This is a genomic window from Nocardioides halotolerans DSM 19273 (assembly GCF_000422805.1).
Taxonomy (GTDB): domain Bacteria; phylum Actinomycetota; class Actinomycetes; order Propionibacteriales; family Nocardioidaceae; genus Nocardioides; species Nocardioides halotolerans.
The window spans coordinates 68,508-183,850 of the sequence record NZ_KE383926.1; the positions used below are offsets into that span (position 1 = coordinate 68,508).

Consider the following 115,343-nt stretch of genomic DNA (forward strand, 5'->3'; position numbering starts at 1 on the left):
TGTGGTCCTTCGGATCGATGACGCCGCTGCTGCAGCGAGCGCCGGCCGAGGACTCCGACCGGCAGCACGACGTTCGGGTGCTCTGGAGCATCCCCTGGCCCGCGACCGGGGGCATGGAGTTCCAGGAGCGCTTCGGGGTGCAGATCCTGTCCGGTTACGGATCGACCGAGCAGGGGCTCACCATCGTGCAGCCGCTAGCGGGAGCGCGACCCGGCACGTTGGGGCTTCCGACCCCGCACTACGAACTGCGGCTCGTGGGCGAGGGGGACGAGGAGGTGCCCGAAGGCGAGGCCGGCGAGATCGTGGTCCGGCCCCGGGATCCCTTCTCGATGATGCAGGGCTATCTCGGACGGGAGGAGGCGACGCTCTCGGCCTGGCGCAACCTCTGGTACCACACGGGGGACCTCGCGCGACGGCGCCCGGACGGGTTCCTCGAGTTCGTCGAGCGGAGCAACGACGCCATCCGCCGTCGCGGCGAGAACATCTCCGCCTTCGAGATCGAGTCCACCCTCGCCGTGGTCGAGGGCATCGACGAGGTCGCGGCCATCGGCGTGCCGTCCGAGCTCGGCGACCAGGACGTGATGCTCGTGCTCACCGAGCGGGGTGAGGGGCTGGACCCGCGCACCCTCTTCGAGCGGTGCCGTGAATTGCTGCCCTACTACATGGTGCCCCGCTACATCCGCGTCGTCGCCGAGCTCCCGAAGACGCCGAGCCTGCGCGTGCAGAAGTTCCTGCTGCGCGCCGAGGGCGTCACCGCCGACACGTGGGACGCAGAGGCGGCCGGACTGCGCGTCCGCCGCCCTGCAGAGGCTTGACACTCCTGTGATCCGCTCGTAACCTCAGAATCGAGCGCTCGCTCCACCCGACGGCCTGGTGGTCTCGGTGGGGAGCCGGCTGGGAGGGGAGTGCGCATGACAGGCCCGGACGTCCTCGACGACGTCGAGGTGCAGCCGTGGGACCAGGTCGTCGAGAGCCAGTTCCGGCGGGCGACCGGGACCATCCAGGACCTGCGCAAGCGATCGGAGCTCTATGCCGACACGCTCGACCAGGCTGGCATCGGCCCGGACTTCGAGGTGCGGGACTGGTCCGACCTGACCGCGATCCCCCTCACCGACAAGAACGCGATCCGGGCGAGCCTCGCCGCTCACCCGCCCCTCGGCAGGCACCTGGCGGTGGACCCGAGCGACGTCACGCAGATCCAGGCGACCAGCGGCACCACCGGCTCGCCGTCGTACTTCGGGTTGACGCCGAACGACGTGCAGACCTGGGCCCGCCTCGGGGCGCGCGGCTTCTACGCCGCGGGCTTCCGGCCCGGTGACGTGGTGCTGCACGCGTGGTCGTTGAGCAAGGGCTTCACCGGTGGGGTGCCCGTCGTCCGGATGCTGCAGCAGCTCGGCGCTGTCGTCGTCCCCATCGGCGCCGAGGGTGGCATGGAGCGGATCCTGACCGTGGCGAAGGACCAGGCCGCGGTGGGTCTGTGCACCGCGCCCAACTACGCGCTCTACCTGGCCGACATGGCCGAGCGCACCGTCGGCGTCCCGGCCACCGAGCTGGCCGTCCGAAGCCTCGTCGTCGGAGGCGAGCCTGGCGGCGGCATCCCCTCGATCCGGTCTCGGATCGAGGCCGGGTGGAACGCCACCTGCTGCGAGGTGCTCGGCAACTCCGACATCGCCACCATCGTGTGGGCCGAGTGTCCAGATCGCTCCGGCATGCACTTCATCGGCCAGGACATCGTGCTGGCAGAGCTCGTCGACCCGGAGAAGGGGACGCCGGTCGAGCCGGCCGCGGGCGCGGTGGGCGAGCTGATCTACACAGCCCTCGAACGTGAGGCCTCGCCGCTGCTGCGGTTCAAGAGTGGCGACCTGGTGGAGGTGCTCGGCACCGAGTGCAGCTGTGGTCGTACGAGCTACAAGCTTCGCTGCTTCGGGCGCACGGACGACATGCTCCTGGTGCGCGGGATCAATGTCTGGCCCACCGCCGTGCAGGAGATCGTGGCCGGCTACGCCCCGCGCACCACGGGAGCGATGAGGATCGTGCTCGACTTCGAGGGGTACACGACCAACGACCACCTGCGGATCGAGGTGGAGCGCGGCACCGAGGCGACCACCGACGACGACGCGACGCTCGCCCGCGACATCACGTCGGCGATCCGCAGCAAGCTGGTCTTCCAGGCGGACGTGCACGTGGTCGGCCCTGGCGAGATCGAGCCGCCCGGTGCCGGCAAGGTCAAGCTGGTCGAGCGTCGGCTCCCGGGCGGCGGCGCCTGATGGAGTTCGCACTCGACACCGAGCAGGCGGCACTCGAGCGGTCGGCCCGTGAGTTCCTGGCCAAGGAGTGCCCGCTCGAGTTCGCCAGGGAGCACGACGAGCGAGCCGAGTTCCCCGTCGATCTCTACCGCAGAGCCGCTGGGCTCGGCTGGATGGGGCTCCCGTTCACCGAGGAGTACGGCGGCACGGAGGGCGACGAGGTCGACGAGGCACTGGTCGTGGAGCAGCTCGGCTACGCGATGATGCCCCTGGCCGCCTGCTTCCTGGTCACCGTCCTCACCTGCGGCAAGACGATCCGCGACGTCGGCACAGCCGAGCAGAAGTCGACGTGGCTCACCCGCATCGCGAGCGGCGACGCGTTCGTGTCGTACTCGCTCACCGAGCCCGCCTCGGGATCGGACGCCGGCAGCGTACGGACACGCGCGCAGCGCACGACGGGTGGCTGGGTCGTCAACGGCCAGAAGATGTTCACGACCGGCGCCGACATGGCCTCGGTCATCCTGCTCATCGCCCGCACCGGTGAGTCGGACTCCGGCAGCGCCGGACTGAGCATGTTCCTCGTCGACCCGGCCACGCCCGGCATCAAGGTGGAGACCCTGCCGAAGCTGGGGCTGCGCCCCTACCACACCTGCATCGTCACCTTCGAGGACGTCGAGCTGCCCGAGTCCGCGCTGTTGGGCGGGGAGAACGACGCCTGGCGATACACGGTCTCCAGCCTCAACCGCGAGCGGATCGCCTGCGCCGCGATGTGCGTCGGCACCGCCCAGGCGGCGCTCGACTTCGCCCTCCGCTACGCCAAGGAGCGCGAACAGTTCGGCGTCCCGATCGGGTCGTTCCAGGCGATCCGGCACAAGCTGGCGGACGCCCACGTGCGGCTCTCGCAGGCTCGTCTGCTCACCCGCCGTGCGGCGTGGCTGGAGGCCAACGGCCAGTCGTCGACCCGGGCCGCGTCGATGGCGAAGGTGTGGGCTACCGAGGCCTGCGTGGACATCGCCGGCGACGGCATGCGCATCCTCGGTGGCTACTCCTACATGCTCGAGTACCCCATGCAGCGCTATCTCCGCGACGCACTCATCCACCCCATCGGCGCCGGCACCAATGAGATCCAGCGCAACATCATCGCCAAGGAGCTGCAGCTGTGAGCACCGTGACCTCGTCCGACCGTACCGTCGTGGTGACCGACGAACCGTCGGCCCTTGCCGGGCTCCAGGACGGGATGACCGTCGCCATCGGAGGCTTCGCCAACTCCGGCCACCCGATGAGCCTCGTGCGCGAGGTCATCCGGCGCCGGCCGAAGGACCTCACCATCGTGGGCGCGGCAACCTCCGGCCTCGAGGTCGACATGCTCATCGCCGCCGGGTGCGTCAAGAAGGTCATCAGCCCCTACGTCGGTGGCGAGACCATCGTCGGGATCGGGCCGGCCTTCCGGCGCTGTGTCGAGAACGGCGAGATCGACGTCTGGGAGATCGACGAGGCCATGTACTACTGCGCGCTCAACGCAGCGGCGCAACGGCTGCCGTTCCTCCCCTGGCGCGCACTGGTCGGCACCTCCTTCCCGGAGGTGAACCCGGACCTCGTCCTCTTCGACGACCCGGTTGCGGGTGAGCCCCTGCTCGCGGTGCCGGCGGTCTCTCCTGACATCGCACTCCTCCACGCCGGCGCGGCCGACCCCTACGGCAACATCCAGCACGTCGGCAGCGGGTTCGGAGACCGGGCCATCGCTCGCGCGTCGGACCACGTGATCGTCTCGGTCGAGAAGGTCATCTCCAACGAAGAGCTTCGCCGCGCCCCCGAGAAGACCTCGATCCCGCTCGTCGATGCGGTCGTGCGGGCGCCGTTCGGTGCTCACCCGTTCTCCAGCGTCGGCTGGTACCTCGAGGACGTCCCGCTGCTCAAGGAGTACGTCGCGGCGGCCGAGGTGTGGCGCGCGCACGACGACCGCTCGGCGGTCGATGCCTTCCTGGACACCTACATCCACCAACCAGAGGACCATATGGACTACCTCCAGCGCATCGGGGCTCGCCGCATCTTCGGGCTGAACGAGTTCTGATGGCCGACTTCACGACCAAGGAGCTGATGGCCTGCATCATGGGCCGCGACCTCGAGGACGGCCTCGGCGTGCCGGTGGGGGCCAATCTGCCGGTACCGCGGGCGGCGGTGCTCATGTCCCACCTCATGCGCGGCCCGAACCAGTTGGTGCTGCTCTCGTGGACCCGGGCGAACCTGGTGGACGTGCCAGAGCTGCGGCCGTTCGAGTTCATCACCGACTGGCGCGCCGCACAGTGGGGCGAGTCCTACTGGGCCCACGACGACGGCTTCCTCAACATGAAGGCTCGCGCGAACTGGATCTTCTTCGTGGGTGGGATCCAGATCGACCAGTACGGCAACTCGAACCTGCTGGGCATCGGCGAGGACTACAAGCGCCTGAAGTTTCGAGGCCCGGGAGGCGTGGGCACGGGCAACATGGCGGCGTTCACCAACCGCTACTACCTCTACAGCCAGACGCACACGCCGCGGATCTTCGTGCCCAAGGTCGACTACGTGACCGCCCTGGGCTGGGGCGAGGGGCCCGGCACCCGGGAGCGGTGGAAGATCCCCGGCGGCGGCCCGCGCTACTGCTACACCCCCTTGTGCGTCATGGACTTCGAGCCCGAGACGAAGCGGATGCGGCTGAAGTCGACGAACCCCGGCGTGTCCGTGGACGAGGTCGTGGCCGCCACCGGTTTCGAGCTGGTGGTGCCCGACGACGTTCCCGAGACGCCCGCCCCGAGCGACGAGGAGCTCGAGGTGCTGAGGACGCGCGTCGACCCGACGGGGGTCCTCAGGTCATGACGCGATCGGGGCCGCTCAGCGGGGTGCGGGTGCTGGACCTGTCGAGGCTGCTGCCCGGCGGTGCCTGCACGCTCGTCCTCGCCGACCTCGGCGCCGACGTGGTCAAGGTCGAGGAGCCCGGACATGGCGACTACATGCGCTGGATCCCGCCGTACTCCGACGAGTTCGGGGCGATGTTCTCCGGCTCCAACCGCAACAAGAGGTCGGTCACGCTCGACCTCAAGCACCCCGACGGGCCCGACGTGCTCCGACGACTGGCCGCCGGCGTCGACGTGGTGGTCGAGAGCTTCCGTCCCGGGGTGGCCGACCGGATCGGCGCCGGCTACGACGAGCTCAGCCGGGACAACCCGAAGCTCGTCTACTGCTCGGTGTCCGGCTACGGCCAGACCGGCCCCTACGTGCGACGCCCCGGTCATGACCTCAACTACCTGGCAGCGTCCGGGCTGCTCTCCATGACCGCTCCGGGAGGCGCACCTGCGGCGCTGGGTCCCCAGGTGGCGGACGTGTGGGGAGGCGGTGTGACGGCCGCGGTCGCCGTGCTGGCGGCACTGGTCGGCCGGGTCGGCACCGGGTGTGGCCGCTACCTCGACGTCTCGATGCTCGACGGCAGCACCTTCGGCCTGGCCAACCACGCCCCCGAGTGGCTGGTCGGCAGGACGGCGTTCGAGCCGGGCCGACAGCTGCTCAGCGGAGGAGTCGGCTCGTACGGCGTGTACGCCGCACGGGACGGGCACGTCACCGTCGGCGACTACGAGGAGAAGTTCTGGGCCCGGACCTGTGAGCTGCTCGGCCGGCCCGACCTGGTCGAGCACCACGTCGACCGTGACGAGGGGGCCGACTGGCTGCGGGAGCAGCTGGCCGGTGAGTTCGCGAAGCGCACCCGCGCGGAGTGGGAAGAGCTGTTCGCCGGCGAGGACACCTGCTTCATGCCGGTGCTCACCGTCGAGGAGGCACTCGACTCCGAGCACTTCGCGGAGCGTGAGCTCGTGGTGGAGGTGCCAATGGACGGTGACCGGACCGAGCGCCAGCTGTCGACTCCGTGGACCCACCTCGGCGCCGGCGACCATCGACGCGCTCCCCGTATCGGCGAGCACACCACGGAGGTGCTGGCCGAGATCGGCCTGTCCCCCGACGAGGTGTCCGAGCTCGTCGACCGGAAGGTGGTCTGAGTGGACGCCCGCGAACCGCTCGTCGGGGCCGAGCGCACGATTCCCGGGTTCCTGGAGCGGCAGGCCAGGCGCAACGGCGACCGTCCGGCGGTGGTGTTCCACGACGAGCAGGTCGGCCACGCGCAGCTGTTCGAGGAGGCCGCCGCGCTCGCTGCCGGGCTCGCGGCGCTCGGTGTCCGCAAGGGTGACCACGTCGCGGTTCTCATGGAGAACTCCGTGGACTTCCTACGGACCTGGTTCGGGATCAACCTGGCCGGCGCGGTCGAGGTGCCGGTCAACACCGAGTACCGCCGCGACGGGCTGGCCTATATCGTCGGCCACTCCGAGGCCAGGGTCGTGGTGGTGGACTCGACGCTTCTACCGCTGCTGGCCGAGGTGCGCGACCAGCTCTCGCTCGTGGAGACCCTGGTCGTGCGCCAGCCCGACGGCACGCTCGATGCGGACCAGGTCGACTTCTCCGCGGTAGCCGCGACGCCGGTCGACCTCGCGTCGCTGCCCGCCGTGACGCCCGGCGACCTCGCTGCCGTCATGTACACCTCAGGCACCACCGGGCCACCCAAGGGCGTGATGCTTCCCCACGGCTGCCCCATCGCCTGGGCAGAGGACACCACGCGCTACCTCGCGTTCCGGCCGGGCGAGACCCACTACTGCTGCTACCCGCTGTTCCACACCCTGGCCCAGTACTTCGCCACCATGCCGGCCTTGCTGAACGACGGCACTCTGGCGCTGGCGGAGCGGTTCAGCGTCTCGCGGTTCTGGGACGACGTGCGGCGGGTGGGGGCCACGACCTCCAACATGATGGGCTCGACGATCAGCCTGCTCCACGCCGCGGCGGCGAAGCCGGACGACCTCGACAACCCCCTGCGTCGCGCCTTCGGGGCGCCGGCACCGCCATCGATCCTTCCCGACTTCGAGCGCCGGTTCGGCCTGCAGTTCGTCGAGATCTACGGATCCAGCGAGGCGAACGTCGTGCTGTGGAACCCGCTCGACGACGTGCGTGTGGGCACGTGCGGAACCCTCGGCGACCAGTTCGACGTGCTGCTGGTCGACCAGGACGACATCGAGGTCGAGGTCGGCGAGGTCGGCGAGATCGCGACCCGCCCGCACCGGCCGTTCTCCATGCTCGCCGGCTACTACAAGATGCCGGAGGCCACGACGTCCGCCTTCCGCAACCTGTGGTTCCACACCGGCGACCTCGGACGACGCGACGAGGACGGCTACCACACCTTCGTCGACCGCAAGAAGGACGCGATCCGGCGGCGGGGAGAGAACATCTCCTCCTGGGAGATCGAGACGGTGGTGGTCCGACACCCGTCGGTGGCGGAGTGCGCGGCCTTCGGTGTGCCGTCGGCCCTGTCCGAGGAGGACGTCATGGTGGTGGTCACCCCGGTGGAGGGGACGTTGCTCGACCTGGAGGAGCTCGCCGGCTTTTGTGCCGAGCAGATGCCGCGCTACATGGTGCCGCGCTACTGGAACCTGGCCGACACGCTGCCCCGCACCCAGACGGGCAAGATCGAGAAGTTCCGGCTCCGCGCGAGGGGTGTCGAACCCGGCACGTGGGACCGCGAGGCCGGCGCGGTCCGATCGGCTCCCGCGCATCCCGAGCCGACCGCACGCGCGGCCGGAGAACAGGACGGGGCCCTCCGATGAGGTTCGTCGCCGACGAGCGCGAGACGGCGCTCCGGGAGGAGTTCCGTGCCTTCTTCGCCGCGCACTGCACGGAGGACTACGTCGCGGCCTGCGACGAGGGCGAGCGGTTTCCCGCCGAGCTGTACCGGGCGGCGGGGGAGCACGGGGTGCTGGCCACCTTCGTCCCGCGTGAGTACGGCGGCCGGGGCGAGGACGCCGTCGGCCTGGCGATCCTCTTCCAGGAGGCAGGGCGGGCGTTCCCCGACTTCGCCAACCTCGTGGTGCGCGAGTCGCTCTGCGTGACCGCCCTGGTCAAGTACGCCTCTGAGGAGCAGAAGCAGCGTTGGCTGCCGAGGTTCGCGAGCGGTGCGCTGCACATGGCGTTCGGCGCCTCGGAGCCCGGCGCGGGGAGCGACGTCGGATCCCTTGCCACGGTCGCCACCCCAGACGGCGACGACTTCCGCGTGACCGGCGAGAAGCTCTACGCCACAGGGGCGGACGTCGCGGACGCCGTGCTGGTCTTCGCCCGGCTCCCTGGCACTCGCAAACGTGACGGGGTCACCGCCCTCGTCGTGCCCACCGACGCCCCAGGCCTGACCGTGGACCGCCTGTCCACGCTCGGGGTGCGCGCGACCGGCACCGCGGCCGTCCACCTCGACGGCGTCCGGGTGCCGGCCGCGGACGTGGTCGGCGGCGCCGGTGACGGGTGGAAGGTGCTGCTGGCAGGGCTCGATCTCGAACGGATGGCCACCGCCGCCATCGGCACCGGCGCCTCGCGCCTCCTCCTCGAGCGAACCGTGGAGTTCCTCAAGGGACGCGAGCAGTTCGGCCAGCCGCTCGGGCGGTTCCAAGCGGTGCGCCACAGGGTGGCCGACCTCGCCATGTCGATCGACGCTGCCGAGCTGTCCACCATGCTGGTGGCGCGCGGCATGGTCGAGGGTGTCTCTGTCCAGGTCGACGCGTCGATCGCGAAGCTCACCGGCACCGAGACCTACATGACGGTCGCCCACCAGGCCGTGCAGCTGCAGGGCGGGCGGGGCTACACCCTCGACAAGGTCGTCCAGCGGCACTTCCGCGACGCCAAGATGTACGAGATCGGCGGCGGGGCCAGCGACATCCAGCGGGACATCATCGCGAAGGGGCTCGGCCTGTGACCGCACGTCGTTCGGTGCTCGCCTCGGTCTCCGAGGCCGTCGACAGGATCGACTCGGGCATGGCGCTCGGCATCGGTGGGCTCGGCACGTCGAGCCACCCGATGTCGCTCATCCGGGAGATCGTCCGTCGCGGTCTCCGCGACCTCGACGTTGTCGCCGGTCCGATGGCCGCGCTCGACGTCGACCTGCTGATCGCTGCCGGCTGCGTCCGCTCGGTCACGAGCAGCTACGTGGGGGGCGAGCGAGTCGCGCCGATCGGTCCGGCGTACCGCCGGGCGGTGCAGGCCGGGTACATCGAGGTGCGAGAGGTCGACGAGGGCATCTTCTGCCAGGGGCTGCGCGCCGCCGCCCAGCTTCTTCCCTACGCCACGTGGCGTGGCGGAGTGGGCACGGCGCTCGTCGACCTGAACCCCGGCCTGACCGTGGTCGACGACCCCTACGGCGGGCCCCCGGTGCTGGCGGTCCGCGCGACGCCGCTCGACGTCACGATCCTCCACGCCGCCTACGCCGACCCGTACGGCAACATCCAGCACGTCGGCACCGGCTTCGACGACCGTCTGCTGGCGGCAGCGGCCGACGTCACCGTGGTCTCGGTCGAGCAGGTGATCAGCAACGAGGCGGTGCGCCGCGCGCCGTGGTTCACGACCCTGCCGGACGCGGACGTCGTGGTGCGCAGCCCTGGCGGAGCACACCCCTACGCCAGTCCGGGCTTCTACGTGGAGGACGTCCCGGCGATCCAGGACTACGCCGCCGCGGCGAGGGCCGGTGGCGAAGAGCTGGAGGGGTGGCTCCGGGAGAACGTGCACGAGTGCGGCGACGAGCTCGACTACCTCGACCGCCTGGGGCTCCGCCGCTTCTTCGACCTCCAGGAGAGTCCGCTGTGACGATCACGACTGACGACTCACGCCGAGTCGGCCAGGACGAGTGCAGCTACGACGAGTTCCTCGCCTGCCTGGTCTCCCGGGAGATCGAGGACGGCGGTGCGGCGTTCGTGGGCGCCGCACTGCCCGCGATCCGCGCCGGGACGCTGCTCGGCCACCTGCTGCACGGTCCGAACACCCGCATGCTGATCTCGATGACGACCACCAACCTCCACCACATCCCGGTGATCGACCGATTCTCCTTCGTCACCGACTGGCGTGGGTCGCGATGGGCAGAGCACTACCGGATCGTCGAGGACATCTTCGGGAACATGCGCAAGATCGCAGGCTGGCGCGGGTTCTTCGTGGGCGCGCTCCAGGTCGACCCGTACGGCAACAGCAACCTGCTGGGTCGCAGGGACGAGGACGGCGGGTTCGCCTTCCGGGGGGCGGGCTCGGTGGGCACCCCGTCGGTGACCGCCGTCGCAGCGTCGTTCAACATCCTGGTGAACCGCCACGACCCGTCGGTGTTCGTCGAGGAGTGCGACTTCGTCAGTGCGCCCGGCTGGATCGACGGGACGCCGGGCGCGCGCGACCGCCTGGGGCTGCGCGGTGGGCCGGCCAGCTGCCTCAGCCCTCTCGGCGTGTTCGACTTCGAGCCGGAGACCCGGAGGATGCGAGGCAAGACCCTGCACCCCGGTGTCACTCCGGACCACGTCCGCGCGGCGACGGGATTCGACATCGACGTCCCGGCCGACACCCCGACGACGCTGCTCCCGTCCGAGCTCGAGCTCGAGACGCTTCGGACCAGGATCGACCGACTCGGTGAGCTCAGGAAGGAAGGTGCGTCGTGGCCGACCTCGACGTGAACGTCAAGCCACTCCCCACGCCGTCGAAGGACTCGGCGCCGTACTGGGAGGGCCTGCAGGAGCACAGGCTCCTCATGCAGCGCTGCTCCAGCTGCCACGAGCTGCAGTTCTATCCGCGCAGCGGTTGCCGGAGCTGCGGGAGCACCGAGCTCGCGTGGGAGGAGATGGCCGGCACGGGCCACGTGTACACCTACACCGTGATCCACCGAGCGCCGTTCGCTGCCTTCGCCAACGACGTGCCGTACGTCTACGCCGTGGTCGAGCTCGACGAGGGCCCGCGCCTGGTGTCGACGGTGGAGACCGACGAGCTCGACTCCGTCGACGTCGACATGCCGGTCCGCGCGGTGTACGACGACGTGAACGACGACGTGACCCTGCTCCGCTTCGAGCCGGCCTGACGAGGAAGTGGACAGTGACTGAGCCATACGCCCCATCACCAGAGCTGGAGGACTTCCGGCGGCTCGCTCGTGACTTCACCGAGCGTCGGGTCCGGCCCCTGGTGGATGAGGCGGAGCGCTCCCAGGACTTTCCCCGCGAGCTGTTCAAGGAGTGGGGGAGCCAGGACATGCTCGGCTTCTCGACTCCGGTCGACCTCGGCGGATCGGAGGGCGGCCTCTCGGCGGCCGCGGTCCTGGTCGAGGAGACGGCGCGCGTCTGCTCGGGCTTCGCGACCTCGCTCATCGTCCAGCTCACCGTCGTCCCGACCGTCCTCCGGTTGTTCGGTACCGACATGCAGCGCTCGGAACTGCTGCCCGCGCTCGCTCGTGGTGACCTCGTCGGCTCGCTCGCGGTGACCGAGCCGGAGGCCGGGTCCGATGTCCGGGCGCTGCGTGCCCGGGCGCGCAGGGTCGAGGACGGCTTCGCCATCAGCGGCAGCAAGCTCTACATCACCAACGGCACCCTGGCCGACTTCTACGTCGTCGCCGCCGTGGTCGACGCTGACCTGGGCCATCGCGGCATCGGCCTCTTCATCGTCGAGAGGTCCAACCCCGGCCTGGTCGACGTCACCAAGATGGACAAGACGTCGGTCCGGTCCTCGGACACCGCCGAGCTGACCTTCCGCGACGCCGTCGTGCCCGCGGAGGCCCTGGTGGGCGGGGACCTCAACGGGTTCGTCAAGCTGATGTCGACCTTCGACGGGGAGCGGGTCATCCACGCCTCGCGGGCGTTGGGGCTCTCGCGGGCCTGCTTCGAGGCGGCGAACCGTTACGCCGGCGAACGACGCCAGTTCGGCAAGCCGATCCGGGAGTTCCAGGCCGTCGCCTTCAAGCTCGCCGACATGGCAGTCGCCATCGACGTCTCGCAGCTGCTCGTCTACCGAGCGGCGGCCCGCGCCGACGCTGCCCTGCCGTTCAGCCGCGAGGCCTCCGTCGCCAAGCTCGTCGCCACCGAGAACGCGCGCAACATCGCCACGGAGACCATGCAGGTCCACGGCAGCTACGGGCTCACCGCCGATTTCCCCATCGGCCGATACGTCGCCGACGCCCACCTGGAGACCATCGGGACCGGGACGTCGGAGATCCAGCGAATGATCATCGCCCGCACCCTGGAGGCCCCGTGAGCAGCATCATCCTCAACTCGATCATCAGCGGTGCGCTCTACACGATCACCGCACTCGGGCTGGTGGCGGTCTACAAGACCACCCGTGTCTTCAACTTCGCCCATGGGCTCATCTCCGGCTTCTGCGGCTACTTCGCCTACCAGGTGATCGTGCGATGGGAGCAGTCCTTCGTCATCGGCGTGATCGCCGCCGTCCTCATCGGTGCCGCGATCGGGTGGTCGATGGAGCGCCTCCTGCTTTCGAGGATGTACCAACGGTCTGCGCTCGAGCTGGTGATCGCGACATTCGGCGTCTCGCTGGTCCTGCAGTTCGCGATCGTCAAGATCTGGGGCACCGAGGAGCGCACCATCCCACCGCCGTTCGAGGGCGACACCGTGAGCATCCTCGGCGGTACGGTCCCGACGTACGGCGTTGCCGTGGTTGTCGTGAGCGCCGCGGTGGTCGCCGCGCTGTCCCTGGTGCTGCTCCGGACCAAGCTCGGTCTCCAGGCGCGAGTCACCTTCGAGGATCCCGTCGCCGCGCGGCTCGTCGGGGTCAACGTCGTGGCCGTGCGGTCGCTGTCCTGGGCCTTGGGTGGTGCCCTGGCTGGACTGGCCGGCTCGCTCCTGGCCCCATTGATCTTCCTGAGTCCCACGAGCATGAACATCATCCTGATCACGGCGTTCGCCGCAGCGGTGATCGGTGGCTTCAGCTCGTTCTCCGGTGCGGCGGTCGGCGGTCTCATCGTTGCAAGCACGCTCAACTTCGGCGCGAGCTACGTCTCGCTGCAGTTTCGGAACCTGATCCTGTACGCCGTCATACTCGGCTTCCTGTGGCTGCGCCCGTACGGCCTCCTCGGCGAGGAAGAGGACCACGAGGTCGGATCCGGTGAGGGCGAACGCCAAGGCCGGCTGGCGGCGGCCTGGGCGGCTCTGCAGCGTCGGGGCGGCCGCGGCGTCGACCTCGTTCGCGCCCGGGCGCTGCGCGGACACGCGCCGCAGTGGGTGCTCATCGCGGCAGGCTTCGTCGTGGTCCTCCTGGCACCGCAGCTGGCAGGAGTCGCCTGGCAGCTGTCGCTGACGCAGTGGATGGTCACCTTCGTTGCGGTCGCCGGCCTCTCCCTGATCATGTGCTACGCACACCAGTTCTCCTTGGCGCAGAACGCCTTCATGGGCTTCGGCGCCTACCTGACGGCGTGGGTCGTCGCCGACGACCCCGGACGGTGGCCGCTTGCGCTGGTCGTGGTCCTGCTCGGCTCCGCCGCGCTCGCATTCGTCATGGCGATCCCGAGTGCGCGGCTGCGCGGCGCCTACTTCGCCGCCATGACTCTCGCGCTCGGGCTCGCGCTGCCCGAGGCGGCGTACAACTGGACGAGCCTGACCGAGGGCGCGAACGGCAAGCTGGTCAGCACGCCGACGTGGGGCGAGGAGTTCCTGACCTTCGACCAGATGTACTACATGTGCGCGGTCGTCGCGCTCATCGTCCTCGTCGCCTTGGTGCTCTTCCGAAACTCCCGGTGGGGCCGGCGCATGGTGCTGGTGAGCGACGCCCCACGGGCGGCGGCTACCGTCGGACTGTCGCCCTACTGGTGGCAGGTCGGAATCATCACCGCTGGATGCGCCCTCGGTGGACTGGCCGGTTCACTGAGCGCGCTGCAGGCAGGTATCGCCACGCCGACCTCGTTCACGCTCGAGCTCGCCCTGCTCCTGTTCGTCGGCACGGTGGTGAGCGGGTCGACGATCGGCTCGCTGTGGGGGTCTGCGCTGATCGTGCTCGTCCCTGTGTTCTTCAAGACCCAAGCCGAGCTCTCGACCGCACTGTTCGGGGTGGCGATGATCGCTGCGCTCTTCCTCTTGCCCAAGGACATGTCGACCTTGGACGTGTTGCGGCGACGGCGCACACCGCCGTCAATGCGAACGGCCGAGCCTCCGCGCTCGGAGGTGCCAGCCCCGGCCTGACTCCACGACCCGCCTTCTCGACGACCGTTGCGTCGTCGGCCACGGGTGCCGGAAAGCCCACAGTTGAGCGGGATCCGGCACCCCGGGAGTCTGCGTGCCTGCGCGCGCCCGGCGGTCTGAGAGGTCACCAAAAGCAAACGCTTGCAACTTCTTCTCATTGGAGCGAGCGTTCGATACAGTCTCGGAAATCCCGTCAAGGAGGGTCTGAAATGGAACGGTTGAAGCGGTCTCGGTTGAGGGCTGTAGCCGTCGTTGCGCTTGCTGCGATCGGCCTGGTCGCCTGCGGCGACGATGGTGGCGGCGGAGGCGGCTCGGCCGGGGGAAGCGCCGCTCCTGGCGTCGACACCAAGAGCAAGACGGTCACGGTCGGCGCATGGCGACTGGCCTCGGGACCGTTCGCCTCCCAGAACCAGACGTCGCAGGCGGTCGAGGCCTGCCTGAAGGCGTCCAACGACGCCGGTGGCGTCAACGGCTGGAAGTTCGAGTTCAAGGCGAACGACACCGCGGGCGACCCGACGCGCGCCCTGCAGGAGACGCGCTCGCTGGTCGAGGGCAAGTCGGTGTTCGCGCTGCTCTGGGGACCCGGCTCGCCGTCCAACCAGGCGGTCCTGCCCTACGTAGAGAAGAGCGGGACGCCGTACCACCCCGGGATGTCGGGCGATCCGTTCGTCGGGCACTTCTACGACAACATCTACCCGACCATCCCGCCGTACAGCTACCAGGCCATGTTCCTCGCGAAGTACGCCGTGGAGACGCTCGGTGCAGAGCGGATCGGGCTCCTCTACCAGAACGACGACGTCGGCCAGTCCAGCCACGATGCGATGAAGGACTACGTCGAGAGCCTCGGGGCCGAGCTGGTCGCGGACGTGCCGCAGACGGGCACCGACACCGACTACACGCCGATGGGCAACAAGCTGGCCGAGGCGAACCCCGACGCCGTCATCGCCTGGGGCTACCCGACCGCGCTGGTGAAGGGGAAGGCTGCCACCATGGCGGCAGGCGTCGACGTCCCGTGGTTGGGTGCGTACTTCAACGCCTCTGACGACGTCATGAAGCTCGACCCTGCGACCCTCGACGGGACGTACTTCAACTACTACCTGGAGCCGTTCTTCGCCGACACCCCGGAGATCAAGGCCTACCAGGATGCGCTGAAGAAGTACTTCCCGGACGTGGCCCCGAGCGGTCTCCCGCTGAACGGCTACGCCGCCTGCCAGGTGTTCCTCGCCGGCTTCGAGAAGATGACGGAGGACGGCGACGCACCGACGCAGGACGCCTACATGAAGGCGCTCGACAGCCTTGGCTCCACCCAGGTCGGCGTGATCCCCCAGCTGGAGTACACCGACAAGGCCCACAACGGTCCGACCCAGTCGTACGTGATCCAGTGGAAGGACGGCGCTTGGAGCGTCGTCCAGGACGCGGCCGACATGCCGACCGGCGCCAGCTGACACGCACCGGAAACCGACCAATGACCGCCAAGACGGCCGAGGACCAGGACAAGGCAGCAGTGATGACGCAGGAAGATGGTGTCGTGCAGCCCTCCAGGACCTCGGCCGTCGAGGCGCTCAGCGTCTCGGTCCAGTTCGGGGGCGTGCGCGCGCTCGACGACGTGAGCCTCCGCGTCGCCGAGGGCGAGATCCACGGGCTGATCGGGCCCAACGGCGCGGGCAAGTCGACCTTGGTCAACGTGGTGGCCGGGGAGCAGCGACCCACCTCCGGGCGGGTTCTGCTGGCTGGCGAGGACGTGACCGGGTCGCGGCCACAGCACATTGCGCGACGTGGACTGGCGCGGACCTTCCAGCACCCCCAACTGGCCGGTCGGCTGACCGTGGGCGAGAACCTCGACATGTCACGGCGGTTCGCTCGCTCGCGGGCCAGCACCGGAGCCACGCCCCACGAGCAGTGGGCTGCGGGGGTGCTGGCCGAGATGGAGCTGGAGACCTGGCTGGACGTGCTCTGCAGCCAAGCGCCTTACCCCGTGCTCAAGGTGGCCGACACCGTCCGTGCCCTGCTCACCCGTCCGAAGGTCCTGCTCTCAGATGAGCCGGCAGCAGGCCTGCCGGCCGACGACCGGGCGAAGCTGGTCGACGTGCTCCGTTCGGCACAGTCCGAGCTGGACACGACCATCGTGCTCATCGAGCACGACGTGCCGCTGGTCTTCAGCGTCTGCAGCAGGATCACCGTCCTCGACTCCGGCAAAGTGGTCACGAGCGGGGCGTCCGGCGAGGTGCAGAAGCATCCTGAGGTCATCAAGGCCTACCTGGGGGTGGAGACGTGACCGCTGCTCTGGAGATCGACGACCTGGTCGCCGGCTATGTCGTCGAGCCCGTTCTGGCCGGGGTGAGCTTCGAGGTGCAGCCGGCCGAGGTCGTCTGCGTGCTCGGGCCGAACGGCGCCGGCAAGACCACACTCTTCAAGTCCATCTGTGGCCTTCTCGAGACCCGCAGCGGGGCGGTGCGCCTCGCCGGCGACGACGTGACCAGGCTCCGCACCGAGCGGCGGGCGCGCCGCGGGCTCGTTCTGGCGCCAGAGGGTCGCCGGCTCTTCCCCGGACTGACAGTGGAGGAGAACCTCACCGCTGGTGGGTTCACCGGGCGTGACAGTCACAGCGTCGAGGCCGTGCTCACTCTCTTCCCTCGGCTCGCCGAGCGGCTGAGCTCCGCGGCCGGGAAGCTCTCCGGCGGCGAGCAGCAGATGCTGGCCGTGGGTCGCGCACTGCGCAGCGGGCCGCGCGTACTGCTGATCGACGAGCCATCCCTCGGCCTCGCGCCGATGATGGTAAGGGCGGTCTTCGACGTCTTCCGTGACCTCGCCGCCGAGGGTCAGGCGATCGTCGTGGCCGAGCAGAACGTGGCTGAGGCGACCCGGGTCGCGGATCGGTGCCTCGTGCTGTCGGAGGGCCGGATCGCCTTCTCGGCACCCACCCGGACGCCGGAAGAGCGAGCCCACGTCCAAGCGGCCTACGCCGAGCTGCTCGCCATCGGGGACGTCGAGAGGGCCGGATGACGTTCGCGCTCGGTCTTGCCCTTCCCCTGACGTCCGGGGCCCCTACCGTGTCGGCACTGCTCGAGGAGCTGGTAGAGGAGGTGGAGGCCGCCGAGGCCGCCGGCTTCGACCTCGCCTTCGTCCCTGAGCACCACCAAGGTCCCCGCGTCGGCTACTGCGCACCGCTGGTGGTCGCGGCCCATCTACTGGCCCGCACCTCGCGGATCCGGGTGGCCACCGGCGTGCTGGTGCTGCCTGCGCATCATCCGCTGCACGTCGCCGAGACCGCGACGATGCTCGACCACCTCTCGGATGGTCGTTTCGTGCTTGGGGTCGGAGCCGGCTATCAGCCTGCCGACCTCGCGCCGTTCGGCGTCGATCTCGCAGAGCGTGGCCCGGTGATGGAGGAGTGGCTCGAAGTCCTCCGCCAGCTCTTCAACGAGCCTGACGTCAACCACCACGGCGGGCGTCTCGATCTCGACGGGGTACGCCTGCGGCCGCCACCCCGGACGCCCGGCGGACCTCCGGTCTGGCTGGGCAGCTGGTCCGGGGCCGGTGTGCGACGCGCGGCCCGCTGGGCCGGCGGCTGGGTCGCCGATCCCATCCGGACGGTGACCGAGGTAGCAGGCATGGCGGATGCGTACCGCGCGGCGGTTGAGGAGCTCGGCACGACGGCCGGCCCTGTGGTGGTGATGCGCGAGGCCTGGGTCGACAACGACGACGACCGTGCCCACGGCGCGTTCGCGGACCTCGTGACCCCGGTCTTCGGCTACTACCGCAAGCGGGGTGCGTTCACCGAGGACGTCGACAGCTACGAGGAGCTCGCGGCTGACCGCTTCGTCGTAGGCTCACCAGAGACGGTCGCGGACACGGTCGTCGACGTCGCCGCGCGGACCGGCGGAGATGCGGTCGTCCTCCACCTGCGGCACCCGGGCGGGCCGACCCACGAGGTCGCGCTAGAGCGGATCGCCGCGGTCGGCAAGGCGGTGGCCGCGCGGCGGGCGAACGCACGACAGGCGGGCGCGTCGTGACCGCCGTCCTTCTCGGAGGTTGCCGTACGCCGATCGGCCGCCGCGACGGCGTCCTGGCCGCGCACCACCCGGCCGATCTCTTGGGCGCGGTCCTCGTGGAGGCTGTGGCGCGAGCCGGCGTCGACCCGGCTGAGCTCGACCAGGTGCTGGCCGGATGCGTGACGCAGGCGGGCGAGCAGGGCTACAACATCGCGCGGACCGCGAGCCTCGCCGCGGGGCTCCCGGCCGAGCTGCCGGGGAGCACGATCGACGCCCAGTGCGGATCCAGCCAGCAGGCTCTCAACCTCGCGGCCGCGCTCGTCGAAGCCGGCGCCGCCCGCGCCGTCCTGGTGGGTGGTGTGGAGTCCATGAGTCGCGTGCCGCTGGGCAGCGCTTCGAAGCAGGGTCCGGGCGACCCGCTCAGCGAGAGCTACCGCGAGCGCTGGGAGGTGGTCCACCAGGGAGAGTCCGCCGAGCGGATCGCCGACCAGTGGTCGATCACGCGCGAGGAGTGCGACGGCTTCGCGCTGCTTTCGCAGCAGCGTGCTGCCCGCGCGCGGGACGAGGGACGGTTCGACCGCGAGCTGATGGTGCTGCCCGGAGTCGACGGGAGCGCCGTCACCGCCGACGAAGGCATCCGCGCGTCGACGGCCGAGGGCCTTGCCGGTCTGCGCGCGGCCTTCCGCGAGGGCGGTCGTCTGACGGCAGGCAGCTCCTCCCAGATCTCCGACGGCGCGGCCGCGGTGGTCGTGGCTGACGAGGAGTGGGCTCGCGCGCGGGGGTTGCTGCCCCGGGCCCGGGTAGCCGCCCAGGCGCTGGTCGCCGTCGACCCGGTCATCAAGCTCACCGGCCCCATCCCGGCCACTCAGAGGATCCTTGAGCGCAGCGGCCGTGCCAGGTCCGACCTCGACCTCGTCGAGGTCAACGAGGCGTTCGCGAGCGTCGTCCTGGCGTGGTCGCGCGAGTTCCCGGGCATGGAGGACCGGCTCAACGTGAACGGCGGCGCCATCGCGCTGGGGCACCCGGTCGGCGCCACAGGGGTGCGGCTGGCCGTCACCGTGCTCTCCGAGCTGGAGCGCACGGACCGGACCACTGGGCTGGTCACGATGTGCTGCGGCGGCGGGCTCGGCACCGCGACGCTGCTCGAGCGCTGCTGACGCAGGCTCAGCCGCTCGCGTCGGCGGTGTCGCCGGTGACCGCCTCGGCTCGCAGGCGGTACTTCTCGACCTTCTGCGTCGGCGTCTTGGGCAGCGCGTCCACGAACCGGACGTAGCGCGGCACCGCGAACGATGGGAGGACCGCGCGGCAGTGGGTCCACAGCCCCGCGGCGGTCAGGCCTGGACGGGAGACCACGGCGACCATCACGTCGTCCTCGCCCAGCTCGCTCGGGACCGGGTACGCAGCGACCTCGAGGATGTCGTCGTGCTGCAGCAGGGCCGCCTCGACCTCGAGGGAGCTGATGTTCTCGCCGCGGCGCCGGATCGCATCCTTGTTGCGGTCGACGAAGTAGAGGTAGCCGTCCTGGTCCAGCCGGCCGAGGTCTCCGGTGTGCAGCCAGAGGTTGCGCCAGCTGGACAGCGTCTGCTCCGGCATGTCGTGGTAGCCGGACATGGTGACGGAGGGCGCCGTGGGCCGGACAACGATCTCCCCCACCTCACCGGGCGGCAGGGGATGGTCGGCCGGATCATGGATCTCGAGCTGGTAGAGGTCGACCGGCTTGCCGCAGGTCCCGGGTCGCGGTGCGTCGTACGGCATGTAGGTCATCTGCCCCGCTTCGGTCATCCCGAACCCGTTGATCAGCCGCACGCCGAAGCGGCGCTCGAAGGCGGCTTCGATCGAGGCGGGGACGGCCACGGCGAACGCGAAACGTACCCGGTGGTCTCGGTCCCGGGCGTCGGGCGCCTGCTTGAACAGCATGCTCGTCATGGCTGCGATGGCTCCGAAGCCAGTGACGGCGTGGTCGCGGCAGTCGGTCCAGAAGCGCGACACCGAGAACCGCGGCACCACGACGACCTGGCCGCCCGCCAGCAGGGGCCCCATCGTCCCGGAGAGCTGCGCCATCCCGTGGAAAAGCGGTAGGCACGTGTAGTAGACGTCGTCGCGCGTCAGTCGCATCGCGCGACCGTTCGTCCGCGCCATCTGCAGGTAGTAACGGTGCGGGATCACCACGCCCTTGGATCGGCCGGTGGTGCCGGACGTGTAGACGATCGCCGCGGGATCGCCGCCTGCTCCGTGGCGAGCAGTGGGTTCTCCGGCAAGCTCGGTGAGCATCGGGTGACCAGGTGCATCGGCCGGCCCACCGCGCACGACGACGGTCCGCAGGTCGGGCAGCTCGGCACGAACCGCATCCACGCGATCGAGGTACTGGTGCTCGGTCACGACGGTCGTGGCGCCCGATTGTCCGAGGACGTAGGACAGTGACGCTCCGTGGAAGGCGGTGTTGACGGGGACCATCACGGCGCCGAGGTGCACGGTGCCGAACCACGTGGCTACGAAGTCCGCGTGGTTGTCGAGCAGCAGCGCGACGCGGTCGCCCGGGGCGACGCCAAGGCTCTCCAGGCCGCCAGCGATCCGGCGGCACTCCGCCCACAGCTCCTCGTAGCTCCACGTCCGCTCCGGAGTCCGCAGGAAGGTGCGGGCAGGGTCTTCCTCGAGCCAGTGGAGGAGCGGGTCGACCAGTCGTGTTCCCAGTTCGTCGACTGCCATGAACTGATTGTAGCGAGCGCTCTATCCGTGGGCTAGGATGCGGATCGAGCGAGAGCGGACGCGGTGTCCGCATACGGAATCGGGCGCTGGGAGCGCTCGATCAGGGGAGGTGGCCGTGCTGGACGACCTGGAGTCAGGGGACGGCACGGCGATCGATCCGCGACTCGCAGCAGCGGTTGAGCGTGCCAACCTACCGAGCCTGCTCCTGGTGATGTTCCAGCTCAGCGGTGACCACCGCTGGCTGGAGGACCCCTACCGCCCCACCCGCACGCGCGGGCTCGGTGACCACGACAGCGGGGGGTTCTCCGCCGAGGTGCAGGCCGAGATCCACGCCGCGGCGGTCAAGATCATCGGTGCCTACCGAGCCGGCCGTCCGGCCGCGGTCCCGGCCCCTCGCGGCGACCTGCTCGTCGAGATGATGAGCGTATGCATGGGCGAGCCGGTGACCGCTGAGTTCGAGCCCATGATGGCCCAGGAGCTCGGCTTCGCGCCGCGACCTGACCACCCGGCCGACGATTGGGCACGCGAGGCGCGGTCGAGGTTCCACGTGCTGGTCGTCGGGGCCGGTGTGTCCGGTCTCCTCCTGGCCCGCGAGCTGAACCATGACGGCTACTCCGTCCAGGTGATCGAGCAGCGTGACCACATCGGAGGCACGTGGCTCGACAATCGCTATCCCGGCGCCGGCGTGGACACGCCGAGCTACCTCTACTCCTACACGCTCTTCGACCGGTCGTGGAGCAGCTACTTCGCCAGGCGCGACGAGGTGCTCGGCTACCTCGAGGACGCCGCGAGGGAGTTCGGGGTCGAGGGCGCGATCGAGCTCGGCGTACGAGCGACCAGCGCGGTCTGGGATGCCGACGCCCGGCAGTGGACCGTGCACGCGTCCGCGGCCAACGGCGAGCGGACGTACGCCGCGGACGCCGTCGTGACCGCGGTCGGGCAGCTCAACGTCCCCCAGGTGCCCGACATCCCGGGACTCGACCGCTTCCACGGCGAGGTGTTCCACTCTGCCCGCTGGCCGGAGGGGTACGACGTGGCCGGGCAGGACGTGGCGGTGGTGGGCTCCGGGGCGAGCGCCATGCAGATCGTGCCGGCAGTCGCCCCGCACGCGCGACGCCTCACGGTCTTCCAGCGCTCTCCCCAGTGGGTCGCCCCGAGCGACAACTACTTCGAGCCCATCGACGAGCGGGTGCACTGGTTGATGGAGAACGTCCCCTACTACCGCAGGTGGTACCGCTTCCGCCTCGCGTGGACGTTCAACGACAAGACTCATCCGGCACTGCAGGTCGACCCCGACTGGCCTCACCTCGACCGGTCCATCAACGCCATCAACGACGGTCACCGCAAGTTCTTCACCAAGTACCTGCGGACCAAGCTGGGCGATCGGGAGGACCTGGTGGCCAAGGCGCTGCCGACGTACCCGCCCTTCGGCAAGCGGATGCTCCTCGACAACGGCTGGTTCGACGCGCTCCGCCGCGACAACGTCGAGCTGGTGACCGATCCCATCACCGAGGTCACGGAGCGCGGCGTGGTGGCCGGCGGCGACGAGTACCCCGCCGACACCATCGCGCTGGCCACCGGTTTCGAGGCGCGCCGGATGCTGCACGACCTCGAGGTCACCGGCCGGGACGGCCTGGACATCCGCAAGGTGTGGGGCGAGGAGGACGCTCACGCCTACCTCGGCATCTCGACGCCCGGGTTCCCGAACCTCTTCTTCACCTACGGCCCCAACACGAACCTCGGCCACGGCGGCAGCTACATCATGATCCTGGAGTGCCAGGTCACCTACCTGCGTGACCTGCTGGCCCAGATGGTCGACCGCGGGATCGCGACCGTCGAGTGCCGTGAGGACGTCAACGACGCCTACAACGAGCGTGTCGACGCGGCCCACCGCCGGATGATCTGGAGCCACCAGGGAATGGACACGTGGTATCGCAACAGCCGCGGTCGCGTGGTGACGAACTCTCCCTGGCGCCTCGTCGACTACTGGCACATGACCAACCACGCAGACCTCGACGACTTCGTCTGCGAGCCGGCGTCCGACGAAGGCTAGGCGTGCGTGCCGTAGTGGCTCGGGAACCCGGGCCGGCCGAGAACCTCGAACTCGCGGAGCTACCCGATCCGGAACCGGGATCGGGCGAGGTGCGGGTGGCCGTGGAGGCGTGCGGCGTCTGCTTCCACGACGTGCTCAACCGTCGTGGGGCCTTCCCCCGCACGCGGTTCCCCGCGGTGCTGGGCCACGAGGTCGCCGGTGTCGTGGATGCCGTCGGCGCCGGTGTCGACGACGGCCTCGTCGGCCGTCGGGTGGCGCTGCTGCAGAACCAGCCCTGCGGCGCGTGCGAGGTGTGCCGACGCGGGGACGAGGTGCTGTGTCGCGCCGGTGGAGGGTACGTCGGCGAGGAGTCGCCGGGCGGCTACGCGTCCGCGGTCATCGTCAGGGCGACGGCTCTCGTGCCGGTGCCGGAGGGTGTCGAGCCTACCGCGGCCGCGATCACGGCGTGCGCCCTCGGCACCTCCTGGCAGGCGCTGTCCCAGGTGGCGAGGGTCCGGCCCGGCGAGCACGCGCTGGTCACCGGAGCGGGTGGTGGCGTCGGCCTGCACGCGGTGCGCCTCGCCGCGCACCTGGGTGCCGAGGTGGTGGCGGTGACGACGTCGTCCCAGAAGGCCGACGCGATCCGGGCCAACGGTGCCAGCCACGTGGTGGTCGCGTCCGACGGTCGGTTCGCCGCAGCGGTCAAGGAGCTGACGGGAGGTGGGGCCGACGTGGTCCTCGACCCGGTCGGTGAGGTCGTCCTCGTGGAGGCGCTGCATGCACTGCGACCCGGTGGGCGTCACGTGCTGCTCGGCAACGTCACGGGCGACATGCTGAAGATCCCGGCGGGGCTGGTCATGCTCAAGGGACTCGCACTGCTCTCGTCGGTCGGTGTCACCGCAGCAGGTCTCGCCGAGCTGCTCGGCCTGGTCGCCGACAGGATCATCACCCCCACCGTCGCGGAGGTCGTGCCGCTCGCAGAGGCGGAACGCTGTCATCGCCTGCTCGAGCAGCGTCGCGTGACCGGTCGGCTCGTCCTCGCGCCGGAGCGTGCCTCGTGACCCGACCGGTCGCCGGGCTCAGGGTCGGGGTCGTGGGGCTGGGTGCCATGGGTCGTGGCATCGCCCGGCTCTTCGCGACGGCCGGCGCCGCCGTGACCGTGCTCGACGTCGACCCCGGGGTCACGCGGTCCGGACGCGACACCCTGGTCGAGGAGGCCGCCGCGGCCGGGGCACCGTGCGCAGTCGCGATCGCGGCGGACCTCGCCGACCTCGTGCCGCGGGTGGACCTGTTGTGCGAGGTCGTGCTCGAGGACCTTGCCGTGAAGGCGGCCCTGCTCGAGGACGTGCGCCGGCTGGCCGGGCCTGACCTCGTCGTTGCGACGAACACGTCATCGCTCAGCGTCGACGTACTCGGCCAGGCGTACGCTCACCCGGAGCGTCTGGTGGGACTGCACTTCTTCAACCCGCCGACCCGGATGCGGCTCGTCGAGGTGGTCGCGGGCACCAGGACCGACGACCACGTCGTGGACGAGGCCGTCGCGTGGGTCGAGGAGCTCGGGCAGGTGCCGGTCCGGTGCGTGGACTCGCCCAACTTCATCGTCAACCGGATCTGCCGGCCGATCTACCACGAGGCCGCGCTGCTCGTCGCGCTCGGAGTCGCGCCGGAGTCAGTGGACGCCGTCGTGCGCGCGGTGCACGGGCATCGGATGGGTCCGCTGGAGCTGCTCGACCGGATCGGGCTGCACACCCATCTCGCCTCCTCGACCTCGGCGTACGCCGAGCTCGGTGACAGCCGCTACGGACCGGTGCCGTACGTCCGGCGGCTGGTCCGGGCCGGGGCACTGGGTGTGCGCAGCGGACGCGGGTTCTACCGCTACGACGACGACACATCTCCTCGCGAGCGGCAGGCGGCTGCCGTCGTCCCGCCCGGGCCCGGTGCGGGCCGCGGCGTCGACGTCGTCGGGGCGAGCGCGTCCCGATTGGCCTCGATCGCTCGGGCGGGCTCTGACCCTGTGGCGGTGGTGGCCGCCGACGTCGCCGACGACGGTTCGGTCCGGGTCGCGCACGAGCTCGCCGCGACGGGCCGTGACGTCGTCGTCGACAGCTCGGACGCGGTATGGCTGGCCCACCTGCCGCCGGGCGCCGGCATGGTCCATCTCCACCATGCCGGGCCGGGCTGGTTCGCCGAACGGGTCGTCGACGACGTTGCCCGGCTGGGCGGTGAGGCGGCCGTGACCGCGGTGTTGTCCGCGACGGCCGCCCCGTCGGTCGCTGTACCGGCGCTCCCGGGCCTCGTCGCGGACCGGCTCAGCGACTGCTTGGTCAACGAGGCGACCGTCGTGGTGCAGGAGGGGATCGCAACGGTGGAGGACGTGAACACCGCCCTGCGGTACGGCATGAACCATCCGCACGGGCCCTTCGAGCTGCTCGACAGCAGTGGTCCCGCCACGGTGGTCGCGCGTCTCCGTGCGATGCAGGCGGCGTCGGGGGACGACCGGTATCGCCCGAGCTCCTACTTGCAGCGGCGGTCCCGCGCCTAGGTGCTCGATCACCCCGAGCTGAACCAGGCCCGTCGCGCCTTCGTGCTTCGACCGGTTCGCCGACTAGGACATCGAGAGCAGGTCGCCTCAGGCGATCGGCAGCACGGCTGGCGATCCACGTCGGGGTGTCGGTAGGACGCAGGCCGCTGCCGTGGCCAGGACCATGCTGACGCCGAGCATCGCGAAGCCTGCGGTGAAGCCGCCGGACGTCGGATGCCCTGCCACTCCCGAGGAGTCGACGATCGCCGCCATCGCCGCGGCACCCGCCGAGCCGCCGAGCGTCCTGGCGTTGGCGTTGAGGCCGCCCGCGGCGCCACTCTGCCCGCTGGGGACCGAGGAGATCACGACCGTGGCCATGCACGCGATCACCACGCCCGAGCCGGCCCCGAACATCGCGCTCGCCGTGTGGATCTGCCACGGCTGGGTGTGTCGAGCCGTCAGCCAGAAGAGGGACGTCGCGATGACTGCGCACCCGCCGACGATCACGGGGCGGGCCCCGAGGCTGCGCTCGAGCCGGGGCGCGGCCATGCCGAAGATGAAGCTCGTGATCGCCGCCGGGACCAGGAACGCGCACGACTGGGTGATGCTCGCGCCGAACCCGAAGCCGTCTGCCGGGCCTCCTTGGACGAACTGCGGCAGGAACCCGTAGAGAGCGAAGGTGCTGAAACCGACCAGCCCGGCGATCGCGCTCGTCGACCAGACCCCGCGACGACCCATCAGTCGCAGGTCGACCAACGGCGTTGACGCGCTGCGCTCCGAGCGCACCCACAGGACACCGGCCACGACGCTGAGCGCGCCCGCGGTCAGGGTGCGGGGAGCGTCCCAGCCCCAGTCGACCCCCTTGCTCAGGGCCAGCAGGAGGCTGATCAGCGACGCGGTCAGCAGGACCGTGGACCTTGCCGACGGCAGCCGGCCACCGGCGGGCGTCGGGCGCGGCAGTCGGAGGTAGGCCGCGATCCCCGCGGCCGTGGTCATGGCCATCGGGACCAGGAACAGGCCACGGAAGCCGACGAGCTCGACGATCGGCCCGGCCAGGATGATGCCGATCCCGAAGGAGCCCGCGGCGACCGACGCGAGAGTGGCGAGCGCCCCGCTGTAGCGGAGGTGGAACATGTCACGCGCGATGCCGTAGGTCAGGGGGAGGACGCCACCGCCCAGCCCCTGGAGCACCCTCGCGGCGATGAGCCAGTGGATGGATGGCGCCACACTCGCGATGAGCGAGCCCCCGGAGAGGATGGCAAGGGTGATGATGAGCATCTGGGTCTTGCCGACGATGTCCCCGAGCCGCCCGACGATCGGCGTGGTCACCGATGCGCTCAGCAGGTAGCCGGTGAGCACCCACGCGACGGTGCCAGGGCTGGCGTCGTAGGCGTCCTGGAACGTGCCCAGGACGGGAACGATGAGGGACTGGAGCAAGGAGAAGGACGCTACCGAGACGAGGAGTGCCGCCATCGCGAGCGTGTGGGGCGGCTCCTGCTCCGGCCGCTCGTCGGCAGTTCGTGGTGGCGGCATCTGGAGGGCGGGGACCGGTCGCGGACGCGGTTCAGCGGATCGCGATCGCGTTGGCCGGGCTGCCGGCCCCTCCGCGAAGTCCCATCGGCGCGGACACCAACAAGCAGTCCCACGTGCCGGAGACCCGGCAGTCGGCCACGAGCTCGTCGAGGTCCCACAGCTCGCCGATGGGGATGCCGAGCAGGTTGAGGAGATGGTGGTGGAGGAACTGCCCTTCGTGGCGGGGGTAGGCCTCGAGGGCGGGGTTGTCGGCGGCCACGGCGCTGACGTGCAGGTCCCAGAGCAGCCGCGCCATCGACTCGTCGGCGGACAGACCGGAGGTGACGAAGCTGCTCGCCGGGGGGAACGCGGCCCGGCGCTCCGCGGACAGGGTCTGGTACCACCTCAGCCATCCGGTCGAGATCAGCAGGATGTCTCCGGGGCGTACCTCCACACCCTGGGCCGCGAGGCAGTCGGCGAGCGCGGGTGGTCGCGGCCGAGGTCGCGGAGCGCGGCGGCTCGATCGCCACCATCGACTCCGGCTGGATGCGCGCGGAGATCGACGAGTCCGCCTGGGAGAGGAGCCTCTTGGAGGCCCGGAGCCCGCGGGTGGGCGATCCGGTCGACGGCGCGGAGGCGGCCGACATCCCGAGCCTCGGACAGATCGGCTTCCCGATCGACCCGGAGTTCGAGGCCCGTCGCAGTGAGCAGATCGCCGGCTGGCGGGCGCAGCGTGACCAGTCGGCCGTCGCTTCCGCCCGGCGCTCGCTCGTCCGGGCGGTCGATGCTGGGGGGAACCTGATGCCGGCGATCATCGACGCGTTCCGGGCGGACCTGACCATCGGGGAAGTCACCCAAGTGCTGCTCGCCCGCTTCGGATCGTTCCATCCGAGGATGCGTGCCCCCGAGGCGGTGGAGTCGTGAGCGGCCGGGTCCGAGTGCTGGCGACGAAGCTCGGTCTCGACGGGCACGACCGAGGGCTGAGGCTGATCGCCCACGAGCTCCGCGACAGTGGGGTCGAGGTGATCTTCCTCGGGGTGGCGACCAGGCCCGAGGAGGCCGCCAGGGCGGCCGTCGACGAGGACGTGGACGCGATCGCGGTGAGCCTGCTCTCGGGGTCCCACCTCGCGCACGTCGGCAAGCTCCTGGCCACCCTCAAGACCTTCGATGCAGACATCCCCGTGGTCTGCGGGGGGCTGATCCCCGAGCGTGACGTCCAGGCACTCCTGGACCTCGGCGTCCACTCGGTGTGTCCCGTGGGTGTGCCGGTCCGGCGCGCCGGCGCGATGATCCTGGAGGCGGTCGATCCCGCTGTCAGCCGTTCATGAACGGCACCCAGGCCAGGCGGTGAGGAGCCGTGGTCGGGACGGTCGGTCTTCGCTCGCCGTGCGGTCGCCGTGAGCCGCGGCTCGCGCGCGTGGAGTCAGCGCTCGGCGCGGACCAGCACCTTCGGCCCGAGCCGGTGCGCGAGCTCCAGGGCCAGGGCGAGGGCGAGCCGGCGTTCGCCGACGTCGCGGCCCAGCAGCTCGGCGGCCCGGGCGACCCGCTGGAGCACGGTGTTGCGGTGGGTGTGCAGCCGCGCGGCGGCGCGGGGTGCGTTGTCGGCGACGTCGAGGTAGACGCGCAGCGTCTCGCGCAGCCGCGCCGCGTTGGGCTCGTCGGCCGCGAGCGGGCCGAGGGTGGCCGCCACGAACTCCGCGGCCCGCTGCTCGTCGCCCGCGGTGAGGGCGATGACCTCCAGCTCGGCGTACGTCGCCACCTGCTCGCTCGTCTGCTGACCCGTCACGAGGCGCTGGACGACGAGCGCGGCCTCGTGGCTGCGGCGGAAGCCGCGCACGCCGGCCTCGGTAGGGCCGACGGCGACCCTGATCTCGGGGGCAGCGTCGGCGAGCGCCTCGCGCAGCTCGGTGCGTGACGGCTCGTGCTCGCCGGCGATCCACGCCCACAGCGTCGAGCTGCCGGCGGCCATGATGAACGGGCGCCGCGCGCCCACGCTCCTCGACAGGAGCAGGGCGGCCGACTCCAGAGCGCCCTGCGGCACGCCGGGCGGCTCGGCCCAGAGCACGAGGGCGGTGTGGGGGCGCGAGAGGTCGTAGCCCAGCCGCTTGCCCGCGGTCTCGGTGTCGATCGGGGCGTCCTCGAGGAGGAGGCGGGCGGTGACCGCCCGCTGCGCGTGCGCCCCGCCGAGGATCTCCTCGCGCTCGTGCTGGGCCTCGGCGACGACCCGGCTCAGCACGTCGTCGACGTACCGGAACAGCAGCTCCGACGACTCCTCGATCGCCGCGGCGAACATCGGACCGGGTTCGATCACCTCGGCGGCCGCCTCGAGCCAGCGCTGCCAGGCGACCTGCTGGCCGGCCCGGTAGGCCTGGAAGATCGCACCGAGCTCGATGCCGCGGCGCGCGAGGGTGCGCGCGATGTCGAGCGCCTCGGGAGGTACGTCGGGAGGCGGCTCCTCGGCGCGGCTGGCCACGACCATGAAGCGCATGAGGTTGGCGCGGTTGCTGGCGTCGACCTCGGCGGCGATCGCCGCGTCCGCACCGAACGCGGGCACGAGCTCGACGACGGCCCGGTCCATCTCGGCGACGACGTCGTCCAGGCGCGTCGCGAGGCGGTCGGCGATCGCGCCGATCAGCTCGGCCATGGCTGGATTGTGCGAGCGCGGGGCCACTCGACCAGTGTGCCAGCGCACACAGATCCACTGCCACTGCGGACCGCTGCACGTACATGAGGAGTCGTCGGCGGCGTAACGTCAACGTTGCCTGGCAGCGGTCTCGGTGCCCCCCACGGGGCCGCGCAGCCGGGCGAGGGCGTGTTCGCGCGCCACTCATGAGAGGCGCTGGGTCCCCACGACCCGGTGCCGGTCGCCGGTCCGCGCCTCCCCCGACGCGGGCCGGCGGCCGCCCCCGAGCGGCCCGCGGGCACAGCGGCGGCCCCGGGTGACCTACGGTCGTGGGGTGCGACGAGCGACGGCCCTGGCGGTGCTCACGCTCGTGCTGACCGCAGCGGGGTGCGGCGGCGGCGACGCGCAGCCGGTGCCGGAGCCCGCGTCGAGCGCTGCTTCGCCGAGCCCGAGCGGCGACGCCACGGCCCTGTTCGAGGCCGCGGTCGAGCCGCTGCTCGACCACCAGGTCATCGACTTCACCTACGACGTCTACTCCGGCGACGCGCTCGCGATCGAGACCCGCGGCCGGGCGTACCGGCAGGCCGGCTGGAAGGCGAGGACGACGTCACCGAAGGAGCTCGGCAGCTCCGAGGCGCCGACCGGCGACCAGATCAAGGGGTCGATGCAGGTCCGCGCGGTCGGCGACGACCTCTACATGCAGCTGTCCACGTGGGAACCACCGCTTGCGGGATGCTGGTTGCGGACCGGGGGCGGGCAGGTGCCGGGCGGGCAGCTCGCGATGACTCCGGGGGCGCCCGGCTACGTGACGCTCCTCGGCGCCCTGCAGCCCGCCGCGGTGGTGGCGCAGGACGGCGACCGGCTCGTCATCGGCGCCGACGTGCCGTTGCGGGTCGGCCTCCAGCTCACGACCACCGGCGTGCTCGGCCTGCTCCAGCTCGGCGCCGACCAGCTCGACGGCACGACGGTGCCTGTCGGGGTGGAGGTCACGGCGGGAGTGGTCACCGGCGTCGAGCTCCTGGGCAGCGACCTGGTCGACGCGGTGCACAGCGCGGGCGGCGACCTCACCGCAGACGCCGAGGCCACCGTCGGTCAGCTGCGCATCGCGGTCGCCTACGACGCCGGACCGGACGACGCTCCGCGCGTCGAGGCGCCGTCCGACGACGAGGTGATGACGAACGACGACGTCAGGACAGGGCGGGGCTGCTGACCGATTCTGGCGCAACTCTCGGACGAGAGTGCTTCTCGTAGAGGCGGTGGCAGGGCAAGGTATCCCCCGTGAACCTCACTCGACGCCCACGGGCGCACGCGACGGCGCTCGCGATCATCCTTTTCATGCTCGGTGGCCTCCTCGCTTCCGTAGCCCCCTCGGCGTCGGCGCACACCGACACCAAGGCGATCAGCCTCACCAACGCCACCACCCAGTCGGGCCGGGTCTTCCGCGACGCCGTCCCGAGCGCGTGCGGCACTCCCAAGGCCTACCCCGGAGGGACCAACGGCGGCACGACCTACAACTACAGCACCTCGACGTACGTCGCCGTGGCCACCGGCTGCCTGACCGTCACCCGGGTGTCCGCGGACTGCGGCGATGCCACGACCGACTCGGCGAACGCCCACGTCGTGCTCTACGGCGGCGCCTACAACCCGGCCGACCAGGGCGCCAACTTCGTCGGTGACCAGGGGAGCAGCAACAACGCGAGCTCGTTCGGTGTCGACGTGACGGCGGGCCAGACCTACACGGTCGTCGTCTCCAACACGTCCGCGCAGGCCAACTGCTCGGTCCAGGTCAAGCTCGAGCAGGACCCGGACACCAAGATCGCGCCCCTCACCGGAACCCACGACACCCCGACGCTGACCCTCTCCGGCTCCGACGCCAACACCTATCAGTGCAGCGTCGACAGCGGCGCCTTCGCCCCGTGCACCTCGCCGGCGAAGATGTCGGGTCTCTCGGTCGGGCAGCACTCGCTGGCCGTGAAGGCGGTGGACGCGGACGGCAAGGTGGACGCGACGCCCGCGACGACGACGTTCGACCGCTGCGACCGGGCGAAGCCCACGGCCGACGTGGCCGCCGCCACCAAGGCCCTGAAGAAGGCCAAGAAGCAGCTGAAGGCCGCCAAGAAGTCGCACCAGGCCCAGAAGATCAAGAAGGCCAAGAAGAAGGTGAAGGCCGCCAAGAAGAAGCTCAAGGCGGCGAAGGCCTCCTTGGCTGCGTGCCCTGCCTGACCTGATCACGAACGACGACGGCCCCGGGCGCAAGCCCGGGGCCGTCGCCGTGCTCGGCTCGGTCAGGGGGTCATGTCGTAGGTGACCCAGGGTTGCACCTCGGCGAGCCGGTCGTAGAGGCGGCGCGCGACCGCGTTGTCGGCTCCGGTGATCCAGGTGACCACCCCCCAGCCGCGCTCCCGCGCGAGGGCGCGCAGGTGCTCGAGCAGCGCCTCGCCGGCACCGCTTCCGCGCCGGGCCGGGTCCACGAACAGGTCGTCGAGGAACCCGCCCCAGTCGCCCTCGAGCGGCCGGGCGAACTCGCGCACGTGCGCGATGCCGACCACCTCGCCGTCCTGCTCGGCCACGAAGCACTCGAGGTCGCCGAGCTCGGTGATCCGGTGCCAGAGCTGGTCGAGGTCCGGGGGAGGCACCTCGTAGAACGCGGCGTAGCCGCGGTAGAGCTCAACCCAGCGCTCGCGGTCGCGCGCCGCCGCCGGGCGTACGACGACCGCCACCGTCAGAGCACCTGCGTCCCGTACATCTCGCCGAGCGGGTCCGCGATCAGCTCGATCCGGGCGCCGTCGGGGTCGCGGAAGTAGACCGAGACCCCGCTGTGCACCTCGTGCTCGACGCCGGCCTCGGTGAGCCTGGCGACCAGCTGCTCCCACCGCTCCGGCTCGACCGAGATCGCCAGGTGGTGCAGCCCGCCGAGCACCTCGGCGTACGGACCGACGTCGAGGCCGGGGAAGTCGAAGAACGCGAGCAGGTTGCCGTTGCCGATGTCGAAGAAGAAGTGCGACGACCCGGCGTAGTCGCGGTTCTCGATCAGCTCGGTCAGCGGGAAGCCGAGCACGTCCTGGTAGAAGCGCACCGTGCGCTCGACGTCGCTGCTGATCAGCGCGGTGTGGTGCAGCCCGCGCGCGGTCGACGCCGGCCGCTCGCCCGGCGGCCGGAGGTGGGTGGTGCGGATGCGCTCCCGCTCGGCCTCGAAGCTCGCGTCGCTCATGGGCACAGCGTCACTCATGGGCACAGTGTCGCGCAGCCGGTCGAGAAGCGGGCGTCCTCAGAGGTCGGTGAGGGGCTCGCGCGGCTCGTGCGACTCGGCGTGGGTGTTGAAGTCGGAGTCCTTGCGACTGATGATCTCGCGGCGCTCCTCGAACGACAGCGCGTCGAGCGCCTCTCGGAACGCCGCAGACTGGCCGCTCACCTCGGGCGCCTCGGGGATCGGGACCACGGTGTGCACGATCCGGTCGTCGTAGACGTGCACTGTGTTGAACGCCTGGTGGCCGTCGACCCCCGAGATCAGCCGGTCGACCGGCGCCGGGTCGGTCGTGTAGCAGGACGCGGAGGCGATCGAGACCGGCACGCCCGCGAACGTCGAGTGCGACGTGTAGTGGAAGTGGCCGCCGAGGATCTGCCGCACGTCGCTGCCCCGGACGACCGCGGCGAGGCTCTCTTGGTCGAGCAGCTCGATGATCGCCGCCGGCTCCAGCGTCGGTAGCGGGATCGGCGCGTGGTGCATCGCCAGGATCGTGCCGTGCTCCGCCGGCGTGCCGAGCACGTCGCGGAGCCAGTCGAGCTGCTCGGGCGCCAGCGCGCCGTGGTGGTAGCCCGCCACGCTCGTGTCGAGCGCGACGATCCGAAGCCCGCCGAGGTCGTGCACCCGGTCCTGGGGGCCGTCGTCGTCGGAGTCGAAGAGCCCCTTCGCGTACGGCGCCCGCTCGTCGTGGTTGCCGATCACCCACACCACCTCGGCCCCCATGGCCGCGGCGGCGGGCTCGACGAGCTCACGGAGCCGGGCGTAGGCGTCCGGCTCGGCCTTGTCGGCGAGGTCGCCGGTGAACACCAGCGCCTGCGGCACCGGGTCGAGCCGCCCGACGCGGTCGAGCGCGAGCCGCAACCCGTCCTCCGGCTCGACGACGCCGTACTGCCGGACGCCGTGGGCGAGCAGGTGGACGTCGCTGAGGTGGGCGACGGTGAACCGCGGGGCAGGGTGCTGGCCGTACTGCACGGACAGACGCTACTGCCGCTCCAGCCTGAACACCGGGATCAGCCGGTCGGTCCGGGCTTCGTACTTGGCGTAGTTGGGCCAGGTCTCGAGCATCGTCCGCCACGCCGCGGCGCGCGCGTCGTCGCGCAGCTCGGTGGCGCGCACCGGGAAGGTCCGCCTCTGGAACTGCACCTGCGCGGCGCCGTTCGCCGCCCGCAGATTGCCGACCCAGAGCGGCATCTTCGGTCCACCGAAGTAGGAGCCCGCGATCAGGATCGTGTCGCCGTCGGGCACGCAGAGCAGGGGAGTGGTGCGCTCGACGCCGGACTTCCGGCCCCTCACCGTGAGGTTGAGGTTGGGCAGCCCGGCGATGTCGAGGACCGTCACCCGGCCGCGCGAGAGCCGGTGCAGGTTGCGGTCGACCCAGACCACCTGCGGGAGCAGCTTCGGCATCCACGAGAGCGCCCCGATCCGCACGGCGAGGGGGGTGAGCAGGCCCATGGCACCAGACTAGAACACGTTCTAGTTCGATGCCATGGGCGCGGGCGCGGCGTCAGCCGGCGGTGACGGTGATCTTCGCGCGGGCCTTGGAGCGGGCGAAGAACTCGGAGCCGGCGTACTTCACGGAGACCTTGTAGGTCCCGGCCGCGAGCCGCGGGAGCGTGTACAGCAGCCGGCCGCCCTCCACGGTCTTCTCGGTCCGGAACTTGCCGATCCGGATGGTGACCTCACCCTCCGGCACGCCAGAGGCCGCCTTGAGGCGGACGGTCATGGTGGCTCGCTCGCCCGCGCGGAGCCGCTTGGCCACCCTGAGCTTGGTCTTGGTCTTCGCAGGCGAGAACGACCCGGTGGGGATCGCGTTGGTCGTGAACGGCGGCACCGTGTAGCCGTAGGGCGTGAAGAGGAAGCTCTGGCCCTGGGCCGGGCTCAGCCGGGCCGCTACCGAGGACGACGCATCGCCCGGCTGCAGGACGTACGACGCCCCCGTGGCTCCGGGGATGTCCGAGCCCGACCGCTGCCACTGCTGAGTGACGGCTCCGCCGCCGAAGGGCAGCATGTTCAGGGTCGTGAGCAGGTCGGTGAGGCGAGGGGGCAGCGCGACGCTCACCGGAGAGCCCACCGCCCCAGTGCCGCTGATCGTCGGCACCGTCACGTGGAAGGTGTAGGTCGTCGTCTCGCCGCTGGTCACCGTGACCGCGGTGCCGAACTGCGTGGGCGGCGACGCGAAGCTGCACGGCGACAGCGCCACGCAGTCGACGCCGCTCCAGGGAGTGAGGCTGACCAGCGAGTAGCCGCCCGGAGCGAGGGTGAAGGTGTGGACGGGGGCGACCAGGAAGGGCGGGGAGGTGGTGGCTCCGTCCTCGGGCTGGGCGATGCCCTGGAAGTCGTAGGGGTTGATGACGCCGGCGGTGGGGCGGCCGTACTGGTCGACGACGGAGACGACCAGCGTGCCCGGGTCGGCGGCCGTGGCCGACGGAGCCGAGACGAGGAGTGAGGAAGCGGCGAGGGCGGCGGCGCCGAGGGCGGCGCCTGCCCGGGAGAGAGCTCGGTTCACGGGGGATCCTTGGGGGAGGGAGGAACGGATCGGCGCGAGACAGCCTGCTCGATCCTTTCCCAGACGACCGAGAGCTGTCAGGGGAATCGCGACATTGCCCGCAGCGCTCAGTGGCGCGCCGTCTCGACGCGGCCGGTGACCTCCCCCAAGGTGATCCGACCGCCGCCGGTGCCGGGGGCGGAGTAGCGGAGCACGACCTGGTCGCCGTCCTCGAGGAAGGTGCGTCCGCCCGGCAGCGGCTCCTGGCCGCCCCAGCAGAGCTCGAGGAACGAGCCGCGCTGGCCGGGCTCGGGGCCGCTGACGGTGCCGGACGCGAACAGGTCGCCGGTGCGCAGCGAGGCGCCGTTGACGGTCAGGTGCGCGAGCATCTGGGCGGGCGACCAGTACATCGAGCGGTACGGCGGCCGGCTGACGACCTCGCCGTTGAGCTCGACCTCGATGTCGATGTCGAGCCCGCGGGTCGCGCCGGGGCCGAGGTAGGGGAGCGGCTCGGGGTCCTGGCCGGGCAGGTCGACCCAGGCCGCGTCGAGCGCGGCGAGCGGCGTGACCCACGGCGAGACCGAGGTGGCGAACGACTTGCCGAGGAAGGGCCCCAGCGGGACGTACTCCCACGCCTGGATGTCGCGCGCGGACCAGTCGTTGAGGCCGGTGACGCCGAAGACGTGGTCGGCGAGCCCGGTGACCGGCACCGACGAGCCGAGCTCGGACGGCGCGCCCACGACGAACCCCAGCTCGGCCTCGATGTCGAGCCGCCGCGAGGGGCCGTACGTCGGGGTGGCCTCGTCGGGGGCCTTGCGCTGCCCGCTCGGCCGGGTGACCGGCGTGCCGGAGACGACGACGGTGCCCGCGCGCCCGTGGTAGCCGATCGGGAGGTGCCGCCAGTTGGGCGTGAGCGGCTCGGAGTCGGGGCGGAAGATCTTGCCGACGTTGCTCGCGTGGTCGAGCGAGGCGTAGAAGTCGACGTAGTCGGCGACCTCGACGGGCAGGTGCAGCGTCACCTCCTCGAGCGGCAGCGGCTCGCACCCGCCCTCGATGAGTGCGCGCACCTCGTCGCGGGTCTGGCGCCACACCTCCGGGCCGAGGGCCATGAAGGTGTTGAGGGAGGACTCCGCGAACTCCGGCCGTCCGGTCTCGCCGTGCAGGTCCACCACCCACGAGCCCTCGTCGTCGTCGAAGCGCACGCCGACCCGACGCGGTCCGCCGGCGACCGAGAAGACGCCGTAGGGCAGGTGGTCGAGCCCGAACCCGTTCACGCGACCAGCCCCAGCCCGCGCAGGTCCGCCCACGGCTCGGTCACCGAGCAGGACCCGAACGACGTGAACCACCGCCGTGCTCCCGCGAGGTCGAGCTCGCGCGCGGCCTCGACGAGCGTCGCGCTCTCGCGCTGCTCGAGCACGACCACCGCCTGGTCGACCGAGGCGCCGTCGAAGAGCATGCGGGTGGCGACCAGCACGTTGACGAAGCCGTGGTGCTCGAACCCGTCGTCGCCGGTGTGCCGCACCGCGCGGTGCAGCCCGGCGGTGCACTTGAACGGCGTCTCGCGGTCGAGCGCCGCGTCGATCCAGCGGGCCAGCGCGTGCGCGTGCGGGAACGCCGAGGCCTCCAGGCCGCCGGTGCGGAACTTCAGCCGGAGCCCTGCCGCGGCCACCTCGTCGGCGGCCGCGAACCACGTGGAGCTGTTGGCGACGTGCGGCAGCTCGACGTGGACCGGCACCTCGGTGTCGAGGTCGGCCAGGGCGGCCACCACCCGGCGGACGTTGCCGGCCGGGTCGTCGAGGTCGCGCAGCGCGATCTCCAGCCCGGCCAGCCGCAGCCCGAGCTTCGCGCAGAGGCCGGCGGGGCCGGCGAGCTGCCCCGCGCCGCCGGTGACGACCGCCGACAGAGGGCCGTCGAAGCCGCGGGCCAGCGGCAGGTCGGTGTCGCGGAGCACGAAGGTGCCGACCAGGTCGGCGCCGTCGTCGGCCGAGCGTGCGCCGTACGCCGCCGTGGCCTCGTGGAGAGGGGCGTCGCCGGGCGGGAAGATCGCGGCGTCGTCGACGATCGCCGCCCAGGCCGCAGGGATGGTCACCCGACTAACGTACGAGACATGGCGCACTACCGAGCAGTGGGTGAGGTCCCGCCGAAGCGACACACCCAGCACCGCGACCCCGACGGCCGGCTCTACCGCGAGGAGCTGATGGGCGAGGAGGGCTTCTCCTCCGACTCCTCGCTGCTCTACCACCGCGGCGTGCCGTCGGCGATCGTCGCCAGCGAGGTCTGGGAGCTGCCCGACCAGACCCGGACCCCCAACCACCCGCTCATGCCGCGCCACCTCAAGCTGCACGACCTCGCGACCGACCCGTCCTCGGGCACCGACCCGGTCACCGGCCGCCGGATGGTCCTCGGCAACAACGACGTCCGGATCGGGTACGTCGTCACCGGCGTCGACCCCTCGCCCTACTACCGCAACGCCATCGGCGACGAGTGCGTCTACGTCGAGGCCGGGTCGGGCACGGTCGAGACCGTGCTCGGCGTGCTGACCTACCGCACCGGCGACTACGTGATCATCCCGCGGGCGACCACGCACCGCTGGGTGCCGGCCGAGCCGAGCCGGCTCTACGCGATCGAGGCCAACAGCCACGTCGCGCCGCCGAAGCGCTACCTCTCGCGCTACGGGCAGCTGCTCGAGCACGCGCCGTACTGCGAGCGCGACCTGCACGGCCCGACGGAGACGTTCGTGCAGGAAGGCGAGGACGTGGAGGTGCTCGTCAAGCACCGCACCACCGCCGGCGTCGTCGGCACCCGCATGACCTACGCGACCCACCCCTTCGACGTCGTGGGCTGGGACGGCTGCCTCTACCCCTACACGCTCAACATCGACGACTACATGCCGATCACCGGCAAGATCCACCAGCCGCCGCCGGTGCACCAGGTCTGGGAGGGCCACAACTTCGTGGTCTGCAACTTCCTGCCGCGCAGGGTCGACTACCACGAGCTGGCGATCCCGGTGCCGTACTACCACTCCAACGTCGACAGCGACGAGGTCATGTTCTACGTCGGCGGCGACTACGAGGCCCGCAAGGGGTCCGGCATCGGGCTGGGCTCGATCTCGCTGCACCCGGGCGGGTTCGCCCACGGCCCGCAGCCCTCGGCGATCGAGGCCTCGCTCGGGGTCGACTACTTCGAGGAGTCCGCGGTCATGGTCGACACCTTCGCTCCGCTCGACCTCGGCGAGGGCGGCCTGGCGGTCGAGGACCCGGCGTACGCCTGGACATGGAGCGGCCGAGGCCCCCACGGCGACGATCCGGCGGTGTTCTCCAACTCCTGAAATGCCGTTGACCCGGCGCGAACTTCGCGCCGGGTCAACGTGGTGAGCGTGGTGCTCAGCCGATCTTGAGCACCCTGGTGCCGCCGGCGAACTTGTCGAACCAGTGCTGGCCCTGCGGGTCGCTGTTGATGTTGACCGCGATGAGGATCACCGAGATCAGCTGGGCGATCCCGCCGAGGCACGGCACGATCCCGAACGCGTTGTAGATGTTGCGCTTGAGCGCGTCGTTCATCGTCGGGTTGCTGTGGCCGTCCGGGCCGACGACCTTCAGCTTCATGACCTGCTTGCCGATGGTCTGGCCGCGGTTGGACTCCATGTAGGCGAAGTAGCCGGTGAACAGGACCGCGCCCACCACGCCGCCGATGAAGAGGCCCGCCCAGTAGCCGACCGCGGCCTGGAAGATGAACTGGATGATGCCGACGACGATGCCGACGATGATGTAGTCGATCAGCTTCGCGAGGAAGCGGTCCAGCAGGTTGCCGGGCTGGCCGACACCGGCGCCGGGGCCGGGCATCGGGGCCGCTGCGCCGGCGGGCGGCGGGGGCGGCGGGGGAGCCATCGACTGGTCCGGCGGCGGCACGGTGACCGGGTTCGCCGGCATCTCCGGGGGCGGAGGCGGCGTCGGCTCGCCGGGCGGCGGGGTCGGCTCGCCCGGGGGCGGAGTCGACCCAGCGGGAGGCTCGTTGCTGCTCATGCAGTCTCCTTCGTGGGGTACCAACAGGGCGACGGCGCCGGTCGCAGAAGACCGGCGCGCGTTGCGAATCGCGCTGAACATAGCCCTTCCGTTCGGCACATGACAGGACCTAGACGGGCCATTCGTGGGGCTGGTTCCCGCCCGCGGGTGCTGCGGCCCACCCCACCGAGCAAGGATGGGACCATGACCCGCAAGCCCCCTCGCAGCGACATCGACGAGAACGACCTCGACATCACGGGCGCCCAGGAGCACGCGGCCGGCCCTACCGCGGTCGCGGTGACCATGAAGCGGGCGATCGAGCAGATGGGGCTGCGGCGTACGACGGCGACGCTGCGCAAGCTCAACCAGGTCGACGGCTTCGACTGCCAGGGCTGCGCCTGGCCGGACCCCTCGCCGGAGCGCCGGCACCACGCCGAGTTCTGCGAGAACGGCGGCAAGGCGGTCACCGAGGAGGCCACCCTGCGCCGGGTCGGCCGCGAGTTCTTCGCCGCCCACCCGATCGCCGAGCTGCGCGAGCGCACCGACTACTGGCTGGGCCAGCAGGGCCGCATCGTCGAGCCGATGGTGCTGCGCGCCGGCGCCACCCACTACGAGCCGATCTCGTGGGACGACGCGTTCGCGATGGTCGCGGGCCATCTCCAGGGCCTGGACTCGCCCGACCAGGCGGTGTTCTACACCTCCGGCAGGACGTCCAACGAGGCGGCGTTCGCCTACCAGCTCTTCGTCCGGGCCTTCGGCACCAACAACCTGCCCGACTGCTCCAACATGTGCCACGAGTCGACCTCGGTGGCGCTCGCCGAGGTGATCGGCATCGGGAAGGCGTCGGTGACGATCGACGACGTCCACCACGCCGGGCTGATCGTGATCGCCGGCCAGAACCCCGGCAGCAACCACCCGCGGATGCTGAGCGCGCTCGAGATCGCAAAGAAGAACGGCGCGAAGATCATCGCGATCAACCCGCTCAAGGAGGCCGGGCTGGTCCGCTTCAAGAACCCGCAGCGACCGAAGGGGATGGTGGGGTCCGGCACGGGCATGGCCGACCTCTACCTCCCGGTGCGCATCAACGGCGACCTCGCGCTCTTCCAGGCGCTGGCCGCCCTGCTGCTCGAGTGGGGCCACGTCGACCACGACTTCGTGCAGCAGTACACCCACGGCTTCGAGGAGTACGCCGCGCACCTGCGCGAGCTCGACTGGGACCTCGTGCTGCGCTCGACCGGGCTCGCCCGCGGGCAGATCGAGGAGGCGGCGCGGATGATCGCCGCGTCCGACAAGACGATCTACTGCTGGGCGATGGGCGTCGTGCAGCACCGCAACGGCGTCGCGACGGTGAAGGAGATCGCCAACCTCGCGTTCCTGCGCGGGGACATCGGCAAGCCGGGCGCCGGGCTGTTCCCCGTGCGCGGGCACTCCAACGTGCAGGGCGACCGCACGATGGGCATCTGGGAGCGGCCACCCCAGCACTTCCTCGACGCGATCCGCGACGAGTTCGGCTTCGAGCCGCCGCGCGAGCACGGCCTCGACTCCGTCGCCGCGGTGAAGGCCTTCCGCGACGGCGACGCGAAGGTCTTCTTCGGCATGGGCGGCAACTTCGTCTCGGCCATGTCCGACACGGTGGTCACCGAGGACGCGCTGCGGCGCGCCGACCTGACCGTGCACGTGTCGACCAAGCCCAACCGGTCGCACGTGGTCCACGGCCGCGAGGCGCTGATCCTGCCCGCGCTGGGCCGCAGCGAGAAGGACCTCACCGGCGGGCGTCCCCAGCGGGTCACGGTCGAGGACTCGCTGTGTGCGGTGCACTCCTCGCAGGGTCCGCTGAAGCCCGCCTCCGACCAGCTGCGGTCGGAGGTCGACATCATCTGCTCGCTCGCCCTCGCCACGATCGGCGACCGGCACGGCATCCCGTGGGCTGGCTTCCGCGACGACTACAGCGAGATCCGGCGCCGGATCGCCCGGGTGGTGCCCGGTTGCGCGGCGTACGACCAGAAGGTCGACCAGCCCGGTGGCTTCGTGCTGCCGCACCCGCCGCGCGACACCCGCACGTTCCCCACCAAGAAGGACCGGGCGATCTTCACGGTCAGCCCGACCGAGGTGCTCGAGGTCCCCGACGGACGGCTGCTGCTCGCGACGATCCGCTCCCACGACCAGTTCAACACCACGATCTACGGCCTCGACGACCGCTACCGCGGCATCAAGGGCGGCCGGCAGGTGGTGCTGGTCAACCCCCAGGACATCGAGGCGCTCGGCCTGCGCGACGGCCAGCACGTCGACATCGTGAGCGAGTGGGAGGACGGGTCGGTGCGGGTGGCCGAGCGGTTCCGGGTCGTCTCCTACGACACCCCGGTCGGGTGCGCGGGTGCCTACTACCCCGAGACGAACTCGTTGGTGCCGCTGGACTCCAAAGCGATCGGGAGCAACCAGCCGGCGTACAAGTCGATCGTGGTCCGGCTGGTGCCCAGCGCTCCCGACGCGCCTGGCCAGGACCGCCCGGAGAGCGCGTCGACCGAGGTCTCGCCCGAGGGCGGCGAGGAGCCGAAGCGCTACGTGCAGCCCCACCACCTGAGCTGAACGCGGCTGTCGCCACCCCGCGCCACAATGACGGGGTGAGCAACCTCGAGGACAGGCCCGACGCCGTCGAGAGCACCACGCACCCAGCGAGGGGCATCGAGGTGATGTCGCCGCGCGACGTGCCGCTCGGCGGGCCGCGGGCGATGACCGTGCGCCGCACCCTCCCGCAGCGCGAGCGCTCGCTCATCGGTGCGTGGTGCTTCCTCGACCACTACGGCCCCGACCCGGTCGCCGACACCGGCGGCATGAACGTCCCGCCGCACCCGCACACCGGGCTGCAGACCGTGTCGTGGCTGTTCACCGGCGAGGTCGAGCACCGCGACAGCGCCGGCCACCACGCGATGGTGCGGCCGGGCGAGCTCAACCTCATGACCGCGGGCCACGGCATCAGCCACTCGGAGGTGTCGACGGCCGACACCACGGTCCTGCACGGTGCGCAGCTCTGGGTCGCACTGCCCTCCGACGCGCGGGACGGTGCTCCGGGCTTCGCGCACCACGCGCCCGAGGCGGTGCGTGGCGCGGGGTGGGAGGCGCGGGTCTTCCTGGGCTCGCTGCTCGGCGAGACCTCACCGGTGCCGACCGCGACCCCGCTGCTCGGCGCCGAGCTGGTCCTCGCCGCGGGCACCGAACTGCACCTCGACGTCGACCCGGCCTTCGAGCACGGCGTGCTCGTCGACACCGGCGTGGTCTCCGTCGGTGACGTCGAGGCCAAGCAGCACGAGCTCGCCTACCTCTCGCCGGGCTCGCAGCGGCTCACGATCGAGGCCGTCGCCGATGCCCGCCTGCTGCTGCTGGGCGGGCCGCCGTTCGGCGAGGCCATCGTCATGTGGTGGAACTTCGTCGGGCGCACCCACGAGGAGGTCGTCGCCTTCCGCGAGGAGTGGCAGGCCCAGGTGCTCGACGACGACGGCGCCGCCCGCGACCCCGGCGACGCCGGCGGCCTGCGCGAGGGCGCCGCCCACGAGCGGGTGGTCGCCGACTCCCAGCTGGTCCGGCCGGGCCGGTTCGGCGTGGTCGTCGGCGACCACTCGCCGCCGATCCCAGCCCCGCCGCTGCCCAACGCGCGCCTGAAGGAGCGCCGCTGATGCCCGGAGCGGTGACCGGCGAGGACGGCGTCGCCCGCTGCCCGTGGGGCAGCGGCGCGGGCGTGATGCGCGACTACCACGACACCGAGTGGGGCAATCGCGTGCACGGCGAGTCGGCGTACCTCGAGCGGCTCACGCTGGAGGCTTTCCAGTCCGGGTTGTCCTGGTCGACGATCCTCCACAAGCGCGAGGCGTTCCGCGAGGTGTTCCACGGCTTCGACGCCGACGCGGTCGCGGCGTTCGGGGCGGACGACGAGGCCCGGCTGATGGCCGACGCCCGCATCGTCCGCAACCGCGCGAAGATCTCGGCGGCGGTCGTCAACGCCCGGGCCACGGTCGCCCTGCGCGACGCGCCCGACCTCGACGGCGGCCTCGAGTCGCTGGTGCTGTCGTTCGCGCCCGACGAGCCCCCGGCGCCGAGCACGAGCGAGGAGATGCAGACGACCTCGCCGGAGTCGAAGGCGCTGTCGAAGGAGCTCAAGAGGCGCGGCTTCGCGTTCGTCGGCCCCACGACGATGTTCGCGCTGATGGAGGCGATCGGCGTCTTCGACCCCCACCTGGTGGGCTGCTTCCGGCGGGGTGCCGGTCAGTCGGTCTGACCGGCCTTCAGCGCCCGCCGGCGCCGGTGCAGGATCGGCTCGGTGTAGCCCGAGGGCTGCTCGAGCCCCTCGAAGACGAGGTCGTGCGCCGCGCCGAACGCCTCGCCGTCGTACGCCGACCCCATCGGGCGGTAGCCCGGCCCGGCCTGCTGCTCGTCGACCACGTCGGCCATCCGGCGCAATACCGCCTCGACCTCGTCGGCGCTGACCACGCCGTGGCGCAGCCAGTTGGCGACGTGCTGGGAGGAGATGCGGCAGGTGGCGCGGTCCTCCATCAGGGCGGTGCCGTGGATGTCGGGCACCTTGGAGCAGCCGACGCCGTCGTCGATCCAGCGCTTCACGTAGCCGAGGATCCCCTGCAGGTTGTTCTCGATCTCGGCGGTGCGGTCCTCGTCGGACCAGCCCGCGACCTCGTCCGGCTCCGCCAGCGGCACCGTCAGCAGCTGCTCGATCGTCGTGCGCCGGCCGCCGGCGAGCTCGTCCTGGCGGGCCGACACGTCCACCTGGTGGTAGTGCAGCGCGTGCAGCGTGGCCGCGGTCGGCGACGGCACCCAGGCGCACGAGGCGCCGGCCTGCGGGTGGCCGATCTTCTGGTCGAGCATCGCGGCCATCTCGTCGGGCATCGCCCACATGCCCTTGCCGATCTGGGCGCGGCCCTTCAGCCCGCACGCGAGGCCGATGTCGACGTTCTGGTCCTCGTAGGCCTTGATCCACTCGGTCGACTTCATGTCGCCCTTGCGGACCATCGCGCCGCCCAGCATCGAGGTGTGCAGCTCGTCGCCGGTGCGGTCGAGGAACCCGGTGTTGATGAACGCCACCCGGCCGCGCGCCGCGTGGATGCAGGCCTTGAGGTTGGCCGACGTGCGGCGCTCCTCGTCCATGATCCCGAGCTTGATCGTGCCGCGGCCCAGCCCGAGCAGGTCCTCGACGGCGGCGAAGAGGTCATCGGTGAAGGTGACCTCGTCGGGGCCGTGCATCTTGGGCTTCACGGCGTACATCGAGCCGGTCCGCGAGTTGGCGAGCTCGCCGCGGCCCTGGAGGTCGACCAGGCTGCACAGCGCGGTCATGACGGCGTCGAGCACGCCCTCCGGCACCTCGTCGCCGTCGAGGAGCACGGCGTCGGTCGTCATCAGGTGGCCGACCTGCCGCACGAACAGCAGCGACCGGCCGGGCAGCACGATCTGGCCGCCGGGGCCGTCGTAGAGGCGGTCCTCGGCCAGGCCGCGGGTGAACGACGACGCGCCCTTGGAGACCTCGGCGGTCAGCGTGCCCTGGTTGAGCAGCAGCCAGTTGCGGTAGCCCGCGACCTTGTCGTCCGGGTCGACCGCGGCGACGGAGTCCTCGAGGTCCATGATCGTGGAGACGGCCGCCTCGAGGAGCAGGTCCTTGACCCCGGCGGCGTCGTCCTTGCCGATCGTGTCGGAGCGGTCGACCTGGATCTCGACGTGCAGGCCGTGGTGCACGAGCAGGACGGCCTCGGGCGCGTCGGGCTCGCCGCGCCAGCCGACCAGCTGGCCGGGGTCGGCGAGCGCCGGGCTCAGGGCGCCGCCGTCGACGACGTAGGCCGTCACGTCGGTGTGGCTGCCCTCGGCCAGCGGGAAGTGCTCGTCGAGGAATGCGCGGGCCCGGGCGATCACCGCCGCGCCGCGCGTCGGGTTGTACGACGAGCCCTTCTCCTTGCCGTCGGCCTCGTCGATGACGTCGGTGCCGTAGAGCGCGTCGTAGAGCGAGCCCCAGCGCGCGTTGGCGGCATTGGCGGCGAACCGCGCGTTGAGCACCGGTACGACGAGCTGCGGCCCGGCCTGGACGGCGACCTCCTCGTCGACGTCCTCGGTCTCGATCGTGAAGTCGTCCGGCTCGTCGACGAGGTAGCCGAGGTCGCGCAGCAGCTGGACGTACGCCGCCTGGTCGCGGACCGGTCCGGGGTTGGCGGTGTGCCACTCGTCGAGCCGGTGCTGCAGCTCGTCGCGGCGCGCGAGCAGCGCCCGGTTGCGCGGGACGAAGTCGGTGAGGATCGCCTCGACCCCGGTCCAGAAGGCTCCCTCGTCGAGGCCCGACCCCGGCAGCGCCTCGTCGCGGACGAAGGTGTGCAGCACCTCCGCGACCTGCAGCCGTCCGACGGTCACTCGGTCTCCCACGATCACTCCTCCGCTGGGTCGATTTCAGGGGTCGTCTTCAGGGTCAGATTTCAGGGGTCGTTGGCGTCTGCGCCGTGAATCGCTCAGTCTTGCCTACATGAGCGTGGACGCACAGGTCGACCTCGGGCCGCCCATCGACGAGCTCGTCGCACAGCTGGGGGACGACGTCGTCGTCACCGAGGCGGAGCGGATGGAGAAGTACCGCTGGGACCGCGCCCAGGACCCCGCCGCCGGCGTGCCGCTGGCGGTGGTGCGCGCCGGGTCGACCGAGGACGTGCAGGTGGCGGTGCGGTTCGCGGCTCAGCACGGCGTGCCGGTCGTCCCACGCGGCGCCGGCAGCGGCCTGTCCGGCGGCGCGTCCGCGGTCGAGGGCTGTCTCGTGGTCTCGACGGAGCGGATGACGGCCATCGCCATCGACCCGGTGACGCGCACGGCGGTCGTCCAGCCCGGGCTGATGAACGCCCAGGTCAAGGCGGCGGCGGCCGAGCATGACCTGTGGTACCCGCCCGACCCGTCGTCGTACGAGATCTGCTCGATCGGCGGCAACATCGCCACGAACGCCGGCGGGTTGTGCTGCGTGAAGTACGGCGTCACCACCGACTACGTGCTCGGCCTGACCGTCGTGCTCGCCGACGGCACGGCGGTCCGGCTCGGCGGCGCCCGCCTCAAGGACGTCGCGGGGCTGTCGCTCACCAAGCTCTTCGTCGGCTCCGAGGGGACGCTCGGGATCATCACCGAGATCGTGCTGCGGCTGGTCCCGCGCCAGCGGCCGCCGGCCACCCTGGTCGCGACGTTCGGCACGCTCGACGACGCGACCGGGGCGGTGCTCGCGATCACGCAGCGGCTGCGGCCCTCGATGCTGGAGTTCATGGACGGCCCGACCATCAACGCGGTCGAGGACCTCACCAAGATGGGCCTCGACCGGTCGGCGGCGGCGATGCTGGTGATCCAGTCCGACGAGCCGGCCGGCCACGCCGCCGCCGAGTGTGAGCTCATCGCGCAGCTGTGCCAGGACCACCACGCCGTCGAGGTGTTCTCCACCGACGACCCGGAGGAGGGGGAGGCCTTCGTGGTCGCCCGCCGCAACGCGATCCCGGCGGTCGAGCGCACCGGCACCCTGCTGCTCGAGGACGTCGGCGTGCCGCTGCCCGAGCTCGGCGCGCTGGTCGACGGCATCGCCGACATCTCAGCGCAGCGCGAGGTCACGATCGCCGTCATCGCCCATGCCGGCGACGGCAACACCCACCCGCTCATCGTCTTCGACCCGGCCGACGAGGACATGGCCGAGCGTGCCCGGACGGCGTACGGCGAGGTGATGGAGCTCGCCATGTCGCTCGGCGGCACGATCACCGGCGAGCACGGCGTCGGCCGCCTCAAGAAGCCGTGGCTCGGCGACTACCTCGGCCCCGACGCGATGGCCCTCAACCAGAGGATCAAGGACGCCCTCGACCCGCACGGCATCCTCAACCCGGGAGCGATGTTCTAGGTCAACCGACTACATTTCCGCCGTGACGGAGCACCGGGTCCACGCCTTCACCGACGACGCGCTCGGCGACCTCGACGCCGTCGCGCTGGTCGAAGCCCTGCACGGCGGGGCCGTGTCGATACCCGAGGTGATCGACGCGGCGATCGCGCGGGCTGAGCGGGTGCAGCCGGAGCTCAACGGCATCGCGCAGGAGGCGTTCGCGCGCGCTCGGGCCGAGGCGCAGGACCCGCGGCCCGGGTTCTTCGCCGGCGTGCCGACGTGGGTCAAGGACAACGTCGACCTCGCCGGGCTGGCGACCATGAACGGCACCGACGCCTGGGCGCCGGTCCCGGCCAGGGAGGACGGCGACTTCGCGCGGATGTACCTCGCGACCGGCCTGGTGCCGCTCGGCAAGAGCCAGCTGAGCGAGTACGGCTTCTCGCCGAGCGCCGAGCACCCGCGGATCGGCCCGGTCCGCAACCCGTGGGACACCCGGCACACGGCCGGTGCGAGCTCGGCCGGCTCGGCCGCGATGGTGGCCGCGGGCGTCGTGCCGATCGCGCACGCCAACGACGGCGGTGGGTCGATCCGGATCCCGGCGGCCGTCACGGGGCTGGTGGGGCTGAAGCCGACCCGCGGCCGGCTCGCCCAGGACGCCGTGATGCGGCAGATGCCGGTCAGGATCATCAGCGACGGCGTGCTGACCAGGAGCGTCCGCGACACCGCGGCGTTCTTCCGCGAGGCCGAGAAGATCTACCGCTCGCTGCGCCTCCCGCCGATCGGCGACCTGACCCGGCCCGCCCGGCGCCGGCTCCGCATCGGGGTCGTGACCGAGGGCGTCGGCCGGAGCGCGACGCCGGAGGTCACCGAGCTCACCCTCAAGGTCGCGGCCCAGCTCGAGGAGCTCGGCCACCGGGTCGAGCGGGTCGAGGTCCCGGTCGAGGCGTCGTTCCCCGACGACTTCCTCCTCTACTGGTCGAGCCTGGCCTTCTTCCTGCTCCGCGGCGGTCGCCGCCTGCACGGTGCGTCCTGGAACCCCGGCAACCTCGACCTGCTCAGCCACGGGCTCGCCGCCCACGCCCAGCGCAACCTCCACCGCCTGCCGGGCGCCATCCGGCGGCTGCGCGGCAGCCGCAAGGTGGCGGCCCGGTTCTTCACCGAGCACGACGTCGCGCTCACCCCGACGCTCGCTGCCGAGACCCCGCGCATCGGCTGGCTGGACCCGACGCAGTCCTACGAGCAGGTGATGGACCGGATGCTCGACTGGGTGGCGTTCACGCCGCTGCAGAACGCCACCGGCGACCCGGCCATCTCGCTGCCCCTCGGGACCACCGCCCACGGGCTGCCTCAGGGGATGATGTTCGGGGCCGGAGCGGGCTGCGAGGCCACCCTGATCGAGCTCGCCTACGAGCTCGAGGAGGCGCTCCCGTTCGCCCGCATCCAGGGCTGAGGAGCGGCCCCGATCCGGATTCGGCGAGACCGACGAGGCTGTGTAGAGTTCTCCGTCGGTGTCACCCACCGGCCCCTTTAGCTCAGTCGGCAGAGCGTCTCCATGGTAAGGAGAAGGTCTACGGTTCGATTCCGTAAAGGGGCTCTGGCACAGCGGATCCGTCATGGCGTGCGGCCAGTACGCTCGATGGAGAGGCCGTGTCCCCCGTGGCGGGGTAGCTCAGGTGGTTAGAGCACACGGCTCATAATCGTGGTGTCGCGGGTTCGAATCCCGCCCCCGCTACTACCCAGCTTCGAGCATCACCAACTACAAGGAATTCAGCCGTGGCCAGCAAGAGCTCCGACGTTCGCCCCAAGATCACGCTCGCCTGCACCGAGTGCAAGGAGCGCAACTACATCACCAAGAAGAACCGTCGCAACGACCCCGACCGGCTCGAGATGATGAAGTTCTGCCCGCGCGACCGCCGGCACACCCTGCACCGCGAGACCCGCTGACCCCAGCAGCCACACGCTCCGACCAGACCCGGCAGGGCAACCTGCCGGGTCTCGTCATGTCCGGGCGTCCGCGCGGGTACCTCACGACCGCTGAGCCCTCACGCGCGGACGGAGACACCCCGGATGACGACCGACGAACGACCCCCGGACCTGCTGGTCGCAGGCCGCTACCGGGTCGAGTCGCGCCTGGGCCGGGGTGGCATGGCCGACGTGGTGGCCGCCCACGACACCGTGCTCGACCGCCGGGTCGCGATCAAGCTCCTCCGCGAGGCGCCGGAGTCGGACGTCGCCCGGGCCCGGTTCGTGTCGGAGGCGCGCATCCTGGCCGGGATGTCCAACCCCGGGCTGGTCACCGTGCTCGACGCCGGCATCACCGGCGACCACCCCTACCTCGTCATGGAGCTGCTCCCCGGGGGCACGGTCGCCGACCTGGTCGACCGGGGCGCGCAGCCGCTCGACCGGGTGGCCGAGATCGGCGCCCAGGTGGCCACCGCCCTGGCGCCGGTGCACGCCACCGGCGTGGTGCACCGCGACATCAAGCCCGGCAACCTCCTCCTCGACGGCCAGGGCCGGGTCCGGCTCGCCGACTTCGGCATCGCCCGGCTGGTCGGCGACACGGTCCGCGTCACCGCGACAGGCACGACGATCGGCACCGCGACCTACCTGGCGCCCGAGCAGGCGTCCGGCGGCGAGGTCGGCACCCCGGCCGACATCTACGCGCTCGGCCTGGTGCTCCTCGAGCTGATCACCGGCCGGCCCGCCTTCGGCGGCACCCCGACCGAGGCCGCCCTGGCGCGGCTGACCCACGACCCCGTCGTGCCGGACCACCTGCCCGACCGCTTCGGGGACCTGCTCCGCGCGATGACCTCCCGCGACCCGGCGCTGCGGCCCACGGCAGCCGCGGTCGCGGCGGGTCTCGCACCGCTGAGTCGCACGCTCGGCGCCGCGCGGGCCGCGCAGGCGGACATCGAGACCGAGGCGACGGCGCTGGTCACCCCGCCGGTGCCGTGGTGGCAGCGGCGCGGACTGCGCGCCGGCGCCCTGGTCGGCGCCGCGGCCGTCATCGCGCTCGGGCTCTCGCTGGGCCTGCCGTACGCCGAGGCGCCCGCCACGACGCACGCGCTGCGCACGCCGGCGAGCTCGAACGGTCCGGTGCTCCCCGCCGAGGCCCCGGCCGCGGCGGCCACACCCGGCGCCCAGCCGGCCGCCGCGACCCAGCCGCGACCGCACCGGCCGACCAGGGCCAAGCACCACAGGAAGGCCCACAAGCCCAAGCACCACAAGTCCAAGCACCACAAGTCCAAGCACCACAAGCCCAAGCACCACAAGCCCGGCCACGACAAGAACCAGCACCACAAGCCGCCGAAGCACCACGGGCACCACTAGGTCACGGGCACCACTAGGTTGGGTCCATGCCTGTGGACCAGTCGCTCGTGGGCCGGTCGTTCCCGCCCACCGGTGCCGTCGAGGTCACCGCGGACCGGGTCCGCGCCTTCGCCGAGGCCACCGGGTCGTCGTACGCCGGGGGGCCTGCGCCCGCGACGTACCCGATCGTGCTCGCCTTCGAGGCCATGAACGCCTTCCTCGAGGCCGAGCAGGTCGACCTGTTCCGCATCGTGCACGGCGAGCAGCGGTTCGCCTACGAGCGGCCGATCGTGCCGGGCGACGTGCTGACGACCACCCTGAGCGTCACGAGCCTGCGCCAGATCGGCGGCGCCGACATCATCGGCACCTCCAGCGAGATCACCGACGCGAGCGGGGCGCTGGTGTGCACCGGCACCGCCACGCTGGTCCACCGGGCCGGGGAGTGAGGGGCGCGCGATGACCACCGAGCTCGAGCCGCGCACGTTCCGGGTCACCCGGCAGGACCTCGTCGCCTACGCCGAGGCCAGCGGCGACCACAACCCGATCCACCAGGACGAGCAGGTCGCCCGGAGCGTCGGCCTCCCCGGCGTGATCGCCCACGGGATGTACACGATGGCGCTGGCGGCCCGCTTCGTGGAGGAGCACGCGGGGCCAGGCCGCGTCGTCGGCTTCGGCGCCAAGTTCGTCAAGCCCGTCGTCGTGCCGGTCGAGGGCACCGAGGTGGTCGTCTCGGGAGTCCAGGAGGAGCGCGACGGCGTCGCGACCGTGACGCTGTCGGTGACCTGCGACGGCGTCGACGTGCTGCGCGGTTGCAAGGCCACGCTGCGTGACTGAGCTCCTCGCCGACCACACCACGCTCCGGCTCGGTGGGCCGGCCTCGACGTGGGTCCGCGTGACCACCGAGCAGGAGCTCGTCGAGGCGGTGAGCACCGTCGAGGGCCCGGTCCTGGTGCTCGGACGCGGCAGCAACCTCGTCGTGGCCGACGCGGGCTTCGACGGCACCGTCGTGGAGGTCGCGACGTCCGGCGTGCGCGCCGACGTCGAGGCGCACGACGACCCGACCTGCGGCGGGGCGATGGTGACGGTCGCGGCGGGGGAGTCGTGGGACGACCTCGTGGCCGCCGCCGTCGAGCGCGGCTGGGTCGGCATCGAGGCGCTCGCGGGCATCCCCGGCCACGTCGGCGCGACCCCCATCCAGAACGTCGGCGCCTACGGCCAGGAGGTCTCGCAGACCATCGCGCAGGTGCGGGTGTGGGACCGCGTGCTCCGGGGGGTGCGCACCTTCGCCAACGCCGACTGCGGCTTCGGCTACCGGACCTCCCGGTTCAAGGTCGACCCCGACCGGCACGTCGTCCTCGACGTGACCTTCCAGCTGCGGCAGGGCAGCCTCGGTGCGCCGGTGCAGTACGCCGAGCTGGCCCGCACCCTCGGCGTCGAGCAGGGCGGTCGCGCCCCGCTGGCCGACGTCCGGGCCGCGGTGCTGGAGCTGCGCCGGAGCAAGGGCATGGTGCTCGACGCCGACGACCACGACACGTGGAGCGCGGGCTCCTTCTTCACCAACCCGGTGGTCGACGAGGCCGCCGTTCCCGGCGGCGCCCCCGCCTGGCCGCAGCCCGACGGCCGGGTCAAGACGAGCGCCGCCTGGCTGATCGAGCACGCCGGCTTCTCCAAGGGGTACGGCGCCGGGCCGGTCGGCCTGTCGACCAAGCACACCCTCGCCCTCACCAACCGCGGCGGTGCGACGACCGAGCAGCTGCTGGCGCTCGCCCGCGAGGTCCGCGACGGCGTCGAGGCGACGCACGGCATCCGGCTGGTCAACGAGCCGGTGCTGGTCGGCGTCGAGCTCTGAGGTCTCCCGCTAGACGAGGGAGTAGTCGGTGTAGCCGATCCACACGGCCAGCCCGACGAGCAGCGCGATGCAGACGAACCCGATGATCGACATCACGATGCCCATCCACATCCCCGTCCTGGCCGCGCCCAGGTTGCCGTAGATCCCGGGCCGGCGCTCGATCTCGCGGACGGCCTTGGCGCCGATGCCCCACGCGAACGGCGCGCAGAAGAGGCCCGGGATCGTGATGCAGCACACCGGCGTGAGCACCAGCGAGGCGATCGAGATGATGCCGAGCACCAGCGAGGTGGTCGCACCCTTGTGGTTGAGCGACCCCGGGTAGGCCGCGCCGTACGCCGGTGTCCAGCCGGGCTGGAACCCGCCCTGGTAGCCGTAGGGCACCGGTCCGACGGTGGGGCTCGTCATCGGCGGCGGAGGGGCGGAGGGAGCCACGTAGCCGGGCCCGGACGGCTGGGCCGCCGGCCCCGAGGGGGAGACGAGCGGGTCGTCCTGCGAGTCGTCGCCGTAGGGCCGGTGCGTGAACGGCGCGGTCTCCTCGGGGTCGCTCACGGGTCAGATGATGTCAGGGCCGGGCGAGCCACTGATCGATCCCGGCGAGGAGTCGCGTCCGCACGTCGTCCGGCGCCGAGGAGGCACGCACCGACATTCGCGCGAGCTCGGCGAGCTGGTCGTCGGCGAGGTCGTGGGCGGCTCGCATGGCGGCGTACTGGCCGAGCAGGCGGGAGCCGAACAGCAGCGGGTCGTCGGCGCCCAGGGCCACCGTCGCGCCGGCCTCGAGCAGGGTGGGCAGCGGCACCGACGAGAGGTCGGAGTAGACGCCGAGCGCGACGTTGCTGACCGGGCACACCTCGAGGGCGACGCCGGCCGAGACGATGCGGTCGAGCAGCGCGGGGTCCTCCGCGGAGCGCACCCCGTGGCCCAGTCGCTGGGCGTGGAGCGCGTCGAGGCAGGTCGCGATGTGCTCGGGACCACGCAGCTCACCGCCGTGGGGCACCAGCCTGAGACCGGCCCGCTCGGCGATCCGGAAGGCGCCGGCGAAGTCGGAGGTCGAGCCGCGGCGCTCGTCGTTGGAGAGCCCGAAGCCGACCACGCCGCGGCCGGCGTACTGCCCGGCGAGCCGGGCCAGCGTCCGCGCGTCGAGCGGGTGGCGGGTGCGGTTGGCGGCGATGACGACCGCCATGGCGAGCCCGGTCTGCTCCGACGCGGAGCGCACCGCGTCCAGCACCAGGTCGGTGAACGCCGTGATCCCGCCGAAGCGCGCGGCGTAGCCGCTGGGGTCGACCTGGATCTCCAGCCACCCACCGCCGTCGGCGACGTCGTCCTCGGCGGCCTCGAGGACCAGCCGGCGCACGTCGCCCTCGGTGCGCAGCACCGACCGGGCCACGTCGTAGAGGCGCTGGAAGCGGAACCAGCCCTTCTCGTCGGCGGCCGAGAGCTGCGGCGGCCACTCGGAGACCAGCTGGTCGGGCAGCCGGATGCCGTCGCGCTCGGCGAGCTCGAGCAGCGTGGCGTGGCGCATCGAGCCCGTGAAGTGCAGGTGCAGGTGCGCCTTCGGGAGCTCGCGCAGCGGGCGGCTGTCGCTATCCAACCAGCTTCTCCGCGGCGGCCAGTCGCGCGCAGACGGCCACCGCGTGGGTGGCCGCCTCGACCTCGGGCGGTTCGGGGAACGTCGGCGCGAGCCGGATGTTGCGGTCGCGAGGGTCCTGGCCGTGGGGGAACGACGAGCCGGCCTGGGTCAGCGCGACGCCCGCCTCCTTGGCCAGCTCGATCACCCGCGCCGCGGTGCCGTCGAGCACGTCGAGGCTGATGAAGTAGCCACCGGTCGGCTCGGTCCACGAGGCGATGCCGAGCCCCCCGAGCTCGTCGCGCAGCACGCGGAGGACCGAGTCGAACTTCGGGGCGACGATCTCGCGGTGCCGGCGCATGTGGTCGCGGACGCCCTGCGCCGACCCGAAGAACTGCGCGTGCCGCAGCTGGTTGACCTTGTCGGGGCCGATCGAGCCCTTGCCGAGGTGCCCGAGGTACCACTTCACGGTCTCGACCGACCCGGCCAGGAACGCGACGCCGGCGCCCGCGAAGGTGATCTTGGACGTCGAGGCGAACATGATCGGCCGGTGCGGGTGGCCCGCGGCCGACGCGAGCGACAGGATGTCGGCGCTCTTGGCCTCGGCCTCGGTGAGGTGGTGGAACGCGTAGGCGTTGTCCCACAGGATCTTGAAGTCCGGCGCCGCCGTCGTCATCGAGGCGAGCCGCTCGGCGACCTCCTGGGTCACGATCGAGCCGCTGGGGTTGGCGTAGGTCGGCACCACCCAGATGCCCTTGATGCTCGGGTCCTTGCCCGCCAGCTCGGCGACGGCGTCGGGGTCCGGCCCGTCGGCGTTCATCGGCACGGTCACCATCTCGATGCCGAACCAGTCGAGGAGCGTGAAGTGCCGGTCGTAGCCCGGCACCGGGCAGATGAAGCGGACCTTCTCCTCCGCGCCCCAGGCCCGCTCGCCGTCGACGGCGCCCTTGAGCCACAGGTCGGTCAGGACCTCGCGCATCATCACCAGGCTCGAGCTGCCCCCCGCCACGACCTGCTCGGGCTCGACCCACAGGAGGTCGGCGAACATGGCGCGCAGCTCGGCGATGCCCTCGAGTCCGCCGTAGTTGCGGGTGTCGACGCCGGCCTGGTCGACCACGCCGTGCGGCAGGTCCAGCAGCGCGTTGGAGAGGTCGAGCTGGGCGGCGGCGGGCTTGCCCCGGGTCAGGTCGAGCGAGAGCCCCTGCGCCACGAGCTCGTCGTAGGCCGCCCGCGCCTCGGAGAGGAACTCCGCCAGCTCCTCGGCGGAACGTTCGGTCAACGGCGTGCGTTGGCGAGGAGACGACGTGCTCTGCGAGGTCCCGGAAGCGGTCACGCTGCCATCGTCCCAGACCTGTGCGGGGCCCCGCAGCGGCGGGGAGTTCGCACTCGTCCGGCCTTCCCCGTAGACTTCCCGATTGGTGGTTTCCCACAGGCTTTGCCATGCCCCCGGGCAGGTCGGCCGCAATGGTCGAGCAGTGGTCGACGAGGGAGACCCGGAGGGCACTAGCTCAACTGGCAGAGCATCGGTCTCCAAAACCGAAGGTTGGGGGTTCAAGTCCCTCGTGCCCTGCAAGAAGCGCACCCAGCACGACGACAGCACGACGACAGCACCGACATACACGAAGGAACGAGGCGAACAGCGTGACGGACAGCAAGGCGGTTCCCGGGCCGCGCGAGCGCGGGTCACGTGATTCCGGGCGGTCCGACAAGCGCACCAGCCCGACGACCTTCTACCGGCAGGTCGTGGCCGAGCTGCGCAAGGTCGTCTGGCCGACCCAGGAGCAGCTCGTCACCTACTTCATCGTCGTGATGATCTTCGTCGTGATCATGATGACGATCGTCTCGCTGCTCGACCTGGGGCTCGGCAAGCTGGCGTTCGCGATCTTCGACGGCCGCAGCGCCGAGTAGCACCCGCCAGACCGAGGCCGGCAGGACGGCCACCCCAGCATTCGAGTGATGGAGCGACACGTGTCGGAGCAGTACGACGAGCAGGACGAGCCCTCGGTGGACACCGCCGAGGACGCCGCTGACGTCGAGGAGACCACCAGCGAGGCCGAGCAGGCCGAGACCGGTTCCGGCCTCGAGCCCGGCGAGAGCCCCGACCCCGAGCTCGAGGACCAGTACGGCGAGCCCGACGACGGCCCCGAGATCGAGGACGACCCGCGGCTCGACGCCGAGGTCACCGACGAGACCACCGACCTCGAGATGGGTCTCGACGACCGCGAGGACGGCGGCCTGACCTCCCGTGGGCTGTCCGAGGCCGACGAGCCCGTCAGCGCCGAGAGCGCCGAGGTCGACGACGACGACGACGCTGACGCTGAGGCCGACGACGACGCCGACGACGCCGACGACGACGCCGAGTCCGGCGAACCGGCCGCGTCCGACCCGCTCGAGGACTTCCGCCGCGAGCTGTGGGCCAAGCCGGGCGACTGGTTCGTGGTGCACACCTACTCCGGCATGGAGAACCGGGTGAAGTCCAACCTCGAGAACCGCATCATCTCCCTCAACATGGAGGACTACATCCACGAGATCGTGGTCCCCACCGAAGAGGTCGCCGAGATCAAGAACGGCCAGCGCAAGATGGTCAAGCGGACCGTCCTGCCCGGCTACGTCCTGGTCCGGATGGACCTCACCGACGAGTCGTGGGCAGCGGTCCGCCACACCCCGTCGGTGACCGGGTTCGTCGGCCACAGCCACCAGCCGGTGCCGCTGAGCATGTCCGAGGTCGAGAACATGCTGGCCCCGGCCGTCGTGGCCCGCGCCGAGGCCGAGGCCGTCGCCGCCGGCACCGCCGCGCCCGGCACGGCGTCCGCGACCAAGAAGCCGGTCGAGGTGGCCGACTTCGACGTCTCCGACTCGGTGATGGTCGTCGACGGCCCGTTCGCGACGCTGCACGCGACGATCACCGAGATCAACCCGGAGTCCCAGCGCGTCAAGGCGCTGGTCGAGATCTTCGGCCGGGAGACCCCGGTCGAGCTCAGCTTCAGTCAAATCCAGAAAGTCTGAAGCGCGCCCGGCTCACTCCGGGACAACAGAAGAAGTGGCAGAGCGACCTACGAGCGCTCGTCATGACCACAAGAGGAAAGAAGTAGAGCAATGCCCCCCAAGAAGAAGATCGCTGCCCTGGTCAAGGTGCAGCTCCAGGCCGGTGCCGCGACGCCGGCCCCGCCGGTCGGTACCGCCCTCGGTCCCCACGGCGTCAACATCATGGACTTCTGCAAGGCCTACAACGCGCAGACCGAGTCCATGCGCGGCAACGTCATCCCGGTCGAGATCACGATCTACGAGGACCGGTCGTTCACGTTCATCACCAAGACCCCTCCGGCCGCCGAGCTGATCAAGAAGGCCGCCGGCCTCAGCAAGGGCTCGGGCGTCCCGCACAAGGAGAAGGTCGGCAAGCTGACCAAGGACCAGGTGCGCGACATCGCCCAGACCAAGCTGCCCGACCTGAACGCCAACGACATCGACGCCGCGATGAAGATCGTGGAGGGCACCGCCCGCTCCATGGGTGTCACCACGGAGGGGAACTGACATGCAGCGCAGCAAGACCTACCGCGCGGCGGCCGAGACGTTCGACAAGGACGAGCTCCACGCCCCGCTGACGGCGATCAAGATCGCCAAGACCTCCAGCAAGAAGAAGTTCGACGAGACCGTCGACGTCGTCATGCGCCTCGGGGTCGACCCCCGCAAGGCCGACCAGATGGTGCGCGGCACCGTCAACCTGCCCCACGGCACCGGCAAGACGGCACGCGTGCTCGTGTTCGCGAACGCCGACAAGGCCGACGCCGCCCGTGAGGCCGGCGCCGACATCGTCGGTGGCGACGAGCTCATCGAGAAGGTGAACGGCGGCTGGCTCGAGTTCGACGCCGTCGTCGCGACGCCCGACATGATGGGCAAGGTGGGCCGGCTCGGCCGCGTCCTCGGCCCGCGTGGCCTGATGCCCAACCCCAAGACCGGCACGGTCACGCCCGACCCGGCCAAGGCCGTGACGGACATCAAGGGCGGCAAGATCGAGTTCCGCGTCGACCGCCACGCCAACCTGCACTTCATCATCGGGAAGGCCTCCTTCTCCGAGGTGGCGCTGGCGGAGAACTACGCCGCCGCGCTCGAGGAGGTGCTGCGGCTCAAGCCGGCCAGCTCCAAGGGCCGCTACATCCGCAAGGTGACGGTCTCGACGACCATGGGCCCCGGTGTCCAGGTCGACCCCAACCGCACCAAGAACGTCACCTCCGAGGACGCCGCCGAGGAGTGACAGCGATGACCGGGGTCAGGCAGCTCTTCTCCGGTTTCCGCGAATTTTCGGTCAGCCCGCCCGTACCTTGCTACCGGCGGGCTGACCCCTTCCTGGCCCGAGGTTGCTCGGGGTTGCTCTGGGGGGAGCGGGCGGTGGCGCAGACGTGAGGTGCGTGGTCCTCGACGACTACCAGGACGTGGCGATGCACTTCGCCGACTGGTCGAGGCTGCACGGCGTGGACGTCGTCTCCGTGCGCCGCCACATCGCCGACCCGGACGAGCTCGTCCGCACCCTGCGAGGCGCCTCGGTCGTGGTCGTCATGCGCGAGCGCACCCCGCTCACCGAGTCGATCCTGGCGCGGCTCCCCGACCTCGAGCTGGTGGTGACCACCGGCTCGCGCAACGCGGCGATCGACCTGGCGGCCTGCCGCGGCCGCGGCATCACCGTGTGCGGCACGGCCTCGCGGTCGGCGCCGCCGGCCGAGCTCACCTGGGCGCTGGTGCTCGGCCTGCTCCGCGGCGTCTCCCAGGAGGCCGCCGCGATGCGCGAGGGTGGCCCGTGGCAGTCCACGGTCGGCCGCGACCTCGCCGGGTCGACGTTCGGGGTCATCGGGCTGGGCAACATCGGCACCCGGGTCGCCAAGGTGGCGCGGGCCTTCGACATGGACGTCATGGCCTGGAGCCCGCACCTGACCGAGGAGCGCGCCGCGGCCGCCGGCGTGCGGCTCGCCGCCTCCAAGCGCGACCTGCTCTTCAACTCCGACGTGGTCTCGCTCCACCTGCAGCTCTCCTGGTCCACCCGCCGGATCATCGCCGCGGGCGACATCGCCGCCATGCGCCGCGACGCCTACTTCGTCAACACCGCCCGCGCCGCCCTCGTCGACAACGACGCCCTGGTCGCCGCCCTCCAGCAGGGCCGGATCGCCGGTGCGGGCCTCGACGTCTTCGACGAGGAGCCGCTCCCCGCCGACCACCCCCTGCGGACCCTCCCCACCGTGCTGGCCCTCCCGCACCTCGGCTACGTCACCGCCGCCAACTACCGCACCTACTTCACCGAGGCGGTCCAGGACATCGAGGCCTGGATGGCTGGTGAGCCGATGCGCGTCATCTCCTAGTGGGTCGGGGTTGGGTCTGGGTCTTCGCTCGTGGTGCCGGTCGTGGGGCGGGTCCGGTGCGCTCGCCCCGGGCTGGGGCGGCGCGTCGCGGGCAGTACTTCTCGCTCGCATTGCGTCGCGCTACCCGCGCCGCGGCCAAGCCCCTTGACGCTCCGGGGCGAGCGCACCGGCCCCGCCCCGCGCAGCGCCGTCGCTCCGCCTTCACGGGGTGGGGGTGGGCGGGCTCGTCAGCCGCTGCGCGGCTGCCTCGCCCGCTCGAAGGCTCGTAGGCCGGGGCTGGGACTGGCCCACCGCTGATCGAGCTCGTCGAGATCTCCGCAGCGGAGGCACCCGGTCGACTCGGCTCGGGTGCCTTCGCTGCGGGGGTTTCGAGACGGTTGCTGCGCAACCTCCTCAACCAGCGGTGGGCTTCCGCAGCCTGCGCACCGGCTCGCCCGCCGCCGATCGAGCTTGTCGAGATCACCGCAGCGCCGGCACTCGGGTGAGTCCCGGCCGTCGCTGCGGGGGTTTCGAGACGGTTGCTGCGCAACCTCCTCAACCAGCGGTGGACTTCCGCAGCCTGCGCACCGGCTCGACCACCGCTGATCGACGGCGGATTTGGTGAGACTCGGCACCGCCCGTAGTCTTCTCGTCGTAACCAGAGACCGCCGGTCGTTCGGCTGTGCAAGCAGTCGGCCGAAGGTTCCGTGAGAGCGGACGGCCTGCGCAGGGGACGGAGCACGACCTTCTGCACGGAAGTTCACGCCCTGAGCCTGCGCTCGGGGCGTTCGCCATTTCGGGGCCGGTCTCACCTCAGCAAGTGAGTGCACAAGAAGGAGACCGATGGCGCGGGCAGAGAAGCAGGCCGCCGTCGCGGAGATCGTCGAGTCGTTCAACGAATCCGCGGGTGCCGTGCTGACCGAGTACCGCGGGCTCACCGTCAAGGAGCTGCAGGACCTGCGCCGCTCCCTCGGCGAGCACGCCGACTACGCCGTGGTCAAGAACACGCTGACGAAGCTGGCCGCCCAGGAGGCGGGCATCACGGGCTTCGACGAGCTGCTGACCGGTCCCACCGCGATCGCGTTCCTCAACGGGGACGTCGTGGAGGCCGCGAAGGGGCTGCGTGACTTCGCCAAGGCCCACCCCGCCCTGATCATCAAGGGCGGCTACCTCGACGGCAAGGCCATCGACGCGAAGGAGGTCGCGAAGCTCGCCGACCTCGAGTCGCGCGAGGTGCTGCTGGGCAAGCTCGCGGGCGCCATGCTCGCGTCGCTCCAGAACGCCGTCTTCCTGCTCAACGCCCCGCTCGCCCAGGCCGCCCGGCTCGCCGGCGCGCTCCAGGCGAAGGCCGAGCAGGACCCCTCGATCCTCGCAGGTGGTGCCGGTGCCGCACCGGAGCCCGCCGCGGAGGAGGCCGCTCCGGCGGCCGAGGAGGACACCACCGAGGAGACCACCGAGGAGCCCGCCGCCGAGGCGAGCACCGACGAGGCCCCCGCGGAGGAGTCGACCGAGGCCGACGAGGCCACCGAAGCCTGATCCACGGGCTGACCACCACCTGAAGAAAACCCGGCTCCGGCGCACGCCGCGGGCCAACGACTGGAAGGAACCGCCATCATGGCGAAGCTCAGCACCGACGAGCTGCTCGACGCGTTCAAGGAGATGACGCTCATCGAGCTCTCCGAGTTCGTGAAGCAGTTCGAGGAGACCTTCGGCGTCACCGCCGCCGCCCCCGTCGCCGTCGCCGCGGCCCCCGCCGCTGGTGGTGGCGCTGCCGCCGCCGGTGGCGACGACGCCGCCGACCAGGACCAGTTCGACGTGGTCCTCGAGGCCGCGGGCGACAAGAAGATCAACGTCATCAAGGAGGTGCGCGCGCTGACCTCCCTCGGTCTGAAGGAGGCCAAGGACCTCGTCGAGGCCGCGCCGAAGCCGATCCTCGAGGGCGTCGACAAGGCTGCCGCCGACAAGGCCAAGGAGGCCCTCGAGGGCGCCGGCGCCACCGTCACCGTCAAGTGACGCTGCTCCACCACTGAAGCACCGCCGAGGGCGGCCATCCCGACCGGGATGGCCGCCCTCGCCGCGTCTCGGACCGGCACCCGGCACACCCGCCCGGACCTGCAGGTTTCGTCGTCGCCACGGGCGGGTAAAGCCGGGGAGTTCTCGGGTGGGACCGACGGTCGTGAAGCGGTGACGCGCGCGTTTGCCTACGCGTAACCTCGCCCCTTCACCACCGTTGTTACTGGTCAGTGTGGGCCGATGGCTCCGAGAGCGCCCACTGAGGGGACCGAGCGGCGGGCAACCTCGGTCGAATGGGAGAACTCGCAAATGGGTGTGGAGATCAAGATCGAGGACTTGTCGAAGTCATTCGGCAAGCAGCTGATCTGGGGTGACGTCACGCTCACCGTGCCCGCCGGCGAGGTCTCCGTGATGCTGGGGCCCTCCGGCACCGGCAAGTCCGTGCTCCTCAAGACCCTCATCGGCCTGCTCAAGCCCGACAAGGGCTCGGTGATCATCGAGGGCACCGACATCGCGAGCTGCTCGGAGAAGGAGCTCTACGAGATCCGCAAGCTGTTCGGCGTGCTGTTCCAGGACGGCGCGATGTTCGGCTCGATGAACCTCTACGACAACGTCGCGTTCCCGCTGCGCGAGCACACCAAGAAGTCCGAGTCCGAGATCCGCGACATCGTCATGGAGAAGATGGACCTCGTCGGTCTGCTCGGCGCCGAGGACAAGCTGCCCGGCGAGATCTCCGGCGGCATGCGCAAGCGCGCCGGCCTGGCCCGCGCCCTGGTGCTCGACCCCGAGATCGTGCTCTTCGACGAGCCCGACTCCGGCCTCGACCCCGTCCGCACGGCGTTCCTCAACCAGCTGATCGTGGACCTCAACGCCCAGATCGACGCGACGTTCCTGATCGTCACCCACGACATCAACACCGCGCGCACCGTGCCCGACAACATCGGCCTGCTCTACCACCGCCACCTCGCCATGTTCGGGCCGCGCGAGATGCTGCTCTCCTCCGAGGAGCCGGTGGTGCGCCAGTTCCTCAACGCCCAGAAGGTCGGCCCGATCGGCATGTCCGAGGAGAAGGACGCCGACGAGCTCGAGGCCGAGAAGGACGAGGCGATGCCCCCGCTGCCGCCGATCCCGATGCAGCTCGAGCCGTCCAACGGCATCGCCCGGCGCAGCCAGCGCGAGCCCGGCGCCTGGTGCCGCGAGAACGGCGTCACGCCGCCGCCCGGCTCGTTCGACCAGAACATGTCCATGGCGCCCGGGGCCGGCTAGGGCCGGACGAGATGGCATCCACGACCGCAACGCGCATCCTCGCCCCGGTCGGGACCGCGGGCAAGCTGTTCGCCTTCGGTCTCGATGTCGGCCGGGGGCTGTTCCGGCGGCCCTTCCAGACGCGCGAGTTCATCCAGCAGGCCTGGTTCATCGCCTCGGTGACGATCATCCCGACGGCGCTGGTCGCCATCCCGTTCGGGGCGGTGATCGCGCTCCAGGTGGGTGGGCTGATCAAGCAGTTCGGCGCGCAGTCGTTCACGGGCTCGGCGGCGGTGCTCGCCGTCGTCCGCGAGGCAGGCCCGATCGCCACCTCCCTGCTGATCGCAGGCGCGGCCGGCTCGGCCATCGCCGCCGACCTCGGAGCGCGCAAGATCCGCGAAGAGCTCGACGCGATGATGGTCCTCGGCATCGACCCGATCCAGCGTCTCGTCGTGCCGCGCGTGCTGGCCTGCATGCTCGTCGCGGTCTTCCTCAACGGCCTGGTCTCGGTCGTCGGTGTCGCCGGCGGCTACGTCTTCAACGTCGTCCTCCAGGACGGCACACCAGGCGCCTACCTGTCGAGCTTCACCGCGCTCGCCCAGCTGCCCGACCTCTGGCAGGGCATGGCCAAGGCGCTCGTGTTCGGGCTGCTCGCCGCGATCGTGGCCTGCTACAAGGGCATGAACGCCGCCGGCGGGCCGAAGGGCGTCGGCGACGCGGTCAACGAGTCGGTGGTCATCAGCTTCATGCTCCTGTTCGTCGTCAACTTCGTGATGAGCGCGATCTACTTCCAGCTCGTCCCACCGAAGACGGGTTGACGGGGGAACGACGATGGCCAACCTCAAGGCGTTCTACGCCAAGCCCGCCGGGATGCTCGACGACCTCGGCTCGCAGCTCGGCTTCTACGTCCGTGCGCTCGCGTGGACGCCGCGCACGCTGGTCCGCTACAAGAAGGAGATCCTGCGGATCCTCGCCGAGACCACCCTGGGCTCGGGCGCGCTCGCGGTCATCGGCGGCACCGTCGGCGTCATCCTCGCGATGTGCTTCTTCACCGGCACCGAGGTCGGCCTCCAGGGCTTCGCGGCGCTCAACCAGCTCGGCACCGCCCAGCTCGCCGGCTTCGTCTCGGCCTACTTCAACACCCGCGAGATCGCGCCGCTGGTCGCGGCGATCGGCCTGGCCGCGACCGTCGGGTGCGGCTTCACCGCCCAGCTCGGCGCGATGCGCATCTCCGAGGAGGTCGACGCCCTCGAGGTGATGGCGATCCCCTCGCTGCCGTTCCTCGTCACGACCCGCATCATCGGCGGCCTCATCGCGATCATCCCGCTCTACGTCGTGGGCCTGCTGTCGTCGTACTTCGCCAGCCGGCTGGTCATCACCCAGTTCTTCGGCCAGAGCAGCGGCACCTACGACCAGTACTTCAACCAGTTCCTGCCGCCGGGTGACGTGCTGTGGTCCTTCGGCAAGGTGCTGGTGTTCGCGGTCGTCGTCATCCTCATCCACTGCTACTACGGCTACAACGCCGGCGGCGGCCCCGCGGGCGTGGGCGTGGCCGTGGGCCGCGCGGTGCGCACCAGCATCGTCGCCATCAACGTGCTCGACCTGCTGATGTCGATGGCGATCTGGGGGGCCACGACCACCGTGAGGTTGGCCGGATGACCACCCCACACGTCCGCGCGCACCCCGGGGGAGCGCGATGAGCTTCCTCGCCCGCCAGCACAAGGTCCTCGGCGTCGTCTTCGTGGCGCTGGTGGTCCTGGCCGGCTACCTCGTCTACGCGACGTTCACCAAGAAGTTCGCCGACTACGACCGGGTGACGGTGCAGACGTCCAACATCGGCCTGCAGCTGCCGGCCCGCGCCGACGTGAAGATCCGCGGCGTGATGGTGGGCGAGGTGCTCGACATGGACGCCACCGCCGACGGTGCCGAGCTGACCCTGGGCCTGTTCCCCAGCAAGGTCGACACGATCCCCGCCAACGTGACCGCCTCGATCGTGCCCAAGACGCTGTTCGGCGAGAAGTACGTCTCCCTCATCGTCCCCGACGACCCCGCCGCCAGCCCGATCAAGGCCGGCGACACCATCGAGCGGACCGTGGTCGCCACCGAGGTCGAGAAGGTCCTCTCCGACCTCTACCCGCTGCTGCGCACGGTCGAGCCGGCCGCGCTCAACCAGACGCTCAACGCGCTGGCGACCGCGCTCGAGGGCCGCGGCGACCAGCTCGGCGAGAACCTCGAGACCGTCGACAGCTACCTCAAGCGGCTCAACCCGCAGATCCCGGCCCTGGTCGAGGACCTCCGCCTGACCGCGTCGGTCTCCGACACCTACGCCGAGGTGCTGCCCCAGGTCGGCGACATCCTCCACAACACCGTCACGACGACCACCACGCTCGAGACGCGCGAGGCCCGCCTCCACGAGCTGCTCGACGACGTCACGCAGTTCTCCGGCACCGCGCGGACCTTCCTCGACGACAACGGCGACAACCTGATCCGGCTCGGCGAGGTCAGCCGGGCCCAGCTGCGGGTGCTGGCGCGCTACTCCACGGAGTTCCCGTGCCTGCTCGGCGGCCTGGTCAACAACGGCAAGATGGAGGCCGAGGCGTTCCGCGGCTTCACCCTCCACATCGTCCTCGAGACGCTGCCCAACCAGCCGCGCGGCTACACCGAGGCCGACAAGCCGGTGCTCGGCGAGGACCGCGGCCCGACGTGCCTGCACCTGCCCAACCCGCCCTGGAACCAGTCCAACCCGGTGCGCCGCCAGCCCGACTTCGTCGACGGCGTCGACACCCCGACCGGCAAGGGCACCAGCCGGACCGGTGCGTCGTACGCCGGCGCGAGCGGCGTCCAGCTCGGCGACTTCGGCGCGTACGCCGGATCGCCGGAGGAGGCCGATCTCCTCAACACGCTGCTCGCCCCGGCCCTGGGCACGACCGCCGAGCAGGTGCCCGACCTCGGGAGCCTGCTGCTCGGCCCGATGGTGCGGGGCGCGACGGTCTCGGTGGGCGACCCGGCGGGGGGTGCGACCCCGTGAAGATCCTCGACAGGAAGACGGCCGGCGACCTCACCAAGCTCGTGATCTTCATGGTCGTCACCACGCTCGCCACCGGCGTGCTGGTCGTGACGATCGGCAACCTGAACTTCTCCGGCGCCTCGACCTACAAGGCGGTCTTCGCCGACGCGACCGGCGTCAACAAGGGCGACGACATCCGGGTCGCCGGGGTGAAGGTGGGCACGGTCAAGGAGGTCGCGATCACCGATCGCACCCGCGCCCTCGTCACGTTCTCCGTCGACGACTCGACCTCGGTCACCCAGGCGACGCACGCGACGATCAAGTACCGCAACCTCGTCGGCCAGCGCTACGTCGCCCTGACCCAGGAGGTCGGCTCGTCCGACAAGCTGGCCGACGGCGACACGATCCCGATCTCGCGCACGGCGCCGGCGCTCGACCTGACCGTGCTCTTCAACGGGTTCAAGCCGCTGTTCCAGGCCCTCAGCCCGGCCGACATCAACCAGCTGTCCTACGAGATCGTCCAGGTGTTCCAGGGCGAGGGCGGCACCCTCGAGAGCCTCCTGGCGCACACCGCCTCGGTGACCAGCACGCTGGCGGACCGCGACCAGGTCATCAGCGACCTCGTCGACAACCTCAGCGAGGTGCTCGACCACGTCGCGGACCGCGACCAGCAGCTCAACCAGCTGATCACGACGTTCCGCCAGTTCGTCGGCGGCCTCAACGACGACAGCGAGGCCATCCTCGGCTCGCTCGACCAGATCTCCCAGCTCTCGGTGCAGACCGCGTCGCTGGTCAAGGGCATCCGCTCGCCGCTCGTCGACGACATCGCCAACCTGCGCAAGCTGACCTCGAACATCCAGCGCAACCGCGGCGAGCTCGACCGCGCGCTGCAGGTGCTGCCGATCAAGCTCGAGAAGGTCGGCCGCACGGCGATCTACGGCTCGTGGTTCAACTTCTACCTCTGCCAGTTCCAGGGAAAGATCAAGCTGCCCGGTGTCACGGTGCCCGTCACCTACAACACCGGCTCTCCCAGGTGTGATCTGGGATGAGGCAGCCATGAGCAAACCGTTCCGCGAGCGCAACCCGGTCACGATCGGGGCGATCAGCCTCGCCGTCATCGCCGCGCTGATCCTGGCGGCGTTCCGTGCCCAGGACCTGCCGGTCATCGGCGGCGGCGAGACCTACACCGCGGCGTTCGCCGAGGCCGGCGGGCTCAAGGCCGACGACCCGGTCCGCATCGCCGGGGTCCGCGTCGGCAAGGTCGAGAAGATCGAGCTCGAGGGCGACCACGTGAAGGTCACCTTCCGGGTCAAGACCGACTCCGAGTTCGGCAAGGAGACCGGCGCCTCGATCCGCGTCAACACCCTGCTCGGCGCGATGTACCTCGCGCTCGAGCCGGCCGGCGCCGGCCAGCTCGACGCCGGCGACGAGATCCCGGTCGAGCGCACCAGCTCGCCCTACGACGTGGTGCAGGCGTTCTCCGGCCTGGCCGAGACCGCCGACCAGATCGACACCGACCAGCTGGCCCAGTCGCTGACGACGCTGGCCGACCTGACCCGCAACACGCCCGAGGAGTTCAAGGCGGCGCTGTCCGGCGTCTCGCGGCTCTCGGCCAACATCGCCGACAAGAACCAGCGGATCCACCTGCTGCTCACCAACCTCGAGCGGGTCTCGTCGGTCCTCAACGAGCGCGACGAGGACATCGTCGACCTGATGAAGCAGTCCGACACGCTCTTCCAGGCGCTCGTCGCCCGGCGCGACGCCGTGCACGACCTGCTGGTGTCGACCTCGACGCTCTCGACCGAGCTGAGCGCGCTGGTCCGGCAGAGCCGCGACGACCTCAAGCCCGCCCTGACCCAGCTCGACGACGTGGTCGGCATCCTCAACAAGAACGAGGACAACATCGACAACAGCCTGCGGCTGATGGCGCCGTTCTACCGCGTGTTCGCGAGCACGCTGGGCAACGGCCCGTGGTTCGACACCTACATCCAGAACATGCCGCCGGCCCCCGACCTGCAGAACGGCGGTGGTGTCGGATGAGCGGCTCCCTCAACCTGGTCAAGCGGCTGATCGTCCCGCTCTGCCTCCTCGCGCTCGTGGTGGCCGCCGGGTTCGCCATGTTCACCTCCGAGGACTCCAACAAGCTCACCGCGCACTTCCCGCGCGCGATCTCGCTGTACGTCGGCAGCCCGGTCAAGGTGCTCGGCGTGCAGGTGGGGGCGGTCGACAAGGTCACGCCGACCGGCACCGACGTCGTGGTCGAGATGCACTACGACCCCGACGTGAAGATCCCGGCCGACGCCCAGGCCGTCATCGTTTCGCCGTCGATCGTCGGTGATCGCTACGTCCAGCTCACCCCGGTCTACGAGGAGGGCCCGACGCTCGCCGACGGCGCGGTGCTGGAGCAGCAGGACACCGGCGTGCCGCTCGAGCTCGACCAGATCTACTCCAGCCTCGACCAACTCAACGTCGCGCTCGGCCCCAACGGCGCCAACAAGAACGGCGCGCTGTCCGACCTGCTCACGACCACAGCGGAGAACTTCGGCGGTGAGGGCGCGCAGTTCCACCAGACCATCCAGGACTTCAGCACCCTGACCCAGACGCTCGACGACAACAAGGAAGCGCTGTTCGGCTCGGCTCGCGAGCTCGAGGGCTTCATCAGCACGCTGGCGACCAACGACAAGACCGTGCGCCAGTTCAACCAGTCCCTCTCCGACGTCTCCGACCTGCTCTCGGGCGAGAAGGAGGAGCTCGCCGCGGCGCTGCACAACCTGTCGGTCGGCCTCGGCGACGTCGCGACGTTCGTCCAGGAGAACCGCGAGATCCTCGGCAAGAACATCACGCACATCAACCGGGTCGCCAAGGTGCTGGTCAAGCAGCGCGACGCCCTCGACGAGACACTGACCAGCGCTCCGATCGCGCTCAACAACCTGGCGCTGACCTACAACCCGCAGACCGGCACCCTCGACACCAACGCCAACCTCGGCGAGGTGGTCAACCAGATCGCCTCCGACCCGCAGACGCTGGTGTGCGGCTTCCTCGGCCAGGTCGACAAGAGCGGCCAGCTGTGCAGCCTCGCGAGCCAGATCCTCAAGCGGTCGGCGCCGTTCGGCACCGGCACGTCCTACGGCCAGGCATTCGACCCCACCCTCGGTGGGCTCGTGGCCGCCGACCCCGCGACCGAGGGAGGGAGCGACCGGTGACCCGCCTCCCGCGCCGCCTCCGCCTGCTCCTCGGGCTGCTGCTGGGCAGCGTCGTGCTCTCGGGCTGCGACTTCGACGTCTACTCCCTGCCGCTGCCCGGAGGCACCGACGTCGGCGACCACCCGATCCAGGTGACCGTCCAGTTCGAGGACGTGCTCGACCTCGTCCCGAAGTCGACGGTCAAGGTCAACGACGTCAGCGTCGGCCAGGTCAAGGAGATCGAGCTCGACGGCTACCACGCCAACGTGACCCTCGAGCTCCGCAACGACACCTTGCTGCCCGACAACGCGATCGCGGAGATCCGCCAGACCAGCCTCCTCGGCGAGAAGTTCGTGTCGCTGTCGGCGCCCGAGACCGGCGCCAGCGAGCAGACGCTCGGCGACGGCGACGTCATCCCGCTCGACCACACCGGCCGCAACCCCGAGGTCGAGGAGGTGCTCGGCGCGCTGAGCCTGATCCTCAACGGCGGCGGCGTGGCCCAGCTCAAGACGATCACTCAGGAGCTCAACAAGGCCGTCACCGGCCGCGAGGACAACGTCCGCTCGGTGCTCAGCCAGATCGACACCTTCACCGGCAGCCTCGACACCAACAAGGCCCAGATCGTCGACGCCATCGAGGCGCTCAACCGGCTCGCCGTCTCCGCCCACCAGCAGGAGGGCAACATCGACGAGGCGCTCGACGAGCTGCCGAGCGCGCTGACCAGCATCGACGGTCAGCGCCAGGACCTCGTCAAGATGCTCCAGGCCCTCGACCAGCTCTCCGACGTCGGCGTCCGCGTGATCAAGGCGTCGAAGACCGCGACCATCGACTCGCTGCGCCAGCTCCAGCCGGTGCTCAACCAGCTGGCGGCCTCGGGAGACGACTTCGTCAACGCGTTCAACGTGTTCCTGACCTACCCGTTCGTCGACGAGGTCGTCGGCCGCGACCCGCAGGTCGCGCGCAACCTGCACATGGGCGACTACACCAACCTGTCGATCCGGCTGGACCTCGACCTCACGCAGGGAATGCCGACCAACCCGACCGACATCCTCCCGACCCAGCTCGACCCGGGCCAGCTGCTGCAGAGCGTGCTCGACTGCATCGCCAGCGGCAACCTCTCGAGCCCGGCGTGCCTGCGGGTGCTGCACACGCCCGAGGCGCTGCTCAAGCTCCGGCAGGTCTGCCAGGAGCCGGCCAACAAGCCCAAGACAGTGTGCGTGCTGCTCAACACGATCCCGGGCGTGCCCGGGCTGCCCGGCGCCGCGGGCGGCGACCCGCTCAGCCAGCTCGGCGAGCAGGTCGGCGGGGTCCTCGGTGGCTTGGGCCTCGGCCGCAGCGCGACCGGGCCGTGGAACGACCAGGCCCACGGCGGACCGACCATGGCCCAGCTGCAGACGGTCTACGACCCGGCGCTGGTCAACCTGCTGGTGCCCCAGCTGGTCGTGCAGGGAGGTGGGGAGAAGTGATCACCCGCCGCACCAAGCTCCAGCTGGTCGTGTTCGTCGTCATCACGCTGCTCGGCGTGACGTTCGTCGGCGCCCGCTACGCCCAGCTCGACAAGGCGTTCTACGACGACAACTACACGGTCAACGCGAGCTTCGCCGACTCCGGCGGCATCTTCGCCGGGGGAGAGGTCACCTACCGCGGCGTCAGCGTGGGCCGGGTCAACAAGCTCGAGCTCACCGACGAGGGGGTCGACGTCGTCCTCGACATCGACGACGGCTACGACGAGATCCCTGCCGACACCCTGGCCGTGATCGGCAACCGCTCCGCGGTCGGTGAGCAGTACGTCGAGCTCCAGCCGCAGCGCGACGACGGGCCGTTCCTCCACGAGGGCTCGGTGATCGACCAGGAGAACACCCGCCTGCCGATCGCCACGGACACGCTGCTGACCCACCTCTCCGAGACCGTCGAGTCGGTCGACAAGGACGACCTCAAGACCACGATCGACGAGCTCGGCGCGGCGTTCGGCGGCACTGGTGAGGACCTCCAGACGATCATCGACTCCGGCGGCTCCTTCATCGACGCGGCCAACGACAACTTCGACGTCACCACCGCGCTGATCCGCGACAGCAACACCGTGCTGCACGGGCAGATCGACAGCGAGTCGGCGATCCGCAACTTCTCGGCCCAGCTCCAGGCGTTCAGCACGGTGCTCGCCGGCGCCGACCCCGACCTCCGCAACCTCATCGACACCGGCGGCATCGCGGCGACCCAGCTGCGCACCTTCCTCGAGCAGAACCAGGTCGAGCTCGGCGACCTCATCAACAACCTGGTCACCACCGGCGACGTGGTCGTGAAGCACCTCGACGGCATCAAGCAGCTGCTCGTGGTCTACCCCTACGCCGTCGAGGGCGGCTTCACCGTCGTCTCGAAGTCCGCCGACACCGGGCTCTACGACGCGCACTTCGGCCTGATCCTCACCACCCAGAAGGTCTGCCACAAGGGCTACGAGAGCACCGACACCCGGCTTCCCCAGGACGGCAGCAACCGGCCGATGAACGTCAACGCGCACTGCGCCGAGCCGGCCTCGGAGAGCAACCCGCGCGGCGCCCAGAACGCACCGCGCGCGGCGACGTCGTACGACGACGCGCCGGTCGTGGCGTCCTACGACCCGGAGACCGGCGAGCTCGCCTGGGGCGACCCGACCGGCGCCGCTGCCGGCACCGGTGCGGGCGAGGTCCCGACGACCGGTACCGTGGCCCCGCCGTCGCTCGGAGAGGAGTCCTGGAAGTGGCTGTTCCTCCAGCCCCTGACCAGTGGTCAGGAGTGACTGAGGAGAGCGCTGTCCCGGACCCGACGGCTCGAAGCACCACGTCGCACTCGCTGCGACTCGTCCTGCTCGTCGTGCTCTCGGTGCTGCTCCTCGCCTCCGTCGCGGCGGTCGCCTACCTCGCCGCCACGCGGCCGGTCTCCGCGCTGGGCATCGAGGGCGACCAGAACGCGCTGCAGTCCGAGCGCGAGACCGTGATGGCCCAGTCCGAGCAGTTCATGCTCCGGATCAACACCTACGGGCCCGACCTCCTCGACGGCGACACGATGCCGAAGTACCGCGAGCTCGTCGAAGAGGTGATCACCGCCAAGTTCGCCGCCGACTTCGAGAAGAACGCCCCGCTGGCCGAGGCGACGGTCAAGCAGGCGGGCCTCGCCCGCACCGCGGAGGTGTTCAGCACGGGCGTCTCGGCGATCGACGCCGACTCCGCGACCGCGCTGGTGGCCGGCTCGATCACGCAGTCCTACCCCAAGAGCCCCGGCTCCGACGAGCGGGTGCAGACGGAGCCGGCGCCGTTCCGCGTCCAGGTCACGCTGGTCAAGGTGAAGGGCACCTGGCTGATCGACGACTTCAAGCCGCTGACCGGCACCGACGAGGCCGGCGGGGGCGCCCTGCCGTCCGTGCCGCCCGAGTCCGGCGCTCCCGCCCCGACCGAGGGGGCGAGCCCGTGACCCCCACGTGGTACGACCTGCTCGGCGTCGAGCCCGACGCCTCCGCCGACGAGATCCGCGCCGCGTGGCGCTCCGCGATCGCCGACCTCGACCCCGGCGACCGGCGCTTCCGCGCCCTCAACGAGGCCGCCGAGGTGCTCCTCGACGCCGACAGGCGTGCGGCGTACGACGCGAGCCTCGAGCCTGAGGTCGTCGACCCGGACCCCGCTCCGGCACCGCCCGAGCCGACGCCGGCCGCACCCGCCGCCGCCCGAGCCGAGAAGGACGCGCCGACCACCGAGCGCCGCCCGGTCCCCGCGTGGCTCCTCGCCGCGCTCGCCGCGGTGGTGGCGGTCCTGGTCGCCTTCGCCGGCTACCTGGTCACCCAGCCCTCCGACGACGCGATCGCCACCGCCACGAGCGACGCCCAGGGCGCGGCCGAGCGCGCGGCGACCACGATCCTGGCTTACGACTACCGCCACCTCGACGAGGACCAGCAGGCTGCCAACGCGCTGATGACCTCCTCCTACCGCAAGAAGTACGACGACCTGTTCACCCAGATCGCGGCCAACGCGCCCGACCTCAAGGTCGTCGTGACCGCCGACGTGGTCGCCTCGGGGATCGTCCGCTCGGGCGAGGACCGCGTGCAGGTGCTGGTGTTCGTCAACCGCCCCACCCTGCGCGCCGACAAGACCGATCCGACGATCTTCCGCGACCAGGTCGTGATGACCATGGTGAAGTCCGACGGCGACTGGCTGGTCGACGACATGGACACCAACAACCTGGCTGGCTGAATACCCCCGCGAGCTTCGGCCCCCAATCCGCGGCGACAGCTCGCTGCGCTCGCGGCGCCTCGCTCGCTGCACTCGCTTCGGCGCGGTCGCCACGGCTCGGAGGCCGATCGCGGGGCGCCTCGCTGCGCTCGGAAAGACCGGGTCGCTGCGCTCCCACGCCCCCATTGCGCTTCACACCAGCCCGGTTGGCTTCGCCCTCAACTCTTGACCTCCGGGACTCCTCGGACCACACTCGACGGACGCTGTGCGGTTCAGCCGAGGCGCGGGCTTGTGGGGTGCCCGCTGATCCGCTATCGTGGGTCCTTGCGCCTGCTCTCAGATGCTCCTCGCCCTGTCCGGATGGGCGATGTAGTGGTGGCTGGGCGCCTCTCCGCTCACGAGCCCTTTTGAGGACAACTCTTGGCCGCGCGCACCACCTCCCGCACGTCCGCTTCACCCTCCACCGGCACTGGCCGCCGCATCTCCTTCGCGAAGATCTCCGAGCCGCTCGAGGTCCCGCAGCTCCTCTCCCTCCAGACCGACAGCTTCGACTGGCTGATCGGCAACGAGGCGTGGGAGAAGGCCGTCGAGCGTCGGCGTGCCGAGGGCGAGGACGTCTCCAGCAAGTCCGGTCTGCAGGAGATCTTCGAGGAGATCTCCCCCATCGAGGACTTCTCCGAGACGATGTCGCTCTCGTTCGAGAACCCTGTCTTCTACGACCCGAAGTACACCGTCGACGAGTGCAAGGAGAAGGACTTCACCTACTCCGCCCCGCTCTACGTCTCGGCGGAGTTCACCAACAACGACACCGGTGAGATCAAGGGCCAGACGGTCTTCATGGGCGACTTCCCGCTCATGACCGACAAGGGCACCTTCATCATCAACGGCACCGAGCGCGTGGTCGTCTCCCAGCTCGTCCGCTCGCCCGGCGTCTACTTCGAGCGCTCTGCCGACAAGACGTCCGACAAGGACATCTACACCGCCAAGCTCATCCCGAGCCGCGGCGCCTGGCTGGAGTTCGAGATCGACAAGCGCGACATGGTCGGCGTCCGCCTCGACCGCAAGCGCAAGCAGAACGTCACCGTGCTGCTCAAGGCCCTCGGCATGTCCATCGAGGACATCCGACGCGAGTTCGCCGACCCCAACAGCACCGAGGGCAAGGCCTACGAGTCCATCGAGCTCACGCTCGAGAAGGACCACACCGTGGCCGAGGACGACGCGCTGCTCGACATCTACCGCAAGCTGCGCCCGGGCGAGCCGCCGACGCGCGAGGCCGCGACGACGCTGCTCAACAACTACTACTTCAACCCCAAGCGCTACGACCTCGCCAAGGTCGGCCGCTACAAGGTCAACAAGAAGCTCGGCCTGGTCGAGGCCTTCGACCAGCAGACGCTGACCCTCAACGACATCGTGGCCGCGATCCGCTACATCGTCGCGCTCCACGACGGCCAGACCGAGATCGAGTCGCCCCAGGGCGCCCTCGAGATCTCGGCCGACGACATCGACCACTTCGGCAACCGCCGGATGCGCACGGTCGGCGAGCTGATCCAGAACCAGCTCCGCACGGGCCTGGCCCGGATGGAGCGCGTGGTCCGCGAGCGGATGACGACCCAGGACGTCGAGGCGATCACGCCGCAGTCCCTGATCAACATCCGTCCGGTCGTGGCGGCGCTGAAGGAGTTCTTCGGCACCTCGCAGCTCTCGCAGTTCATGGACCAGACCAACCCGATCGCGGGCCTGACGCACAAGCGCCGGCTCAACGCGCTCGGCCCCGGTGGTCTGTCCCGCGACCGCGCCGGCATGGAGGTCCGCGACGTCCACCCGTCGCACTACGGCCGCATGTGCCCGATCGAGACCCCTGAGGGTCCCAACATCGGTCTCATCGGCTCGCTGGCGTCCTACGGCCGGATCAACCCCTTCGGCTTCGTCGAGACGCCGTACCGCAAGGTCGAGAAGGGCCGGATCACCGACCAGGTCGACTACCTCACCGCCGACGACGAGGACCGCTACGTCATCGCGCAGGCCAACGCCACGATCGACGCCAAGGGCAAGTTCACCGACGAGCGCGTGCTGGTCCGCCAGCGCGACGGCGAGGTGTCCGAGGTCCTGGCCGACGACGTCGACTACGTCGACGTCTCCCCGCGCCAGATGGTGTCGGTTGCGACCGCGCTGATCCCGTTCCTCGAGCACGACGACGCCAACCGTGCGCTCATGGGCGCCAACATGCAGCGCCAGGCCGTGCCGCTCATCAAGAGCGACTCGCCGCTGGTCGGCACCGGCATGGAGTACCGCGCGGCGGTCGACGCCGGCGACGTGCTCGTGGCCGAGACCGACGGCGTGGTCAAGGAGGTGTCGGCCGAGGTCATCGAGACCATGAATGACGACGGCACCTACACGACCTACAAGCTCAACAAGTTCCGCCGCTCCAACCAGGGCACCTGCATCAACCAGCGCCCGCTGGTCAGCGAGGGTGACAAGCTCGTCAAGGGCCAGCCGATCGCCGACGGCCCGTGCACCGACAACGCCGAGATGGCCCTGGGCACCAACCTGCTCGTGGCCTTCATGCCGTGGCAGGGCCACAACTACGAGGACGCGATCATCCTCAGCCAGCGCCTGGTGCAGGAGGACGTCCTCACCTCGATCCACATCGAGGAGCACGAGGTCGACGCCCGCGACACCAAGCTCGGGCCCGAGGAGATCACGCGCGACATCCCCAACGTCTCCGAGGAGATGCTGGCCGACCTCGACGAGCGGGGCATCATCCGGATCGGCGCGGAGGTCACCACCGGTGACATCCTCGTCGGCAAGGTGACCCCCAAGGGCGAGACCGAGCTGACCCCCGAGGAGCGCCTGCTCCGCGCGATCTTCGGTGAGAAGGCGCGCGAGGTGCGCGACACCTCGATGAAGGTCCCGCACGGCGAGTCCGGCACCGTCATCGGCGTCCGAGTCTTCGACCGCGAGGAGGGCGACGAGCTCCCGCCGGGCGTCAACCAGCTGGTGCGCGTCTACGTCGCGCAGAAGCGCAAGATCTCCGTCGGCGACAAGCTCGCCGGACGCCACGGCAACAAGGGCGTCATCGCGAAGATCCTGCCGATCGAGGACATGCCGTTCATGGAGGACGGCACGCCGGTCGACGTGGTGCTCAACCCCCTGGGCGTGCCGCGCCGCATGAACATCGGCCAGATCCTCGAGCTGCACCTGGGCTGGCTCGCCAAGCAGGGCTGGGACCTCGACCTGGCCGACAAGCCCAAGTCGCAGAAGGTCACGGAGTGGCAGCAGCGGCTCGTCGACATCGGCGTGCAGCAGGCCGACCCGGACACCAAGGTCGCGACCCCGGTGTTCGACGGCGCCCGCGAGGACGAGCTGGTCGGGCTGCTCGGCGCGACCTACCCCAACCGCGACGGCGTGCGGATGGTCAAGGAGGACGGCAAGGCCGCCCTCTTCGACGGTCGCTCCGGCGAGCCGTTCCCGGACCCGGTGGCGGTCGGCTACATGTACATCCTCAAGCTGCACCACCTCGTGGACGACAAGATCCACGCGCGCAGCACCGGCCCCTACTCGATGATCACGCAGCAGCCCCTGGGCGGTAAGGCCCAGTTCGGCGGCCAGCGGTTCGGCGAGATGGAGGTCTGGGCGATGGAGGCCTACGGCGCCGCCTACGCCCTCCAGGAGCTGCTGACGATCAAGTCCGACGACGTGCCCGGTCGCGTCAAGGTCTACGAGGCGATCGTCAAGGGCGAGAACATCCCCGACTCCGGCATCCCCGAGTCGTTCAAGGTGCTCGTCAAGGAGATGCAGTCGCTGTGCCTGAACGTCGAGGTCCTGAGCCAGGACGGCTCGTCGATCGAGCTCCGTGATGCGGAGGAGGACGTCTTCCGCGCCGCCGAGGAGCTCGGCATCGACCTGTCCCGCCGCGAGCCCAGCTCCGTCGAAGAAGTCTGAGTGATGGTGGTGCGCCGGCTCGCCCGGCGCACCACCTGCCTCAGTCCTCAACCCATCAGCACGACCTAGAACCAACAGAGGGAAGCGAAGCCAAAGTGCTCGACGTCAACTTCTTCGACCAGCTTCGGATCGGCCTGGCCACCGCGGAGGACATCCGCACGTGGAGCCACGGTGAGGTCAAGAAGCCGGAGACCATCAACTACCGCACGCTCAAGCCCGAGCGTGACGGCCTCTTCTGCGAGAAGATCTTCGGTCCCACCCGGGACTGGGAGTGCTACTGCGGCAAGTACAAGCGCGTGCGCTTCAAGGGCATCATCTGCGAGCGCTGCGGCGTCGAGGTGACCCGGTCCAAGGTCCGCCGCGAGCGGATGGGCCACATCGAGCTGGCCGCCCCGGTCACCCACATCTGGTACTTCAAGGGTGTCCCGAGCCGGCTCGGCTACTTGCTCGACCTGGCCCCGAAGGACCTCGAGAAGGTCATCTACTTCGCGGCCTACATGATCACCTCGGTCGACGAGGACGCCCGTCACAAGGACCTCTCCTCGCTCGAGAACAAGGTCGGCCTGGAGCGCGAGCGGCTCGAGAAGCGCCGCGACGGCTCCCTCGAGGACCGCACCAAGAAGCTCGAGGAGGACCTCGCGGCCCTGGAGGCCGAGGGTGCCAAGGCCGACCAGCGCCGCAAGGTCAAGGACGCCGCGGAGCGGGAGATGAAGCAGCTGCGCGACCGCGCGCAGCGCGAGCTCGACCGCCTCGAGGAGGTCTGGAGCACCTTCAAGGCGCTCAAGGTCCAGGACCTCATGGGCGACGAGATGCTCTACCGCGAGATGAAGAACTGGTTCGGCAAGTACTTCGAGGGCCACATGGGCGCCACGGCGATCCAGAAGCGCCTCCAGGACTTCGACATCGCGGCCGAGGTGGAGTCGCTGCGCGAGACCATCGCGACCGGCAAGGGCCAGAAGAAGGTCCGGGCGCTCAAGCGGCTCAAGGTCGTCGACGCGTTCCGCAAGACCGGCAACAAGCCCCAGGGCATGGTGCTCGACGCCGTCCCGGTCATCCCGCCGGACCTGCGCCCGATGGTGCAGCTCGACGGTGGCCGGTTCGCGACGTCCGACCTCAACGACCTCTACCGCCGGGTGATCAACCGCAACAACCGGCTCAAGCGGCTCCTCGACCTCGGCGCGCCCGAGATCATCGTCAACAACGAGAAGCGGATGCTCCAGGAGGCCGTCGACTCGCTGTTCGACAACGGCCGCCGCGGTCGTCCGGTCACCGGTCCGGGCAACCGGCCGCTGAAGTCGCTGTCCGACATGCTCAAGGGCAAGCAGGGCCGCTTCCGCCAGAACCTCCTCGGCAAGCGCGTCGACTACTCCGGCCGCTCGGTCATCGTCTCCGGCCCGCAGCTCAAGCTGCACCAGTGCGGCCTGCCGAAGATGATGGCGCTCGAGCTGTTCAAGCCCTTCGTCATGAAGCGGCTGGTCGACCTCTCCCACGCCCAGAACATCAAGTCCGCCAAGCGGATGGTGGAGCGGGCGACGTCCGGTCTCTCGCGCTACGCGATGGTCTGGGACGTGCTCGAAGAGGTGATCATGGAACACCCGGTGCTGCTCAACCGCGCACCGACGCTGCACCGCCTCGGCATCCAGGCCTTCGAGCCGCAGCTGATCGAGGGCAAGGCGATCCAGATCCACCCGCTCGTCTGCGGCGCGTTCAACGCCGACTTCGACGGTGACCAGATGGCCGTGCACCTGCCGCTCTCCGCGGAGGCGCAGGCCGAGGCCCGGATCCTGATGCTGTCGACCAACAACATCCTCAAGCCGTCCGACGGCCGTCCGGTGACCATGCCCTCCCAGGACATGATCATCGGCCTGTTCTGGCTGACCACCGACCGCGAGGGCGAGCCCGGCGAGGGCCGGGCGTTCTCGTCGCCGGCCGAGGCGATCATGGCCTTCGACCGCGGCGAGATCTCGCTGCAGAGCAAGGTCAAGATCCGCCTGGCCGACGTCGTCCCGCCGCTGGGCGAGGGCGCCGAGGACTGGGAGGAGGGCCAGGCGATCACGCTCGAGACGACGCTGGGTCGCGCCCTGTTCAACGACACCCTGCCGGCCGACTACCCCTACGTGAACTACGAGGTGGGCAAGAAGGCCCTGGGCGCGATCGTCAACGACCTCGCCGAGCGCTACACCAAGGTCGAGGTCGCAGCCTCGCTCGACGCCCTCAAGGACACCGGCTTCCACTGGGCCACCCGGTCCGGTGTCACCGTGTCGATCGAGGACGTCGTCACCCCTGCCAACAAGGCCGAGATCCTCTCGGGCTTCGAGAAGCAGGCCGCCAACATCCAGAAGCAGTTCGAGCGCGGCCTGATCACCGACGACGAGCGCCGTCAGGAGCTCATCGAGATCTGGACCGACGCGTCGAGCAAGGTCGGCGACGCGATGGAGGAGAACTTCGACCGGTCGAACCCCATCTTCATGATGGTCGACTCCGGTGCCTCCGGAAACATGAACCAGATCCGGCAGGTGGCCGCCATGCGTGGCCTCGTGGCCAACCCGAAGGGCGAGATCATCCCGCGTCCGATCAAGTCCAACTTCCGTGAGGGCCTCACGGTGCTGGAGTACTTCATCGCGACCCACGGTGCCCGCAAGGGTCTGGCCGACACCGCGCTCCGCACGGCGGACTCCGGCTACCTCACCCGTCGTCTCGTGGACGTCTCCCAGGACGTCATCATCCGCGAGGACGACTGCGGCACCGAGCGCGGCCTGATCAAGCGCATCGGCGTCAAGCGCGAGGACGGCACGGTCCGCAAGGACGACAACGCCGAGACCGCGGCCTACGCCCGCACCTCGGCTGTCGAGATCACCCACCCGGAGACCGGCGAGGTGCTGGCGACCGCGGGTGAGGACCTCGGTGACGTCAAGATCGGCGAGCTCGTGTCCGCCGGTGTGGAGGAGGTGTCGGTCCGCTCCGTGCTGACCTGCGACGCCAAGACCGGCACCTGCGCCAAGTGCTACGGCCGCTCGCTGGCCACCGGCAAGCTCGTCGACATCGGCGAGGCCGTCGGCATCATCGCGGCCCAGTCGATCGGTGAGCCCGGCACCCAGCTGACGATGCGCACCTTCCACACCGGTGGCGTCGCCTCGGCCGACGACATCACGCAGGGTCTGCCCCGCGTGGTCGAGCTGTTCGAGGCTCGCTCGCCCAAGGGCGTCTCGCCGATCAGCGAGGTCGCCGGCCGGGTCGAGATCGAGGAGACCGACAAGGCGCGCGTCGTCAAGATCACTCCCGACGACGGCTCCGACGTGCAGGAGTACCCCGTCAGCCGGCGTTCGCGCCTCCGGGTCGCCGACGGCGACCACATCGAGGTCGGCGACCAGTTGGTGGTCGGCACGCCCGACCCGAAGGAGGTGCTGCGCATCCTCGGTGTCCGCAAGACCCAGCAGCACCTGGTCGACGAGGTGCAGGCGGTCTACCGCTCGCAGGGCGTGGCGATCCACGACAAGCACATCGAGATCATCGTGCGGCAGATGCTGCGCCGGATCACGGTGCTCGAGTCGGGTGACACCCACCTGCTGCCCTCCGACCTCGTCGACCGCGTGCGGTTCGAGGAGGAGAACCGGCGCGTGGTCTCCGAGGGCGGCAAGCCGGCCTCGGGTCGCCCCGAGCTCATGGGTATCACCAAGGCCTCGCTCGCGACCGAGTCGTGGCTGTCCGCGGCCTCCTTCCAGGAGACCACCCGCGTCCTCACCGACGCGGCGATCCACGGACGCTCCGACTCGCTGCGGGGTCTGAAGGAGAACGTCATCATCGGCAAGCTGATCCCGGCGGGCACCGGCCTCGAGCGCTACCGCAACATCCGGGTGGAGCCCACCGAGGAGGCCCGCGCCGCGGCGTACTCCGTGACCGGCTACGACTCCTACGACTACGAGTTCGCCGGCGCCGGCGGACAGGCAGTCGCCCTGGAGGACTTCGACTTCGGGTCCTACCAGAACTGAACGCACGCAAGGCCCCCGTCCGGGTCAGCCACCGGCTGACGAGGGCGGGGGCCTTGCTGCGTCCCGGCGCGTCTAGGAGCCTGCGTCGCGCTGCTGCTCGTCGAGCTCGCGAAGGCGCTCGAGGAGGGGGAGCGCGGCGAGCAGACCTGTCGCCTCCTGCGCGGACAGGCCGTCGAGCAGCTCGGCGACGGACTGAGCGCCCGCCCGGCGCCGTTCGCGCAGCGTGGCGCGGCCGGAGTCGGTGACGCAGACGAGGGCCACCCGCCCGTCGGCGGGGTCGCTGCGGCGCTCGACGTGCCCCGCGCGCTCCAGCGTGGTCACCAGCGAGGTCATCGACGGCTGCGAGACGCCCTGGACGACGGCGAGCTCGGTGATGCGTCGCGGCCCGGTGCGTTCGAGCGTCGCGAGCGTGGAGATCGCGGTCAGGCTGACCTCGCGCGGGACGCGGCGCAGCACGGTCGCGCTGAGGGCGTAGATCGCGCCGGCCAGCCGGTCGCGATCGCCCGACGACAGCGCGGCGCGGGGGGTCACACCGGCGATCGTACACAGGATTGAACCTCTATATAGAGAGGCTATATAATTCCGCGCATGGCTCTCACCGGCTCCCACAGCGCGCGCCACGTCGACCTCCCCGGGGCAGCGGCGAGCCCGTTCCGCCAGCCGAAGGCGGTGTGGGCGGTGGCCTTCGCCTGTGTCATCTCGTTCATGGGCATCGGCCTGGTCGACCCGATCCTCCCGTCGCTGGCCTCCTCGCTGCAGGCCACGCCGTCCCAAGTCGAGCTGCTCTTCACCAGCTACCTGGTCGTCACCGCGGTCGCGATGCTCGGGACCGGATGGGTGTCGAGCCGGATCGGTGCCAAGCGGACCCTCGTGACCGGGCTGGTGCTGATCGTGGTCTTCTCATTCATCGCGGGGTCCAGCGGCAGCATCGCCCAGATCGTCGGGTTCCGAGCCGGCTGGGGTCTGGGGAACGCCCTGTTCATCGCGACCTCCCTGGCCGTGATCGTCTCCTCCGCGAGCGGTGGCTTCGCCGGCGCGATCGTGCTCTACGAGACCGCGCTCGGGGTCGGCATCGCCTCCGGCCCACTGCTCGGCGGCGTGCTCGGCGACATCAGCTGGCGTGGGCCGTTCTACGGCGTCGGCGTGCTGATGCTGATCGCCCTGATCGCGACCGTCGTGCTGGTGCCCGAGCTGCCCAGGCCGGAGCGCAAGGCGTCGATCTCCGAGCCGCTCGAGGCGCTGCGGCACCGCAGCCTGGCCACCACCAGCGTCACGGGGTTGCTCTACAACTGGGCGTTCTTCACGATCCTCGGCTACGCGCCGTTCCTCATGGACCTGACGCCGATCAAGCTGGGGGCGGTCTTCTTCTGCTGGGGCGTGCTGGTGGCGCTCTTCGCGGTGTTCGGGGCGCCGGCCCTCAAGGCGAGGTTCGGGACGCCGCGCACGCTGTACGGCGCCTTCGCCGCCATGGCCGCCATCTCCCTGGTCATCGGGCTCTTCCCCGACCGCCGCTGGGTCGTGATCGTGGCCGTGGTGCTGTCGGGGATCGTGATCGGGCTCAACAACACCCTGGTGACGACGGCGGTGATGAGCATCGCGCCGGTGCCGCGCGCGACGGCGTCCGCGACCTACGGCTTCGTCCGCTTCATCGGCGGTGGGCTCGCGCCGTTCGCCGCCGGCCAGCTGGTCGAGCACTACAACCCGCACGTGCCCTTCATCATCGGCGCGGTCGCGGTCCTCGCCGCCGCGGTCGTCCTGAGCACGGTGCACCCCGTCCTCGTGGACGCGGACCGCCGCTGAGGTCGGTGAGTTCTCAGCCGAAACTCAGCCCCGTCCGCAACTGCGGGCTGCTCCAGCGGGTCACACTCGAGGGTGGACGCACCGTCGTGTCCGCAGGAGGAGTGAGTGCCATGGAGCGTTGGATGAAGGTGCCGCTGTGGAGCGGCGTGGCAACCGTGGTCGCCGGTGCAGCCCTGGGGGGCGTGCTGATGGCGGCGCCGAGCGGGCACGCGGCCCCGGGTACCGAGCGGGGCGTCCCGGAGTGCGCGAAGGCCGACCTGAGCGCGAAGTACCGCGGTGGCGACGCGGCGACGAGCCACCGCTACGGGCGGATCGTGCTGCGGAACACCTCCGAGCACGCCTGCTTCGTGAAGGGGTACGGCGGGCTGTCCTACGTCGGCAAGGGCAACGGCACCCAGATCGGGGCGCCGGCCGACCGGACCCCGAGCCCGACCCCCCGGACGGTGCTGCAGCCCGGTGACAAGGTGCGCAGCGCGGTCGTGGAGACCTCGACGGGGCCGTACTCCGCGAAGGAGTGCCGGCCGACCAAGGTGGACGGGTTCCGCGTCTACGTGCCGGACGAGACCCGCTCGTTCTTCATCGCGCACCGCACCACGGGCTGCGCGAACCCGAAGATCCACCTGCTGAGCCACAAGGCCTATCGCTGAGGTCCGACGTCGAGCGATGAGTGAGGGCGGCGGTCGAGGTCGACCTCCGCATGAGCAGCACGGAGGCACCCGACCTCGACCAGCTGGCCCGCGACATCCTCGACTCGGTCCGCTACGTCGTGCTGGGCACGGTCGACGAGGACGGCCGGGCCCGCACCTCGCCGGTCTTCTTCACCCCGCACGACTACGAGGAGCCGCGGCGGGCGGCGGTTCAGCGCGGACGAGCTGTCGGACGACGACGGGTTGCGCCTGTGGGTGCTGCACGCGGAGAGCTGGGAGGTGCACGTCCGCGCCCGCCACCCCACGCTCGGCACCGGGCGCGACCGGCGGGTGGCCGTCGACCCGCGTCGCGGTCAGGGGTGACCGGTCGCCGCAGTTGGGGTACACCACCCACATGAGTGAGTCGCAGCCCGAGAGCCCGGGCAAGCACGCCGCGCCCGACGACGACCCCCACAGCGACCCGCCGCCCGTGGCAGGGGCGGGTGGCGAGCACGCCGCCGAGGGCCCGCCCGACGAGGGCGGCGACGGCGACGAGGAGCCCGCCTCAGCGCAGGCGTCGGGCGAGTCCGGGGGCACCCGGCAGCCCGGCGCCGACCCCTCGGACGAGGCGGAGATCGAGGCCGAGCGGGAGCGCCGCCTCGACCCCGACAACCGCCCGGACGGCGTCGAGGTCGACAACACCCAGCGCACCTTCGACGTCGAGAAGGGCATGTTCGAGGACTCCGAGGGCTACGAGCAGGCCGAGGAGAAGTTCCCGCCGCTGGGCGGTCAGGGCGCCTGACGCGGATTCAGCCCGCCGCTGGTGGTCCTGAGACAATGAGCGGGTGACCGCACCCCCTCCTCCGCACGCCGACGTCCTCGTCGTCGGCGCCGGTCCTGCGGGGTCGGCCGCGGCCGCCTGGCTGGCCCGCGGCGGCGCCGAGGTGGTGCTGGCCGACGCGGCAGTCTTCCCGCGCGACAAGACGTGCGGTGACGGGCTGACCCCCCGGGCGGTGGGCGAGCTGGAGCGGCTCGGCCTCGGCGACTGGCTGCGGGCACACACGGTCAACCAGGGGCTCCGTGCCCACGGGTTCGGCCAGACCCTGCTGCTGCCCTGGCCCGGCGGCACGCTTCCCGCCTGGGGCTCGGCGGTCGCGCGCACCGAGCTCGACGACCACCTGCGGACCACCGCGATCAAGGCCGGCGCGACCGCGCTCGACGGCTTCCGCGCGGTCGACGTACGCCGCGAGGGCGGGCGGGTCGCCGCAGTGGTGTTCAAGACCGCCGAGGGCCCGGTCGAGATCGCCTGTCGGCACCTCGTCGTGGCCGACGGGGTGCGCTCGCCGCTGGGCAAGGCGCTGGGGCGCGAGTGGCACCGCGACACGGTCTACGGCGTCGCCGGCCGGTCCTACGTGGCCAGCGGGATGAGCGACGACCCGTGGATCAGCAGCCACCTCGAGCTGCGCGACGAGGCCGGGAAGGTGCTCTCGGGCTACGGCTGGATCTTCCCGCTGGGCTCGACCGCGGGCAACGGCGAGGTGAACCTCGGCGTCGGCACGCTCGCCACCAGCAAGCGACCCGCCGACCTGGCGGTCAAGCCGCTGATGGCGCATTATGCCGAGCTGCGCCGCGAGGACTTCGAGCTCTCCGGCGACCTCCGCATGCCCACCTCGGCGCTGCTGCCGATGGGCGGCGCGGTGAGCAACGTGGCCGGGCCCAACTGGGCGCTGATCGGCGACGCGGCCGCCTGCGTCAACCCGCTCAACGGCGAGGGCATCGACTACGGGCTCGAGACCGGCCGGCTCGTCGCCGACCTGATCGCCGACGGCGCCGACCTGGGCCGCGCCTGGCCGGCGCTGCTGGGCGAGCACTACGGCGAGGCGTTCTCCATCGCCCGCCGCCTCGCCGGCCTCGTCACCGTCCCGCACCTGCTCTCCACGCTCGGCCCGGCCGGCATGCGCTCCGACTGGCTGATGACGCTCGCGCTGCGGTGGATGGGCAACCTCGTCACCGACGAGGACCGCGACCGCGCGGCCCGGGTCTGGCGCTGGGCCGGGCGCCGCTCGCTGGCCCGCGACGCACGACCGCCGTTCGCCTGAGCGTCCGTGTCCGAGCGGCCCCGCCGACCACTTAGGGTCGAGACGTGGCGGAGCGACGACAGGTGCGGAGGGTGCAGCGGGTCGCGGCGTACGCCGTGATCATCCGCGACGAGCGCATCCTGCTCAGCCGGCTGGCCAAGCGGCTGACCGCCAAGGAGCTGTGGACGCTCCCGGGTGGCGGCCTCGAGCACGGCGAGGACCCGCGCGACGCCGTGGTGCGCGAGGTGCACGAGGAGACCGGTCTCGACGTGGTCGTCGACGAGACCGCGCACGTCTACTCGCAGCACCAGCGCGACACCTGGCGGCACGGGCGACGCGCCGACGCCCACGCGCTGCGGATCGTCTACGACGGCTGGGTGCCGGTCGACAGCCCGGAGCCCCGGGTCGTCGAGGTCGACGGGTCGACGATGGACGCCGCGTGGCACCCGGTGGCGAGGGTGCTCGACGGCACCGTGCCGGTGGTGGGCCTGGTGACCGAGGTGCTGGCGGAGCACCAGCCGTTCCGGCTCCAGCGCGTCGCGGCGTACGCCCTGGTGCTGCGGGAGGGACCGGGCGGGCCGGAGGTGCTGCTGACCCGCAACTCGGCGCGCGGGCCGCACCCCGGCGAGTGGATGCTGCCGGGCGGCGGCATCGACCACGGCGAGGAGCCGCGCCAGACGGTGGTCCGCGAGGTCCAGGAGGAGACCGGGCTGACCTGCACGCCGGGCGCGGTCCTCGACGTCGGCTCGACCCACTTCGAGGGCACGGCGCCCTCCGGACGCCGCGAGGACTTCCACGCCCTCCAGATCGTCTACGCCGCCGAGGTGTCGGGCGGCGAGCCCCGCGTCGTCGAGGTCGACGGCACGACGGACGCCGCGGCGTGGGTGCCGCTCGCGTCGCTCGACGACCCGGACCACCCGGTCCGCGACCTCGTGCACACCTCGATCGCGGCGCTGCGCGCCCAGCTCCCGGCGTAGATTCGGCCCGTGCGCGAGACCGTCTTCACCTACGCCGCGCCTGCGCTCAAGTTCGGCGCCGGCGCGTCCGCCGAGGTGGGCCACGACCTCGCGACGCTCGGTGCCCGTCGGGTCCTGCTCGTGACCGACGCGGGTGTGATGGCGACCGGCCACCCCACCCGGGTCGCCGAGCAGGTGTGGCAGCACGGGATCGAGACCGTGATCTTCGACCGCGCCCGGGTCGAGCCGACCGACGAGTCGATGGAGGAGGCGATCGCCTTCGCCCGCGACGCGGAGTCGACCGGACGCCGCCTGGACGCGATCGTGGCGATCGGTGGCGGCTCGTCGATCGACACTGCCAAGGCGGTCAACCTGCTGCTGACCAACCCGGGCGAGCTGATGGACTACGTCAACGCGCCGGTCGGCAAGGCGCGCGCGCCGCTGGAGCCGCTGCTGCCGCTGGTCGCGATCCCGACCACCACCGGCACCGGCAGCGAGAGCACGACCATCTGCGTGCTCGACGTGCTGGCGCTGAAGGTGAAGACCGGGATCAGCCATCCAGCGCTCCGCCCGCGGCTGGCGATCGTCGACCCGCAGCTGACGATCTCGCAGCCCACGATGGTGACCGCCGCGTCGGGCATGGACATCCTCTGCCACGCGCTGGAGAGCTACACCGCCCGGTGGTACGCCGACTTCGACGCCAAGGAGGCCGACCAGCGCGTGCCCTACTGCGGGGCGAACCCGATCGCCGACATGTGGTCGGAGAAGGCGCTGAGCCTGCTCGCGGGGGCGTTCCGCGCCGCCGTCCGCGACGGCGACGACACCGGGGCGCGCGAGCAGATGGCGATGGCCGCGACGTTCGCCGGCCTCGGCTTCGGCAACGCCGGCGTGCACATCCCGCACGCCAACGCCTACCCGATCGCGGGCCGGGTGCGCGACTTCGTGCCGGACGGCTACCCCGAGGGCGAGCCGATCGTGCCGCACGGGATGGCGGTCTCGCTCACGGCCCCGGCGGCGTTCCGGTTCACCTTCGACGCGGCACCCGAGCGGCACCTGCGCGCGGCCCGGATCCTCGACCCGGGCGCGACCGGCGACGGGCCGGAGCTGCTGGCGGGCGTGGTCACCGCGCTGATGCGCGACATCGGCCTCCCGAACGGGCTGGCCGAGGTGGGGTACGGCGCCGGCGACGTGGACGACCTCGTGGCCGGGGCGACCCAGCAGCAGCGGCTGCTGGCGACCGCGCCGAAGGCGCCCACGGACGAGGACCTGGCACGGGTGTTCGTCGCCTCGATGGAACACTGGTGAGGTGCCCGCAGCCGCTTCCGACCTCGTGGGGGAGCTGCGGGACCGGGGCGTCGAGGACGTCGACGACTCGGCGCTGAGCCGGGCGCTCTACTCGTCGGACGCCTCGCTCTACCGCGTCGTGCCGCAGGTGGTCGTGCGCCCGCGGGCCGCGGACGAGCTCGACGCGGTGCTCGACGCGGCGCGCGCGACCGGTGTGCCCGTCACCATGCGTGGCGCCGGCACCTCGATCGCCGGCAACGCGGTCGGCCCCGGCATCGTCGTCGACACCCTCAAGCACCTCAACCGGGTCGTCTCCGTCGACCCGGAGGCGCGCACGGCGGTCGTCCAGCCGGGGGTCGTTCACGCCGACCTGCAGCGCGCGGCCGCCCCGCACGGCCTGCGGTTCGGGCCCGACCCGTCGACCCACACCCGCTGCACGATCGGCGGGATGATCGGCAACAACGCCTGCGGCTCGCGCGCGCTCGGCTACGGCCGCACCGTCGACAACGTCGTGGGGCTGGACGTGATCTTCGGCAACGGCGAGCGGGCTCGGTTGGGTGCCCTGGCTGCGGAGGTCTCGACAGGCTCGACCAGCGGGGCTCGGCTTCTCGAGCTCGTGCAGAGCGACCTCGCCCACGTGCGCACCGAGTTCGGTCGGTTCGGGCGGCAGGTGAGCGGCTACTCCCTCGAGCACCTGCTGCCGGAGCGCGGCCGCAACATCGAGCGGTTCCTCGTCGGCTCGGAGGGCACGCTCGCGGTGGTGCGGGAGGCGACCGTGCGGCTGGTGGAGGACGAGCCGGTGCGGCAGCTCCTCGTCCTGGGCTTCGCGTCGATGGTCGAGGCCGCCGACGCGGTGCCGGCGCTGCTCGAGGCCGGTGCCGGGCGGCTGGTGGCCTGCGAGGGCATCGACTCGCGCATCGTGGAGCTGGTCCGGGCGCGCGGCAGTGCCGTGCCCGGGCTCCCGCCGGGCGAGGGGTGGCTCTTCTGCGAGATGACCGGGTCCGACGCGGCCGAGGTGCGCGACGCCCTGACCCGGCTCGCGGCCGCGACCGGCGTCGGTGAGTCGCGGCTGGTGGTCGACGCCGCCGAGGCGGCCGCGCTGTGGCGGATCCGCGAGGACGGCGCGGGCCTGGCCGCGCGCAGCCTCGCGACGCCGGCCTACTCCGGCTGGGAGGACGCCGCGGTGCCGCCGGACCGGCTGGGCGCGTGGCTGCGCGACTTCGACGCGCTGCTGCGGGAGCACGGCCTCGACGGCGTGCCCTACGGCCACTTCGGCGACGGCTGCGTGCACGTCCGGATCGACTTCCCGTTCCGCCCGGGCGACGACGGCTCCGCCCGGGTCTTCCGCGACTTCCTCACCGCCTGCGCGCTCAAGCTGCGCGACCACCGCGGCTCGCTGTCGGGGGAGCACGGAGACGGTCGGGCCCGCTCCGAGCTGCTGCCGCTGATGTACGACGTCGCGTCACTGCGGCTCTTCTCCGCGGTCAAGGCGATCTGCGACCCCGGCAACCTGCTCAACCCGGGCAACCTCGTCGACCCGGCTCCGCTCGACGCCGACCTGCGGCCCACGCGGCCGCGGCTGCCCGTGACCCCGGTGGTCAGGCTGCCGCACGACCACGGCCGGCTCGGCGACGCCGTGCACCGCTGCACCGGCGTCGGCAAGTGCGTGGCGCCCCAGACCAACGGTGTGATGTGTCCGTCCTACCTGGCCACCCGCAACGAGAAGGACTCGACCCGGGGCCGCTCGCGGGTGCTGCAGGAGGCGATCGACGGGACGCTGGTGCACGGCTTCGCCGACCCGGCGGTCACCGAGGCGCTCGACCTCTGCCTGGCGTGCAAGGGCTGCGCGTCGGACTGCCCGACCGGCGTCGACATGGCGACGTACAAGTCCGAGGCGCTGCACCAGAAGCACGACGTCGAGGGCGTGCGCCGCCCGCGCAGCCACCGCCTGCTCGGCCGTCTCCCGTGGTGGGCCGCCCTGGCCGCTCCGGTGGCGCCGCTGGCCAACCGGATGACCCGACTCGGGCCCGTCGCGCGGCTGGCGAAGGCCGCCGCCGGCATCGACCAGCGCCGGTCGATCCCGGCGTTCGCGCCCAAGACCCTCCGCCGGTCCGCGCCGACGAGCGGCAGCGGCGCGCCGGACGTCTGGATCTGGGCCGACTCCTTCAGCGACCACTTCTTCCCCGGCAACGGCCACGCGGCCATCCGCTACCTCGAGGCGGCCGGGCTGACCGCGCGGGTGATCCCCGACGACGCGTGCTGCGGGCTGACGCTCATCTCGACCGGCCAGCTCGACCGCGCCCGCGCGCTCATGGAGCGGACGGTCGCCACCCTCGCGGCGTACGTCGACTCGGGCGTGCCGGTCATCGGGCTCGAGCCCTCGTGCCTGGCCACCCTGCGCAGCGACGCCGTCGAGCTGACCGGCGCTCCCGTCGACGTGCTCAGCCTCGCCGAGCTGATCGCCCGCGACGGCCTCCCGGTGCCGGACCTGAGCGGGATCGAGGTCGTCGCCCAGCCGCACTGCCACCACCACGCCGTGCTCGGCTGGGCCGCCGACCAGGAGCTGCTGGAGCGCGCCGGGGCGAGCGTCACCCGCGTGGCCGGTTGCTGCGGCCTGGCCGGCAACTTCGGGATGGAGAAGGGTCACTACGAGGTCTCGGTGGCGGTCGCCGAGACCCACCTGCTGCCCGCCGTGCGCGCGAACCCCGGCGCCGTCGTGCTCGCCGACGGCATGTCGTGCCGGGTGCAGCTCGACGACCTCGCCGGCGTGCCGACGCTGCACCTCGCCGAGCTGCTGGTCTCACGGCTCCAGGGCGGCTAACCAGCCCTCGTGTAGCGGCCGTCGAACGCTGTCTCCCAGGTGGTGCCGTCGTCCTTAGACGTCTCCCACACCTGGCGGACGCCGTCGTCCTCCTGCGTCCACGTGATCCGCTGCCGCGCGTCGGCGTCGATGCCCTCGAGCACCATCGCGCCGTCCCGGAGCGCGCCGTCGAGGAGGAGCACGCCGCCCGTCGAGTCGAGCCAGGTCTGGTGCCAGCAGCCACGCTCGGGGTCCCACGCGTTGAGGCTGTGCCCCTCGACGCCGCCGTCGCCCCGCCAGTGCTCGGCCAGGGCGCCGGTGCCGAACAGCGCGGTGATCGAGCTGCGGCCGACGTGGGTGCCGGCCGGGTCGTGCACCTCCCACTCACCGAGCCAGAAGTCGAAGTCGTGCGCAGGGTCCTCCATGCCCCTGACACTGGCGCGCCGAGCGACCGCGGACCAGAGGCCCGGGCAACTCGTGACCGCTCCGCTACCCACCTGTGACCACCTCCCTAGACTCGTCGGGTGAACCCCCGCCACCGCCGCCTGGTCATCCCGGTGGCCCTGGTGGCGCTGCTGCTGATCGTCCTGGTCGCCGCGGTGGTCTGATGGCCGAGAACCTCCTTCGAGCACTGGCCCAGCTGCGCACCCGGCTGCTCGACCCCGAGACGCTGGTGCGCGCCGTCGCGTCCGGCCGGCAGCGCGCCGGCTCGCCGCGGTGGCGCCGGGTCGAGCTGCGCTACGTCGACCTGAAGGCCGGCCGACACCTGCAGGTGACGGCGTACGACGAGACGCAGGCGCACACCAGCAACCACCTCGCCGGCGACGCGGCTCGCGACGCGGTCGACGACCTGCTCGAGGAGCCGTTCGGCAACTGGCACCTCACGACGACCACCGAGACGCTGCAGCTCCGGGTGACCCGCAAGGGCGAGGCGCTGGTGCACGCCACCGCGCAGGCCTCGCCCGCCGAGGTCGATCGCGGCCACGACCGCGGCAAGGAGCGGCTGCTGCCCGAGGACGACCCGCTGTTCCGGGCGCTCGGGCTCGCCGACGCCGAGGGCCGGCTCAAGCCGAGCCGCCGCGACAAGCACCGGCAGGTGGAGGAGTTCCTGCGGCTGCTCGACGCGGCGGTCACGGAGGCGATCGACAAGGGTCAGCTGCGCCTGCCGACCCCGGACGCGCCGCTCCGCGTGGCCGACCTGGGCTGTGGCAACGCCTACCTGACCCTCGCCGCCGAGCGCTACCTCGCCGGCGTCCGCGGGCTGCCCGTGCGCCTGGTCGGCGTCGACGTCAAGGAGCAGTCGCGCGAGCACAACGAGAAGGTCGCCGGCGAGCTCGACCTCGACGCCGAGTTCGTCGTCGGCACGATCGGCGGCGCCGAGCTCGACCCCGCGCCCGAAGTGGTGCTGGCGCTGCACGCCTGCGACACCGCGACCGATGAGGCCCTGGCCCGCGCGGTCGAGTGGGAGGCCACGCTGGTGCTGGCCGCGCCCTGCTGCCACCACGACGTGGCGGCCCAGCTGCGCAGGTCGCCGACCCCGGCGCCGTACGCCATGCTCACTCGGCACGGCATCCTGCGCGAGCGGCTCGCCGACACCCTGACCGACGCGCTGCGGGCCACGCTGATGCGCCTCCAGGGCTACCGCGTCGACGTCGTGCAGTTCGTCGAGAGCAAGCACACGCCGCGCAACACACTGCTCCGCGCGACGCGCACGGGTGCTCCGGTCACCGGCGGCTCGCTGCGGCGCGAGTACGACGACCTGGTCGACACGTGGGGCATCCGGCCCAGGCTGGCCGAGCTGATCGACGGCCGATGATCGAGCGGGTCCTCACGGGGCTGCTCGCCGTACCGTTCCTCGTCGGTGCCGCGGCCGCTCCCGCCGACCGCGCCCAGGTGGTCTTCTCCTTCCAGGACGACGACATCGTCGAGTCGAGCGGACTCGCGGTCGCCGACGGGCTCGTCGTCACCACCAACGACTCGGGCGACAGCGGCCGGGTCTTCACCGTGGACCCGGCGACCGGCGAGACGGTCGGGGTCACCGAGTGGGGCGAGGACGTGCAGGACGTCGAGGCGCTCGCGCCGCTCGATGGCGACCACGTCTGGGTCGGTGACGTCGGCGACAACCTCGAGCGGCGGGACTCGGTGCAGGTGGCGCCGCTGCCGGTCGGCCCCGGGGACCGCGACTACGACGGGCCGGTCTACGACCTCGTCTACCCCGACGGGCCCCACAACGCCGAGACGCTGCTGAGCGACCCGACGACCGGACGGCTCTACGTCGCGACGAAGGGCACGCTCGGCGGCACGCTGTACGCCGCACCGGAGCCCCTCGACCCGGACGCGCCCAACGAGCTCGAGCCCCTGGGCGAGGTGCTGCCGATCGCGACCGACGGCGCGTTCCTGGCGGACGGCACGCGCCTGGTGATCCGCAACTACGGCATCGGGGTGGTCTACGCGTTCCCGTCGCTGGAGCGGCTCGACGACCTCCGCCTGCCCTCGCAGCCGCAGGGGGAGGGGCTGGCGGTGGACGCCGACGGCAGCCTCCTGCTCAGCTCGGAGGGGCTGCACGCGTCGGTGCTGCGGGTGTCGCTGCCGGCCACCTCGCCGACCCCCAGCGCCTCGCCCACGCGCCGCACCGAGTCGCGTGAGGACGCCGAGCTCCCGGAGACCACCGAGACCCAGCGCCCCGCCTGGCCGTGGTTCGTGGGCGGGCTGATCGGGCTCGGGTGCCTCGTGGTGCTGCTCGGTTCGCTCCGCCGCCGGTGACCTGACGATCGCCTAGGGTGTGCCGGTGAGGCCCGACGGCGGACCGGTGCTCGACCAGCCCGGCTCGAACATCGCGCTGGACGTCTTCGTCCTCGACCAGCACCTCGGCGCGCTCATCGAGCACGCGCTGCGCGGGACGGGTGTGTCTCCCGCGCAGTACGCCGTCTACGGGCAGCTGGCGCACGGGGCGAGCTCGCCCAAGGAGCTGCTGGAGGTGCTCGGCCTGCGGCCGGCGACGCTGACCGGCTACCTCAGCGCCATGGAGGCCCGGGGCGATCTCCTCCGCACCCGCGACGCGGCCGATCGTCGTGCCCACCGGCTGGAGCTCACCGAGCAGGGCCGGGCGACCCGTGACGCGTGCCGGGCGCGGTTCCGCAGGACGATGCGCGGCATCACCGACGAGCTCGGGGGCGCGGACGCCGTCGCCGAGCTGCGGGCGGCCCTCGGCCGGCTCGACGCGGCGATCCGTCGCGTGCACGACCGCACGCGGACGGTCTGACGCGCGACTCTCGGCGGGCCGAGGTTCACCTCGCGCCCGCGCTGGCTACTGTCCCCGCGTGCCTCGCCTTCGCCGTACCTCTCCCGACCAGCTGGGCTGGACCCGACGCCGTGCCGGAAAGGGCTTCGTCTACCTCGACGAGCGCGGTGCGCGGCTGCCCGAGGAGCAGGCGCAGCGGGTCCGCGACCTGGTGATCCCGCCCGCGTGGAAGGACGTGTGGATCACGCCGTACGCGAACGGCCACCTCCAGGCGGTCGGCACCGACGACGCCGGGCGGCGCCAGTACCTCTACCACCCGCAGTGGCGCGAGCGGCGCGACGCCGAGAAGTTCGACCGGATGCTGCTGTTCGGCAAGGCGCTCTCCAAGGCGCGGGAGCGGGTGCTGGTCGACCTCGGCATGCAGGGGATGCCCCTCGAGCGCGCCTGCGCGGCGGCGGTCCGGCTGCTCGACCTGGGCTACTTCCGCATCGGCAACGACGTCTACGCCGACGAGAACGGCTCGTTCGGTCTGACCACCCTCGAACGCCGCCACGTCCGCAAGCACCAGCGGGCGCTGGTGTTCGCGTTCACCGGGAAGTCCGGCGTCGAGCACGAGATCCGCATCGACGACGAGGTCGTCATCGACGCGATCGAGATCATGCGCCGGCGGCGCGGCGGGGACGACCGGCTGCTGTCCTACAAGGACGGCCGATCGTGGCGCTCGCTGCTGCCCGACCTGGTCAACGACTACGTGCGGGCCTCGACCGGGCTGGAGGCGACGGCGAAGGACTTCCGCACCTGGCACGCCACGGTGCTCGCCGCCGCCGCGCTCGCCGAGACGCCGGAGCCCGGCCAGAGCAAGGCCTCGCAGAAGCGCGCGATCGCGGAGGCGATGAAGGAGGTCTCGCAGTTCCTCGGCAACACCCCGGCGCTGGCCAAGTCGTCGTACGTCGACCCGCGCGTCGTCGACGCCTACCGGCGCGGCAAGACCATCGAGCGCGCCACCCGGCGCCGCTACGAGAACACCGACGAGCGCCAGGCCGCCCTGGAGCGCGCGACGCTCAAGCTGCTGAGGGAGTTCGAGTGAGGATCACCGTCGTCGAGGGCGACATCACCGAGCAGGACGTCGACGCGGTCGTCAACGCCGCCAACCGGGCGATGCGCGGCGGGTCGGGCGTGGACGGCGCGATCCACCGGGCGGGCGGCCCGGCCGTGCTCGAGGACTGCATCCGGCGGTTCCCCCACGGGCTCGCCACCGGCGACGCCGGCTGGACCACGGCCGGCGACCTGGCGGCGCGCTGGGTGATCCACGTCGTCGGCCCCAACCACACCCGCGGCGAGACCGACCGCTCGCTGCTGACCTCGTGCTACGTGCGCGCCCTCGAGGTCGCCGACGAGTTGGGGGCGCGCACGGTGGCGTTCCCGCTGGTCAGCGCCGGCGTCTACGGCTGGCCCAAAGACGACGCGATCGCCGCCGCCCTGGAGGTGTTCCGGTCCGCCGACACCCGCGTCGACGAGGCGCGGCTGGTCGCCTTCGGCCACGACACGTACGACGCGATCAAGGCCCAGCTCGGCTAGGCCGTGTCTAGAGCCGCTCGATCACCCAGTCGATGCAGGCGGTGAGCGCGGCGATGTCGGACGGGTCGATCGCGGGGTACATCGCGATGCGCAGCTGGTTGCGGCCGAGCTTGCGATAGGGCTCGGTGTCGACGATGCCGTTGGCGCGCAGCGTCGCGGCGATGGCACTGGCGTCGATGGCGTCGTCGAAGTCGATGGTGCCGATCACCAGGGAGCGGTGCTCCGGGTCGGTGACGTAGGGGAACGCCGCCTCGGACGCCTCGGCCCAGCCGTAGAGCGTGCTCGACGACTCGGTCGTGCGCTCGACCATGCCCTTGAGGCCGCCCTGGCCGTTCATCCAGTCGAGCTGCTCGGCCATGAGGAACAGCGTCGCGACCGCGGGGGTGTTGTAGGTCTGGTTGAGCCGCGACTGGTCGATCGCGGTCTTCAGGTCGAAGAACGCCGGGACGTGCCGCCCCGACGCGGCGATCCGCTCGGCCCGCTCGATCGCGGCGGGGGAGAAGATCGCGACGTAGAGGCCGCCGTCGGAGGCGAACGACTTCTGTGGCGCGAAGTAGTAGACGTCCGACTCGGTGAGGTCGACGGGCAGGCCGCCGGCTCCGGAGGTGGCGTCGATGAGCACCAGCGCCCCGTCGTCGGCCCCCTTCGGTCGCACCACCGGCGCCATCACGGCGGTCGACGTCTCGTTGTGCGCCCAGGCGTAGGCGTCGACGCCCGCCTCGGCGGCGGCCACCGGTCGTGAGCCGGGCTCGCTCGCGATCACCGACGGCTCGTCGAGCCACGGCGCCGCCTTGACCGCGGTCGCGAACTTGCTCGAGAACTCGCCGAAGGTCAGGTGCTGGCTCTTCTGCTCGATCAGGCCGAACGTGGCGACGTCCCAGAACGCCGTCGCGCCGCCATTGCCGAGCACCACCTCGTAGCCCTCCGGCATCGAGAACAGCTCGGCGACCCCCTCGCGCACCCGGCCGACCAGGTCGCGCACCGGCGCCTGGCGGTGCGACGTGCCCATCAGCGAGGAGCCGGTGGCCGCGAGCGCGTCGAGGTGGGCCGGCTGGATCTTGGACGGGCCCGCACCGAACCGACCGTCGGCGGGCAGCAGGTCGGCCGGGATCCGCGGTGCGTTGGTCGAGTCGTCGTTCACGCCACCTATTCTGGCAGCCGCCCAGCCGCCGACCCGGAGGAGTCCAGATGCCCCGAGGGCGCACCGCGCGCGACCACGAGGGTCTGCAGCGCGTGCTCCTGCTGGGCGGGGTGCTGATCGCGGTGGCCGGCGTCGCCATCGCCGTGTGGGGGCTGGTCGCCGGCGGTTGGGGGCTGGTGGCCGGGCCGGTGCTCGTGGTGTTCGCCGTCGCCTGCCTGGTCGTCGCGCGCGACGACGGCCGCGGCCGGTTCTGCCCGGAGTGCGTGGCCCGCAACCCCGAGGACGCCGAGACCTGCCAGCGCTGCGGACACGCACTTGGCTGAGCCGGCGGCGCTGGAGATCGTCCGGGTCGGCTACGGGCACCCCGACGCGATGCGCCTGATCGAGGAGGTGCAGGCGGAGTACGTCGCCCGCTACGGCGGCCCCGACGTCACCCCGCTCGACCCGCTGATGTTCGAGCCGCCGTCCGGCAGCTTCTTCGTCGGCTACCTCGACTTCGGGCGAGAGCGGCGACCGGTGGCGTCGGGCGCCTGGCGGGCGCACGACGACGTCGAGACGTTCGGCACCCGGCGTACCGCCGAGATCAAGCGGATGTACGTCGCCACCGAGGCCCGCGGCCGCGGGCTCGCACGGACGATGCTCGCGCACCTCGAGCGGAGCGCGGCGGCGTCGGGTGCCGAGGCGATGATCCTGGAGACCGGCACCGCGCAGCCGGAGGCGATGGCTCTCTACGAGTCGTCGGGCTACACCCGCATCCCGTCGTTCGGCTACTACAAGGACGAGCCGCTGAACCGCTGCTACGCGAAGCCGCTTGAGACCACTAGCGTGTCGCCGTGAGCGAGAACGTGACGGGCAACGTGGAGGGACTCTGATGGGGATCTTCGGTGGCTCGGCGCAGGACCAGGTCGACCTCGGGGCGATCAACGACCGGCTCGCCCGGCTCGAGTCGGCGGTCGCGTCGCTGCAGGGGCAGCTGGCCGCGCTGACGACCGGTGCGGTGGCCGCCGGGCCGCCCAACGCGCTGGCGGGCACCGACCCCGGCCAGATCCCCTACGGCAGCAACGTCGCCGGCGGCGCGTGGCTCGACGAGGTCCGGCAGCTGAAGGACGACGGCAAGCTGATCAACGCGATCAAGCTCTACCGCGAGAAGACGGGCCTCGGGCTCAAGGAGGCCAAGGACGCCGTCGAGGGCCTGATCTGAGCGGGGCCTGACCGTGCTGCTCCCGATGAGGGTGGCCCAGGGGGTCGCCGACGGGTCGGTGACGCTGGCGTTCCGGCGCTGGCGCAAGCAGGACGTCGTGCCGGGGCAGGTGTTCACGACCTCCGCCGGACTGGTGCGCGTCGAGGCCGTCACCGTGGTGGAGGCCGACGCCATCACCGACGACGAGGCGCAGCGCGCGGGCTGGCCCGACGCCGAGCGGCTGCGGCGCCGGCTTGCGCCCGAGGGCGAGACCTACCGCGTCGAGCTGGCGTACGCCGGACCCGACCCGCGGGTGGCGCTGCGCGCGTCCGCCGACCTCACCGACGACGACGTCGCCGACCTCGACCGGCGGCTGGAGCGGCTCGACCGGGCCGCCGCGCACGGGCCGTGGACGATGCACTACCTCGCGCTGATCCGGGAGCACCCCCAGCGCCGCGCGCCCGACCTGGCCGAGCTGGTCGGGCGCGAGACGGCGCCGTTCAAGATCGACGTCCGCAAGCTGAAGAACCTCGGCCTGACGATCTCCTACGCCGTCGGCTACGAGGTCTCGCCGCGCGGGCTGGCCTACCTGAGCCGGACCACCCGGTCCTGACCGCACGGTTGTAATTCACCCCGTTCCGCTCCGGGGCGCGCCGGTGCCGACCTACGGTGCGGCCATGCGCGCGCTCCTCGTCGCGGCCGCACTGTCGCTGTGCGCTGCCGCTCTCTCCCTCGGCGGTCCGGCCGCGGCCGACGCTCCCCGGGCCATCGACGGTGGCGGCCTGCCCGTGGAGGACTACGCGGGCTACGCGCCGCAGACCACGTGCACCAAGAAGCCGCGCCCCGGCACCGTCGCGCTCGGCAGCTGGCTGGTCGCGACGTACGGCGGCGGAGGCGGGGCGGTCAACCGGCCCTGCACCGGCTCCGGCGCCTCCGAGCACAAGGACGGGCGCGCGATCGACTGGACCCTCGACGCCACCGACCGCGCCGACCGTCTGGTCGCGAAGGCGTTCCTGGCCGCGGCGTTCGCCCCCGACGCCGCCGGCAACCCCGCTGCGTTGGCCCGCCGGATGGGGATCATGTACGTCATCTGGAACGACCACTTCTACCCGGCCTACCACCAGTTCCAGCCGGAGAGCTACCTGTCGTCGTCCTGCCGCTCCAAGCGGACGTGCTCGAAGACGCTGCGGCACCGCGACCACGTGCACATCTCGCTGTCGAAGGCCGGCGCGAAGGGGCGGACCAGCTTCTACGTAGACCTGGTGCCGGAGTAGCGCACCTGCACCGGGATGACCCAAGATCGCCTTCCACGCTGCGAACGCCAGACTGGGAAGGAACCCATCGGATGTCCCGATCACGAGTTGCGCTGTCCGTCCTCGCCGTCGCGGTCGCTGTGCCGGTGACCCTCGTCCTGCCATCCGGTCCGGCCGTCGCCGGGCTGCCGGCGAGGTGGACGACGTACAAGGACTCGCATCTCGACGTCGCGGACGATGCGGGCACGATGACGATCAAGGTCGGCCGCGACCCTCACAAGATCGCCAGGATCGTCATCGTCGCTGACTGCGACGGGACGAAGGAGAGGTTCACCCGCCGCAACGTGCCGATCAGGGACGACGGCAGGTTCAGTGTCTCCGGCGGCAGGTACGTCAGCATCGAGGGCAAGTTCTGGACCGCGCACCGTGCCACCGGCAGCCTCACCACCCACCAGTGCGGGTTCTTCGGCGGGGACTTCTCCGCCACGGACTAGCACTCGGCCACCTCGACAAGGCATGTGAGGACGCCAGGCTCCCGGTGGTTGAGGTGCGAGGAGCGCTAGCGACGAGCCTCGAAACCGCCGCAGCGTAGGCACCGGCGTAAGTCCCAGCAAGAGCCTTGCGAGGTTTCGAGGCTCTGACGCTCGTACCTCGACCAGCGTCACAGCGGCATGACCGCTACGCGGCTGCTGGTCGGGCTCCGCCCGGACGGCTCGCGTCAGGACCCGTGGAGGATCGCGAAGTACCAGATGAAGACCGCGCCAGCGGTCAACGGCGCAAGGACCGCGCCAACAAGAACGCCCGCGCCCCAACGACGTCTTCGTGGGTTGAGGAGTGCGATCGTGCCGACCAACCCGGTCAGAACAGCGCTGCCGGCCACCAGCCCGACGGACCACTCTTCGCCGCCGCGAGCGTTCCAATGATCGGCGATCGGAATGGTGCAGGCCGCGACGGCGAGGTTGACTGCGAACGCCAAGATGAAGCCCCAACCGAAGGAGGCTGGCTCCGGCTCCGGCTCCGCGAGCTCCCCACGTGACGCCACGACCCGAAAGGTATGCCAGGACCAGGGCTTCTGCCCGACCCATCGTCAGGTGAGTGCTTGCTCGGCGACCTGGGAGGTGGAACTCGCCCACCAGGACCAGAACCCGGACGTTCGTACGCTGTGGACAGCGTCCTCCGATCCAGTAGCAGTGTCGGTGGCGAGTGGTTGGGTTGAGTCATGCCCGAGCCGATCAGCTTCGTCGCCGTCGAGGACCTCGACGCCGCCGAGACGCTGACCGCGGTCGAGGCGGGCGTGCGCGATCGGCGGGCTGCCGAGGTGCGTGAGCTCGACCTGGCGCTGCACTGGGCCGACCTGCACGCCGACGACCCTCGTGCTGATGGCGTGCCGCGGCCTCCGGGTGCGGCGCGGCTTGTGCGGGTCGGTGGCGCCGGGACGCCGATGGTGCAGGACCTGGCGTTGTGCGAGCTCGCGGTCGCGCGGGGTCAGCACACGCTGGCGGTGCGGTCGCTCGTCGCCGACGGGCTCGACCTGCGGCACCGGCTGCCCGAGCTCCACGCTGCGGTGCGAGAGGGCCGGGTCGACCTGTGGGCTGCTCGCAAGGTCGCCTCGATGACGCGCAAGCTCGACGCCGAGGCGGCCGAGCTGGTCGACCACGCGGTGGCGGAGGCGGTCGAGGAGGGGCCGGGTCGGCTGCTCACGATCGCCGAAGCCAAGGTGCTTGAGGCCGACACCGAGGCGGCTCGTACTGAGCGAGAGGCCGGGCGCCGCAAGAGGTACGTCGCCATCACCCCGACCGATGACGACGGACTCCGCACGGTGATCGCCCCAGTTGTTCCGGCCGACGCGGTCTGGCTCGACGCGACCCTGGAGCGGGTGGTCGACGCCCTCGACGCCCGCCGTGACCTGGTGCCCGACCTGCCGGAGGACTGCACGCGCGACGAGCTCCGCTCGGTCGCGCTGGGGTGGCTTGCCCATCCCGAGGACGTGCTGGCCCTTCTCGCAGGGGAGGCGGAGCCGCGCGGCAACGGCGCGAAAGCCCGGCACGCCGTCGTGCACGTCCACCTCCACCAGACCGTCCTGGAGGGGGCCGAGGGCGTGGCACGGGTCGAGGAGGCCGGTCCGCTGCTTCTGGAGGAGCTCCAGGGGCTCCTGGGCCACGCGCGGGTCACGCTCGCGCCGGTCATCGACCTCGCCGAGACACACAGCGTCAACGCCTACGAGCACCCCGAGGAGGTCAAGGTCCGCACCCACCTGCGCTGCGTGGGCGACGTGTTCCCCCACGCGACCACGATCAGCCGCGGCACCGACATGGACCATCCGGATCCCTACCAGCCCACCGGCCCACCCGGCCAGACCGGCGACCACAACGCCGCCCCGCTGGGGCGACGACATCACCGGGCCAAGACCCACCAGGCCTACCGCGCCCAGCAGCTCGGCCTCGGCCGCTACCTCTGGCACACCCCGCACGGACTGCGGCGTCTCGTCGACGCCACCGGCACCCACGAGGTGGACGCGGCCTGCGCTCTCGAGCTCGAGCACCCAGGTGCGCTCCACGCCGCCCTCGACCGGGTCCGCGACGGGACGGCGCCGTAGCTCTAGTCAGCCCACTCCGCCTGCCAGCCCTCCACGTCCGTGGCGGGACGGGCGGACGGGCCGGCGTAGATGGCCGAGGGCCGGATCAGCCGGCCGGTCTTCTTCTGCTCCAGGATGTGCGCCGACCAGCCGCCGGTGCGGGCGCAGGTGAACATCGAGGTGAACATGTTGGCCGGCACCTCGGCGAAGTCGAGGACGATCGCCGCCCAGAACTCCACGTTGGTCTCCAGCACCCGGTCGGGGCGCCGCGCGCGCAGCTCGGCCAGGGCGGCCTTCTCCAGCGCCTCGGCGACCTCGTAGCGCGGGGCGTCGAGCTCCTGCGCCGTGCGCCGCAACACGCGAGCCCGCGGGTCCTCCGCGCGGTAGACGCGGTGGCCGAAGCCCATCAGCCGCTCGCCCTTGTCGAGCAGTCCCTTGACGTAGGCGTCCGCGTCGCCGGACTTCTCGACCTCCTCGATCATGGTCAGCACCCGCGCCGGCGCACCGCCGTGCAGCGGCCCGCTCATCGCGCCGATCGCCCCGGAGAACGCGGCCGCGACGTCGGCGCCGGTCGAGGTGATCACCCGGGCCGTGAACGTCGAGGCGTTCATGCCGTGCTCGGCGGCCGAGGACCAGTAGGCGTCGATCGCCTTGACGTGCTTGGGGTCCGGCTCGCCCTTCCAGCGGATCAGGAAGCGCTCGGCGAGCGTGGCGCCCTTGTCGACCTCGCTCTGCGGCACGACGGGCTTGCCGAGGCCCCGGGCCGACTGCGCGGCGTACGACAGCACCATCACGGCCACCCGCGAGAGGTCGAGGCGCGCCTGCTCGTCGCTGATGTCGTAGGTCTGACCCATCCCGAGCATCGGCGCCAGCATCGCGACCGACGCCTGGACGTCGGCGCGGACGTCGCCGGTGTGGATCGCGATGTTGTACGGCTCGGCCGGCGGCAGCCCGGGGGCGTAGGACCCGTCGACGAGCAGTCCCCACACGTTCTCGAACGGCACCCGGCCGACGATGTCCTCGATGTCGACGCCGCGGTAGCGCAGCGCCGAGCCTTCCTTGTCGGGCTCAGCGATCTCGGTCCGGAAGGCGATGACGCCCTCGAGACCCTCGTGCACCTCCACCGCGGATACGTCGTCAGCCATGTCGCGCATTCTGCCGTACCTGCTGCCGGACCCGAGGAGGCCCGTATGTTGAGCATCCATGGATCCCCACGACGCCCATGAAGACGCCGGCGCGCTCGGCTCGGTGGCGGCGGCCCGCGCGGAGTACACCACGGGCGGCCTGGTCGAGGCCGACCTGCTGCCCGACCCGATCGCGATGTTCCGGCGGTGGTACGACGACGCGCACGCGGCCGGCCTCCACGAGCCCAACGCGATGGTGGTCGCGACCGTCTCGGCCGACTTCGCGCCGTCGGCACGGCTGGTGCTGCTCAAGGGCGTCTCCGACGAGGGGTTCGTGTTCTACACCAACACCGGCTCGCGCAAGGGCACCGAGCTGGCCGGCAACCCCCGCATCGCGCTCCTCTTCCCGTGGCACCCGCTGGAGCGCCAGGTGCGCGTCGACGGCACCGCCCGGCTGCTGCCGCGAGCCGAGGTCGACGCCTACTTCGCGGTCCGCCCGCGCGGCTCCCAGCTCGGCGCATGGGCCTCGCACCAGTCGCGGGTGGTCTCCGGTCGCGACGAGCTCGCCGCGGCGTACGCCGACGCCGAGGCGCGCTACGCCGACGTCGACGTGCCGACGCCCGAGGAGTGGGGCGGCTACCTCGTGCACCCGGAGGCGGTGGAGTTCTGGCAGGGCCGGCCCGGCCGGATGCACGACCGGCTCGTCTACCGCCGCACGGCCGGCGATGGGGAGGACGGCTGGCAGACCGAGCGGCTGGCCCCGTAGGGCTCTCCCACCCGGCATATGACCCACAAGGACCATGGGCCTCGCGCCGAAGCCGACATAGCCTCGACGTTCGTGACCAAGCACCTCTTCCGTGGGAACCCGCGCCTCCTCATCGGCGCGCTCCCGTGGGCCGTCGGCGTCGTCCTCCTCAAGTGGATCGCGGACGCCACGGACCTCCAGCCGCTCAACCTGAGCCCGCTGCTCGCCGGCGCGATCGCCGCCGAGGTCTTCATCCTCGGCTTCCTGCTCTCCGGCACCGCCGGTGACTTCAAGGAGGCCGAGCGGCTGCCCGGCGAGGTCGCGGCGAGCCTGGAGACCATGGCCGACGAGTGCCTGATCACCTACGAGGACCTCAGGCTCCCCGAGGCACGCACCGCCCTCCAGCAGCTCATCGAGATCAGCACCTCCATCCGGATGTGGCTGATGCAGGACCGCGGCTTCGACGACGTGCTGTCCGACATCCGCGCGCTCAACGGGCCGTTCCGCGTGATGGCGCCGGCGATCCAGGCCGGCTTCACCACGCGGCTGAAGTCGGAGCAGGCGTCGGTGCGCAAGATCGTGCTCCGCATGGACACCATGCGCCGCACGTCGTACGTCGCCGCGGGCTACCTCATCGCCGAGGTCACCGCCGTGCTGCTGGCCGCGATCATGGTCCTCACCGACCTCGAGGACCTCGCGCCGACGCTGTGCCTGGTCGGGCTCATCACCTACCTGCTGTTCTACCTGGTGGGGCTGATCCGCGACCTCGACAACCCGTTCGAGTACCCCGACGGCAAGCCCGGCGCCGCCGACGTGAACCTCGACGTGCTCGAGCGCAACGAGGACCGGCTCCGCGCGCTGCTCGGCGCCCTCGAGCCCGAGTCGGCCAACCCGGCGGCGCCCATGGAGCCGTCGGTCTGAACGCCGCCCCCGGGCTCGCCTGCCAGGACGGCGACTCGGTCACCCTCACCCACGCCGGCCTGAGCTACGTCGGACCGCTGCGCGAGGACGGCAGCTTCGCCACGGCGGCGGTCACGGTGCAGGTGGGTGGTGACACGCACTCGCTCGCGGTGGCGGGCACCTTCGGCGACGACGGCTTCGAGGCCACGGTGAGCGCCGCGGTGACAGGTGGGCAGACGTGCGGCTACACGGTGGAGTGGGCGGGACGAGGACGTAATCGAGTTGTGAGTGAGTGCTCACTCACTTTAGGCTGTCCGGCGTGCCTGACACCTCCGTACGCCGCGAGCGCGCCCGGCCGATGTCGCCCGAGGAGCGCCGCGAGGCCATCATCGAGGCCACCCGCCCGCTGCTCTACGAGCACGGCCAGGCGACGACGACCAGGCTGATAGCCGAGGCGGCCGGCATCGCCGAGGGCACGATCTTCCGCAGCTTCACCAGCAAGGACGAGCTCTTCGAGGCCGTCCTGGAGCGCGAGTTCGACCCGGATGCGTTCCTGGCGCGGCTGGCGGAGATCGACCCCGAGCTGCCGCTGCGCGAGCGGCTGGTCACCTACACCGGGCTCTTGCAGCAGCGCTTCCTCGGCATCTTCCGGCTGATGACCGCCATGGGGATCACCAAGCCGCCGGCGAAGCTCCGCGACGAGGCTACCCGCCGCCGCCTGCACGACCACGGTCTCGCGCTGCTCATCGGCGCCGACGCCCCGCTCTTCAAGCTCTCGGTCGACCGCGTGACCGAGCTGGTCCGCGGGCTCACCTTCGCCGCGAGCCACCCGCACCTCACCGATGCCCAACCACTGATCCCCGAGGAGATCGTCGACGTGATCCTGCACGGCGTCCTGAAGACGGGGGAGCAGGCCTGATGCTGCTGCGCCTCCTCCGCACCCACCTCGCGCCGTACAAGCCGTGGCTCGCCGCCATCGTGGTGCTGCAGTTCACCGCGACGGTCGCGATGCTCTACCTGCCCAGCCTCAACGCCGACATCATCGACCGCGGCGTCGCCACCGGCGACACCGACTACATCCTGCACACCGGCGCGATCATGCTCGGCGTCTCGGTGCTGCAGATCCTCTGCTCGGTCGTCGCCGTGGCGTGCGCCTCGCGCACGGCGATGTCGTTCGGCCGCGACCTCCGCGCCGCCGTCTTCCACCGCGTCGGCGCCTTCTCGGGTCGCGAGGTCGCCCAGTTCGGCGCGCCGTCGCTGATCACCCGCAACACCAACGACGTCCAGCAGGTGCAGATGCTCTCGCTGCTCACCTGCTCGCTCGCGGTACAGGTCCCGATCATGATGGTCGGCGGGATCGTGATGGCGATGCGCGAGGACCTCGGCCTGTCCTGGCTGCTGGCCGTCGTGGTGCCGGCGCTGTTCCTCTCCGTCGGCCTGGTCGTCTCGCAGATGGTGCCGAGCTTCCGGCTCGTCCAGTCGCGCATCGACGACGTCAACCGGATCATGCGCGAGCAGATCAGCGGCATCCGGGTGGTCCGCGCCTTCGTCCGCGAGCCGCGCGAGCGGCAGCGGTTCGCGGAGGCCAACGACGGACTGACCGAGGTCTCGATCCGGGCCGGCCGCTGGATGGCGACGATGTTCCCGCTGGTGATGCTGGTCGTGAACATGTCGAGCGTCGCGGTCATCTGGTACGGCGGGCACCGGGTCGACGAGGGGCAGATGCAGGTGGGGGCGCTGACGGCGTTCCTGAGCTACCTCATGCAGATCCTCATGAGCGTGATGATGGGGACCTTCATGCTCATGCAGGTGCCGCGCTCGGCGGTGTGCGCCGACCGGATCAGCGAGGTGCTCGACACCCGGCCGAGCGTCGTACCGCCCCAGGCCGGGGTCACCGAGCTCACCGCGTACGGCGAGCTCGAGCTCGAGGACGTGTCGTTCACCTACCCCGGCGCCGAGCACCCGGTGCTGTGCGACGTCGGCTTCAGCGCGCGTCCGGGCCAGACCGTCGCGATCATCGGCTCGACCGGCGCGGGCAAGACCACCCTGGTCAACCTGGTGCCGCGGCTCTTCGACGCGACGTCCGGCGCGGTGCGGGTCGACGGCGTCGACGTGCGCGACATCGCCCCCGAGACGCTGTGGTCGCGGATCGGGCTGGTGCCCCAGAAGGCGTTCCTCTTCACCGGCACCGTGCGCAGCAACCTCCTGCACGGCAAGCCGGACGCGACCGACGACGAGCTGTGGCACGCGCTGGAGGTGGCCCAGGCTCGCGACTTCGTCGAGCGGATGCCGGAGGGCCTCGACGCCCCGATCGTCCAGGGCGGCACGAACGTCTCGGGCGGCCAGCGGCAGCGGCTCGCGATCGCCCGGGCGCTCGTGCGCCGCCCCGAGATCTACCTGTTCGACGACACGTTCTCCGCGCTCGACCTCACGACCGACGCCCGGTTGCGCGCGGCGCTGCGTCCCGAGACCCGCGACTCGACCGTCGTCGTCGTGGCGCAGCGCGTCTCCACCATCCGCGACGCCGACCTGATCCTGGTGCTGGAGGACGGCCGCGTGGTCGGTCGCGGCACCCACACCGAGCTGCTCGGGAGCAACGAGACCTACCAGGAGATCGTCGCCTCCCAGCTCACCGCCGAGGAGGCCGCATGAGCACCACCACCGCCCCCAAGGGCGGCCCGGCGATGAAGCAGACCGAGCGCATCGAGGCGCCGATGGGCGGCCCGGGTCGCGGCCCGATGGGCGGCGGCATGGTGGGCCAGAAGGCCATGACCTTCGGCCCGTCGGCCAAGCGGCTCGTACGCCGGATGGCCCCCGAGCGCAACCGCGCCTACGCCGTCATCGCCCTGGCCGTGGCGAGCGTCTTCCTGCTCGCCTACGGCCCACGGCTGCTCGGCCACGCGACCGACCTGATCTTCGGCGCCTTCCTCGCCCAGCAGCCCGTCGACTTCGCGGCCGTGCGCACCACGCTGCTCGAGGTGGTCGCGGTCTACGCCGCGGGCTCGGTGCTCGCGTGGGGCCAGGGCTACCTGCTCAACGACGTCGTCCAGAGCACCGTGCGCCGGATGCGCTCCGACGTGGAGGACAAGGTCAACGCGCTGCCGCTGGAGTACTTCGACAAGCAGCCGCGCGGCGAGCTGATGAGCCGGGTCACCAACGACATCGACAACATCAGCCAGACCCTGCAGCAGACGATGAGCCAGCTGATGACGTCGCTGCTCACCGTCGTGGCGGTGCTCGCGATGATGCTGTGGATCTCGCCGCTCCTGGCGCTGATCGCGCTCGTCTCGGTGCCGGTGTCGATGTGGGTGACCTCGCGGATCATGAAGCGGTCGCAGGGGCAGTTCATCGCCCAGTGGCGTCGGACCGGCCGGCTCAACGCCCAGATCGAGGAGTCGTTCTCGGGCCACGCGCTCGTCACCGTCTTCGGGCGGCGCGCCGAGGTCGAGCGGACCTTCGCCGAGGAGAACGAGGAGCTCTACCAGGCGTCGTTCAAGGCGCAGTTCGTGAGCGGGCTGATCATGCCGGTGATGATGTTCATCGGGAACCTCAACTACGTCGTGGTCGCGGTCGTCGGCGGTCTCCGGGTCGCTCACGGCACGCTGACGCTGGGCGAGGTGCAGGCGTTCATCCAGTACTCCCGGCAGTTCATGCAGCCGCTCACCCAGGTCGCCTCGATGATGAACCTCCTGCAGTCCGGCGTCGCCTCCGCCGAGCGGGTCTTCGAGCTGCTCGACGCCGACGAGCAGGTGCCCGACAGCACCGACGTCTTCCCGCCCGCCGGCAGGGGAGAGGTGCGGTTCGAGCATGTGTCGTTCAGCTACGACCCCGCCGAGCCGCTCATCGAGGACCTCTCGCTGGTCGCCAGCCCGGGCCAGACGGTCGCGATCGTCGGCCCTACGGGTGCCGGCAAGACCACGCTGGTCAACCTCGTCATGCGCTTCTACGAGCTCGACGGCGGTCGGATCACGATCGACGGCACCGACATCACCGCGATGCCGCGCGCCGCCCTGCGCGGCCGGATCGGCATGGTGCTGCAGGACACCTGGCTGTTCAAGGGCACCATCCGCGACAACATCCGCTACGGGCGCCCCGACGCCACCGAGGAGGAGGTGCTCGAGGCGGCCCGGGCGACGTTCGTCGACCGGTTCGTGCACTCGCTGCCCGACGGCTACGACACGCTGGTCGACGAGGACGGCGACAACCTGTCCGCGGGCGAGCGGCAGCTGCTCACGATCGCGCGGGCCTTCCTCGCCGACCCGGCGCTGCTCATCCTCGACGAGGCGACGTCGTCGGTCGACACCCGCACCGAGCTGCTGCTGCAGCACGCAATGGCGGCGCTGCGCACCGACCGGACGTCGTTCGTGATCGCCCACCGGCTGTCCACGATCCGCGACGCCGACCTGATCCTGGTGATGGAGGACGGCCGGATCGTCGAGCAGGGCAACCACGACTCGCTGCTCGCCTCGGACGGCGCCTATGCGCGGCTGTACCAGTCGCAGTTCGCGGCGGCCGTCGCCTGAGCCCGGCTCCCGGATAACTCATTGTCCACGCGCCCGCGGCGACCTACGCTCGTCGTACACGGGAAAGGAGGTGGTCCGAAGAATGAATTCTTTGAGGACGCGTGAGGTGGCTGCCCGCTAGCAGCCCCAGCAACACGGCAGGTTGGCCAAGAGATCGAGGCCGGTCGTGCCGAGCTGCTGGCGAATCCACCGCAGCTACCCGACCCGCAGGCGAACCGGGAACGTCCCCCGGTGCGGCCCCTCCACAGGGGCCACGCCTGCGGGTTGCTGCATCTCCAGGGGTCTAAGCCGAGCGGCCCAGGCGCGCCTGGGTGCCGACGAAGTCGACCACGCGGTCGACGACGGCCGGGTCGCGCAGGATCTTGCGGTGACCGAGGCCCTCGGTGGTCACGAGCGGGGCGCCGACCGACTCCGCGAAGTCGACCACGTCGGCGTAGGAGGTCTGCCGGTCGCCACGGTCGGTGATGACCAGGGTCGGCAGCGGGTCGACGTGGCGGGCCTGGACCCGGGCGTCGAAGTCCAGCAGCGGGACGCCGACGAACTCATCGACCGCGCGGTCGAACGCCGCCCGGACGCGAGGGCCGAAGCCGAGCGCCTTCTGGAACTGGTCGAAGAGCGACTCGGCCTCGACCATCGGGGCGATGAACACCAGGCGGTCGGCGCCGAGCCAGCCGAACCGCAGGGCGAGGTAGGTCGCGATGGTGCCCATCGAGTGCGCGACGACGGCCTCGGCCGGCCCGAAGCGGCAGAAGACGGCGTCGAGGGCCTTGGCGAGCTCGACCCCGTTGGTGCGGCCCGGGCCGGCCGGGCCGTGGTCGGAGTCGCCGTGGGCAGGGGCGTCGAACATGACGACGCGGTGGCCGGCGTCGAGCAGCGCCGGCACCATCGCGCCGAACTGCGTGCCGCGGCCGCCCCAGCCGTGCACGAGGTAGACGGGCCGGGCCTCGGGGTCGCCCCAGACGAGGCCGCGGACCGTGTGGCCCTGCGCCTCGACCTCGAACGGCATGCTGCCGGACGGGACGGGAAGGTCCGCCATCCGCGGTGGCGCGGTGAACCACAGGTCGCGCGCGGCCCGTCCGGCGCGGCCGGGGGCGAGGTGCTCGGCGTACCGGAACCGGGCGCGCACGAGAGCGTTCCTGAGACGAACGGTCGTGCTTTTCTGAAGAGCTGACATGGCGTGAGGTCCTTCCTGGGGCGACGGGTCGGCTAGGCCGCGCAGGACTCGAGCAGCTGGTCGAGGGCCTGGCGGGTGTGGTCGAGCGCCTTGGGGTCGCGCATCAGTCGCGCGGCGTGGTGGTAGCCGAGCATCAGGCCCTGGAGCGTGAAGGCCACCTGCTCGGTGTCGAGGTCGGAGCGGAAGTCGCCGTCGGTCACGGCGGTGCCGGCCACGGTGGCGACGAACTCGAGCCAGTCCTGCTGGCTGCGCAGCACCGCGTCGCGCATCGGCCCGGGCTGGTCGTCGAACTCGGTGGCGGCCGTGACGAAGATGCAGCCGCCTTGGAGCGCCTGGGTCTCCCACTCGAGCCACTTGTCGAAGAGGGCGCGCACCCGCGCCTCGCCGCGGGGTGCCGCCAGCGTCGGACGGATCACGAGGTCGGTGAACCGCTCGCGCGCCCGCTCGAGGGTCTCGAGCTGCATGGCTTCCTTGGACTTGAAGTGGGCGAAGAGACCGCTCTTGCTCATGCCGGTGTGCTCGGCCAGCTGGCCGATGGTGAGACCGGTGAAGCCCACCTCCGACGCGATGGCCACCGCGGCGTCGAGGATCGCCGCCTTGGTCTCCGCACCCTTGGTCACGGATCAACAATGGCACGACCGTGCTTTTCGAGCAAGCGTGATCGCCGTCTCAGTGGTTGACTGGTGTCAACCTTCGGGAATACCGTTGACGACGGCAACCTTATGACGACCGTGCTTCGCCCCGACCGAGACCAGGACTCCGTGACCACACCCACCCCCGCCGGGACCCCGGCCGCCCCCGGCTCCATCGACGAGGCACCCGACGAGGCGCCCGTCGAGGCGTCCGGTCAGATGTCGCACCGCGAGGTGCTCGAGGCGCTCTCCGGGCTGCTGCTCGCCATGTTCGTCGCGATGCTGTCGAGCACCGTGGTGACCAACGCGCTGCCGCGCATCGTCAGCGACCTGCACGGCAGCCAGACCGGCTACACGTGGGTCGTGGTGGCGACATTGCTCTCGATGACCGCCACCACCCCGATCTGGGGCAAGCTCGCCGACCTCTTCAGCAAGAAGCTGCTCGTGCAGTCGGCCCTCGTGATCTACAGCGTCGGCTCCCTCATCGCCGGCCTCGCCCCCAACATGGAGACGCTGATCGGCGCGCGCGTGGTCCAGGGCCTCGGCGTCGGCGGCCTGACCGCGCTCGTCCAGGTCGTGATCGCCTCGATGGTGAGCCCGCGCGAGCGCGGCCGCTACTCCGGCTACATCGGCGCGACGTTCGCCCTCGCCACGGTCTCCGGCCCGCTCATCGGCGGCCTGATCGTCGACTCCCCGCTCGGTTGGCGCGGCACGTTCTACGTCGGCCTCCCGGTCGCCCTCGCGGCGTTCCTCGTGCTGCAGTTCAAGCTGCACCTGCCGGTCGTGAAGCGCCACGTCGACATCGACTACCTCGGCGCGACGCTGATCGTCGGCGGCGTGAGCATCCTGCTGGTCTGGGTCTCGCTGGCCGGCCAGCAGTTCGACTGGCTCTCGCCGGCCACCGCCGTCCTCGTGGCGCTCGGCGTCGCGGTGATCGCCGCCGCGGTGTACGTCGAGGCGCGGGTCGCGGTCGAGCCGGTCATCCCGCTGCGGCTCTTCAAGGACCGCACCACCTCGCTCGCCACGGCCGCCTCGGTGCTCATCGGCGTCTCGATGTTCGGGGCGACGGTCTACCTCAGCGAGTACTTCCAGAACGCCCGCGGCATGACCCCCACCGAGGCCGGCCTGATGTCGGTCGCGATGGTCGGCGGGCTGCTCGTCTCGAGCATCGTCACCGGCCGCATCATCAGCGAGACCGGCCTCTGGAAGCGGTACCTCACCGGCGGCATGGTGCTCGTCGTCATCGGGCTGGGCCTGCTCGGCACCATCGACGCGGACACCCCGCTGGTGGAGGTCGGCGCGTTCATGGCGCTCCTGGGCCTCGGGCTCGGCGCCACGATGCAGAACCTCGTGCTCGCGGTCCAGAACAACACCGCCCAGGCCGACATGGGTGCGGCCAGCTCGGTCGTGTCGTTCTTCCGCTCGATGGGCGGCTCGATCGGCGTCTCCGCGCTGGGCGCCCTGCTCAGCCACCAGGTGACCCAGAAGGTCACCGACGGGCTCGCCGCGCTCGGCATCGAGGGCGGTCACAGCACCGGCGCCATCCCCGACCTCGACGCGCTGCCCGCGCCCGTCCGCTCGCTCTACGAGGGCGCGTTCGGCGATGCCACCGGCCACCTGTTCCTGGTCGCGACCCCGTTCGCGCTGCTCGCGTTCGTGTGCATCCTGTTCATCCGCGAGGTCCCCCTCCGCACGACGCTCGACCACCAGGACGCCGCCATCGGCAACAATGGCGCCGTGGACCAGGGTGTCGACGCCGGCGCCGGCGTCAGGACGGGCGTGCGGTGACCGAGCGAACGGACTCCCTGCGGATGCTCGAGCGTGAGGTCGGCGTGCTGATCCGCCGGATCCGGCGGGTCATCGGCGAGCGCGCCCGCGCCGTCCACGAGGACCTCCAGCCGGCGTCGTACCTCCTGCTGTCGTGGCTGGTCGACGAGGGGCCGGTGCGCGCCTCGTCGATGGTCGAGAAGTTCAACATCGACAAGGGCGCGGTCAGCCGCCAGCTCCAGCACCTCGCCGAGCTCGGCCTGGTGGAGCGCACCCCCGACCCCGCCGACGGCCGGGCCACGCTCGTCGCCGCGAGCGAGGACGCCAAGCACCGGCTCGCCGACGTGGCCGAGCACCGGCGCAAGTGGCTCGACGAGCGGCTGGGCGACTGGACGACCGACGAGCTGGCGACCTTCGCCGCCACGCTGGAGAAGTACAACCTCGCGCTCAACGCCTGAGCGTGGCCGGCGTCAGCCGGTCTGTGCGAGCCAGACGGCGGTGTCGGTCGGCAGCAGGCGGCCCTCCAGCTCGCCGCTCGCCACGACCACCTCGCCCGCCGGCAGCTCGACCGCGTCGGGGCCGGCGTTGAGGACCACCGTCAGCAGGCCGCGCGTGAAGCTGAGCACGTCGTCACCCGCGTCGAGCAGCTCCACCTCCTCGGTCGCGTCGAGCGCGTGCTCGCGGCGCGCGGCCAGCGCGGTCTTGTAGAACGCCAGCGTCGAGTCGGGGTCCTGCTCCTGCGCGGCGACCGTGCGGTCGGCCCAGTCGAGGGGCTGGGGCAGCCACGGCTGCCCGGTGCCCGGGCCGAAGCAGTATGGCGGCGCGTCGCCCGCCCACGGGATCGGCACCCGGCAGCCGTCGCGCCAGTGGGTGTGCGTGCGCAGCCAGGACGGGTCCTGGCGCAGCTCCTCGGGGACGTCGACGTCCTCGAGGCCGAGCTCCTCGCCCTGGTAGAGGTACGCCGAGCCCGGCAGCGCCAGCATCGCGAGCGTCGCGGCGCGGGCGCGGGCGATGCCGACCGGCCCGCCGCCGTACCTCGTCGCGTGCCGCACCACGTCGTGGTTGCTGAGCACCCACGTGGGCGCGGCGTCGACCTCGGCGAGCTCCGCCAGCGTCCGGCGTACGACGCCCGCGAAGGCCCGGGCCGACCACGGCGCGAGCAGCCAGGAGAAGTTGAACGCCTGGCTCATCTCGTCGGAGCGGACGTAGCGGGCCATCGACTCCGGGGTCTGGGTCCACGCCTCGGCCACCGTCATCCGGTCGCCGGGGTAGTCGGCGAGCACCCGGTGCCAGCGCCGGTAGATGTCGTGCACCTCCGGCTGGTCCCACATCGGCTCGTCGCGCGGCGGTCGATCGCGCGCGGCCTCGGTGAAGTCGATGCCGCTGGCGGGCTCCTCGCCCTCGGGCACCACCTGGTCGCGCAGGCCCTCCTCCTTGACCAGGCCGTGCGCGACGTCGACGCGGAAGCCGTCGACGCCGCGGTCGAGCCAGAACCTCAGCACCGACTCGAACAGGTCGCCGACCTCGGGGTTGCGCCAGTCGAGGTCGGGCTGGGAGGTGTCGAAGAGGTGGAGGTACCACTGCCCGTCGGGCACCCGCGTCCACGCGAGACCGCCGAACACCGAGCGCCAGTTGTTCGGCGGCTCGGCGCCGTCGGGCCCCGTGCCGTCGCGGAAGATGTAGCGCGCTCGCTCCGGCGACCCCGGCGGGCTGGCGAGCGCTGCGCGGAACCACGCGTGCTCGCTCGAGGTGTGGTTGGGCACGAGGTCGACCACGACCCGCAGCCCGACGTCGTGGGCCGTCGCGATCAGCGCATCGGCGTCCGCGAGGCTGCCGAACAGCGGGTCGACGTCGGTGTAGTCGGCGACGTCGTAGCCGTGGTCGCGCTGCGGGGAGGTGTAGAACGGCGTGATCCAGAGCGCGTCGACGCCGAGGTCGCGCAAGTAGGGCAGGCGCGAGGTGATGCCGGGCAGGTCGCCGACGCCGTCACCGTCGCTGTCGGCGAAGCTGCGGACGTAGACCTGGTAGGTCACCGCGTGCCGCCACCAGGGTGCCGTGGTCGTGCTCAATTGAAATCCTTGGGGTCGACGGCGATCCAGACGTGCTCCGCGGTGCCGACGAGCACGCCGGCGGAGTCGTAGAGGGACGTGGCGCTGGCCCGCTTGCGGCCCGACTCGCCGCGGGCGGCGCCGACGACGACGTGCTCCTCACCGACGCACGGGAGCGACCACAGCCGGGCGGTCATGGTGCCGAGCACCATCAGCCGGGCACCGATGTCGGCGGCCCAGCCGCCGGCGCAGTCGAGGGCCGCCCAGGTGACTGCGTGACCGGCCTCCAGGGTGGCGTCGCGGTACTCGTGCCAGTCGGCGCACAGCCCGGTGTCGGGCGTCCAGGTCGCAGCGACCCGGCCCTCGCCGACTGGTCCCGGGAAGATGCGGAGACCGTCCCCGGGCTCGCGGCCGGTGCCGCAGGCGAAGCAGGTGGGAAACGGGTGCGCCGCCAGGCCCGGGTACGCCGCCTCGGCGGCCCGCGCGGTCGCCGCGTCGACCGGCGGCACCGGCTCGAGCTCGCGGTCGGCCGGCGTCGCCCGGGCCACCTCCCGGCCGTCGTACGACGCCACGAGGAGGGCTTCGTCGCGGGCCACCGTCATCGTGACGTCGAGCGGCGGCGGCTGGCTGAGCCGGACCGTGACCCCGCCCCAGCCGGGCGGCGCGAGCGCCGCCAGCGCCCCGGAGGTGTAGCCGCCGTTGCCGGAGCGGGCGGGGCCGCGGAAGCGGCCGGCGACGAGCAGCTCGGTGTCGACGGAGGCTGAGGTCACCCGGTCACGCTACGCCGTGGGTGATCGGTCACCGGACCGCCTCCCAACGGTCGAGAGCCTCCTGGCGCTCCGCCTTGTGGTCGACCATCGGCGCCGGGTAGCCCACCAGCTCGCGGGTCTCCAGGTCCGGGTCGTGCGGGTCGGGCACGCGCTCGGGATCGCGGAGCTCCTCGACCCACCGGCGGACGTAGGCGCCGCCCGGGTCGAACTTCCGGCCCTGCGTGGTCGGGTTGAAGACGCGGAAGTAGGGCGCCGGGT

Annotated in this window: 108 protein-coding genes and 3 tRNA genes (2 of these 111 cut by a window edge); 85 read left to right on the forward strand and 26 right to left on the reverse strand. The window is 71.2% G+C overall.

The genetic code is table 11. The annotated features are described in order from the left end of the window. The 18 genes from G514_RS0122090 to G514_RS0122175 form a co-directional block, all read left to right on the forward strand. On the forward strand, nucleotides 1–815 hold the 3' end of the coding sequence (locus tag G514_RS0122090) for an AMP-binding protein (protein ID WP_084152311.1). Its footprint begins 847 nt before the window's first position; 815 of the gene's 1,662 nt are visible here — the last part of the coding sequence; its start codon lies beyond the left edge, outside the window; its stop codon occupies nucleotides 813–815. A 96-nt stretch (nucleotides 816–911) separates the two neighbouring features. Beyond that, nucleotides 912–2,267 (forward strand): phenylacetate--CoA ligase family protein, encoded by a 1,356-nt coding sequence (locus G514_RS28370; RefSeq protein WP_051248070.1) that lies wholly within the window; start codon nucleotides 912–914, stop codon nucleotides 2,265–2,267. Beyond that, entirely contained in the window at nucleotides 2,267–3,409 is a 1,143-nt protein-coding gene (locus tag G514_RS0122100; protein WP_028653524.1) for an acyl-CoA dehydrogenase family protein, read from the forward strand. Before G514_RS28370 ends, G514_RS0122100 begins: the two co-directional genes overlap by 1 nt. A gap of 29 nt (nucleotides 3,410–3,438) precedes the next feature. Then, entirely contained in the window at nucleotides 3,439–4,317 is an 879-nt protein-coding gene (locus G514_RS28375) for a CoA transferase subunit A (protein WP_157545132.1), read from the forward strand. Further along, nucleotides 4,317–5,099, forward strand: a complete 783-nt coding sequence (locus G514_RS29595) for a CoA-transferase (RefSeq protein ID WP_051248074.1) — start codon at nucleotides 4,317–4,319, stop codon at nucleotides 5,097–5,099. The genes G514_RS28375 and G514_RS29595 overlap by 1 nt, the downstream gene beginning before the upstream one ends. After that, nucleotides 5,096–6,268, forward strand: coding sequence for a CaiB/BaiF CoA transferase family protein (locus tag G514_RS0122115; RefSeq protein ID WP_028653525.1), 1,173 nt, complete (start codon nucleotides 5,096–5,098; stop codon nucleotides 6,266–6,268). The genes G514_RS29595 and G514_RS0122115 overlap by 4 nt, the downstream gene beginning before the upstream one ends. After that, nucleotides 6,269–7,918: an AMP-binding protein gene (locus G514_RS28385; RefSeq protein WP_051248076.1), complete on the forward strand. Its 1,650-nt coding sequence runs from the start codon at nucleotides 6,269–6,271 to the stop codon at nucleotides 7,916–7,918. Then, entirely contained in the window at nucleotides 7,915–9,051 is a 1,137-nt protein-coding gene (locus G514_RS28390; RefSeq protein WP_051248078.1) for an acyl-CoA dehydrogenase family protein, read from the forward strand. Before G514_RS28385 ends, G514_RS28390 begins: the two co-directional genes overlap by 4 nt. Beyond that, nucleotides 9,048–9,935: a CoA transferase subunit A gene (locus tag G514_RS28395; RefSeq protein WP_157545135.1), complete on the forward strand. Its 888-nt coding sequence runs from the start codon at nucleotides 9,048–9,050 to the stop codon at nucleotides 9,933–9,935. Before G514_RS28390 ends, G514_RS28395 begins: the two co-directional genes overlap by 4 nt. After that, on the forward strand, nucleotides 9,932–10,780 hold the full coding sequence (locus G514_RS29600; protein ID WP_051248082.1) for a hypothetical protein: 849 nt from the start codon (nucleotides 9,932–9,934) through the stop codon (nucleotides 10,778–10,780). The genes G514_RS28395 and G514_RS29600 overlap by 4 nt, the downstream gene beginning before the upstream one ends. Then, entirely contained in the window at nucleotides 10,762–11,178 is a 417-nt protein-coding gene (locus G514_RS0122140) for a Zn-ribbon domain-containing OB-fold protein (protein WP_084152312.1), read from the forward strand. The genes G514_RS29600 and G514_RS0122140 overlap by 19 nt, the downstream gene beginning before the upstream one ends. A 14-nt stretch (nucleotides 11,179–11,192) precedes the next feature. Further along, nucleotides 11,193–12,341, forward strand: coding sequence for an acyl-CoA dehydrogenase family protein (locus G514_RS0122145; RefSeq protein ID WP_169576543.1), 1,149 nt, complete (start codon nucleotides 11,193–11,195; stop codon nucleotides 12,339–12,341). After that, nucleotides 12,338–14,278 (forward strand): ABC transporter permease, encoded by a 1,941-nt coding sequence (locus G514_RS0122150; RefSeq protein WP_028653528.1) that lies wholly within the window; start codon nucleotides 12,338–12,340, stop codon nucleotides 14,276–14,278. The genes G514_RS0122145 and G514_RS0122150 overlap by 4 nt, the downstream gene beginning before the upstream one ends. Before the next feature lie 233 nt (nucleotides 14,279–14,511). Further along, the gene (locus G514_RS0122155) at nucleotides 14,512–15,723 is read left to right on the forward strand and encodes an ABC transporter substrate-binding protein (protein ID WP_028653529.1); all 1,212 of its coding nucleotides are present in this window, start codon (nucleotides 14,512–14,514) and stop codon (nucleotides 15,721–15,723) included. A 20-nt stretch (nucleotides 15,724–15,743) separates the two neighbouring features. After that, the gene (locus tag G514_RS0122160; protein WP_084152315.1) at nucleotides 15,744–16,553 is read left to right on the forward strand and encodes an ABC transporter ATP-binding protein; all 810 of its coding nucleotides are present in this window, start codon (nucleotides 15,744–15,746) and stop codon (nucleotides 16,551–16,553) included. Further along, nucleotides 16,550–17,281 (forward strand): ABC transporter ATP-binding protein, encoded by a 732-nt coding sequence (locus G514_RS0122165; protein WP_211222209.1) that lies wholly within the window; start codon nucleotides 16,550–16,552, stop codon nucleotides 17,279–17,281. Before G514_RS0122160 ends, G514_RS0122165 begins: the two co-directional genes overlap by 4 nt. Further along, nucleotides 17,278–18,291: an LLM class flavin-dependent oxidoreductase gene (locus G514_RS29605; protein ID WP_084152316.1), complete on the forward strand. Its 1,014-nt coding sequence runs from the start codon at nucleotides 17,278–17,280 to the stop codon at nucleotides 18,289–18,291. Before G514_RS0122165 ends, G514_RS29605 begins: the two co-directional genes overlap by 4 nt. Then, nucleotides 18,288–19,427, forward strand: a complete 1,140-nt coding sequence (locus G514_RS0122175) for a thiolase family protein (RefSeq protein WP_028653532.1) — start codon at nucleotides 18,288–18,290, stop codon at nucleotides 19,425–19,427. The genes G514_RS29605 and G514_RS0122175 overlap by 4 nt, the downstream gene beginning before the upstream one ends. Before the next feature lie 7 nt (nucleotides 19,428–19,434). On the opposite strand, the gene G514_RS28410 is transcribed toward G514_RS0122175, so the two are convergent. Further along, the gene (locus tag G514_RS28410; RefSeq protein ID WP_051248088.1) at nucleotides 19,435–20,976 is read right to left on the reverse strand and encodes an AMP-binding protein; all 1,542 of its coding nucleotides are present in this window, start codon (nucleotides 20,974–20,976) and stop codon (nucleotides 19,435–19,437) included. A 211-nt stretch (nucleotides 20,977–21,187) separates the two neighbouring features. On the opposite strand from G514_RS28410, the gene G514_RS0122185 reads away from it, so the two are divergent. From G514_RS0122185 to G514_RS0122195, 3 genes are all read left to right on the forward strand, one after another. After that, nucleotides 21,188–23,029: a flavin-containing monooxygenase gene (locus G514_RS0122185; RefSeq protein WP_245582314.1), complete on the forward strand. Its 1,842-nt coding sequence runs from the start codon at nucleotides 21,188–21,190 to the stop codon at nucleotides 23,027–23,029. 89 nt (nucleotides 23,030–23,118) lie between these two features. After that, nucleotides 23,119–24,069: an alcohol dehydrogenase catalytic domain-containing protein gene (locus G514_RS0122190; RefSeq protein ID WP_169576545.1), complete on the forward strand. Its 951-nt coding sequence runs from the start codon at nucleotides 23,119–23,121 to the stop codon at nucleotides 24,067–24,069. Next, complete coding sequence (locus tag G514_RS0122195; protein WP_028653535.1) at nucleotides 24,066–25,550, forward strand: 3-hydroxyacyl-CoA dehydrogenase NAD-binding domain-containing protein; 1,485 nt, start codon at nucleotides 24,066–24,068, stop codon at nucleotides 25,548–25,550. The genes G514_RS0122190 and G514_RS0122195 overlap by 4 nt, the downstream gene beginning before the upstream one ends. A gap of 87 nt (nucleotides 25,551–25,637) precedes the next feature. On the opposite strand, the gene G514_RS28415 is transcribed toward G514_RS0122195, so the two are convergent. Beyond that, entirely contained in the window at nucleotides 25,638–27,062 is a 1,425-nt protein-coding gene (locus tag G514_RS28415) for an MFS transporter (RefSeq protein WP_084152319.1), read from the reverse strand. 31 nt (nucleotides 27,063–27,093) lie between these two features. After that, entirely contained in the window at nucleotides 27,094–27,495 is a 402-nt protein-coding gene (locus G514_RS28420; RefSeq protein WP_051248094.1) for a cyclase family protein, read from the reverse strand. Between the two features lie 32 nt (nucleotides 27,496–27,527). Here G514_RS28420 and G514_RS29610 point away from each other — a divergent pair, with 32 nt between their 5' ends. Together G514_RS29610 and G514_RS28425 are read left to right on the forward strand one after the other, a co-directional pair. After that, nucleotides 27,528–27,965, forward strand: coding sequence for a methylmalonyl-CoA mutase family protein (locus tag G514_RS29610; protein WP_028653536.1), 438 nt, complete (start codon nucleotides 27,528–27,530; stop codon nucleotides 27,963–27,965). Beyond that, nucleotides 27,962–28,369 (forward strand): cobalamin B12-binding domain-containing protein, encoded by a 408-nt coding sequence (locus tag G514_RS28425; RefSeq protein WP_036566009.1) that lies wholly within the window; start codon nucleotides 27,962–27,964, stop codon nucleotides 28,367–28,369. Before G514_RS29610 ends, G514_RS28425 begins: the two co-directional genes overlap by 4 nt. A 95-nt stretch (nucleotides 28,370–28,464) precedes the next feature. Here G514_RS28425 and G514_RS0122220 read toward each other — a convergent pair whose 3' ends face one another. After that, nucleotides 28,465–29,685, reverse strand: coding sequence for a PucR family transcriptional regulator (locus G514_RS0122220; RefSeq protein WP_028653537.1), 1,221 nt, complete (start codon nucleotides 29,683–29,685; stop codon nucleotides 28,465–28,467). A gap of 313 nt (nucleotides 29,686–29,998) precedes the next feature. On the opposite strand from G514_RS0122220, the gene G514_RS0122225 reads away from it, so the two are divergent. Together G514_RS0122225 and G514_RS0122230 are read left to right on the forward strand one after the other, a co-directional pair. Next, a complete protein-coding gene (locus G514_RS0122225) occupies nucleotides 29,999–30,874 on the forward strand; it encodes a hypothetical protein (protein WP_157545138.1) in 876 nt (291 codons plus the stop codon). Between the two features lie 68 nt (nucleotides 30,875–30,942). Then, complete coding sequence (locus G514_RS0122230) at nucleotides 30,943–31,887, forward strand: hypothetical protein (protein ID WP_157545141.1); 945 nt, start codon at nucleotides 30,943–30,945, stop codon at nucleotides 31,885–31,887. Between the two features lie 62 nt (nucleotides 31,888–31,949). Here the strand turns inward: G514_RS0122230 and G514_RS0122235 are convergent, their stop codons facing one another. From G514_RS0122235 to G514_RS0122265, 7 genes are all read right to left on the reverse strand, one after another. Next, nucleotides 31,950–32,384, reverse strand: a complete 435-nt coding sequence (locus G514_RS0122235) for a GNAT family N-acetyltransferase (protein WP_028653540.1) — start codon at nucleotides 32,382–32,384, stop codon at nucleotides 31,950–31,952. 2 nt (nucleotides 32,385–32,386) lie between these two features. Continuing rightward, nucleotides 32,387–32,893 (reverse strand): VOC family protein, encoded by a 507-nt coding sequence (locus tag G514_RS0122240; RefSeq protein ID WP_245582306.1) that lies wholly within the window; start codon nucleotides 32,891–32,893, stop codon nucleotides 32,387–32,389. Nucleotides 32,894–32,932: 39 nt separating this feature from the next. Further along, a complete protein-coding gene (locus tag G514_RS28430) occupies nucleotides 32,933–33,880 on the reverse strand; it encodes a metallophosphoesterase (RefSeq protein WP_051248096.1) in 948 nt (315 codons plus the stop codon). A gap of 9 nt (nucleotides 33,881–33,889) precedes the next feature. Next, on the reverse strand, nucleotides 33,890–34,360 hold the full coding sequence (locus G514_RS0122250) for a nitroreductase family deazaflavin-dependent oxidoreductase (RefSeq protein WP_028653542.1): 471 nt from the start codon (nucleotides 34,358–34,360) through the stop codon (nucleotides 33,890–33,892). A 52-nt stretch (nucleotides 34,361–34,412) separates the two neighbouring features. Then, nucleotides 34,413–35,414, reverse strand: a complete 1,002-nt coding sequence (locus G514_RS0122255; protein WP_028653543.1) for an Ig-like domain repeat protein — start codon at nucleotides 35,412–35,414, stop codon at nucleotides 34,413–34,415. A gap of 107 nt (nucleotides 35,415–35,521) precedes the next feature. Then, nucleotides 35,522–36,667 (reverse strand): fumarylacetoacetase, encoded by a 1,146-nt coding sequence (gene fahA / locus G514_RS0122260; protein WP_028653544.1) that lies wholly within the window; start codon nucleotides 36,665–36,667, stop codon nucleotides 35,522–35,524. Then, the gene (locus tag G514_RS0122265; protein WP_028653545.1) at nucleotides 36,664–37,482 is read right to left on the reverse strand and encodes a hypothetical protein; all 819 of its coding nucleotides are present in this window, start codon (nucleotides 37,480–37,482) and stop codon (nucleotides 36,664–36,666) included. Before G514_RS0122265 ends, fahA begins: the two co-directional genes overlap by 4 nt. 18 nt (nucleotides 37,483–37,500) lie before the next feature. Here G514_RS0122265 and G514_RS0122270 point away from each other — a divergent pair, with 18 nt between their 5' ends. Then, nucleotides 37,501–38,721 (forward strand): homogentisate 1,2-dioxygenase, encoded by a 1,221-nt coding sequence (locus G514_RS0122270; RefSeq protein ID WP_028653546.1) that lies wholly within the window; start codon nucleotides 37,501–37,503, stop codon nucleotides 38,719–38,721. 55 nt (nucleotides 38,722–38,776) lie between these two features. On the opposite strand, the gene G514_RS0122275 is transcribed toward G514_RS0122270, so the two are convergent. Then, complete coding sequence (locus tag G514_RS0122275; RefSeq protein ID WP_211222211.1) at nucleotides 38,777–39,415, reverse strand: RDD family protein; 639 nt, start codon at nucleotides 39,413–39,415, stop codon at nucleotides 38,777–38,779. 183 nt (nucleotides 39,416–39,598) lie between these two features. On the opposite strand from G514_RS0122275, the gene G514_RS0122280 reads away from it, so the two are divergent. The 3 genes from G514_RS0122280 to G514_RS0122290 are packed head-to-tail and all read left to right on the forward strand — an operon-like array spanning nucleotide 39,599 to nucleotide 43,664. After that, on the forward strand, nucleotides 39,599–41,980 hold the full coding sequence (locus tag G514_RS0122280; RefSeq protein WP_028653548.1) for an FdhF/YdeP family oxidoreductase: 2,382 nt from the start codon (nucleotides 39,599–39,601) through the stop codon (nucleotides 41,978–41,980). Between the two features lie 35 nt (nucleotides 41,981–42,015). Further along, nucleotides 42,016–43,065, forward strand: coding sequence for a pirin family protein (locus G514_RS0122285; RefSeq protein ID WP_028653549.1), 1,050 nt, complete (start codon nucleotides 42,016–42,018; stop codon nucleotides 43,063–43,065). Continuing rightward, the gene (locus G514_RS0122290) at nucleotides 43,065–43,664 is read left to right on the forward strand and encodes a DNA-3-methyladenine glycosylase I (protein ID WP_036566012.1); all 600 of its coding nucleotides are present in this window, start codon (nucleotides 43,065–43,067) and stop codon (nucleotides 43,662–43,664) included. Before G514_RS0122285 ends, G514_RS0122290 begins: the two co-directional genes overlap by 1 nt. On the opposite strand, the gene G514_RS0122295 is transcribed toward G514_RS0122290, so the two are convergent. Continuing rightward, nucleotides 43,652–45,802 carry a malate synthase G gene (locus G514_RS0122295; protein WP_028653550.1) on the reverse strand — a complete coding sequence of 717 codons (2,151 nt, stop codon included), beginning with the start codon at nucleotides 45,800–45,802 and terminating at the stop codon, nucleotides 43,652–43,654. The two genes, G514_RS0122290 and G514_RS0122295, sit on opposite strands and share 13 nt — an antisense overlap. A 97-nt stretch (nucleotides 45,803–45,899) precedes the next feature. Here G514_RS0122295 and G514_RS0122300 point away from each other — a divergent pair, with 97 nt between their 5' ends. The 9 genes from G514_RS0122300 to G514_RS0122340 all read left to right on the forward strand — a co-directional run bounded on the left by G514_RS0122300 (nucleotide 45,900) and on the right by G514_RS0122340 (nucleotide 52,425). Beyond that, entirely contained in the window at nucleotides 45,900–47,288 is a 1,389-nt protein-coding gene (locus G514_RS0122300) for an FAD-binding oxidoreductase (RefSeq protein WP_028653551.1), read from the forward strand. A gap of 22 nt (nucleotides 47,289–47,310) precedes the next feature. After that, nucleotides 47,311–48,717, forward strand: coding sequence for an amidase (locus G514_RS0122305; RefSeq protein ID WP_036566013.1), 1,407 nt, complete (start codon nucleotides 47,311–47,313; stop codon nucleotides 48,715–48,717). Nucleotides 48,718–48,788: 71 nt separating this feature from the next. Continuing rightward, nucleotides 48,789–48,861: transfer RNA gene (locus tag G514_RS0122310), tRNA-Thr, on the forward strand. A gap of 64 nt (nucleotides 48,862–48,925) precedes the next feature. Continuing rightward, nucleotides 48,926–48,999: transfer RNA gene (locus G514_RS0122315), tRNA-Met, on the forward strand. A gap of 41 nt (nucleotides 49,000–49,040) precedes the next feature. Then, nucleotides 49,041–49,211, forward strand: a complete 171-nt coding sequence (rpmG, locus tag G514_RS0122320; RefSeq protein ID WP_028653553.1) for a 50S ribosomal protein L33 — start codon at nucleotides 49,041–49,043, stop codon at nucleotides 49,209–49,211. A gap of 123 nt (nucleotides 49,212–49,334) precedes the next feature. Further along, nucleotides 49,335–50,597, forward strand: coding sequence for a serine/threonine-protein kinase (locus tag G514_RS28435; protein ID WP_051248098.1), 1,263 nt, complete (start codon nucleotides 49,335–49,337; stop codon nucleotides 50,595–50,597). Nucleotides 50,598–50,623: 26 nt separating this feature from the next. Beyond that, nucleotides 50,624–51,022, forward strand: a complete 399-nt coding sequence (locus tag G514_RS0122330; RefSeq protein ID WP_028653554.1) for an FAS1-like dehydratase domain-containing protein — start codon at nucleotides 50,624–50,626, stop codon at nucleotides 51,020–51,022. 10 nt (nucleotides 51,023–51,032) lie between these two features. After that, nucleotides 51,033–51,410: a MaoC/PaaZ C-terminal domain-containing protein gene (locus G514_RS0122335; protein ID WP_028653555.1), complete on the forward strand. Its 378-nt coding sequence runs from the start codon at nucleotides 51,033–51,035 to the stop codon at nucleotides 51,408–51,410. After that, nucleotides 51,403–52,425 (forward strand): UDP-N-acetylmuramate dehydrogenase, encoded by a 1,023-nt coding sequence (locus tag G514_RS0122340; protein ID WP_028653556.1) that lies wholly within the window; start codon nucleotides 51,403–51,405, stop codon nucleotides 52,423–52,425. The genes G514_RS0122335 and G514_RS0122340 overlap by 8 nt, the downstream gene beginning before the upstream one ends. A 9-nt stretch (nucleotides 52,426–52,434) precedes the next feature. Here the strand turns inward: G514_RS0122340 and G514_RS0122345 are convergent, their stop codons facing one another. From G514_RS0122345 to G514_RS0122355, 3 genes are read right to left on the reverse strand one after another with little or no spacing between them, the layout of a single operon-like run. After that, nucleotides 52,435–52,974: a hypothetical protein gene (locus G514_RS0122345; RefSeq protein ID WP_028653557.1), complete on the reverse strand. Its 540-nt coding sequence runs from the start codon at nucleotides 52,972–52,974 to the stop codon at nucleotides 52,435–52,437. A gap of 13 nt (nucleotides 52,975–52,987) precedes the next feature. Next, nucleotides 52,988–54,013 (reverse strand): adenosine deaminase, encoded by a 1,026-nt coding sequence (locus tag G514_RS0122350; protein ID WP_028653558.1) that lies wholly within the window; start codon nucleotides 54,011–54,013, stop codon nucleotides 52,988–52,990. Continuing rightward, entirely contained in the window at nucleotides 54,006–55,268 is a 1,263-nt protein-coding gene (locus G514_RS0122355) for an aspartate aminotransferase type Ic (protein ID WP_028653559.1), read from the reverse strand. The genes G514_RS0122350 and G514_RS0122355 overlap by 8 nt, the downstream gene beginning before the upstream one ends. A 218-nt stretch (nucleotides 55,269–55,486) precedes the next feature. On the opposite strand from G514_RS0122355, the gene G514_RS0122360 reads away from it, so the two are divergent. The 21 genes from G514_RS0122360 to G514_RS0122460 all read left to right on the forward strand — a co-directional run bounded on the left by G514_RS0122360 (nucleotide 55,487) and on the right by G514_RS0122460 (nucleotide 80,890). Further along, nucleotides 55,487–55,559, forward strand: a tRNA-Trp gene (locus G514_RS0122360). Nucleotides 55,560–55,630: 71 nt separating this feature from the next. Next, nucleotides 55,631–55,897 (forward strand): preprotein translocase subunit SecE, encoded by a 267-nt coding sequence (gene secE / locus G514_RS0122365; RefSeq protein WP_028653560.1) that lies wholly within the window; start codon nucleotides 55,631–55,633, stop codon nucleotides 55,895–55,897. 45 nt (nucleotides 55,898–55,942) lie between these two features. After that, entirely contained in the window at nucleotides 55,943–56,995 is a 1,053-nt protein-coding gene (gene nusG / locus G514_RS0122370; RefSeq protein ID WP_028653561.1) for a transcription termination/antitermination protein NusG, read from the forward strand. Between the two features lie 90 nt (nucleotides 56,996–57,085). Next, nucleotides 57,086–57,520: a 50S ribosomal protein L11 gene (rplK, locus tag G514_RS0122375; RefSeq protein WP_028653562.1), complete on the forward strand. Its 435-nt coding sequence runs from the start codon at nucleotides 57,086–57,088 to the stop codon at nucleotides 57,518–57,520. A 1-nt stretch (nucleotide 57,521) separates the two neighbouring features. Then, on the forward strand, nucleotides 57,522–58,241 hold the full coding sequence (gene rplA / locus G514_RS0122380; protein WP_028653563.1) for a 50S ribosomal protein L1: 720 nt from the start codon (nucleotides 57,522–57,524) through the stop codon (nucleotides 58,239–58,241). 154 nt (nucleotides 58,242–58,395) lie between these two features. Continuing rightward, nucleotides 58,396–59,337, forward strand: coding sequence for a D-2-hydroxyacid dehydrogenase family protein (locus G514_RS0122385; RefSeq protein ID WP_245582307.1), 942 nt, complete (start codon nucleotides 58,396–58,398; stop codon nucleotides 59,335–59,337). Nucleotides 59,338–60,159: 822 nt separating this feature from the next. Next, the gene (gene rplJ, locus G514_RS0122390) at nucleotides 60,160–60,852 is read left to right on the forward strand and encodes a 50S ribosomal protein L10 (RefSeq protein ID WP_028653565.1); all 693 of its coding nucleotides are present in this window, start codon (nucleotides 60,160–60,162) and stop codon (nucleotides 60,850–60,852) included. A gap of 78 nt (nucleotides 60,853–60,930) precedes the next feature. After that, nucleotides 60,931–61,329: a 50S ribosomal protein L7/L12 gene (gene rplL / locus G514_RS0122395; RefSeq protein ID WP_028653566.1), complete on the forward strand. Its 399-nt coding sequence runs from the start codon at nucleotides 60,931–60,933 to the stop codon at nucleotides 61,327–61,329. 309 nt (nucleotides 61,330–61,638) lie between these two features. Beyond that, nucleotides 61,639–62,595 carry an ABC transporter ATP-binding protein gene (locus G514_RS0122400; protein ID WP_028653567.1) on the forward strand — a complete coding sequence of 319 codons (957 nt, stop codon included), beginning with the start codon at nucleotides 61,639–61,641 and terminating at the stop codon, nucleotides 62,593–62,595. Between the two features lie 11 nt (nucleotides 62,596–62,606). Beyond that, the gene (locus tag G514_RS0122405; protein WP_028653568.1) at nucleotides 62,607–63,392 is read left to right on the forward strand and encodes an MlaE family ABC transporter permease; all 786 of its coding nucleotides are present in this window, start codon (nucleotides 62,607–62,609) and stop codon (nucleotides 63,390–63,392) included. A gap of 13 nt (nucleotides 63,393–63,405) precedes the next feature. Beyond that, nucleotides 63,406–64,233 carry an MlaE family ABC transporter permease gene (locus tag G514_RS0122410; protein ID WP_028653569.1) on the forward strand — a complete coding sequence of 276 codons (828 nt, stop codon included), beginning with the start codon at nucleotides 63,406–63,408 and terminating at the stop codon, nucleotides 64,231–64,233. Nucleotides 64,234–64,270: 37 nt separating this feature from the next. After that, the gene (locus G514_RS0122415; protein WP_028653570.1) at nucleotides 64,271–65,602 is read left to right on the forward strand and encodes an MCE family protein; all 1,332 of its coding nucleotides are present in this window, start codon (nucleotides 64,271–64,273) and stop codon (nucleotides 65,600–65,602) included. Beyond that, on the forward strand, nucleotides 65,599–66,630 hold the full coding sequence (locus G514_RS28440) for an MCE family protein (protein ID WP_036566015.1): 1,032 nt from the start codon (nucleotides 65,599–65,601) through the stop codon (nucleotides 66,628–66,630). Before G514_RS0122415 ends, G514_RS28440 begins: the two co-directional genes overlap by 4 nt. 7 nt (nucleotides 66,631–66,637) lie before the next feature. Next, entirely contained in the window at nucleotides 66,638–67,621 is a 984-nt protein-coding gene (locus tag G514_RS0122425; RefSeq protein ID WP_028653571.1) for an MCE family protein, read from the forward strand. After that, nucleotides 67,618–68,784, forward strand: a complete 1,167-nt coding sequence (locus tag G514_RS28445; protein ID WP_051248100.1) for an MCE family protein — start codon at nucleotides 67,618–67,620, stop codon at nucleotides 68,782–68,784. The genes G514_RS0122425 and G514_RS28445 overlap by 4 nt, the downstream gene beginning before the upstream one ends. Beyond that, the gene (locus G514_RS28450) at nucleotides 68,781–70,229 is read left to right on the forward strand and encodes an MCE family protein (RefSeq protein ID WP_051248102.1); all 1,449 of its coding nucleotides are present in this window, start codon (nucleotides 68,781–68,783) and stop codon (nucleotides 70,227–70,229) included. The genes G514_RS28445 and G514_RS28450 overlap by 4 nt, the downstream gene beginning before the upstream one ends. Next, the gene (locus G514_RS0122440) at nucleotides 70,226–71,536 is read left to right on the forward strand and encodes an MCE family protein (protein ID WP_028653572.1); all 1,311 of its coding nucleotides are present in this window, start codon (nucleotides 70,226–70,228) and stop codon (nucleotides 71,534–71,536) included. The genes G514_RS28450 and G514_RS0122440 overlap by 4 nt, the downstream gene beginning before the upstream one ends. Further along, nucleotides 71,533–72,207 (forward strand): hypothetical protein, encoded by a 675-nt coding sequence (locus G514_RS0122445; protein WP_028653573.1) that lies wholly within the window; start codon nucleotides 71,533–71,535, stop codon nucleotides 72,205–72,207. Before G514_RS0122440 ends, G514_RS0122445 begins: the two co-directional genes overlap by 4 nt. After that, nucleotides 72,204–72,980 (forward strand): J domain-containing protein, encoded by a 777-nt coding sequence (locus tag G514_RS0122450; protein ID WP_028653574.1) that lies wholly within the window; start codon nucleotides 72,204–72,206, stop codon nucleotides 72,978–72,980. Before G514_RS0122445 ends, G514_RS0122450 begins: the two co-directional genes overlap by 4 nt. Before the next feature lie 399 nt (nucleotides 72,981–73,379). Beyond that, entirely contained in the window at nucleotides 73,380–76,901 is a 3,522-nt protein-coding gene (gene rpoB, locus G514_RS0122455) for a DNA-directed RNA polymerase subunit beta (RefSeq protein WP_028653575.1), read from the forward strand. Nucleotides 76,902–76,996: 95 nt separating this feature from the next. Next, nucleotides 76,997–80,890, forward strand: a complete 3,894-nt coding sequence (locus G514_RS0122460; RefSeq protein WP_028653576.1) for a DNA-directed RNA polymerase subunit beta' — start codon at nucleotides 76,997–76,999, stop codon at nucleotides 80,888–80,890. A gap of 72 nt (nucleotides 80,891–80,962) precedes the next feature. Here the strand turns inward: G514_RS0122460 and G514_RS0122465 are convergent, their stop codons facing one another. Then, nucleotides 80,963–81,421: a MarR family winged helix-turn-helix transcriptional regulator gene (locus tag G514_RS0122465; protein WP_245582308.1), complete on the reverse strand. Its 459-nt coding sequence runs from the start codon at nucleotides 81,419–81,421 to the stop codon at nucleotides 80,963–80,965. Nucleotides 81,422–81,478: 57 nt separating this feature from the next. Here G514_RS0122465 and G514_RS28455 point away from each other — a divergent pair, with 57 nt between their 5' ends. The 7 genes from G514_RS28455 to G514_RS0122505 all read left to right on the forward strand — a co-directional run bounded on the left by G514_RS28455 (nucleotide 81,479) and on the right by G514_RS0122505 (nucleotide 90,455). Beyond that, a complete protein-coding gene (locus tag G514_RS28455; RefSeq protein ID WP_084152324.1) occupies nucleotides 81,479–82,690 on the forward strand; it encodes an MFS transporter in 1,212 nt (403 codons plus the stop codon). 110 nt (nucleotides 82,691–82,800) lie between these two features. Next, on the forward strand, nucleotides 82,801–83,337 hold the full coding sequence (locus G514_RS29615; protein WP_084152325.1) for a DUF4232 domain-containing protein: 537 nt from the start codon (nucleotides 82,801–82,803) through the stop codon (nucleotides 83,335–83,337). A 394-nt stretch (nucleotides 83,338–83,731) separates the two neighbouring features. Continuing rightward, nucleotides 83,732–84,118, forward strand: a complete 387-nt coding sequence (locus tag G514_RS0122485) for a hypothetical protein (protein WP_028653578.1) — start codon at nucleotides 83,732–83,734, stop codon at nucleotides 84,116–84,118. Between the two features lie 43 nt (nucleotides 84,119–84,161). Further along, nucleotides 84,162–85,415 carry a geranylgeranyl reductase family protein gene (locus G514_RS0122490; protein WP_028653579.1) on the forward strand — a complete coding sequence of 418 codons (1,254 nt, stop codon included), beginning with the start codon at nucleotides 84,162–84,164 and terminating at the stop codon, nucleotides 85,413–85,415. Nucleotides 85,416–85,459: 44 nt separating this feature from the next. Continuing rightward, the gene (locus G514_RS0122495; RefSeq protein WP_051248106.1) at nucleotides 85,460–86,371 is read left to right on the forward strand and encodes an NUDIX hydrolase; all 912 of its coding nucleotides are present in this window, start codon (nucleotides 85,460–85,462) and stop codon (nucleotides 86,369–86,371) included. Between the two features lie 9 nt (nucleotides 86,372–86,380). After that, the gene (locus tag G514_RS0122500) at nucleotides 86,381–87,655 is read left to right on the forward strand and encodes a hydroxyacid-oxoacid transhydrogenase (RefSeq protein ID WP_028653581.1); all 1,275 of its coding nucleotides are present in this window, start codon (nucleotides 86,381–86,383) and stop codon (nucleotides 87,653–87,655) included. A gap of 1 nt (nucleotide 87,656) precedes the next feature. Next, the gene (locus G514_RS0122505; protein WP_028653582.1) at nucleotides 87,657–90,455 is read left to right on the forward strand and encodes an FAD-binding and (Fe-S)-binding domain-containing protein; all 2,799 of its coding nucleotides are present in this window, start codon (nucleotides 87,657–87,659) and stop codon (nucleotides 90,453–90,455) included. Here the strand turns inward: G514_RS0122505 and G514_RS28465 are convergent. Beyond that, a complete protein-coding gene (locus G514_RS28465; RefSeq protein ID WP_051248108.1) occupies nucleotides 90,452–90,859 on the reverse strand; it encodes a hypothetical protein in 408 nt (135 codons plus the stop codon). The two genes, G514_RS0122505 and G514_RS28465, sit on opposite strands and share 4 nt — an antisense overlap. Before the next feature lie 182 nt (nucleotides 90,860–91,041). Between G514_RS28465 and G514_RS0122520 the strand changes: the two genes are divergently transcribed. Genes G514_RS0122520 through G514_RS0122540 form a run of 5 tightly spaced genes read left to right on the forward strand, consistent with a single transcriptional unit; the run spans nucleotide 91,042 to nucleotide 95,253 of the window. After that, nucleotides 91,042–92,250, forward strand: coding sequence for a class I SAM-dependent methyltransferase (locus G514_RS0122520; protein ID WP_028653583.1), 1,209 nt, complete (start codon nucleotides 91,042–91,044; stop codon nucleotides 92,248–92,250). Further along, complete coding sequence (locus G514_RS28470) at nucleotides 92,247–93,197, forward strand: hypothetical protein (RefSeq protein WP_051248110.1); 951 nt, start codon at nucleotides 92,247–92,249, stop codon at nucleotides 93,195–93,197. The genes G514_RS0122520 and G514_RS28470 overlap by 4 nt, the downstream gene beginning before the upstream one ends. A gap of 25 nt (nucleotides 93,198–93,222) precedes the next feature. After that, on the forward strand, nucleotides 93,223–93,696 hold the full coding sequence (locus tag G514_RS29620) for a MarR family winged helix-turn-helix transcriptional regulator (protein WP_157545147.1): 474 nt from the start codon (nucleotides 93,223–93,225) through the stop codon (nucleotides 93,694–93,696). Nucleotides 93,697–93,754: 58 nt separating this feature from the next. Beyond that, entirely contained in the window at nucleotides 93,755–94,762 is a 1,008-nt protein-coding gene (locus tag G514_RS0122535; RefSeq protein WP_028653584.1) for a DNA topoisomerase IB, read from the forward strand. Continuing rightward, nucleotides 94,759–95,253, forward strand: coding sequence for an O-acetyl-ADP-ribose deacetylase (locus tag G514_RS0122540; protein ID WP_028653585.1), 495 nt, complete (start codon nucleotides 94,759–94,761; stop codon nucleotides 95,251–95,253). Before G514_RS0122535 ends, G514_RS0122540 begins: the two co-directional genes overlap by 4 nt. A gap of 7 nt (nucleotides 95,254–95,260) precedes the next feature. Here G514_RS0122540 and serC read toward each other — a convergent pair whose 3' ends face one another. Continuing rightward, nucleotides 95,261–96,394 carry a phosphoserine transaminase gene (gene serC / locus G514_RS0122545; protein WP_028653586.1) on the reverse strand — a complete coding sequence of 378 codons (1,134 nt, stop codon included), beginning with the start codon at nucleotides 96,392–96,394 and terminating at the stop codon, nucleotides 95,261–95,263. Nucleotides 96,395–96,441: 47 nt separating this feature from the next. Here serC and G514_RS0122550 point away from each other — a divergent pair, with 47 nt between their 5' ends. The 6 genes from G514_RS0122550 to G514_RS0122575 all read left to right on the forward strand — a co-directional run bounded on the left by G514_RS0122550 (nucleotide 96,442) and on the right by G514_RS0122575 (nucleotide 99,321). Further along, nucleotides 96,442–96,717, forward strand: a complete 276-nt coding sequence (locus G514_RS0122550) for a zinc-ribbon domain-containing protein (RefSeq protein WP_028653587.1) — start codon at nucleotides 96,442–96,444, stop codon at nucleotides 96,715–96,717. After that, nucleotides 96,710–97,231, forward strand: a complete 522-nt coding sequence (locus G514_RS0122555; RefSeq protein ID WP_245582309.1) for a GNAT family N-acetyltransferase — start codon at nucleotides 96,710–96,712, stop codon at nucleotides 97,229–97,231. Before G514_RS0122550 ends, G514_RS0122555 begins: the two co-directional genes overlap by 8 nt. A 34-nt stretch (nucleotides 97,232–97,265) precedes the next feature. Beyond that, nucleotides 97,266–97,595 (forward strand): ribosomal protein L7/L12, encoded by a 330-nt coding sequence (locus G514_RS0122560; RefSeq protein ID WP_028653589.1) that lies wholly within the window; start codon nucleotides 97,266–97,268, stop codon nucleotides 97,593–97,595. A gap of 25 nt (nucleotides 97,596–97,620) precedes the next feature. Continuing rightward, nucleotides 97,621–98,187 carry an ASCH domain-containing protein gene (locus tag G514_RS0122565; RefSeq protein WP_211222212.1) on the forward strand — a complete coding sequence of 189 codons (567 nt, stop codon included), beginning with the start codon at nucleotides 97,621–97,623 and terminating at the stop codon, nucleotides 98,185–98,187. A gap of 64 nt (nucleotides 98,188–98,251) precedes the next feature. Continuing rightward, nucleotides 98,252–98,848, forward strand: a complete 597-nt coding sequence (locus G514_RS0122570) for a VldE C-terminal domain-containing protein (protein WP_157545150.1) — start codon at nucleotides 98,252–98,254, stop codon at nucleotides 98,846–98,848. Between the two features lie 71 nt (nucleotides 98,849–98,919). Continuing rightward, entirely contained in the window at nucleotides 98,920–99,321 is a 402-nt protein-coding gene (locus G514_RS0122575) for a hypothetical protein (protein WP_157545153.1), read from the forward strand. 224 nt (nucleotides 99,322–99,545) lie between these two features. Here the strand turns inward: G514_RS0122575 and G514_RS0122580 are convergent, their stop codons facing one another. Continuing rightward, nucleotides 99,546–99,869, reverse strand: coding sequence for a hypothetical protein (locus G514_RS0122580; RefSeq protein WP_028653593.1), 324 nt, complete (start codon nucleotides 99,867–99,869; stop codon nucleotides 99,546–99,548). Nucleotides 99,870–100,046: 177 nt separating this feature from the next. On the opposite strand from G514_RS0122580, the gene G514_RS0122585 reads away from it, so the two are divergent. Then, the gene (locus G514_RS0122585) at nucleotides 100,047–101,423 is read left to right on the forward strand and encodes a DUF222 domain-containing protein (protein WP_028653594.1); all 1,377 of its coding nucleotides are present in this window, start codon (nucleotides 100,047–100,049) and stop codon (nucleotides 101,421–101,423) included. A 2-nt stretch (nucleotides 101,424–101,425) separates the two neighbouring features. Here G514_RS0122585 and G514_RS0122590 read toward each other — a convergent pair whose 3' ends face one another. Next, nucleotides 101,426–102,547, reverse strand: coding sequence for a citrate synthase 2 (locus G514_RS0122590; RefSeq protein ID WP_028653595.1), 1,122 nt, complete (start codon nucleotides 102,545–102,547; stop codon nucleotides 101,426–101,428). 58 nt (nucleotides 102,548–102,605) lie between these two features. Between G514_RS0122590 and pdxH the strand changes: the two genes are divergently transcribed. From pdxH to G514_RS0122620, 5 genes are all read left to right on the forward strand, one after another. Continuing rightward, nucleotides 102,606–103,292 carry a pyridoxamine 5'-phosphate oxidase gene (gene pdxH, locus G514_RS0122595; RefSeq protein ID WP_051248113.1) on the forward strand — a complete coding sequence of 229 codons (687 nt, stop codon included), beginning with the start codon at nucleotides 102,606–102,608 and terminating at the stop codon, nucleotides 103,290–103,292. 72 nt (nucleotides 103,293–103,364) lie between these two features. After that, nucleotides 103,365–104,192, forward strand: a complete 828-nt coding sequence (locus G514_RS0122600; protein ID WP_028653597.1) for a hypothetical protein — start codon at nucleotides 103,365–103,367, stop codon at nucleotides 104,190–104,192. A 298-nt stretch (nucleotides 104,193–104,490) separates the two neighbouring features. Continuing rightward, nucleotides 104,491–105,090, forward strand: a complete 600-nt coding sequence (locus G514_RS28480; RefSeq protein WP_157545156.1) for a TetR/AcrR family transcriptional regulator — start codon at nucleotides 104,491–104,493, stop codon at nucleotides 105,088–105,090. Next, entirely contained in the window at nucleotides 105,090–106,823 is a 1,734-nt protein-coding gene (locus G514_RS0122615) for an ABC transporter ATP-binding protein (RefSeq protein ID WP_028653598.1), read from the forward strand. The genes G514_RS28480 and G514_RS0122615 overlap by 1 nt, the downstream gene beginning before the upstream one ends. After that, entirely contained in the window at nucleotides 106,820–108,694 is a 1,875-nt protein-coding gene (locus G514_RS0122620) for an ABC transporter ATP-binding protein (RefSeq protein ID WP_028653599.1), read from the forward strand. The genes G514_RS0122615 and G514_RS0122620 overlap by 4 nt, the downstream gene beginning before the upstream one ends. Before the next feature lie 283 nt (nucleotides 108,695–108,977). Here G514_RS0122620 and G514_RS0122625 read toward each other — a convergent pair whose 3' ends face one another. Then, nucleotides 108,978–109,820 carry an alpha/beta fold hydrolase gene (locus G514_RS0122625; RefSeq protein WP_028653600.1) on the reverse strand — a complete coding sequence of 281 codons (843 nt, stop codon included), beginning with the start codon at nucleotides 109,818–109,820 and terminating at the stop codon, nucleotides 108,978–108,980. 80 nt (nucleotides 109,821–109,900) lie between these two features. Next, on the reverse strand, nucleotides 109,901–110,488 hold the full coding sequence (locus G514_RS0122630) for a TetR/AcrR family transcriptional regulator (protein ID WP_028653601.1): 588 nt from the start codon (nucleotides 110,486–110,488) through the stop codon (nucleotides 109,901–109,903). Between the two features lie 141 nt (nucleotides 110,489–110,629). On the opposite strand from G514_RS0122630, the gene G514_RS0122635 reads away from it, so the two are divergent. Further along, the gene (locus G514_RS0122635) at nucleotides 110,630–112,288 is read left to right on the forward strand and encodes an MFS transporter (RefSeq protein WP_028653602.1); all 1,659 of its coding nucleotides are present in this window, start codon (nucleotides 110,630–110,632) and stop codon (nucleotides 112,286–112,288) included. Further along, nucleotides 112,285–112,725, forward strand: coding sequence for a MarR family winged helix-turn-helix transcriptional regulator (locus G514_RS0122640; RefSeq protein WP_028653603.1), 441 nt, complete (start codon nucleotides 112,285–112,287; stop codon nucleotides 112,723–112,725). The genes G514_RS0122635 and G514_RS0122640 overlap by 4 nt, the downstream gene beginning before the upstream one ends. Nucleotides 112,726–112,737: 12 nt before the next feature. Here the strand turns inward: G514_RS0122640 and G514_RS0122645 are convergent, their stop codons facing one another. The 3 genes in view from G514_RS0122645 to G514_RS0122655 are tightly spaced (at most 28 nt apart) and all read right to left on the reverse strand, a layout consistent with a single transcriptional unit that may run on beyond the window. After that, nucleotides 112,738–114,336: a glycoside hydrolase family 13 protein gene (locus G514_RS0122645; RefSeq protein WP_028653604.1), complete on the reverse strand. Its 1,599-nt coding sequence runs from the start codon at nucleotides 114,334–114,336 to the stop codon at nucleotides 112,738–112,740. After that, entirely contained in the window at nucleotides 114,333–115,085 is a 753-nt protein-coding gene (locus tag G514_RS0122650) for a hypothetical protein (protein ID WP_028653605.1), read from the reverse strand. The genes G514_RS0122645 and G514_RS0122650 overlap by 4 nt, the downstream gene beginning before the upstream one ends. 28 nt (nucleotides 115,086–115,113) lie before the next feature. Next, nucleotides 115,114–115,343, reverse strand: the end of a protein-coding gene (locus G514_RS0122655) for a cryptochrome/photolyase family protein (RefSeq protein WP_028653606.1). Its footprint extends 1,123 nt past the window's final position; 230 of the gene's 1,353 nt are visible here — the last part of the coding sequence; its start codon lies off the right edge, out of view — the gene reads right to left on this strand; its stop codon occupies nucleotides 115,114–115,116.

Coding starts and splice junctions, on each gene's coding strand:
- G514_RS0122410 (WP_028653569.1), top strand. CDS start 63,406: ATGGCCAACCTCAAGGCGTTCTACGCCAAGCCCGCCGGGATGCTCGAC.
- G514_RS0122220 (WP_028653537.1), bottom strand. CDS start 29,685: ATGGCCGAGCTGATCGGCGCGATCGCCGACCGCCTCGCGACGCGCCTG.
- G514_RS0122485 (WP_028653578.1), top strand. CDS start 83,732: ATGAGTGAGTCGCAGCCCGAGAGCCCGGGCAAGCACGCCGCGCCCGAC.
- G514_RS0122585 (WP_028653594.1), top strand. CDS start 100,047: ATGCCCGAGCCGATCAGCTTCGTCGCCGTCGAGGACCTCGACGCCGCC.
- G514_RS0122240 (WP_245582306.1), bottom strand. CDS start 32,893: ATGAGTGACGCTGTGCCCATGAGCGACGCGAGCTTCGAGGCCGAGCGG.
- G514_RS0122560 (WP_028653589.1), top strand. CDS start 97,266: ATGGGGATCTTCGGTGGCTCGGCGCAGGACCAGGTCGACCTCGGGGCG.
- G514_RS28410 (WP_051248088.1), bottom strand. CDS start 20,976: ATGGCAGTCGACGAACTGGGAACACGACTGGTCGACCCGCTCCTCCAC.
- G514_RS0122115 (WP_028653525.1), top strand. CDS start 5,096: ATGACGCGATCGGGGCCGCTCAGCGGGGTGCGGGTGCTGGACCTGTCG.
- G514_RS0122335 (WP_028653555.1), top strand. CDS start 51,033: ATGACCACCGAGCTCGAGCCGCGCACGTTCCGGGTCACCCGGCAGGAC.
- G514_RS29615 (WP_084152325.1), top strand. CDS start 82,801: ATGGAGCGTTGGATGAAGGTGCCGCTGTGGAGCGGCGTGGCAACCGTG.
- G514_RS0122590 (WP_028653595.1), bottom strand. CDS start 102,547: ATGGCTGACGACGTATCCGCGGTGGAGGTGCACGAGGGTCTCGAGGGC.
- rplA (WP_028653563.1), top strand. CDS start 57,522: ATGCAGCGCAGCAAGACCTACCGCGCGGCGGCCGAGACGTTCGACAAG.
- G514_RS0122160 (WP_084152315.1), top strand. CDS start 15,744: ATGACCGCCAAGACGGCCGAGGACCAGGACAAGGCAGCAGTGATGACG.
- G514_RS0122575 (WP_157545153.1), top strand. CDS start 98,920: ATGTCCCGATCACGAGTTGCGCTGTCCGTCCTCGCCGTCGCGGTCGCT.
- G514_RS0122290 (WP_036566012.1), top strand. CDS start 43,065: ATGCCCGGAGCGGTGACCGGCGAGGACGGCGTCGCCCGCTGCCCGTGG.
- G514_RS28445 (WP_051248100.1), top strand. CDS start 67,618: ATGAGCGGCTCCCTCAACCTGGTCAAGCGGCTGATCGTCCCGCTCTGC.
- G514_RS0122250 (WP_028653542.1), bottom strand. CDS start 34,360: ATGGGCCTGCTCACCCCCCTCGCCGTGCGGATCGGGGCGCTCTCGTGG.
- G514_RS28370 (WP_051248070.1), top strand. CDS start 912: ATGACAGGCCCGGACGTCCTCGACGACGTCGAGGTGCAGCCGTGGGAC.
- G514_RS0122270 (WP_028653546.1), top strand. CDS start 37,501: ATGGCGCACTACCGAGCAGTGGGTGAGGTCCCGCCGAAGCGACACACC.
- G514_RS29595 (WP_051248074.1), top strand. CDS start 4,317: ATGGCCGACTTCACGACCAAGGAGCTGATGGCCTGCATCATGGGCCGC.
- rplL (WP_028653566.1), top strand. CDS start 60,931: ATGGCGAAGCTCAGCACCGACGAGCTGCTCGACGCGTTCAAGGAGATG.
- G514_RS29605 (WP_084152316.1), top strand. CDS start 17,278: ATGACGTTCGCGCTCGGTCTTGCCCTTCCCCTGACGTCCGGGGCCCCT.
- G514_RS28415 (WP_084152319.1), bottom strand. CDS start 27,062: ATGCCGCCACCACGAACTGCCGACGAGCGGCCGGAGCAGGAGCCGCCC.
- G514_RS0122400 (WP_028653567.1), top strand. CDS start 61,639: ATGGGTGTGGAGATCAAGATCGAGGACTTGTCGAAGTCATTCGGCAAG.
- G514_RS0122300 (WP_028653551.1), top strand. CDS start 45,900: ATGAGCGTGGACGCACAGGTCGACCTCGGGCCGCCCATCGACGAGCTC.
- pdxH (WP_051248113.1), top strand. CDS start 102,606: ATGGATCCCCACGACGCCCATGAAGACGCCGGCGCGCTCGGCTCGGTG.
- rplK (WP_028653562.1), top strand. CDS start 57,086: ATGCCCCCCAAGAAGAAGATCGCTGCCCTGGTCAAGGTGCAGCTCCAG.
- G514_RS0122275 (WP_211222211.1), bottom strand. CDS start 39,415: ATGAGCAGCAACGAGCCTCCCGCTGGGTCGACTCCGCCCCCGGGCGAG.
- G514_RS0122405 (WP_028653568.1), top strand. CDS start 62,607: ATGGCATCCACGACCGCAACGCGCATCCTCGCCCCGGTCGGGACCGCG.
- G514_RS0122520 (WP_028653583.1), top strand. CDS start 91,042: ATGGCCGAGAACCTCCTTCGAGCACTGGCCCAGCTGCGCACCCGGCTG.
- G514_RS0122565 (WP_211222212.1), top strand. CDS start 97,621: ATGAGGGTGGCCCAGGGGGTCGCCGACGGGTCGGTGACGCTGGCGTTC.
- G514_RS0122415 (WP_028653570.1), top strand. CDS start 64,271: ATGAGCTTCCTCGCCCGCCAGCACAAGGTCCTCGGCGTCGTCTTCGTG.
- G514_RS28455 (WP_084152324.1), top strand. CDS start 81,479: ATGGCTCTCACCGGCTCCCACAGCGCGCGCCACGTCGACCTCCCCGGG.
- G514_RS28435 (WP_051248098.1), top strand. CDS start 49,335: ATGACGACCGACGAACGACCCCCGGACCTGCTGGTCGCAGGCCGCTAC.
- G514_RS0122185 (WP_245582314.1), top strand. CDS start 21,188: ATGTTCCAGCTCAGCGGTGACCACCGCTGGCTGGAGGACCCCTACCGC.
- G514_RS0122570 (WP_157545150.1), top strand. CDS start 98,252: ATGCGCGCGCTCCTCGTCGCGGCCGCACTGTCGCTGTGCGCTGCCGCT.
- G514_RS0122425 (WP_028653571.1), top strand. CDS start 66,638: ATGAGCAAACCGTTCCGCGAGCGCAACCCGGTCACGATCGGGGCGATC.
- rplJ (WP_028653565.1), top strand. CDS start 60,160: ATGGCGCGGGCAGAGAAGCAGGCCGCCGTCGCGGAGATCGTCGAGTCG.
- G514_RS0122100 (WP_028653524.1), top strand. CDS start 2,267: ATGGAGTTCGCACTCGACACCGAGCAGGCGGCACTCGAGCGGTCGGCC.
- G514_RS28470 (WP_051248110.1), top strand. CDS start 92,247: ATGATCGAGCGGGTCCTCACGGGGCTGCTCGCCGTACCGTTCCTCGTC.
- G514_RS0122330 (WP_028653554.1), top strand. CDS start 50,624: ATGCCTGTGGACCAGTCGCTCGTGGGCCGGTCGTTCCCGCCCACCGGT.
- G514_RS28465 (WP_051248108.1), bottom strand. CDS start 90,859: ATGGAGGACCCTGCGCACGACTTCGACTTCTGGCTCGGTGAGTGGGAG.
- G514_RS0122280 (WP_028653548.1), top strand. CDS start 39,599: ATGACCCGCAAGCCCCCTCGCAGCGACATCGACGAGAACGACCTCGAC.
- G514_RS0122550 (WP_028653587.1), top strand. CDS start 96,442: ATGCCCCGAGGGCGCACCGCGCGCGACCACGAGGGTCTGCAGCGCGTG.
- G514_RS0122615 (WP_028653598.1), top strand. CDS start 105,090: ATGCTGCTGCGCCTCCTCCGCACCCACCTCGCGCCGTACAAGCCGTGG.
- G514_RS0122620 (WP_028653599.1), top strand. CDS start 106,820: ATGAGCACCACCACCGCCCCCAAGGGCGGCCCGGCGATGAAGCAGACC.
- G514_RS28390 (WP_051248078.1), top strand. CDS start 7,915: ATGAGGTTCGTCGCCGACGAGCGCGAGACGGCGCTCCGGGAGGAGTTC.